Genomic DNA, 115,343 nt, shown 5'->3' with positions numbered 1-115,343 from the left:
CGAAACTGGCGGTGATCGGCGTGGATGCGCAGTACGTCCTGATCGGCGAACGCGGGCAAGCCGTGAAGCCATCATTGGCGCCTGATGAGGAAATGCTATTGGAGAGTTACCGCGCCCTGGATGTGGCCGGCAAGAAAAGGATGCTCGCCAGCCTGGTCTCAAGCTAGGCGCTGCGTCCACCGCGAGCAGGCTCGCGTCCATATGGGGCGGGTGTCTGCGGTATGGGGGGCCGACACCGCAGCGGTCCGAGCGATGGCCGATCCAGGCCTTGCGGCATCAGCTGTCCTGCAGGAACATTTCTCGACTCAGCCCATGGCGCTGCATCTTTTCGTTGAAGGTGCGGCGTGGTAGCTGCAGTTCTTCGAGCACCGCTTTCACGTCACCCTTGTGTCGGGCCAGGGCGGCGCGCAGGCATTGGGCTTCGAACGCTTCCTGCCGGGCCGCCAGGGATTGGCCTGGCTCGCTTTCCAGCAGGTGCGGCTGGTCCAGCCCCAGTAACTGGCGTTCGGCGACATTCGCCAGTTCGCGCACGTTGCCCGGCCAGTCGTGGCTCAGCAGATGACTCAGTTGCGGGCCGCTCAGGGGCGCGGCGCGGCGGCCGAGGCGTTCGGCGGCGCTGTGGGTGAAGTGTTCGAACAGCAGGGGAATGTCTTCACGCCGCTCACGCAACGGCGGCAGGCGCAGCTCGGCGATGTTCAGGCGATAAGCCAGGTCTTCGCGAAAGCGTCCGGCCCGGGCTTCTTCCAGCAAGTCCGGCTTGGTGGCGGCGACGATGCGCAGGTCCACGGCAATGCTCTGGTTCGAGCCCAGGCGTTCGAGCTTCTGTTCCTGCAATACCCTCAGCAGCTTGACCTGCTGGGCCAGAGGCATGCTTTCGATCTCATCGAGAAACAGCGTGCCTCCGTCGGCGTATTCGAGCTTGCCGATGCGCTTGCCCTGGGCGCCGGTGAACGCGCCGCTTTCATGGCCGAACAGTTCCGCCTCGAACAGCGGCTCGGGAATGGCTGCGCAGTTCAAGGCCACGAAGGGCTTGCTCGCCCGCGGGCCGAAGTCATGCAGGCAACGGGCGACCAATTCCTTGCCGCTGCCGGTTTCGCCGCGGATCAGCACGTTGACCGGCAACGTCGCCAGGTCCAGTACCTGGCGCCGCAGGTTCTGCAGCGCCCGGGAAACACCCAGCAATGTCCCATCGAGTCGGGCCCTGGCGTCGGCCTGTTCGTGCAGCCGCCGGTTCTCCAGGACCAGGGCGCGCTTGTCCAGGGCACGGCGCAGGCTGCCGAGCAGGGCTTCGGGGCTGAAGGGTTTTTCCAGGAAGTCGTAGGCGCCGTCACGCATGGCTTCGACGGCCATGGGCACGTCGCCGTGGCCGGTCAGCAGAATCACCGGCAGATCCGGGTCGCGCCGCCGTACTTCGGCCAGCAGTTCCAGGCCGCTGGGCCCAGGCATGCGTACATCGCTGAGGATCACCCCGGCAAAATGCTCAGGCAAGCTCGCCAGGCACTCCTCGGCGCGGCCGAACAATTGCACCTGGAACCCCGAGAGGCTCAGCCATTGCTCGACGGCGCTGCGAATGCTGGCTTCGTCGTCCACCACCATCACGTTTTGCAACAGGGACTCGCTAGGCATGCAACTGCGCCTCCTGGTCGATGGGCAAGGTCACGCAGAATACCGCGCCGTTTTCATGGTTGTCCGCCGTCAGTCGTCCGCCGGACTCATGGATGATGGCGAACGAAACCGCCAGCCCCAGGCCCAGGCCGTCGCCCACGGCCTTGGTGGTGAAGAACGGATCGAAGACCTGCGCCAGGTGTTCCTCGGCGATGCCGCTACCACTGTCGCTGACCGTCAGGCGCCACAACTGATCATCGGCCTCCAGGCGTATTTCCAGGCGTTTGAGCGGTTGTCCGGCCATGGCGTCGAGGGCATTGCGCAACAGATTGATCAACACCTGTTCGAGGCGGATCGCGTCGCCACGTACCCACGCCGGGCGGGCCAGGTGCAGCACGGTGTCGATCTGCTCATCGCGCAGGCGTGTCTCCAGCAGTTGCAGGGCCTGGTCCACCACCGCCGCCAGGTCCAGGCGTTCGCGCAGGCCGCTGGGGCTTTTGCGGGCGAAGGTCTTCAGGTGGCCGGTGAGGGCGGCCATGCGGGTGAGCATGTCGTCCACCGGCTTGAGGGCCTTGTAGGCATCATCGACCCGGCCGTGATCCAACAGCAGGCGCAGGGTCGCCAGTTGCGTGCGCTGGGCGGTCAGCGGCTGGTTGATTTCATGGGCCAGGGCCGCCGACATCTGCCCCAGGGCCGCCAGCTTGGCCGATTGCACCAGCCCTTCCTGGGCCGTGCGCAGCTCCCGGGTGCGCTCTTGCACCAGGCGTTCGAGTTCGGCGCGGCTGCGCTGACGCAGTTTCGCCAGGCGCCAGCGCTGGTTGAGAAACAGCAACAGGAACACCAGAGCCAGCCATGAGCCGGCAGCGGCGAGCCCGGCGTTGCGCAGGTCCTCGAAGGCGATCTGAGGAGGGCGCAGCAGGTGCAGCGTCCAGCCTTCGGCAGGCAGCGGCAGGGACTCCCACAAGTAATCCGCAGCGCCCTCGGGAGCCTCGACCCGGCTCAGATGGCTGTTGTCGTCAAAGCGCCGCAACGGCTCGAAGGACAGCGCTTGCAGCGGCTGCTTGTCGTATTGGCGGGTGGCCTTGAGCTCGGCGCGGTCGCTGTCGGTCAGGGGGCGCAGGTGGCGATAGCGCCAACCCGGTCGGTTGGCAATGAAGATGATGCCTCGGGCATCGCTGACCAGCAGGGTGTCGCTGCCCTGGCGCCATTCTCGTTCGAGCTCGGGAAATTCCAGCTTCACCACCATCGCCCCGAGGAAGCCGCCGTCGTCGCCGGTCACCGCGCTGGACAGGAAGTATCCCGGGATGCCGCTGGTCACGCCCACCGCATAAAACCGCCCGGTGCCCTGGGTACGGGTCTGGAGAAAATAAGGCCGGAACCCATAGTTGTGCCCGACGTAGCTGCTGGGCAACCGCCAGTTGCTGGCCGCCACCGCCAGACCGGTACGGTCGAGCAATTCCAGGGTGGACGATTGCGCGGCACCGTTGATCTTTTCCAGTTTGCGATTCAGCGCATCCTGCTGCGCTGCGCTGACGGGACCGTGGAGGGCCGCGCGCAACTCCGGGTCCAGGGCCAGCACGGCGGGCAGGGCACGGTAACGGTCGATCAGGGTGTGCAGGGAATTGGCGTACAACGCCAGTTGCTGGTTCGCACGGCTGGCGTCTTCCTCCAAGGCCGCGCGTTCGGCGTGGCGCACGGCCAGGGCCGCGGCGCCGACGGCGCCCGCCAGGATCAGCAGGGTATACAACGACAGACGCAAGGTACGGGAAGTCGGCAGCATGCTGGCGCGAACCGGTAGAAAGTCGGGCGCGCACCATAGCATGCTGACCGTAGCCAGGGCCAAGATCACGCGCGTGCCGGCCAGGCGCTCAAATGTACGGCTGCAGTGCGCGGTTCCATTGTTGATGAGTCATGTTCACCCTGTCGGTCAGGACATTGAACGGGGCAGAGCCATCCTGGGACTCCATCAGGATGTTGGCGCAGTTGAAACAGGCGGGGAAGGCCGAGGCGGTCTTGGCACCCTTGAGTTTCTGCGTCACGACCAGAATCTGCGACGGATCGGCTTCACCCGTCATGGCCTTCTGAAAAGCCAGCGCAACGTGTCCGCCGACGCTCTCGGCATGCATGCCTGGAAGCCCGGCGGATTTGGGCAGGTAACTTCCCCCCGCGACGATATGGGCCTTCAACCGCCTCTGGAGCAGGGGTTGAAACGTGGGGGTTTCGTACTCCAGGCCCGCCAGGTTGATCGGGTCGGGGTTCGTGCCTTTGTAGACCTTGATGGGACGTTGGGTGTCCTGGTACGTCTCGATGAGCTTCTTCTCCAGGAATGTCTCGTAACGGTCGATATCGCCGAACTTGAAGATGCCCCCCGAGACCGGATCGTCTCTCTCCAGGCCTTGTTCGGCGGGACGATATTCCACGACGCCGTGGCGTTCCACCGTTAACTGGGGAGGCAACGGGATATTGAAGAAATCCGTCAGTCGAATCGTTTCGTCAGGTGTCGCGCCGGGTATTTCAAAGCCCGCATGGGCGACCAGGTTGTCGTCCCTGTTCTTCTTGAGAAACAGCTCGGCTTCCGGGTTGTCGCTGAAATGGATCTCGCGCATTTTTTTCACTTTGGCCGGTGAGCCGGTAATAGCGGGCAGCGGGTTGGCCCCGCCTTGCAGAATGAGCTGGGTACGCTCGCTCATGAGCGTGAGCAGCTCGTTGCCCCCCTGGAGCGTCTTGCTGTCCTTGTTCAGGCCCAGGTTGTCCGAATAGCGCATAGGGTTGTTCCCCACCATCGCATACAGATTCAACCCATCCACCGGCCCCGCCGGGTCCGGGTTGACCCAGCGCATCGTCCACGGCGCGTAGTAACGCAATCCATAGCAGTAAAGCCCGCTGGCGTCCCTTTCCTTGCCGCTGTAGCGGATGGTTTTCTGGCTGGCCTGTACCTCGCAGTCCGCTGCCCACCATGCGGTGCCGCCGAAAGGGTAATACCCTTCATGGCTGATGAGCCGGGCGTCCTGGTCCAGTTCCTTGACCAGTGAGCCCAGGTGGTCTTCCAGGCTGTAGCGCAGCTGGCCCTGGTCGATTTCTTCCGGCCGGCCTTTTTCCCAGTAGAGTCCCCGCACGTTGAAGCCCAGGCCTTGCAAGGTGCAGACATGCAGCGCCTGGCTGTCGTCCAGGGTGCGGATCTCGAGGCCGGGCAAGTAGCGCACCTCGCGCACATGGCGCGTAGCGGCCGCCTGGCTGCTTTGCCGCTTGCGCACACGCAAGCCCTGGGCGTCGTAGACGTAGCGCTCCTCATCGTCGTCGCTGGCCAGGCGATGCACCTGTGTCACGCCGTGCAACTGGTTGCGCAGGTTCCAGGTCAGTTGCCTGCCGGTTCCGGGCAGTGTCAACGGGTTGCCGTCGGCATCGAAGCTCAGGTCATCGCCGGGAACATCGCCCTTGCGCCACTGCACGCAACGATTGCTCGACGGGTCCATGGTCAGGTGCAGCGTATGCGCCTGGCCCGGGGCCGCGCTGTTGTGGACCAGTGTCTGCAGATTGCCGCCTGGGTCGTAGCGATAATGCTGGGTGTAGGGCGTGCGCAGTGACAGGTCCATCGGCGGGATCAGCGCCGGCAGTTGCGGTTGAGTGCCGGCGCCGCCAGCCTCCAGGCCCGTGGCGCTTTCCAGGCGATACAGGCTGTCGTAGGTGAACCGGCGGACGCCCTCGATGCGCTGGTTGGCGTGATAACGGGTGACATGGGTGTGGTCGGTCAGGGACGTCATATTCCCCACGGGGTCGTACCGGTAGCTGAAGTGTTGAAGGACGTCGCTGTCTTTGACAGCCTTTTGTTCAAGCAGGCGTCCATTGGCAGGGTCATGGTTGTAGGTGGTCATGACCCCGTTACCGGCGATATATGCGTTCAGTCTACCGTCGGCGTTGTATTGCATGCGTTGGACAATCACCTGCGCGATGGGGCTGTCGGCCCATTGCAAGTGAGTGGCCGCGAGCTGTCCGGCGATGTCGAAGTCCCGGCGTTGGGCATGGCCCTTGGCATCCCTGTGGCCCAGGATTTCAGTCAGGGCGCTGTAGAACCAGTGTGTGTCGTAGGCAGTGGGTTCGAGCAGCGCATCGCGCTCGGTTTCGTTCCGGGGCCAGTCTGGCGAGTCCAGCGTGACGAGAAAGCGCCGGGACTGATGGAGCGAGGCACCGGCCATTGAATAATCGATCATCGATAGACGCCCGGCAGTGTCGTAATGCTCCACCAGCCGACCGCATCGATTGCGCCGGGCACTGTCGCTCGAGCTGTCGCCATAGTGCAGGTATTCGACGGCGACCCAGGCCTGGTCCCGGCCTCGTTCCCGGATCGCCACGGGGCGTAGTCGCGAGTCGTAATCGATGTGTTGCTCGCTGCCGCGCCCGTCCCAGCCCCGCAGTTTCTGTCCTGCCACGCCGAAGAGCTCCCGACGCATTCCGCCGTCGACACTGTGGGTGAGCAACGGGGTTCCCGACAGGCTATAGACGCTATGCAGGTTGGCCGTTTCCGTACCGTGCAGGCGAGGGTCCCACTGGAAAATGATGCGGCCGGCCACGTCATGCGCCTGGGCAGTGATCAGCCGCTGTGTCTGATCGCCGCTGGAGTCGCGCAGGTAGTCCACGCGCCGCACCGGGCCGGCGCGTCCGTCGAACACCGCCAGCACTGGCGTGTTTGCGTGGGGCTGGCTGTTCACCTGTCAGGCCCCGGGATCCGTATCGTTGTAGTCATGGTCGCATTGATACCAGGGATGATAGACATGCCAGGCCTCGTGTCCCTTGGCATTGATGACCTTGACCAGGCGTCCCGGCGGGTCGTAGAACTGCTGGTCGTGGTAGCCGTGGGCACGCAGCGAGGCGTCATTGATGTAGCGCCAGGCATCGGCGAAATAAGGGCGATAGACTCGGGTGACCAGCCCTTTGTTGTCGTACTCGACACGCTGGCTCACGCGCCAGCGTTGTTCGGCCAGGTGTTGCAGCGGCTGCCCGTTTTCCAGCACCAGCGAACCGTCCTCGGCCACGGCGTAGGCCTGGCCGGCCTCGACCCGTTGCTTGGTTTGCAGGGCGCGACCGAAACCGTCGACGGCGCTGACGGCGATGCGGACCTGCCGTAACGGATCGTCCGGGTAGCGATCGGCGCTCAGCACCACGCTGTGGGCCGGTTCCCGGGGTGCGGCATTGACCAGCACCCAAAGCAGTTCCTCGGCGGCGCTGCGTTGTTTCAGTTGCGCCAGGCGGGTTCGGCCTGAGGCACGGACATGGCCATCGGGCAGCATGTAACGCTCGCGGATCCACTCGTCGCGCTGCGTCGAGAGCACCAGCGTGACGTCGAGCGAGCCCATCCAGCTGAGCGCGTCGGTGCGCACCGCGCTGGCGATATTGCCCAGGGTTTCTTCCGGATAGGCGATGGCATGACCCGGCGTCAGGTCCTCGGGCGGACGGTAACGGGCGATGTCATCGAAGCCGGCCGGAACGCCGTTTTCGGTGCCATGGAAGGTGATCCCCAATGGCACCCCGCCGGGGCCATACAAGGCTTGCTGGATGTTGTCGTTGGCATCGACGATCTGCTGCGGCAACAGCGAGTGGTAATCGTATCGGACACGGGTCTTGCAGCCGTCCGGCAGGGTTATGGCGATGCTCATCAGGTGGTAAGGGTCATATTCGACCGTCGTGATGCCATGGCTTTGGGTCTCTTGCAGGGCACACACCTGGAAAAAACCCTCCAGAGGCTGGTAGATGGCAAAGCCGAGCTTTTTCGACCAGAGGTTTTCAGCCATGTCCTCGTCGGGATCTTCCGGCAGGAACAGTTTCATGGGCTCGTAGCCTATGGTTTCCAGTTCCTCGCGAATATCGAAAGGGGGCGGCACGGTGTCGTAGGCGTCCAGAGCCTGTTTGTCGAATTCAGCCACTTCCAGAGGGCCACGCAGGGCTTGGAAGGCGATGTCATCGTGCTCGTCCAGCAGGTAATTCTGTTCCTGCAGTGCGATCAGTTGCCGGGCGGCGACCCAGGGCGCGGAATCCTGGTGTTCGAGGAACGTTTCGTAGCTGATCTGCCTGGGGTTGAGTCCCTGGGGCAGTTCGCCTTTTGGACGTTGCAACCCGTTGGCCCTGGAGCGCCATGGCAGGCCCAGACGCTGGCGCAGCCCGGTGTCATCGATCAGGTGCAGGTGCTCGGCCCGTTTCTCGATGATATGGAACAGCTGCTGCTGCTCGTCATGGGCATCGCGCCACCAGGTGTTTTCCAGTTCGTCTTCGAAGGGCGGTGAGTCCAGGGCGGTGAGACGACGGGCATAGTGAACGGCGAACCCGTGGATGAGCTGGCCGAAGAGGTTCCATTTCAGGTTGATGTCGTGCCGCACTTGCGGATCGTGGGGGAAACCGTCGTATTGATGGGTGAGGGTCTCCAGCTCCAGCACCAGCAGGCTTTTCTGATGGGCGTGGGGATGGCGCAGCAGGTAGCGCTGTTGCGTCACGGTATAGGGCCTGGGGGGGCCGTCCGGATCGACGGGATGGGTTTCACTGCGCAGGACGTAGCCGCCCAAGGCATAGGCCATTTCCCGAGCGGTGTCCGGGTCGGGAACGATGATCTCGTTGGCCTCGTCGCTTTCATGGAAGCGGGCCAGCAGCGTCGGCCCCAACGGCACCGCGTCGGTGTCGCCTGCGAAACAGTCCCTCAGGGGCTGGTCGACGGTGCGACCGGTGTGGAACCAGGTCTTGACCAGTACCGGTGCGGTGAAGCCCTCTTGCGCCTCGTCTTCGCAGACTTCGCTGTCGAGCTGGTACAACCGGCCGAAACCACGCAACTCACGGTGACGGCTGTCGTAGTCGCCTTCGAAATAAGTGAAGCGTTGGGTCAGGCAATTGCCGGTGATCTCGTCCCGCTGCTGTTGACGCGCCACCAGCAGCAGGGCCAGCGGCAGATAGCACACGGGGAGTTTGTCCTGGGCCACGTGCTGCTGCTTTTCATCCAGCCAGTATTGGGCGCTGCTGCGGTAGGCGAGGCGGGTGCTGCAGCCCATGTTGTTGTTCGTGCCCTCCAGCAGATAGGGGCGGGCCGTGACGAAATCATAGCGCCAGTGTCGGGGCTTGCCGATATCGGTCATGTGGGGCGTGCTGAGGATCAGGCTGGCGCAACCCAGGCCCTGCAGGTCGGCCAGGGTGACCTGGCACAGATTGTCGTACCGCACACCGGTGGGCCAGGGCACCCGGACCGGTGTCTGCTCCAGGCCATTGCCGCCGCGGTTGAGGTAGATGTCGAAGCCGTCGCTGTCGAGGTAGATCAGCGCGGGGGCGCCGGAGCCGTCCAGGTCGGCGATCCGTACCCGGTCGGCGTCGAACTCACCATAATGAAAGGGCAGGGCGCTCATGACGAATCCTTCGCCGAAACGCCCGTGCCCCAGGTTCGGCCAGCACTTGATCTCATCGAAGCGGATGCGACACAGCTCAGTGCTGTCGCTGCCCAGCAGGTTGCCGAACAACACCAGCTCGCTGCGTACGTTGCTGAACAGGGGCAATTCGCTGTCCGGTTCGTGGGGCACATTCACGCCAGGGGCGAATCCTTGTTCGCGCAGGTTGGCATACAGCCGCACGCTTTTGGGCCCGATCATGGCCAGGGAACGCAAGCCGTCGCCGACAAGGTCACCCAGTTGCGCGGCCGGGTGCAGGAATTCGGTCGGCAAGCGCTGCAAGCTCTGGAAACCTGACCAGCTGCGGTCCGGGTTGAGGGTGTAGAAGCCGTTCATGCCGGGCTGGGCGATGACCCAGTTGAGTCGGCCACTGCCGGTCAGGTCGGTCAACACTTGCAGTACCGCCGGGTTGTCGCTGGCGACCGGCAGGCTCTCCAGGCGTGACCACGGGCCGTAGGCGATCGTGTCGCCACCGGCCTCGGCGCGCTCGGGTTCGCGGTAATACCAGCCGTCGGTGTACCGGCAGAGGAAACCCGGAACACCCTCGCCGTAGAGGTCGACGCATTGATAATGCCGACCGTCCTCGATGGCCGGCATCGTCTCGAACTCGAGGAAGGTTTCGGGGGTGAGGTTGAGCTCGAAACCGCTGTATTGCAGTTCCACGGGCGGCCGGTATTCGACCCGACCCTGGGCGTCCCAGGCCTGGTAATGGGCGGCGGTCAGCAGACTGTAGCCCAGTGCCGTCGAGGTGTATTCCAGCAGCAGTCGTTGTACCAGGGCGGGCTCGGTGCCGGTCTCGATGGGAAAGTGATGGAACATCAGGACTTGATGGCACAGGCGCCGCGTGCCGACTTCGAACCCGTACCGGTATGCGTGGATCGGGTCGCTGCGCAGGTGCCACGGTGCCTCTTCCTCGGTCAGCCAGGAAGGTTTCTGCGCAAGGTCGAGGGTGCGCTGGCCGTAGTCCAGGAGCAGGTGGAAATGCCAGTCCCGGTCTGCCGGGTCTTGGTCTTCGAAACAGTAAAAGGTTTCACTGGCCGTGGCGTTGCCGTAGCACACCCGGCGCAGGTAACGCTGGGTGCGATAGTCGTGGGGGCCGTCGAACGGGCCGGGATCGGCCGCGTATTCATAATAGATGTGCTCGCCCGAGGGGCTGACCTCCTCCAGCAGCAGCCATTCGGCGATGCGTATCGGCGCGGGAGGATCTGCCTCGGGGTCGATGGGTTCGGCGATGCGCGAGGCTTCAGTGCTGCCGTAGCAATACAGGTGGCCGTTGCTGCCCTGGACACGCCAGAACGGCGCGCGGCCGTCCGTGGGTGTCCAGAGTTCGTAGACGTCGAAGGCGCTTTCGACCCTGGGGTAATACCGCACCACCGCGCAGGTAGTGCCGCCGGGGCCTGCCTGGGGTCGAATGATCGGCGGCTCCAGTAATTCGGGCCAACGCTCGACGCCGTCGGCATCGATCATCACATCGTCGTCGGCATAGTGCGGAACGCCCTCGCTGCTCCGGCGGGCGATGCTGGGAATGGGGAGCCGCATGCCGATACCAAAGGTGCCATTGCCGCCCTGGCTGCCATAGAGCAGTGCCAGCGCGGGGGTCAGGTGACGGGCTCCGGACAAGGGTAATGGTAACTCGAACGAGGCGGCTCCCCGGGTGCCGACAGGGCCGATCCGGTTGCCGATCGTGGCAATGGATGCACTGCTGGAGAGGGTGGGGGGCACAATCTGGAGGGGCGTCTGTTCTGCCATCGTGATCATCTCGTTCGGCAACGCCAGGGCCATACCCGGCAAAACATGAGGATGCCAAGAGATGGGCGATGGGTAACCTGTCAGATCCGACAGGTGCGCAAGCAGGTCGATAAGTGGTAGGTACCCGGACAGGGACACCGTTGCCCCGGGTGAAAAGCGCTGTGCGGCAGTTCCGGCGGACATGAAAAAAGGCCGGCAGGTGAGCCACCTGCCGGCCTTTTCGGGTTCGACGTACGGTTATTGCACTTCGATCGCCAGGTTTTCGCTGATCTTCTTCTGCCAGATCGCCGGGCCGGTGATGTGCACCGACTCGCCTTTGCTGTCGACCGCCACGGTCACCGGCATGTCCTTGACCTCGAACTCGTAGATCGCTTCCATGCCCAGTTCGGCGAATGCCAGGACCTTGGATTTGCGAATCGCCTGAGCCACCAGGTAAGCGGCGCCACCGACGGCCATCAGGTAGACGGCCTTGTTGTCCTTGATCGCTTCGATTGCGGTCGGGCCGCGCTCGGATTTGCCGATCATGCCCAGCAGGCCGGTCTGTTCCAGGATCTGGCGGGTGAACTTGTCCATCCGCGTGGCGGTGGTCGGACCGGCCGGACCCACGACTTCGTCACCGACCGGATCGACCGGGCCGACGTAGTAGATGAAGCGGCCCTTGAGGTCCACCGGCAAGGTTTCACCCTTGTTCAGCATCTCGACCATGCGCTTGTGCGCCGCGTCACGGCCGGTAAGCATCTTGCCGTTGAGCAACACGGTTTCGCCCGGCTTCCAGCTCTGGACTTCTTCCGGGGTCAGGGTATCGAGGTTCACGCGACGGGCCGACGGGCCGGCTTCCCAGACGATTTCCGGGTAGGCGTCCAGGGGTGGCGCTTCCAGGGAGGCCGGGCCGGTGCCGTCCAGCACGAAATGGGCGTGACGGGTGGCGGCACAGTTGGGGATCATGCACACCGGCAGGGAGGCGGCGTGGGTCGGGTAGTCCATGATCTTCACGTCGAGCACGGTGGTCAGGCCACCCAGGCCCTGGGCACCGATGCCCAGCTGGTTGACCTTCTCGAACAGCTCCAGGCGCATCTCTTCGATACGGTTCCGGGGGCCGCGTGCCTTCAGTTCATGGATGTCGATGGACTCCATCAACACTTCCTTGGCCATGACGGCGGCCTTCTCGGCGGTGCCGCCGATACCGATGCCGAGCATGCCCGGTGGACACCAGCCGGCACCCATGGTCGGCACGGTCTTGAGTACCCAGTCGACGATGGAGTCGGACGGGTTGAGCATCGCCATCTTCGACTTGTTCTCGGAACCGCCGCCCTTGGCCGCCACGTCCACTTCCACGGTGTTGCCCGGGACGATGGAGTAGTGGATGACCGCCGGGGTGTTGTCCTTGGTGTTCTTGCGCGCGCCCGCCGGGTCGGCGAGGATCGATGCACGCAGCACGTTCTCCGGCAGGTTGTAGGCGCGACGCACGCCCTCGTTGATCATGTCGTCCAGGCTCATGGTCGCGCCATCCCAACGCACGTCCATGCCCACGCGCACGAACACGGTCACGATGCCGGTGTCCTGGCAGATCGGCCGATGACCGGTGGCGCACATGCGCGAGTTGATCAGGATCTGCGCCATGGAATCACGGGCCGCCGGCGATTCTTCGCGCAGGTAGGCCTCGTGCATCGCCTGGATGAAATCCACGGGGTGGTAATAGGAAATGAACTGCAGGGCGTCGGCAACGCTCTGAATCAGGTCGTCTTGCTTGATCACGGTCATGAGTCGCGCTCCTCTCAAAGACGGGAACATTCAATAAGGTGTCGCTCGTTTGGGTGCATCGGTCGACGAACGGCACCTCTTAAGACACGCCGGGCATGCTGGCGCGACGCTAAAAAGGCGCGGCAGTATATCGCAGGCGGGCATCCTGTGGGAGCGAGCTGCCTTTGGGCGAGGGGATTTATCCCCGCTGGGCTGCGCAGCATCCCCATAACCAGACAATTCGGTGTATCAGGCTGATCTCGTTCGAGCTTCTTGGGGCTGCTGCGCAGCCCTGCGGGGATAAAATCCCTCCGCACAGGGAACCATATCCATGGCCCAAACCGGGGTCCGCCCGCATCGAATAATGCGTCAATCTGGGCCATTGCTTTGACGCCATTTTTCTGCTCCAGAATTGAATGGTCATTTGCCCTGCACGCCACTAAAGTGGCGTCTGGCCTGTAGTGTAGGACTGATTTTTCAGTCTCATTTCCAACGGTGAGTCAACGATTGACCCATAACGCCATTCAACGTCTCCTGCTCAAACGCTTCGCCCTGGCGGCCGCAACCTACGCGCTGGCACTGGTGTTGTTGTGGCTGGCATATTTCAGTGGTCATTACCAAGACTCGTTGCGCGATGTGATCATCGGCAGTGGGTTGGTGGTGTTGTGCCAGGGGGCTCTGTTCGTCCTGTTTGTCACGGATCGCAACCTGCGTTTCGCCGACCCAAGCCTCACCGAGGCGCAGGTCCTGATCGGCCTGGGCTGGCAGACCTGGATGATGATGCACCTGGACCAGGCCCGGGGCGTGTTCCTGGTGTTCTACGTGCTGATCCTGCTGTTCGGGCTGTTTCACTTGTCCCGACGGGCTTTCGTGCGTTGCGCGACGCTGGTCTTCATCAGTTTCACCGGCATTACCCTGTGGGATGCCTACTTCTTCCGGCTGCCCGACCCGACCCTGGCCGGGTTGCAGGTGTGCGTGCTGTTTATCGTGCTGGTGTGGCTGGTGTTGTACGCCCGATATGTCCAGACCTCGCGCCAACGCATGCGCCAGCGACGCTTTGCCTTGCAGGCGCACCAGGACACCCTGCGCGGGATGATGCGCCAGCTCGAAGACCTGGTGGCCACCGACGAGTTGACCGGGCTGTTCAACCGCCGGCACTTCCTGCGCCTGGCCACTCGTGAACTCAACTCCCTCAGGCCTGGTGTCGCCCATGGCCTGGCCTTGATCGACCTGGACCATTTCAAACGCATCAACGACCTGCATGGCCATGCCGCGGGCGATCAGGTGCTCCAGGCATTCGCCGGCGTCGCCACGGCCTGCCTGCGCGAAGGTGACGTGCTGGCCCGCTATGGCGGTGAAGAGTTCGTGATGCTGCTGCCTGCCTGTGATCCCGCGCGCCTGACTGCCTGCTGCGAACGACTGCGGCGAGCGTTCAGCGAAGTCGAGTTGAGCGGTTTGCGACTGGGGACCCTCAGCCTGTCGGTGGGCATGACCCTGCTGGAAATCGACGACGACCTGGACGGCGCCTTGCAGCGCGCCGACCAGGCCTTGTACCGTGCCAAGCGCGACGGGCGAAACCGATGCGCGGCGGCCTGGGAGAATGTCGATGCCTGAATTGACGGTTGCCGGCCGACACTGGACGGTGGCGGCGGGAAGCAACCTGCTGGACGCGTTGAATCAGTCCGGCGTGGCCGTGCCCTACAGTTGCCGCGCCGGCAGTTGCCATGCGTGCCTGGTGCAATGTGTGGACGGCGACGTGCGCGACAGCCGGCCCGATGCCTTGAGCCCGACGCAGCGCGACCAGGGCTGGCGCCTGGCATGTCAATGCCAGGTGGTGCAGGACGTGCAGATCCACGCCTTCGATCCGCAGCGCGACGGTCAGTCTGCCCGGGTGGCGGCGGTGGATTGGCTGGGGCCCGACGTGCTGCGCATCCGTATCACGCCTGAGCGGGCGCTGCGTTATCAGGCCGGCCAGCACATGGTGCTGTGGCTCGGTGACATAGCCCGGCCTTATTCCCTGGCGAGCCTGCCCGGCGAAGACCGCTTCCTGGAGTTTCACCTCGACTGTCGCCAGCCCGGTCAGTTCGTCGATGCGGTCCGATCCATGACGGCTGGCGATCCCATCCGCCTCGGTGAACTGCGCGGTGGAGCCCTGCATTACGACCCCGAGTGGCGCGACAAACCGCTGTGGCTGCTGGCCGCTGGCACCGGGCTGGCACCGCTGTTCGGCATCCTGCGCGAGGCCCTGCGCCAGCAACATCGAGGCAGCATCCACCTCATCCATGTGGCCCATGACGCTGGCGGTCATTATCTGGACAAACCCCTGGCCGCGCTGGCGGCCAAGCACCCGAACCTCACGGTGGAGCTGCTGGCCTCGTCCGACGCCCCCGCGGCGCTGGCGCGGCTGCGGCTGCCCTCGCGGCAGACCCAGGCCCTGGCCTGTGGTCATCCCGAGCGGGTCGAGGCCTTCGCCAAGCGCTTGTACCTGGCGGGGTTGCCGCGTAATCAACTGCTGGTGGATGTGTTCCTTCCCCGGGCTTGAGTCTGTGCTCACCCACCTCCAGGCAGAAAGCAAAAAGCCCCGCCATTCACATGGCAGGGCTTTTTTCAGCGGCCGGTCACTCAGACCATCGGGTCGCCCACATGCAGGATCTTCATGCCGTTGGTGCCACCGATGGTGTGGTAGCTGTCACCTTTGGTCAGGATGACCCAGTCACCGGTCTGCACCACGCCGCGCTTGACCAGCTCATCCACCGCCGCCTGGCTGACTTCGCCCGGTTGCAGGGCGGCCGGGTCGAACGGCACGGTGTAGACGCCGCGGAACAGCGCCGCGCGGGCCTGGGTTTCGCGGTGCGGGGAGAACGCGTAGATCGGCACCGAGGAACGAATGCGCGACATGATCAGAGGCGTGTAGCCACTCTCGGTCAGGGCGATGATCGCCTTCACACCGGGGAAATGGTTGGCGGTGTACATCGTTGCCAGGGCGATGCTCTCGTCGCAACGCTCGAAGGTCTTGCCGATGCGGTGGCTGGAGGTCTTGCTGGTCGGGTGCTTTTCAGCGCCGATGCAAATGCGCGCCATGGCCTGCACCGCTTCGAGCGGGTAGAGGCCGGCGGCGCTTTCGGCCGAGAGCATCACGGCGTCGGTGTAGTCGAGCACGGCGTTGGCTACGTCGGACACCTCGGCGCGGGTCGGCATCGGGTTCTGGATCATCGACTCCATCATCTGGGTCGCGACGATCACCGCTTTGTTATGACGGCGTGCGTGCAGGATGATCTTCTTCTGGATACCCACCAGCTCGGCATCGCCGATTTCCACGCCCAGGTCGCCACGGGCCACCATCACGGCGTCGGAGGCCTTGATGAGGCCGTCGAGGGTCTCGTCGTCCGCCACGGCTTCGGCGCGCTCGATCTTGGCCACCAGCCAGGCGGTGCCGCCAGCCTCGTCGCGCAGTTGGCGGGCGTATTCCATGTCGGCGGCGTCACGGGGGAAAGACACGGCCAGGTAATCGACTTCCATTTCCGCGGCCAGCTTGATGTCGGCCTTGTCCTTGTCGGTCAGGGCCGGTGCCGTGAGGCCGCCGCCGCGGCGGTTGATGCCTTTGTGGTCCGACAGCGGGCCGCCGATGGTCACGGTGCACACCAGTTCGGTGGCGGTGGCGGTGTCGACGCGCATCACCACGCGGCCGTCGTCCAGCAGCAGCTCGTCGCCCACGCCGCAGTCCTTGACCAGGTCCGGGTAATCGATGCCCACCACCTGCTGGTTGCCTTCGGTCAGCGGATGGCTGGTGGAGAAGGTGAAGGTGTCACCGATCTTCAGTTCGATGCGCTTGTTGGCGAATTTGGCGATACGGATCTTCGGGCCTTGCAGGTCGCCCAGCAAGGCGACGAAGCGACCATGCTTGGCCGCGAGGTCGCGCACCAGCTTGGCGCGGGCCTTGTGTTCTTCTGGCGTGCCATGGGAAAAGTTCAGGCGGGCGACGTCCAGGCCAGCCAGAATCAGCTGTTCAAGAACTTCCGGCGAGTGACTGGCCGGGCCTAGGGTAGCGACGATTTTGGTGCGACGGACGGACATGCAAGACTCCTCAAGTTCAAGCGCCAGCGAAGGCTACTATGGTCTTTGGGTGTAGTCATTGTTCATGTGCACTACTTATTCGTTTCTTTTTCGAAATGAACATTCCCGAATATTTTCACACCTGTTAAGCCCGAAAGCCGAACATCGCTTTTGTGGCTAGGGGATAAATCCCCTCGCCACAAGCGCAAGCCCGGCTCCATTTTCAGGCTGAAGATTTTGCCGGCCAGGTCGATACAGGACTCAAGACAGGAGAACCTCCCATGCGATTCGTGCTTTTTGTTGCCCTGGCCCTGAGCATCACGGGCTGCACCCGTTGGTCGATGAACCATCATATGAACCTGGCCTACAAGGCCTATGACCGTGGCAACTGCGAGCAGGTGATGCTCGAACTGTCCCAGGTCGACCGCGCCAGCCGGGCCCGCCGCTACATGCAGCCGGAGGTCTCGATGCTGCGTGGCCAGTGCCTGGAGCGGCAGAAACTGTTCATCGATGCGGCACAGACCTACCAGTTCATCATCACTCAATACCCCACCAGCGAATACGCTTTCCGCGCCCGCGCCCGCCTGGAAACCCTGCAGAGCCTGGGGCATTACCCGACCCGCAGCGCCTCCGCAATCCGCCCGACGGCATTCTGACCGTTCGTCAACAGAAATGGCCATGTGAAATACATGGCCATTCTTCGTCTATACCATTGCGCCAGATGAAACTTACGACACCTGGCTGGTCGTCGCTGAATCGTCAGCTATATTTGTACAAGTCGTGATTAGAGCCGGGTCTCTAATTTCGAGGCGTCACCTGTGACTGGCAGAATTATGGCCAAGAGGCTTGGAAGCGTCTGGCACCGGGATCGGGGAGAGCGGGCAGGCTTTGGCCCGTTCCGAAGTATTCGGTAGGCACCCTGTTGGGTGGCTGGGAAAAGCGATACAGGACATGTACAAAAAGCGTCGGATAGAGCGGCAGGACTTGCCGTGCTTCCTGAAAGTGTTCAATGGTGTCAATGACAAGCTCATCGGCTACCTGGGCAATGTTTCCGCAGACGGGCTGATGCTGATCAGCCAGTTGCCGTTGATGGTCGGTGCGGATTTCGACCTGCACCTCAAGATTCCCGCCGATGAAGGGCCGCAGATGAACATCAAGCTGAAGGCCACTTGCCTGTGGTGCCACGAGGACGTGACGCCGCAGCACTTCGACGCTGGCTTCAGTCTGCAGGTGATTCCACCGGAGTACGGGCAACTGGTCAGTGCGCTGCAGCAGTACTTCAGTTTTCGCTCGATGTCGGAATCGGCTTGAGAATGCTTCCATAGGGCCAGGCCTTCTGTGGGAGTGGGCTTGCTCGCGAAGGCGTCGGCACATTCAGCATTGATGCCAGCTGATCCACCGTCATCGCGAGCAAGCTCGCTCCCACAGGGTCTTCATACATTCTTTACTTCTAGAGGTCGTTCGACCTTCAGCGCTGGACCTTCGCTTCGTTATCCAGCAACCGCTCCAGCAACAACACCCCCATCTCGCCCATCTGATGAATCGCCAGCGCCAGGTTGCGCGTGGCACCTTCCAGATCTTCGGACAAATCCAGAATCAATGTGCTCACCGAGCAGAAGGTTTCATAACTGTGCACCAGTAGCCCTTCGGGGTCGGCATCGGGCGCGACGATGAAGTAGTCCAGGTGCCTTTCGGGTTTGGCCGGCGTGTCGGGCTTGAGGTAATGGTCCAGGGCCTTTTTGGCGGCTTTGTCGAGTTTTCTTGCGTCGAGGGGGGCGGACAGCGGGTTGGTTTTCGGGGGATTGGGTGTGGGTTTGATCATCATCGTTTTTCCATGATTGGGCTGCCACCCAGTTCGCGACTAAACGAGGGGTGGCGGCTGGACGCAGGTTAGTCGACCGGTGGAAAAACGAAACCCGGCGCGCCCGAGGGCGCCCTGCGAACAGCCACCATCAAGTGCGGGGATAGGGTTACCCGGCTTGATGACACTTGTGCACATCGTTCTTCACACCGGGCGACTAAACCCGGACGCTGATTATCAGCGACGCGAATCAAGTTACGGGGCAAGGCCAAGGCGCACAAGCCGGCGGATTCTGGCGGATATGTAGTCCGTTGCGCAAGGCGGTGTAGCCAGTTGGGCATTAGGCCTACACCGCCGATCCCTGCCGCTCGTCAGCACTGTCAGAACTAACAGGTGATCAAGCAAGCTGTTTTGTCATTCACTGAGCCCAAGCGGACTTCCGGTGATACGTCGGCCGCAATGAGCCTCTATGCACGAGTGACGATTAAGGGGTAAGTCATGGAAACTGGCGATGATCCTGAGAAAAATAAGTTCGCCTCCTCACCGGGGGCGGCGAGCGAGATTGCTCATGTCACTGAGGGTGATAGTGATACGCTTGGCCAAGAGCCGGAATCTAATCCAAACTCTTTAACCGGGGAAGTTTTTTTACAAGCTGTCAACGGTTCTCTTTGGGCAAATTTCACGGCTTTATATGCATGGTCTTCGGATGGAAAGTCATTTGAGTTGAGAAGGCCGAAATACAGTGCAAAGAGTAATGGGCGAAGAAGCGGAAATGTTTACATAAGTCTTAAATCGGCCGTAGAGACTGGATATCAGGAGCTTACAGATGATGATGGGATTCAGGATGGGAACTGGCACGAAATAAATCAAACGATTGCGGTGCGAGGGAATTCTGATTTTGTCGAGGTGTACTATAAATATACGTACGATATTTACCTTGAAGATGACCCTTTTCTATATGCAAGTCAAAAATATTATTATCGACCTCTCCCGCCCACCCCAACCATTGACCCCATTCGAAACGTTAATAGCAGGACATTTACTGTCTCGGGGGCAGGAGGGGTGCCTGGCAGTGGTACGGTTATTCTGTACAACGAAGACAACGACGCTACGTTGGGGCCAGCAACAATGCAGTCGAATGGAAAGTGGGCTGCCAGTGTAGAACTGAGCCCGACATCTGGTTCGATTTCCATTTACGCCAAGCAGAAAGTTGGCGATATATATTCCTTAAAGTCTGCTAGCACATCGAGAATATACTTGGTGACCTTGGCAGCGCCTGCTTCTAATTCTTTTCTGGAAACTGGTGTGGGTTTTAGTGGAGCCGCTGCTCCTGGAACGTTGATTAGGGTGGTGAAGGCTAACGACAGTCTCTTTTCTCTGGCGCCTGAGGTAACCGCAACGGGCGGCATTTGGTCAACGACTTTCAATGCCACCCTACCGAGCGGTTCCGTACCTGTGGTGGCACAGTTCAGTCTGGCTGGTTATCCATCAGGTAAAACCGCTGCTGTCACCTACCGAGTCCTGGGAATTCTGGCTATTACTTCCCCCTCCGCTAATAGCCATCAGATGCAAACATTCACCCTTTCAGGTAACCAGGGTCTGGAAGGGGCCTCCGTGCAGGTTTATATCGAATGGTCGTCAACTATGGTCGGAACAGGTTCCGTAGGCGCCAATGGTGTCTGGAGTGCGAGCGTTACAACAGCCGCTGGGCCTGTTTCACTTGTGGCGATGCAAACATTGAGTGGGAAGGGGTCTGGGCGAAGCGTCTCCCGGGCTTTCAAAATAAAACCGCCGAAATTGATAGATTCCCAGGTGTCCTACCCCAGTCCCAATACCGTGAGGTTTTCAGGTGTTGGCTACAGCAGCGGTGCAAGGGTAGAGATTTTCAATATAGAGGGTGATCTTCAGATATATACCAATGTGAATACAGACCGCAGTTGGAGAGTGGATTGGAACGATCGGCCTCCTTCCTCACCTCATCAGATGAATGCCCGGCAAGGTGTGTCCGATGGGGCTGGCGGCTGGATTTACTCCGACTTCGAATATGGGCTCAGTATCACTGTGCCGGTCCCGGTCCCGACCCTCACGGTTAGCGTAGGCGCCGACCGCAAACCGGTGTTCTCCGGCACCGGCCATAGCTGGACGGGCCAGCCCGCCGCGCGGGTCGAGGTGCGGCGGGTCGGGGAGTCGACGCCTGCCGCGCCGATTGCCAACGTGGCGATTAACGCCTGGTCCAGCATCGCCGCCGAAGCCTGGAACCCAGGGACCTACTTCGTCGAAGCCAGGCAATTATTCAAGCCGGCCGGGGAGAGCAGTGACCTGCGGTCTGAGCCGACCCCCTCGCGGGAATTCACCATCAGGGCCCCGGTGCCCACCGTGGAGTTTAGCCACGACGGCCTGACGCCGCGTTTTTCCGGCACCTGCCTGGCCGGTGGGCAGGTGCAGCTGTGGTTCGACGGCGACCCGGATTCGCCCTATGACGCAGTGGTGAGCGGTACCACCTGGAGCTTCACCCGAGACGAACCTTTCATGCCCGGCGCGTATACCGCCAGGGTGAAACAGTCCTTCGGCGGCCAGACTTCCGACGAGGTGCCCCAGCCGTTCGATATCGTCGTGTTGAAACCGGTCATCACTTCACCCATCGATGAAGAGGTGGATCACAACCCGGTCATCCGGGGCACCGGCGGCATTCCGGGGGCGACGATGCGGGTGCATGAGTTCGTCTCGGAAGGGCTCCTCGACGAAACCCCAGTCACGGGAAACGAATGGTCGGTGCCCATTCGGGAAGACCTTTTGTTTGACGATTACAAGGTCTACGCCATCCAGCAGTATGGCGAATTTCCTTCCGAGAAAAGCGAACCGGCCAGCTTCACGGTGATCCTGTTCCCGCCCACCATCGAGTATCCCCAGCCGGGGGATGCCATGGCCCGCGTCTCGATCATCGACGGCTATGCCCGCAAGGCGTCAGGGGTGGACATCGCGACGGTCGAGTTGTGGCTCGACGGCGCGGATGAACCGCTGGCCACGGTGCGGGCCAGAGGTGTCGATGGCTACTGGTCCTATGAAACCCATTTGCCGGTGGGCACTTACACGCTGCGGGCCAAACAGTTTTTTCAGGGCAAACCCTCCGATTTCGGTCCTGAACATGAATTCACCGCCGTGCCGGCCATCCCGCTCATCGAGTCCCCGGCGCTGCAACAGCACCTCGGCGCGACAGCGACGATTTCCGGCCATGGCTATGTCGGCGATTGGGTGGAAGTGGCCTGGAGCGACGCGCCCGACACGCTGTTGGGTAGGGCGCAGGTGCAGGCGAACCGCACCTGGTCGATTCCCCTCGCTATCACGCGTGCGGCCGGCACTCATTCATTGATGGTGCAGCAGGAGTGCGAAGGCTATCGCTCCGGCTGGAGCGCGGCGCATGAGGTATTGCTGTTATCCCCGGCACCGACGTTCACCTCGCCCGAGGCCGGTCACTGGTTTGCCGGACAGGTGTTTTTCGAAGGCACCGGCGCGGCCGGCAAGGACGTCGATGTGTCGTACTGGTTCGATGCTCGGCAGTTGATCGCCCAGGATCGCCCGGTGGCCGACGGTGCCTGGACGGGCTCGCCCGAAGCACCGTTGGCCCCCGGCTCGCACTGGGCGAAGGCGCGGCAGAGTGGAACGCACTGGGGCGATAGCCCGCGTTTTGAAGTGGCTCAGGTAGAGGAAAACCCTGCGGCTCGCGCCGTCCTCAATCATTAAAGCGGAGCTCTGCGATGAAAGATTCTCCGGCTCGAATCGCCAGCCGTTTTTGCGAACAACTCTTGGCTGAGCGACAGTCCGAACAACTGTCCGATCTCGAGCAGTATTTTGCAGCGGGCGGCTCGGTGTGTGCGCTGGCGCGCAAAGGGGCGGTCGGGCTGGTGAACGAGTACGGGCTTGAACGCGAAGATGCCCAGGCTCTTGCGTTTCGCCTCAATGGCCTGGCGACATGGATACTGCGCGGTTTCATCGAAGCTCAACTGACCCGTCACGAACCGCTTCCCCCGTTCGTGCGCCAGGGCTTGCTGGCATTGGTGGAAGGGCCCACTTACGAAAAGCTGTTCGCCCCCAATTTCGGTAACAAATGCCCGCCGGATGCGATCGAAGCGATTCACTCGCCCGTGGCCTATGCGGTATGGCTCAAGCACTGGTCGCAACGGCGTCTCATCCCCTCCGAACCCAGTGAAGCCTATGCGCTCACCACGCGACGCAAGGACCTGGACTTGTTACGCATCGATCCGGTGGCGACGCATCGGGTGCTATCGTCGGTGGAGGTGGTCAGCGCCGTGCTGGAAAAGTCCATCGAGGATTCCCTCGGCGGCGTCGGCAACCTGGACGAGATGCTGAGCCGACGTCGTTACCCCAACGGGCTGCCTTATCACCATCCATGGACCACGCTGGACGAACTGACCCGGGACCTGGGGCTTTCCGTAGGCACTGTGGTGCGCTGGTGCGATCCGGCGTTTCCTTATTTCCTGCGTGCGCTGCCCTGGGGAGACACCAGCAGTCATGCGCTCATCCAAGCGGCCCGGCTGAGTCCGGCCTTACGACAGCTCATGCTGGAGGCGTCGCCTTTCCCGGGGGGCGATCAGGAACGCTATTTCAAGGAAAATTTCGCGGCGCGCACGGATATTGAATCGCAAAACCTGAACCAGACGTTCTTTTTCAACCAGCGGACCCAGCTGACTCAATCCGGACTGGAAGCGTTGCTCTCCGTCGAATCGTTTGCCCCCACCCTGTCCGAGCATGCGCTGATGCTCGATGCCCGGATCACGCCCGGGCATTCGGGCTCGGTGTTCATCAATAATGGCCTGACGGAACCTTCGATGGGTATCAGGTACGGCGGACGGCCTATTACCAACAACATTACCGAGCTTATCGATGGCGGTATTTTCAGAACCGACCGAATCGACCGTCTCAATCGCAAGATCCGTCTGGACAACGCCCTTGAGTTGCCCAGCCATGAAACCGATGCGCTGCTGAGCGCGATCATCGGCGCCGAATCGAATTCCGCTGCAGTGGCGAACGCCTCGTCGCAGGCGCAACCGCCCGATTACTGGATGACGAGCAGTACCGTCCGGGCATTGGGGTTGTTCCGGATGCTCCAGGAGGACTATCGGTGTTCGGCGCAGGAATTTGCGGTATTCGTGGGGGATATCTCGGTTTTCGGTCGTGGCAGCGAGCTGTCGCAATTCGACCGTGTCTTCAACCGGGACACGCTGTCGACACCCGCGTTGTTGATGGACGACGGTACGTTCGAGTTGATACCGGAAACGGAAGCCGATGCGTTGACGGTCGCGCAGATCTGCGGCGGGCTGAACATCGACCTGGCAACCTATTTCAACCTGGCCCCATTGATCGCCGATGCACTGGGCCTTACCGCGCTGCAACGCAGCCTGCCGGTACTGTCCAGTTTCTACCGCGTGGCCAGGTTAGCGCAGCTACTGGGAATCGCGCCGAATGTGGCGGTGGAGATTCTCAGGCGGTTGAGTGGAGAGTCCGGGCTCGTTGCGTTGCTCGGTCGGCCGGTCATCGGCGCGGACGGCCAGGCAGCGGATGTCTTGGCGTCGATCCAGCGCCTGGAGGGGTGGGTTCGCTGGTGCGCCGACAATAACCTGGACGTGGCCTGGACCGTGGAGCGCGTCCAACCCGTGGCTGCTCCCACCGAGCCTTCGCCGGCACAGAACCGGCTTTTCGATCTGCTTCGCTCGCAGCTCGCGCCTGCGTTGTTCACCGAGGCCGCGTTGCGCATGGCCGGTGTCCCGCCTTTGTCCAACGACCGGCAATGGACTCAGCAGTTGCTCGAACTGGCCGACACGCACGGGCTGGTGATCCATCGCAGCGAGTCCGCCGACCTGCCTTACGAGGACTATGCCCGGGCGATGGTCGAGCGCATCGTGCGCCAAGTGCTCGGCCGGGACGATCCACAGACCGTCGAGCAGATCGTCGGCGTGTTGCTGAGCAGCCGTGCCGGCCAGCGCAGCGTGGTCCAGGAGAGCCTCGGGGTGTATGGCGAACTGTCCGCGTCCCTGGCATTGCCGGTGCTGGCCTGGGCGGGAAGTACGGTATATGAGGTGCTTTCCTACGTATCGGGACGTCCGGCCGCGGGCGTGTCGTCGCGCAACCATCGGCGCGATGACGAACCTGGCGACCCTTTCCTGGGCATGCTGGTGGGGTTTACGCACCGCAGCGACGTCGTGAAAACCCTCAAGCTGAGCGAGGCGTTCCTGGCGCTTTACCTCCGCGTCGGTGACGGTGTCGAGCCCGCACCCGCCACGGCCCCCTTCACCCCACGCGCGCTGTATTACCTGACGGTCTACAACCGTGCCGTAACGCTCAGCCAGAAACCCGAATCACCACTGCTCGATTACCTGGAACTGGTCAACGGGCTGCCCAACGACCTGTCCGGAGACGGGCTGAGACTGGTGCAGGCCCATGCCGCTGAGCTGCTGGCCGAACTCTTCGACTGGAGCGCCGAGGAAGTGCGCGCCTGCGCCGACCGGGTCAATCCCGGCCAGGGCTACATCCGTAGCCTGGGGCACCTGGATCTGTTCACGCGCCTGCGTGGGTTTTCGCTCCAGAGCACGCTGGATGCATCGACCACGCTGAAACTGGGCATGTTGCCGCCCGATGCGTCCTTCAGTGCCTACCAGGCCGTGGCCGATCAGGTCACGGCCCAATTGGCGGACCCCCACAGGACTTCACCCTTGTACGGTCTTCATGCCGGCGGTGATCGGGTGGAGGTCCAAAGCACGGTAGATCGCAGCGAAATGATCGCCAACAGCAATCAAACGGCGGAACTGACCCTCACGGTTACCCTCGCAGGGGAGCCGCAGAAAAACGTCAACGTGTACTGGACGTCCAAGTCGTGCCGTATCGATCCGCCAAAGTCCGTCACCAACCAATATGGCAAGGTCACGGCCACCGTGCATGCCGGTACGACGATGGGGCGTGACCTGATCAGCTATCGGCTCGATGCCCGCGAGCCACAGCCGGCGGTGACGATCACCCTGGGGAACGATCCTTCTACGTTCGAGTTTGCCCGCGTGGAGGGCGATTTCGTTGTCACCAAGGAAAAAGCCGGCACCGACGTTACCTTGCGGGCGCACTTGCACGACCGCTACGGCAACCCGGTTGCCCATGAGCCGGTGAGTTGGGAGCTCAAACCGCTTTACAACATCCCTGTCCTGGGTACCACCAACGCCGAGGGCATGGCCGACGTGACGTTCACCAGCACGGCACCGCTTAAAGTTGACGAACCGATAATCAGGAGGGATGACCTGAGCCTGCTGTTTATGCCCATCGAATTCATCTCATGAAGCACGCTTCTCCAGCACCACGGTACTCGTCGCCTTGACGAGTGCCCCCCACTCACAGGAGAGGGCAATGGCCACGCAAGACATCACCCGGGCGACCGCCCTGCGCCGAGACGCGTTGATCGAATGTGCCTTGGGCATCAAGCAGATCGAAGACAAGGATGACAACAAGGGATACCCGACGATCCAAACGGCGGACGACCTGCTGGAGTGGCTGCGCACCGATCCCCTGGATAACCATCAGGTCAAGACGACCTGGGTCGCCGAGGCGGTCAGTTGTTTGCAGCAGTACATCCATGCCGTCTATCAGAAGCTCGAACCGGGCTATACCCAACGGGAATTCGACAGCAAGGACCTGAAGGATTGGGACATCGCCAGCCAATACCCACTGTGGGCCGCCAGCCAATTGCTCAAATGCATGCCCGAGGACTACATCACTCCATATGCGCGCATTCGTAAGACCAGCCTGTTCAGGGCGCTGGAAAGCAATCTCAACCAGACCCGGCTGACGACCGATTCGGTGCAGTCGGGCGTCCAGCAATATCTGCGCGCCTTTGAAGAGGTGTGCAACCTGGATGTGCTCAACGGCTATGTCGACGGCGCCGATGCCCGCCGTGCCGACTATTACCTGGTGGGCCGGGAGCGAATCGCGCCCTATCGCTATTTCTGGCGCAAGGCCGACGTCCAGCTGGATGTCGACAGCCGGGCGATCAACCCGGCGGCCTGGAGCGAATGGCAACCGGTCGACATTCCCAGCGATGTGCAGGTGCTCGACAGCCGGCTGGTCTTTTGGGGAGGGCGCTTGTGCCTGGTCTGGGCCGAATGGCGCCAGGCGTTGTTCGATGGCGACGGCGGCTTGCAAAAGCCCTATGAGCTTGAGCTGAAGGTGGCGTTCATCACGCTGGACGGCAAGTGGTCGCCGCCGATACGGCTGAACCTGTCGGAGTTCGATAAGGACGTCAGCCCGAACTGCCGGCTGGTGGCGGTGATGCTGCGCGACGATGTGGACCCGTTGTATCCCAAAGGGCGACTGGCGGTGCATTTGACCAATGCGGTGACCCCACCGGTGTTCTTGGGGTCACGATCCGGTCCGGTGGACATCTATGAAACGCGCGACGCGCTGTTTCGCAAAGTGGGCGACGAAAAGCCGATCATGGATCACTTGGCCATGGTTCGCTTCTCCAATCCATCGACGCTTCAGCAGCGAGTCGGGACTGCGCAATTTTCCAGAATGACAGAAACGGTATCGGTGGGCGCGAATCCGCTGGTAGAAAAATTCACGCTCAAAACAGTGGTGACAACGAGCGCAGGCAAACAACAACTGCGTTTCCAACCGCACTGTGCCCTTCTGGTGCCCGGGAGGGAAGGCGAATCGAAGGCTTTCACGATATCGGTGCAATTTCCCTCGGGCGGTGACCCGCCGTCCGCTACCGAATCGCATTCCGACAATGGCGGCTGGTCATTCGCTTGGAATAAATATGAGCGCGATAGCTTTGCCGGTTTGACCGCCACATTCATCCTGGAGGGGCCGGGTAACTTTGGCAGCAAGACCTTCGTGCTGGAGCTCAAGGGCCTGCCTGTCGAACCTCGCCTGCCCTCCCTGCACAAGAGCAATGCGCGCGGAGCCCAATTCCTGCACCTCAACGACCCGGCCCTGACGCTCAAGTACGCGCGCCTGAATACCCTGATCGGTGCGGAACTGGTGACGCGCGCCAACGTGTCGACCGATGCCGTGCTCGATTGGGATACCCAGTTTCCCGACGAGCCCGCGCTGCCCGACGGGGCAGCCGAGCCCAACGGGCCGTTCGACGGGGCCAACGGGCTGTTTTTCTGGGAACTGTTTTTTCATCTGCCCCACTTGGTGGCAACGCGGCTCAAGGACGAAGAGCGTTTTGTCGAAGCCCAGCAATGGCTGCATTTCATTTTCGATCCCCAGGCGCCCGCCGATGCCGCTCGAGCGAATCCGAAACCGCGCTATTGGCGTTGCCGACCGTTGAATGTGCCCAGCGCCGAGGGTGACGTGGGCTGCGAAGCCGACAACCCCACCGATCCCGACGCGATTGCTTACTCGACGCCGCGGCATTACCAGATGCTGATTTTCCTCGACTACGTCGCCAACCTGGTGGCGTGGGGGGACTGGCTGTATCGGCAATTGACCCGTGACAGCCTGGCGGCGGCCAAGCTGCAATACCTGCGGGCCAAGAACCTGATGGGCGCTGCCCCGGACGTTCAGACTCTCAGCCAGTGGACGCCCGCCACATTGGCGGAGCTGGTCGAGGAGCTGGAGGACAGTGCCGAGCTCAAGGCATTCGAGCAGGCGTTGCTGCTGGATTCGGGTTCGTTGCCGGTCAGGACCCGTTTTTTCGAAGACCCCGGCGTCATCGGGGCCGGTCGTTTCCGGCTGCCGGTGAGCCAGCGAGTGATGCAGCTTTATGAATTACCGGCCCAGCGCATGTACAACCTGCGCAACAACCTGACCATCGACGGCAAACCCCTCTCCATCGAACTGTTCAGCACGATCAACCCTTCGGATCTGCTCAACAATCTGGCGGCCGGCGGTGGCGGGCCCGTACGTCCCATGGGCGGTCCCTTGCGGGTCGCGGCGTTTCGCTGGCGCCCGCTGTTCGATACCGCCATCCGGGCCACCCAGTACTTGCAGGATTGCGGCAATCAGGTGATGCGCCTGCTGGAACAGCAGGATCGGGGCGAACAGGATCTTCTGCAGCAGCGCCATCTGACCGAGCTGAGTACTTTCGTCAGGACGGTGCAGGAAGAAAATCTCGCTCAACTGCGGGACACTCTGGCGGCCTTGCACAGCAGCCGCACGTTGACCGAGGAACGGCAAACACATTACGCGAGGCTGTATGTCGAGCACATTTCCAATAGCGAATACAAGGTCATGGGGGCGCTCGACACCGCTAAATGGCTGACGTCGCTGAGCACATCGATGCAAGTGGCCGGCGCTGTCATCGACGCCTTCCCCACAATATTCGGTCTGGCCAACGGCGGGCACCAGCCGGGTAGCCTGCCCAGGGCCGTCAGCTATGGGTTCCAGGTCGCGGCCGAGGTGGTGCGCACCGATGCCGAGAAGGATGCCACCTCCGAAAGCTATCGGCGGCGGCGTCAGGACTGGGGGCTGGCACGGGATCAGGCCACGGCGGAGCTGGCGATGATCAATGAGCAGATCAAGGCCCAGGAGCACGCGGTCTACGCCGCCGAGGCCAGCCTGGAGCAGATTCTCAAGATGAATGCACAGACCCAGGCGCTCTATGATTTCCTGCTCACCCGCGCCACCCGCGTCGAGCTGTACCGCTGGTACCTGGGGCAGTGCAAGACCCTGCATTACCAGGCCTACGACCAGGTCGTCAGCCTGTGCCTGAGCGCCCAGAGCGCATTGCAGCTGGAAACCGCCGAGTTCGGTCTTTCTCACATACGCACCGATGCGTGGCTCGACAATTATTACGGCCTGACCGCCGGAGACGCGTTGCGGCTCGATCTGCTGCGCATGGAAGCCGATTACCTGCTGCGGTACGAGCGACGACTGGAGATCGTCAAGACCGTATCCCTGCGTCAGTTGTTCGATGACGGCATCGATCCAGAGCCGGACTACGCAAGCTGGGATGAAGCGCGAAACTATTTGACAAAAAACGGCGTCCTGAATTTCCGGCTTTCCCAATTGCTGTTCGACCGTGACTACCACGACCACTACTGCCGGCAGATCAGCGCCGTGGATGTCACCTTGCCGACGTTGCTTGGCCCTTTTGAAAACGTCTGCGCAACATTGACGCAGATCGGCAGTGCCACCGCGATCAAGCCCTCCCTCGAGTCGCTGGACTACCTGTACGGGGCCAGTTCCCTGCCACCGGCCGATGTGCTGCTCAATATCAGCAGCGGTGAACAGATGGCCATTTCCATCGGCCTGGACGATTTTGGCGTGGCGGCGCTGAAACCCGATGAGGGCTTGCGAAATACCTTCGAGAACACTGGCGCGGTGTCCCGTTGGACCCTGTCCTTCCCCTGGTTCGATAGCGAGCAGCACCGCCAGAAGAAGCAACTGGAGGCCCTGAACGACGTCATCGTGAAGGTGCGCTACACGGCCAAGGTGGGAGGCCCGGCTTTTTCCCGGTATGTCCAGGACAAAGTGCGAACAGCCGGCAGCACAGCGCTCAAGGGGTCGCAACGATGAACAGAGAACCTGTCAACACCCGGACCAATATCCTCCTCAACGGGCATTTCGACCTGGGCTTTGCCCACTGGGAAAGCGCCGGTGCGCCAGGATACAACTACGCCCGTAAGGAAGGCACATGGGAAGGGCTGCCCATCTTCTACATGTCTCTTTACAAAGGTACGGGGATTACCCAGACAGTGCCTGCGCCGGCACCGCAATCAGCCGGGGGGCGCTACCGTTTGAGTTTCCTCTACGACAACCGCCATGCAGATCCGGGGGTTTTCATCCTGCGCCGGCGTGGCACCGAAGACCTGTTGGAAATACCGTTGCCTGCAACGGGGAACAGGGGGGACGCCCCTGAAACCCTGGCATTGAGCCTGACACCCATCACGGCGTCGATCGAGTTCGATGTCGAGGGCGAGGATCTTTTCGAGTTCGTCATCCTCAGCCCGGCTCAAGCCTCGACGACCGTGGACCTCATCGTCGCCCGGATCGATTTGCACCTTGAGCTTGAGCCGCTGGTGCTGGCGCGCATCGTCAATGATGGCCAGGTGTTCACCCCGACCGGGCAGCCCTTGCTCTATCTGTGTCACGGTGCCACCGGCAGCAAGCGCCACCAGGTCACCTTCCAGCCGGCGCCGGACAGCCCCTGGGCCGGCACCGAAGCCTTGCTGTGGAGCCAGGACAACCCTCTGGAGGCGGTGGTGATCTCCCCCGAATGGGGGGAGAACCAAACGATCGAAACGGCCTGGCAGGTGGATTGCCCTGAACCGGTCTCGGATGACACTCAACGGTTCAACCTGTCCATCTACAGCAAGTACCACGCCGATATCTACCCGATTGCCGTTTCGCTCGGGCATCATCGGCTGGTGGTCGAGACTATTCTGGACCCGGCCTATCAACCGGTGATCGAATACGCTCAATCGGTCAAGCTGGGCGTTCGGGTGAAGTCCTATTACCTGGACCTGCCGATGCGCGGTTATGAAGTCACCTGGCTGCTGGGCAATGACATGATTTCAGTCGGCCCGACCGATGACGGTGGCGAGGCGTGGCTTGATTTCACCCCTGCCCGCGACGGCGCGCTCGCCGTGAAAGCCCGGGTCGAGAGCCCCTTTTATGCACAGGGCAACACGGCACACACCTTCAACGTCCAGGCCCATGCCACGGACCCGCTGAAGACTGTGCAAGTCAAGTTCCCGAATATGGACGCCGCGCCCTGGGGGGAGAAAACCGGCTACCCCGACCGCGGTGCGTCGTATCGCTTGGAAGTCTCCTTTGCCGCCGACAGCCCGCTGCTCAACCGTCATGTCTGGTTGGCCTGGGAGGGCAAGCCCCCCGAGGACTTGGGCGTGACGGTTCAGCCGGCCTTGATGCAGCCGGTTCCGGTCACCAGCACCCCTCTGGCCTGGCGCCTTGATTGTCAGGACCTGACCGATGGCCAGTTCAACTTGCGGTTGGGCAGCGCCGACCTGTTGAGGCCGACCGTGGTCAATCCCATGTCACTGGCCCGGCACAGCCTGAAGATTGGCGAGGTGCGCGGGCCCAACCGGGCTCCGGTGGTGGACGAGGGGGATTATGCCTGGTGCATGTTGCGGGTGGTGACCCAGGCAGGTGACCAGCCGGTTGCCGGGGTTGCGGTGGAGTGGGACGCCTCCGGGGGACTCCAGCGCACCTTCACCGGCGTCGACGGCTGGGCCAGCGTGATCGATCGGCCCGCGGTGCATAGGGCCTACACCCTGGCAGCGCGAGTCAACCCCCGGGAAGGCGCGCCGGCGCTCAAGCACGACTTCGAGATCCAGACCTTGGCCACCAGCGCCTGGAAGACGGCCAGTTTCACTCTGGATGAGACTGCGGTCGACCGGGTGGGGGCAGGGGCGGTGTGCCGCATGGGGCAGACGTATGCGTTTCGCCTCGCGGTGGAGTCCGGCAGCCCGCTGATCGGCAAGGAGATTTCCCTGCGCTGGCGCGATCCGGCCGCCGTCCGTTCAATCGTCATCGCCAATATGGAAGCTCCGGTCACCGTCACCGCCAGCGGCGTGCAATGGAGCGTCGATGCGTTGGTGGTCGACACCAGCGGCGTGTTCGACCTGCAAGTGATCTCGAACGGGATGGAGGCACGCGACCTGGCGTTTCGCTCGCTTCCCCGGGACCTGTCCACCGAGGTCGGGCTGGTCTTCGATCAAGTGCCGAAGACCTGGACGGACGACGTCGACTTGTACCCGTGCATCGGCGCCACGCACGAACTGACCGTCCAGCCGACGAATAACCTGGGCGGCCTGCATGGCCTGCTGCTAGAGACCGCCATGGCACCGGACCTGCCGCCGGAGTGGGTCATCGTCCCGTCCTTGGCGCAACCGGCTCCCATGACCGCCGGTGGCATTCGTTATCGTTGTGACCTGACAGCCACGACTGAAACAGCGGAGCGTCGATGCAGTGCCACTGTTCTGGGTATCGACGGTTTTACCCAACCAGCCGCTTTCGGATTCAAGCTGGCCCACAATAAGGTAGTGGTCGGTACCCCGTACGACGTGGCGACCGACCCGGTGCTGAGCAAGGGCGAAAGCGCACGGTTGGCCGTGCGCTACCTGTCGGCATTCACGGGCAGGCCGGCAAACGATGTCAGCGTCGAATGGGGCGACGGGCAAGTGTCGTTGAGCGCCGCAGACGGTATCGCCCAGCGCAGTTACCAGCCGACCAGCGCGGGAAGCCAGGAGGTCCTGGCTTGCGTCAGCAACCCCTATGATGCGACCCAGGTCGAGCATGCGTTTTACGTTTACGCGTATCAGGAAGACCCCTGGCTCGACCTGCGCGTCAGCGTCGGGTCCGGCGCAGAACAGCGGTGGGGCGAAGGTACTTTTTTCCCCCGACGCGAAGGGCGGTTGGACTTGACGCTCACCGCCCCGCCGGAGAGTCCTTTACTCAACCAGGCGCTGACGCTGGGACTCGAAGGCGCCTATGAATTGGACACGGGCTTGTCTTTCGGACCGGTAGGGCTGGGCGTGTCGCGTCCCCTGGGCACTGCCGGCCTGCCGCTCAGTATGTTGGCCGCTGACCGGACCGATGCGGCGTTTTACCTGCAACTGTCCGCCTCGAGACTGTTGGCCCGCTCACCACTGAATGCGTTTTCCCTGGGCAGCCACCTGCCTGTGGATGTCATGGCCGCAACGAACCAGGAGCCGACAGTGGTTGACTGGGGCGAGACGTTGTTTTTTGAGATCACCTTGACCAATTCATTGTCCGGACAACCTGCCCGAAATGTTCAGGTGTCCTGGAGCGGTACTGACCAGGCCATGGAGGACGTCGCGACATTCACCGATTTCTATGGCGTCGCGCGTTTCAGTTTCACGGCGACGGCGTCCGGGCCGGGCACCGTGACTGCCCGTGCCGTCGGTGGCATCGAGGTCGTTGAGTTTACCTATTTCGTACATGAAGCCTGTGTGATACAGGAGCTGACCGGTTCGGGCCTGGAGAACGCGCCGGGCGAAGAAATCAGCGCCGAGGCCACGGTGGTCAGTGCCGCCAGCGGCGAGCCGGTAGAGGGGGTGCGGGTGCACTGGTTCTACAAGGGCGTTGTGCTCGAGCCGGTCGTCACCGATGCGGCTGGCAAGGCGCGGATCACATTCGAATTACCGCCGAGGATAGGGCGTTATGTCCTGAGTGCATCCGTCAGGGGCGTGCTGGGGTGGGAGGCAGCCCGGTTGGAGTCCAGGGTCACGGGGACACAGGATTCCTGGGTGCGGGAATTCACGCTTCGGCTGAACGAGCGGCCGATCGACATGGACGATCTGGTCAACTGGAAAATGATCCTCAAGGATACGCTGCCCAGTACGCTGGAATTGAAGGTCAGGAAAGACAGTAACCTGATTCACGAAACCAGTGTTTCGTTGTATGGCTTCCCTCCGGAAGCCCTCGGGCTGCGGTTTGACCCGCAATTGCGTGTCCTGCGGCCCGTCACCACGGTGCCCTTGTCCTGGTCGATCATTCCACGGGAAGGCGCTTTCGGCGAATTCGAGCTGGAGTTTCGAAGCCCTGACCTGCCGCCTCGCTGGCTACCGTTCAAGGTGGAGCATTGATCCTATAGATTCCCGGCTTTTTTCCACCCCAGGTACAACGTCACCAGCTCGGCCCCCAGCTCCCCGGGCCGGGCTTGCAACACCACCACGCCATGGGCGTTCAGGCGCTCGTGCAGTTCGTTGCGTGCATTCAAATACTCGACGGCCCCGCAATAGGCCAGGGCCTCGGGCAAGGACTGCACCGGGGTTTCCCGCAGGCGGTCCAGCGCTTCTTCCCGCAGGCTGGCCACCAGTACCCGATGCTGTTGGCCGAGCCGCTTGACGGCGGCCAGCAGGTCCTCGTCGTCTTCATCCCGCAGGTTGGTCACCAGCACCACCAGGGCCCGGCGTTTCTGCCGGACCAGCAGTTCGTTGGCGGCGGCCTGGTAGTCGGCGGGGCGCGAGGTGCTGTCGAGGTCGTACACGGTATTGAGCAGTACATTGAGCTGGCCGGCGCCCTTGACCGGGGCGAGGTAGCGCGGCTGTTCGCTGGCGAATGCGCTCAGGCCCACGGCGTCGCCCTGGCGCAGCGCGGTGTAGCTGAGCAGCAGGCAGGCGTTGAGGGCGTGATCGAAATGCGACAGCTCGCCGTCCTGGCTGCGCATGCGCCGGCCGCAATCGAGCATGAAGATGATCTGCTGGTCGCGCTCGTCTTCGTATTCCCGGGCTATCGGCGTGCGGTGGCGGGCGGTGGCCTTCCAGTCGATCTGACGCAGGCTGTCGCCTTCGCGAAACTCACGCAACTGATGGAATTCCTGCCCCTGGCCCCGTCGCTGGCGCTGACGCACGCCAAGCTGGCTGAGCCAGTTGTCCACCGCCAGCAACTGGCCGTCGTAGAGCCTGGCGAAGTCGGGATAGACCCGGATCTCGTCGGCTGCGGCCAGCAGGCGCTTGTCGGACCACAGGCCCAAGGGGCTTGGCAGGTTGATCTCGCAGTATTGGAAGATGAAGTGGCCGCGCTTGAGCGGGCGCAGGCGATAGCCGGCCTGGCTGGGCTGGCCCGGTTGAAGCGCCACTGGCAGCGGAAGGTGTTCGAAGGCCAGGCCGTCGGGGACATGATCGAAGACCAGGATGTCCAGCGGCTGGGGGAAATCGTGGGTGATGCCCAGGTGGACTTCGCTCCAGCGACCCAGCGCCAGACTCCCGGGCATCTGCCGTTGCACCCGGGGCGAGGGCAAGCCCTTGAGGCGCACCGCATCGAGAGTCGCCAGGGCCAGCAAGGCCAGCAGCAAGCCCCAGTTGATCGACTGCGCCGACGGCGGCAACGCAATCCCCAGGGCTCGCAGCGCACCCAGCACGATACCAAGGGCCAGCAGTACCGCGAGCCAGATCAAGAGCAGGCGCGAGGGTTTCATCGATGCATTCCCCTTGGAAGAGATGCAGAGCGAGCTTTTCTGGCGAGGGGATTTATCCCCGCCGGGCCGCGCAGCGGCCCCCCGGATATGACTGAAACACCGCAAGGGGTCGCTGCGCGGCCCACGGGGATAAATCCCCTCGCCACGCAAGGTATCCTCGGCATATTGGTACTGCTCACAACCGTGGCGCCGGCACTTGGTCGAGCAGTTGTCCCAGTACCTGGTCCACCGACAGCCCCTCGATATCCAGCTCCGGCGCCAGTCGTACCCGGTGGCGCAGCACGGCCAGGGCGCAGCCCTTGATGTCGTCCGGCACCACGAACTCACCGCCGCGCAACAAGGCCCGCGCCCGGGCGCAGCGCACCAGGGCGATGGAGGCACGGGGGCCGGCCCCCAGGGTCAGGCCCGGCCAGCTGCGGGTGGTACGGGCCAGGCGTACGGCGTAGTCGAGCACCTGGTCGTCCATCGGCAGGTCACTGGCGATGCGTTGCAGCGCTTGCACGTCCTTGGCCTGCAGCACGGTGCGCAAGGGCTGGACATCGAGCATGTCGGCCCGCGTGGAGCGGCTGACCTGACGCACCATGTTCAATTCCTGGTCGGCGTCCGGGTAGTCCATGCGCACCTTGAGCATGAAGCGGTCGAGCTCGGCTTCCGGCAGCGGGTAGGTGCCTTCCTGTTCGATGGGGTTCTGGGTGGCGAGCACCATGAACGGCTGGGCGATGGGCAAGGCGCGGCCTTCGAGGGTGACCTGGCGTTCCTGCATGGCTTCGAGCAGCGCGGCCTGGGTCTTGGCCGGAGCGCGGTTGATCTCGTCGGCCAGCAGCAGGTTGGTGAATACCGGCCCCTTGCGCAGCTTGAACTGCTCGGTCTGCAGGTCGTACACCGCATGCCCGGTGACATCGCTGGGCATCAGGTCGGGCGTGAACTGGATGCGGGCGAACTCGCCGTTGAAGCAACGGGCCATGGCGCGCACCAGCAACGTCTTGCCCAGCCCGGGAACGCCCTCGAGCAGCACGTGGCCGCCGGCGATCAATGCCGTCAGCACGTCATCGATCACCGCGGCCTGGCCGACCACCGCCTTGTGCAGCTCGGTACGGATGGCCTGGGCCAGCTGACTGGCGCGCTGGCGCTGTTGGGCGGCGTGGGCCTGGCCGTCGGCAGGTTCGTTCTGTTCAGTCATAAGGCATTCCTGAGGGTTTGCAGATGGGCGACCTGGCGGCAGAACTCAGCGCTGGACAGGCGCTGTTTCGGCCGGGGGCTGAGGGCCTGGCTGATGGCCTTGGTGGGTTGGCGGGTCAAGCGGGAAAGCACTTGCCATTGCTCGGCCACGGCCAGTTGTTCGAAGCCTGGGTGACGATGGCGGGCCCGGCGCAGTACGTCCTGCTGCAAGCCGCGCAGCAAGTGCTGCCGGCCATTATGGCGCAGATGGAACACGGCGCTGGCCTGCACATGCTCCTCCAGCTGGCGCCGTGCCTTGGGGGCCGGCGGCTGCAGCGGGCCATGACGCACGGCCGAGTGCCACAGCCAGAGGGCGATCAAGGCCGCCAGTGCGACGAGTGCCTGGGGAAAGTAGCGCAGCAGCAGGGTCAGCAGGCTGTCGTGGTCGATGTTGTACAGCAGCGTGACGTCCGAGTCGGCGCTCAGGTACCAGAGCAGCCAGGCGTTGTCGTACTGATCGATCTGGTCGTTCTTCCACAGCTCGGCGTCGGTGATAACGGTGATGGAACCCTGGCCGTGGTTCAGCTGCATCATGTGGGTGGCCTGGGCGCTGTTGGCCCAGGACTGGGCCAGGTTGTGCGGGTCTTCGAGGTGGAAGTCGGTGTCGAAGCCGACATAGGCCGGTGCTTCCTCGTCTTCCAGGTACAACTTGGTCAATTCGGGGTAGCGGTCCTTGATGAGCTCCGGCGCCGGCTCTTTGAGGTCCTCGCTCAAGAACTGGCGCAGGCGCACGCGGTCCAGCAGCAGGTCGCCGCTGCTGCCGGTGCTGTCGTCCCACAGCGCCTCGGCGACGAAGAGCAGGCGCCCGCCGGCCCGGGTCCAGTTCATCAACTGGTCGACTTCCCGCGGTGTCATGTCGCTTCGCTCTCCCAGCAACAGCAGGCTGCGTTGGCGTGGCTCCAGAGTCGGCAGCATGTTCAGGTCATTGGCGTGTTCGACCTTGATGCCTTGCTGGCGCAGGAAATGCTCGGCGGCCAGGTAAGGGTTGGCCTGGGCCTCGGGCGAAGGGCCGTGGTCGAGGGTTTCCTGGTAAGGCACCGCCTTGGAGTCCAGGTAGGCGACCATTGCCCCCAGCAGGACGATCGCCAGGACGGCGAGCAGCAACCCCGCGCGCCGGCTCATCGCGCCCTTCCCGGACCGAACAGCCCGCGCCAGCCGTCGCACAGTTCCTGTTGCAGGTCGGGCGATGGCGGGCGGTGCCCATAGGCGACGTTCTGCCAGTGCAGGGTCAGGAGCCTGCTGAACGCCAGCAGGTGTTCCTGCTGCAGCTGTTCGACGCGATGCAGCACCTGGCCCTCGGTATCGGCCGCTTTCAGGGCAACGCCGAACTCGTGATGCAAGCGACTGAGCAAGGCCCGGTACAGCAGGCCCAGGGCCTCACGGGGGGCTGTGCTCCAGAGCTGCTCGGCGCTGGCCGCCACATCTTCGGGCAGGCTTTCTTCACGGATATCCAGGCCGAACATTTGAACCGGTGCCGGTCGTTCTGGTGGCGGGCGTTTCGTCGCCCGGCGACTGGGCAGGGCCTGGAAGCGATCACGGTAGTGCCAGACCAGCCAGACGATCGCCCCGGCCAGGCAAGCCCAGAGCAGGACCTGGATCAGCGCGGCGGCGGTCTCGAAGCGCTGGCCGCCGAGCCACTGGAACAACGCCTTGAGCCAACCCGAGGGTTCGCCGTCCTCGTCGGGTTCTTCGGTTTCCTCGCCAAAGCGATAACGGGTCACGGTCTCGGTGTTCTTGAATGGCGGGGCCTGGAGGATCGCTTCGATGCTGTCCCGGGATGCCTCGCTGGTGAGGGGCTGATTGAGCAGCCGGGGGCTGTCAGGCGCGGTGTTGTCTTCGGCGGCCCAGGTCTTGGGCCCCAGGGGCAACAGCACCAGGGCCAGCAGCATGAGGACGGGCGCTACGCCGCTCAGGCGTTGGCGCAGGCGCCGGAACACCAGCTCGATGTCCCAGGCCTCCAGGATCGTGCGTCGATTCAGGTAGAGGCTGAAACCGCAGGCGACATATACCGGCTCCCAGAGGATCAGCAACAGGGGATACAGGAAGTTGATCAGGTGTTCGAACCACAACCAGTCGTTCTCGGCGACGGCGATCAAGGCCTGCCAGTCCCATTCCAGCTCAACCTGCTGCGGCACGAACAGGTAGAACAGGGCCATCAGGCCGAACCACAGGACCGTCTCCAGGTGCACGCCGATCACGGTCAGCCACTGCGCTGCGCCGCCGTTGCGTTGCAGCAGAACCCGCAAGCGCTGTTCCCGTGCTTGCCCGCAAAGGCCTTCGAGCTGCACCACCGGCATCAGGAAGCTGCGGCTCAGGCTCAGCCGGCGCCAGGTCAGGCTGGCGAGCAGTTGGGGCTTGAGCAGGGCGGGCCACTGGCGCAAGGCCTGCTTCAAGGTGGGTGTTTCGCCAAACAATGCCTTGGACAGGATATACAGCGGCAAGCGGTCGAAGGCCGGCTTCAACCACCAGAACACCACTATCACCAGGGACGGCGAATCCCACAGCAACAGCGACAACAGCGCATAGACCGGAAGCGTGACGATGGCCCAGCTGGTCATCAGCAGGCGGCGATGCCGCTGGCTCATCAGGATGCCCAGGTCCATGGCTTCCCAGGTGGTGCGCGGGCGGATGGCTACGCTGGCGTCACTCAGCCGCATGGCGTACCCGTCCGGCCAACAGCAGGTAGCTCAACACCAGCAGCCACAACAGGGCGCCGACCGTGTACTTGGTGGCGGGCGTCACGGCGCTGGAGGACCAGTAGGCTTCGATGAAGGCGGCGATGAGCAGCAACAGTATCACCCCGGCGATCATCGACACGCTTTTGCGAGCGGCGAGCCGCAAGGCTTCGCCCCGGGTGAGGCGTCCCGGCGCAATCAACGCCCAGCCCAGCTGCAAGCCGGCGGCACCGGCCAGGGTGATGGCGGTGAGTTCGAAGGCGCCGTGACCGATCACGAACGACCAGAATGTCCCGCCTGAGCCGATCTGGGTCAGGTGCCCGGCCACCGCCCCGATGGTCAGGCCGTTGAAGAACAGGAAGAACGCGCTGCCCAGGCCGAACATCATGCCGCTGGCGAAGGTCTGAAAGGCGATGCCGATGTTGTGCATGATGTAGTAGCCGAACATGACCCAGTCCTCGCTGGCCGCCCGTTCCACCGAGCGCCCCAGGTGACCGGCGGCGGGGTCGTACATGCTGCGTATCTGGCTGACTTCCTCGGCGCCCAGCACGCTGTAGACCAGCTCCGGGAACAGATAGACCAGCAGCCCGATGCCGGCCAGGCTGCCGAGGAACATCACGCAGGCAGCCAGCACGAACCGCCATTGCTCACGAACCAGTCGAGGGAAACCCACCAGGATGAATGCCGTAAGGCCCGAAGGCCTGCCGCGGTCCCGGTAGAGTTGCTGGTGACCACGCAGTGCCAGTTGTTGCAGCGTGTCGACCAGCAGGCTGCTGTAGCCTCGCGCCTGGGCCAGTGCCAGGTGTTGGCAGAGCCGGCGGTAGGCGTGGGGAAACTCGTTGCTCTGGGGCACGTTGCGGCTGCGCTCCAGTTGATCGAGCAGCCGGGACAGCTGCTCCCATTCCTGCTGGTGACGGTTTTCGAATAGGCTTTGCTTCATGTCGGCCCCAACAGGCCGCGGGCGATGCCATTGAGTTCGGCCACGGCGCGGGGAGGTTGCACGTTCAGCGGTGCGGCAAGGATGGTTGCCAGTTCGTTGACCCTGGCCTGGGAAAGTTCGGCCTGGCGTTCGGCGAAACCGAGCACGGCGCGCTGTTCGTTGAGGCTCAGGGCAAACGGAGGTCGCAAGGGGGGCGCCTGGGGCAGGGCGGGGCGCTTGACCGGCTGTTCGCGATACACCACCAGGGTGCCGGCCGCCAGGTCCCCCAGGCGCTTGAAGGCCGGATGCTGCAGGCAACAGACTGCGCCGAAGGCATAGCCAAAGGGCAGCATGTCGACGAAGCGCAACAGATTGCGGATCAGCGAGGCCGACCAGCCGACGGGCCGGCCGTCGTCCTGCACCACGCGCAACCCCATCATCTGCTTGCCGGGGGAGCGCCCCTGCCTCAGCACCTCGAACAGCACCATGTACCACCAGCTGACCACGAACAGCAGGATAGAACCCAGGCCGATCCCCAGTTCGCCGAAGAACGCCAGGATGAAGAAGAGGACACCCAGGACCAGGCCCCGTATGCCCAGGTCGATGGCGAAGGCCAGTGCGCGGGGCATCAACCCCGCCGGCCGCAGTGGCAGGTCGATGCCTTCTGGCGTTTCGACCTGATACCGCGTGTCCAGTGGCGGGGGCAGCGGCGCGTTCCTTTGCAGTGCTGGTCTCTCGAGCATGGGCAACCTGAATGATAGGCCGGTTCGAACATTCGATCTGGCCACAGATGCTAACAGTGTTCGTGCGCGCAAACGATACGAGGCGATACCAGACTTTGTGTCATTCAATAGCTCGCAACAGGATTGAATCCAGACAACACTGGCCGCAGCCGGGGTCCAGCGCCTAGACTTCGCCAGTCTTCAACTCAGGAACAGGCCGTGACTTCCATCTTCTGGTACGACTACGAAACCACCGGCATCGACCCCAGGAGCGATCGCCCCTTGCAGATGGCGGGTATCCGTACCGATTTCGAACTCAATGAAATCGACGAACCGGTGAACCTGTATTGCCGGCCCAGTGATGACATCCTGCCGCATCCCGCTGCGTGTGCGATCACCGGCATCACGCCGGCGCGCCTGGTCGAGCAAGGGCTGAGCGAAGCCGATTTCATGACCCGTGTCCACGCGCAACTGGCCGCGCCGGGTACCTGTGGCGCCGGCTATAACACGCTGCGTTTCGATGACGAGATGACTCGCTACAGCCTGTATCGGAATTTCTTCGACCCCTACGCCCGCGAGTGGCAGGGCGGTAACAGTCGCTGGGATCTCATCGACCTGGTACGCGCCGCCTATGCGTTGCGCCCGCAAGGCATCGTCTGGCCGCAGGAGGATGGTCGCGTCAGCCTCAAGCTCGAGCGCCTCACCGCCGCCAATGGCATCGACCATGGCCAGGCCCATGACGCGTTGTCGGATGTGCGTGCGACCATTGCCCTGGCTCGCCTGATCCGGCAGAAGCAGCCGCGGCTCTACGATTGGCTGTTCCAGCTGCGAGGCAAACAGAAGGTCCTAGATCAGGTCCGTCTGTTACAACCATTGGTACATGTTTCCGGGCGTTTTTCCGCTGCGCGAAACTATATCGGCGTCGTCCTGCCGCTGGCCTGGCATCCGAAAAACCGCAATGCCTTGATCGTCTGCGACCTGCACCTGGACCCCCAGGGGTTGCTGGAGCATGACGCGCAAATCCTGCGCCAGCGCTTGTATACCCGTCGCGAAGAGTTGCTTGAAGGTGAGTTACCGGTGCCTCTCAAACTTATCCATATCAACAAGTGCCCGGTGGTCGCGCCACTTTCGGTGCTGCGTGCCGAAGACCTGGAGCGACTGCAACTGGATATGGATGGCCTGCAGCAACGGGCGCTGCGGCTAAGTGACGCACAGCAGGTCTGGCAGGAGAAACTTCAGGCTATTTACGGTGGTGAGGACTTCGCCGCCAGTGAAGATCCCGAACAACAGTTGTACGCAGGTTTTCTCGGTGATCGTGATCGTCGCTTATGCGAACAAGTCCGTTTGGCGGACCCGGTGCAACTGGCACGGGAACGCTGGCTGTTCGATGATGAGCGTCTGCCGGAATTACTGTTTCGATATCGTGCACGCAACTTCCCGGATACGTTGAGTGCTGAAGAACAGGAGCGCTGGAGACTGTTCTGTCAGCAGCGCCTGTCATCCCCACAATGGGGCGCACCGAATACCCTGGAAACTTTTGATGAGGCGATGCAAGAGTGGATGGCCCTGGCTACACCCATGCAGCGAGAGGTCCTTGTGCAATGGCAGGGTTACAGCCAGCAATTGCGCCAGCGTTTAAGCCTGTGAACGTCGATAAGTGAAAAGTTGACCGCATAAAAAAACGCCAGCGATCGCTGGCGTTGTTTTTGCTCGTGAAGAGCGGCTCGAAGCGGCAGGATTCAGCCCAGCAGCTTGGCCCAGCTTTCAACCACGTCACCGCCCCACTTGGCTTTCCACTCTTTCAGGGTCTTGTGGTTGCCACCTTTGGTTTCGATGACTTCACCGTTGTGCGGGTTTTTGTATTGCTTAACTTTGCGAGCGCGTTTGGTGCCGGTAGTTTTGACGGCGCCACGGGGGGCTTTGCCCGACTTGGCTTCTGGATCCAACAGGGCAATGATGTCGCGCAGGGACTTGGAATATTCGCCCATCAGAGTGCGCAATTTGCCTTCGAATTCCAGTTCTTTTTGCAGTTTGTCGTCCTGGGACAGATTTTTCAGGCGCTCTTGCAGCTCTTTGATAGCTTCTTCAGTAGCGCGGTATTCATTGATCAAGGACATGGGGACTACCTTATGTAGGACGCTGATGACAAGGAGACAGTGTGGCAATAGTAATCAGACAGTTTCATCAAGTAAACATTTAAGCCGGCTTTTATTTAATTAATTAGTGCCGCGCCACAAAAAAGGGGATTGCAGTTAAATACTGTGAGAGGCTCTTCACATCTGTTCACATTTATAGCAAGCAGTCCCGGGCCAGCCTCAGCGCTGCCGGCATGAGGCTAGAGAGGCCCGGCGCGTCATCGATACTGCAGTTTTGCTGCGCAATGGCTAGAATAGCCGCCTTTGCGAAGTTCTGGAGTTTCCCTAATGCGCACTTTTCGGCTGGTGATCGCTTGCCCGGACCGCGTCGGTATCGTTGCTAAAGTCAGTAACTTTCTGGCGTCCCATAACGGCTGGATCACTGAAGCAAGCCATCATTCGGACAATCAGAGCGGTTGGTTCTTCATGCGTCATGAGATCCGTGCCGACTCGCTGCCCTTCGGCATCGAAGCCTTTCGCGAGGCCTTTGCACCGATTGCCGAAGAGTTCTCGATGGACTGGCGCATCACCGACACTGCGCAGAAAAAACGCGTGGTGCTGATGGCCAGCCGTGAGTCCCATTGCCTGGCTGACCTGTTGCATCGCTGGCACAGCGATGAGCTCGACTGCGACATCGCCTGTGTCATTTCCAACCATGACGATCTGCGCAGCATGGTGGAGTGGCACGGCATCCCGTACTACCACGTACCGGTCAATCCGCAGGACAAGCAACCGGCGTTCGCCGAAGTCTCGCGGCTGGTCAAGCAGCACGACGCCGAGGTGGTGGTGCTGGCTCGCTACATGCAGATCCTGCCGCCGTCCCTGTGCAGCGAATATGCCCACAAGGTCATCAATATCCATCACAGTTTCCTGCCATCGTTCGTCGGGGCCAAGCCGTACCACCAGGCCTCGATGCGCGGCGTGAAGCTGATTGGCGCCACCTGCCACTACGTGACCGAAGAGCTGGACGCCGGCCCGATCATCGAGCAGGACGTGGTGCGCGTCAGCCACAGCGACAGCATCGAAGACATGGTGCGCTTCGGCCGTGATGTGGAGAAAATGGTGCTGGCCCGAGGCTTGCGCTATCACCTCGAGGACCGGGTGCTGGTGCACGGCAACAAGACCGTGGTGTTCTGAATCCAAAGGCCTGCACGAGTAATCGCCAGGCCTTTTTTCATAAGGTTGCCCTGATGACCGATCCATTGGACAAAGCCACCTCCAGGGCGCCAGCGACCCTGGGTGAGGGCTGCCTGAGCCGCTACGATCCCGAGGAGTTGGGCCCGGAGGATGGCACGGAATTTCCCGATGCCGCCCAGCTGTGGGAGCAACTGCACCCGCAGGACACTCCCGAAGCCTCCTAGACTCGTCTCAAGACTTTTCGTACAGAGCCTGGGCCCTGGGCCGTCTGGCTCAGGCCTGCCGCAGCCTCATCAGTTTCTTGATCAGCGGCCGCCCCACCATCAGGAAGAACACCGGCCCGCCGGCGACCAGATAGAAGTAGTAAGTCACCGCTCGCCAGATCAGGATGGCCGCCGCCGCTGTGGATTTGCCCACCATGGGGGCCAGCAGCGCCGCCGAGGTCAGCTCTGCCGCCCCGGCGCCGCCGGGCAGCAGGCTGAATTGCCCCGCGCTCAAGGACAGCATCTGGATCAGGAAGCTCCATGCCCATTGCAGGTCCGCCCCCAGCCCTTTCAATGCCAGGTACAGGACGCTGTAGCGCAGCCCCCAGTGCAGGCAGGTCAGGCCGAAGACCTGAAGGAGCGTTTGTCGCGGCAACTTCAGGGTGTCGGTAAACGCCGCGAGAAAATTCAGGATCTTGCGTCCCCAACGTCGACGGGTATGCGCCTTGACCCGCAGGTGGCGCAGCAATCGGGCACCCAGCAGGATCAGCCGACGATGGTAGCGAGCTACCAGGACACAGCCGAACAGCCCGCCAAGCAGGGAGATCGCACTCAACGCCAGCATCCATTCCATGCGCTGGCTGAGGTTCTGGAACAGGGCGTACAGCAGGATGCCCACCAAGGCGCAGAGAAAGAACAGCAGGTCGCTCAACTGATCCATGGCAAACACCGCGCTGGCATGGGCCGGACGCACGCCGTTGCGTGCCAGCAAGGCCATCAATGTCAGCGGCCCGCCACTGCCGCCAGGCGTGGCGCACATGGCGAACTCGGTGGACATCACCACGCCAATGCTGTTCAGCCCGCCCAGGCGGGCACGGTGTTCACCCAGCAGCAGACGCAGGCGCAGGGCGTTCAGGCACCAGCAAAGCCCGATCATGCCGAGCATGGCCAGCAGCAGCGACAAGGGGAAACGCTGCACCCGCGACCACATCTCCCCGCCGCCCACCAGCAACGGCACCAGCAATGCCGTGACGAGCGCGGCGCCCAGCCAGATCAACTTTTTCATGCGGCGCTGCTGACCCGCAGCCCTTGGGTCGCCAGCCAGCCAGCCTTGGTCATCGGCACGCGACCCTCGTCGAGCAGGCGTTGCAAGGTCCGCAGCCAGTAATCCCGGGAGTAGCCGTGGCGCATGTCCACCGGATGCAGGCCCAGGCGGATCACCGGCGCCTGGCGCCAGCGCTGTTCCCGTTGATCGCTGACGATCTTCGACAACCCTCGGCGCCAGGCGCTGCGGGCACTCCAGACAAGTCCAGGGGCGTCGATGGCCGAAAAGTCCGGCAGGCGGTAGAAATGACGGGTATCGCTGGTGTAGCTCAGGGGCAACTGGCGCAGGGCCTGGCGGGTGCCTTCGCTCATCAGCCAGGCCGGGGCGACAAAACCTTCCAGGGGCCATTGATGACGTTCGAAGAGCTCGATGCCGGCTCGCAGCCGGGCAAGGGCCGCCTCCTCGGATAATTGGTAGAACTCGCCTTCATGAGTATAGACCCGGCGCATGAACCAGTCCTTGGGATGAAGGGCCGGCGGTCCGTCGTCGCAATGGTAGTAACCGTGCAGCACCAGTTCGTCGCCGCGCTCGACCCGTCTGTCGAGCAGGCGCCTGAACGCTGGATGATGGTCCAGGGCATTGGTGTGATGGAAATCCGGCACCACCAGCCAGGTCATCGGCACATGGCCGAGGGCGTCGACGGCTTCGACGAAGGGTTTGTAATCGGGCCAGGTTTGCGGCGCCACGTCGTGCAGGACCAGCAGCAGGCTGGGAGTTTGATTCATGGACACAACCTCGCCTCAGCCATTGGCCAGCAACGGCATCTGCTCGCCCAGCACGGCGTAGTAATGCCCCAGCAAGCTATCGACCACGCAATCCCAGGCGTAGTGACGCTCCACATGACGCCGCGCCAGCGCGCCGCGGCGCTGGCAGCCTTCGCTGAAAAGCTGCCGTACGGCATTGGCCATCGCTTGTGGATTGTTGGGCATGCACAGCAGGCCACAGTCTTCGTGGACGATTTCGGTGAAGGCCCCGGCCGCTACCGCCACGACCGGGATACCGCTGGCCATGGCTTCGAGGATCACCAGGCCGAAGGTCTCCTGGTCGCCGGCATGGAGCAGGGCATCGGCGCTGGCCATCAGCCGTGCCACCTGCGGCGCCGGGCAGAACTCATCGATGACGGTGACGTTCTCCGGCACGGCGGCGGGCATCGATGAGCCCACCAGCAATAGGTGGTAGCGCTCGCCCAGGCGCTTCATGCACTTGAGCAGCACCGGCAGGTTCTTTTCCTTGGAACCGCGGCCGGCGAAGATCAACAGGCGGGCGTCTTCGGCAATCCCCAGTTCGGCGCGCAGTTCCGGGTCCCTGGCGGCGGGGTTGAAGGTTTGCAGGTCGACCCCCAGGGGTTGCACGAAGACATTCCTGACACCCAGGCCGGTCAGCTTGTCGGCCATGACCTGGCTGGGCGCCAGGACCCGGTCGAAATTGCCATACAACTTGCTGACATAGGCTTCGATATTGGGGGTGAACCAGTTGCCCATGCGGTTGCTCACCAGCAGAGGCAGGTCGGAGTGATAGAAGCCGATGACGGGCACGTCCAGCTGGCGCCGCGCATCCAGGGCGGCCCAGGCGGTGAGGTAGGGGTCGCCGACCTCGATCAGGTCCGGTTGCAGATCGCGCAGCGCATTGCGCCAGGGCGCCAGGCGAAGGGGAAAGCGGTAGCCCTTGCCAAAAGGGAGAGGAGGGGCCGGTACCTTGTAGATCCCGTCCTGCTCGCTCAAGTGCGCACCGGGTATCAACAGGCTGTGGCGAATTCCGGGCCGGTTCGCCAGCCGCCGGTGCTTGGCATCCAGGTAAGTGCGCACGCCGCCGCTGGCGGGGGCGTAGAACATGGTTATGTCCGCTATATGCACGATGAACATCCCTCCGGTCTGAGTTCTCCTGTGTTGACCTTTATGAAGAATAGATGTTCGGTTGGGGTTGTGTGGTGGATGGCGTGTCTTGGCTGTTGCTTGTGTGACAGGCCCCCTTTGCGAGCCTGCTCGCAAAGGGGGCCGTACAGGCGCTAGTGGTCGTTCGGCTAACCGTACCGGCCACTAGATGCGGAAACTGCCCACCAATTGCTTGAGCCGCGACGCCTGCCGCTCCAGGTCGGAACAGGCCCGCAAGGTGGCTTGCAGGTTTTCCACGCCTTCCTGGTTCAGGGTGTTGATCTCGTTGATGTCCACGTTGATGGATTCCACCACGGCGGTCTGTTCCTCCGTGGCCGTGGCCACCGACTGGTTCATGCCGTCGATCTCGCCAATGCGTTGGGTCACGCTGTTCAGGCGCTCGCCGGCCAGGTTGGCGATTTCCACGCTTTCCTGGCTATGACGCTGGCTGTCGTTCATGGTGGTGACCGAGTCCCGGGCACCGACCTGCAGTTCCTCGATCATGGTCTGCACCTGCTGCGCCGATTCCTGGGTGCGATGGGCCAGGTTGCGCACTTCATCGGCCACCACGGCGAACCCGCGCCCGGCCTCGCCGGCCCGGGCGGCCTCGATGGCCGCGTTCAGGGCGAGCAGGTTGGTCTGCTGGGAGATACTGGTGATCACTTCCAGGATCTGCCCGATGTTCACGGTCTTGCTGTTGAGCGTTTCGACGTTGGTACTCGAAGCGCTCAACAGGTCGGACAAGCGATTCATCGCGGCAATGCTGCGCTCCACCACTTGCTGGCCGTCCTCGGCCAGGCCACGGGCGTCGCTGGCCTGGTGGGACGCCTGGGCAGCGTTGCGGGCGATTTCCTGGGCGGCGGCGCCCAATTGGTTGATGGCCGCGGCGACGCTGTTGGTGCGGCTGGATTGCTCGTCGGAATTGACCATCGACGAATTCGATGCGCTCACCACCCGCAGGGCGACTTCGTTGACATGCTCGGTGGCGGAGGACACTTCGCGGATCGAACCATGGATCCGCTCCACGAAACGGTTGAACGCGGTGCCCAGGATGCCGAATTCATCCTGGTTGTGGATCGCCAGGCGCTTGGTCAGGTCGCCTTCGCCGTCGGCGATGTCTTCCATGGCCCGGGTCATGACGTGCAATGGCTGGATCAGCAGGCGGATCAGCATGCTCAGCAGCGCAATGATGAACACCACGGCGATGACCGTCGCCACCACGGCCGAGGTACGGAAATCGCTGAGCATGGAATAGGCCATGTCCTTGTCCACCGATACCCCGACATACCAGTTCACCGACGGCAGGCCCTTGATGGGGGTGAAGGTGACGATGCGCGTGTGGCCATCCACTTCGACTTCGCTGATCCGGTCGCTGATCGCCGGGGTGTCTTTCGGGAAGGCCTCGGCCAGGGTCTTCATGACCAGGTTCTTGTCGGGGTGCACCAGGATCTTGCCATCGGCGCTGACCAGGTAGGCGTAGCCCATGCCGTCGAAGTCCACGGTCTTGAGGTTGTCCACGATGGCCTGCAGGCTGAGGTCGCCTCCTACCACGCCGACACTTTGCGCGCCGTTGCGGGAGGCGCTGGCGATGGAAATGATCAGCCCGCCGCTGGCGGCATCGATATAGGGTTCGGTCAGCGTCGAGGTGCTGCTGCTCTGGGCGCCTTTGTACCAGGGCCGCACGCGAGGGTCGAAACCTTCGGGCATCTTCGCATCGGGGCGAATGACGAAACTGCCCTGGGCATCGCCCAGGTAGGACGCCATGAAGGTAGAGGTCAGGGCTTTCTGCTCCAGCAGGCGGGCGACGCTGGCCGGGTCCGGGGTGCCGGCGATGTTCTGGGCCAGGTTCTCGATGAGCAGGATCCGGCCGCTCAGCCAGGTCTGGATATTGCTCGCGGTGACATCGCTCATCTCATGCAGGTAGCTGTCTAGGTCGTCGCGAATGGCGTTGCGTTGCAAGTAATCGTTATAGGCCGTGAACGAAGCGAAGGCAGCCATCACGATAAGTGCGGCGGCAATCAGGATCTTGTGGCTGAAACGCAGGGTTTTATTCATGGAGTAGGGTCCGCTAAGGTCTTAATGCTCTGAGCGTGCTTTGATATAAGCGAGCAAAATGGCGTCATCTTGAAAAAAAGACGATATTTCCAACTTTCCCTAGGGAATTATCCGACCTTGTTTTCAGTCTGGTCTGTCGCTTTATTTATCGGCCATACAGGGCCAAGGATTAATCACAGGTGACCAAATGCCTGACTCATCGCAACTCGTAATCGGGGCCGACCTTGCCGGCCAGCCCATCGCCCAGGCCATGCGCCTGGCCAACCGTCACGGCTTGGTCGCAGGCGCCACCGGCACTGGCAAGACGGTCACCTTGCAACGCCTGGCCGAAGCGTTCAGCGATGCCGGGGTCGCGGTGTTCGCCGCGGACATCAAGGGCGACCTGTGCGGCCTCGGTGCCGCCGGCATGCCCCAGGGCAAGATTGCCGAGCGCATTGCCGGGATGCCGTGGCTCGAGCATAAGCCCCAGGCTTATCCGGTGACCTTGTGGGACATCCATGGCCAGTCCGGTCATCCGTTGCGTACCACCCTGAGCGAAATGGGGCCGTTGTTGCTTGGCAGCCTGCTGGAGCTGACGGACAGCCAGCAATCGGCGTTGTACGCGGCGTTCAAGGTAGCCGACCGTGAAGGCCTGTTGCTGCTGGATCTCAAGGACCTCAAGGCACTGCTCAATCACCTCAAGGACAACCCCGAACTGCTGGGGGACGATGCGGCCCTGATGACCACCGGTTCCAGCCAGGCACTGTTGCGGCGCCTGTCGACGCTGGAGCAGCAGGGCGCGGATGCGTTGTTCGGCGAGCCGGCCTTGCAACTCGAGGACATCCTGCAACCGGGCAGCGATGGCCGTGGCCGCATCCATCTGCTGGACGCCAGTCGCCTGGTACACGAAGCCCCCAAGGTCTACGCCACATTCCTGCTGTGGCTGCTGGCCGAGCTGTTCGAGCAACTGCCCGAGCGCGGCGACGCGGACAAGCCGCTACTGGCCCTGTTCTTCGATGAAGCGCACCTGCTGTTCGCCGGCACGCCCAAGGCGTTGCAGGAACGATTGGAACAGGTGGTGCGGCTGATCCGTTCCAAGGGCGTGGGGGTGTACTTCGTGACCCAGTCGCCGGGGGACTTGCCGGACGACGTACTGGCGCAGTTGGGGTTGCGTATCCAGCATGGCCTGCGGGCCTTCACCGCCAAGGAGCAGAAATCCCTGCGGGCGGTGGCGGACGGTTTCCGGCCGAACCCGCAATTCGATGCCCTGACGGTGCTCACCGAACTGGGTATCGGTGAAGCGCTGGTGGGCACCTTGCAGGAGAAAGGCACGCCGGAAATGGTGCGGCGTGTGTTGGTGGCGCCGCCGCAGTCGCGTATCGGACCGTTGACGGAAGCCGAACGCGCCAGCCTGATCGCCGCTTCACCCTTGCAGGGGCGCTACGACAAGCCCATCGACCGCGAGTCGGCCTACGAGGTGCTGATGGGACGCAAGGGGCTTGAACCGCAGGTCCAGGAGGTTCCAGGCAAGCCGGCGACTGAACAGCCGAGCTTCACCGAACAGGCCGGGGAATTTCTCGGCACCGCGGCCGGCCAGGCGTTGAAGTCGGCGATGCGCCAGGCGGCCAACCAGTTGGGACGGCAATTGGTGCGCGGGTTGATGGGGTCGCTGCTGGGGGGCAGTAAGCGCCGCTAGCCGGGGGACCGAGTCGTCGCCATCACGAGCAGGCTCGTTCCCACAAGAGGTTGCGTGCCTGGGATGCAACGCGATCGCTGTGGGGACGAGCCTGCTCGCGATGGCGATGCAACAGGCAACGGCAATCTCAGGGCTTGGTCCTGGCATGCGCCGCCAACCGCTCCAGCGCGGCACGCAGCTTGGGATCGCTGATGCCGTCCGCCGTGGCCTGGATCGTCGCGGCTGCATCGCTGGACAGGTCCAGCGTATGCCCCTTGGCGATGGCCTGTACCGTGGGTGGCTGGACCTTGAACAGTACCCGCGTCAGGCCGGCAAACTCCTCGAATGCCTGCAATTGGCGCAGCAGGCGCTTTTGCTGGTAGCGCAGGCGCGTGGCCCAGTGGCCGTCGGTGACGATCAGCAGCAGGCAGCCTTCGCGCCAGGACGCCACATGGCAATGTTCCCGTGCGGCCGGCTGCAACTGGCTGTCCAGCAGCCGCTGCAGGTGACCCAGGCGCCTGGCGTGGCCAAAGATGGCTTTCAGCGGCTTGGCTTCGCGCAGCAGAACGGCGGGAGCCTTGGCTGGAAGAGGGCGAAAGGCCATGGATGCAATTACCGCAAATGACAGAGGCGCCATGGTAGCAGAAAGCGTGCGCCGCGCCGCGACCCTGTCGCCCGAGGCCCCCTTCAGGCACAAACCCTGGTAACTTCTGCGTTTTTCGGGTTGAACTTCGCGTAAAAGCCCTTATTTTAGGAAAGCCCCGTCACAGCGCTGTGCCAGCATCGTGGAATAACGCCACTTTCCTCACCATCGTTTCCGGGTAGAATGCTCGTTCGCATGCGGCCATGAGGGCTGCACGGGCGACTCACGGGGCCGCCCTCCATCCCTTTAGTGTGGAAGATCCTGCCGATATGTTTGCGCCTTTGTTAAAGAAACTCTTTGGAAGCAAGAACGAGCGTGAAGTCAAGCGCATGCTCAAGACGGTACAGATCGTCAATGCCTTCGAAGAGCAGATGGTGGCCCTTTCGGACGATCAGTTACGCGCCAAGACTGCCGAATTCAAGGACCGCATCGCCAAGGGGGAAACCCTCGACCAGCTCCTGCCCGAAGCCTTCGCGGTCGCTCGCGAAGCCGGCAAGCGGGTCATGGGCATGCGTCACTTCGACGTCCAGTTGATTGGCGGCATGACCTTGCACGAAGGCAAGATCGCCGAAATGCGCACCGGCGAGGGCAAGACCCTCGTGGCGACCCTGGCGGTCTACCTCAACGCGCTGTCCGGCAAGGGCGTGCATGTGGTGACGGTCAACGACTACCTGGCCCGCCGCGACGCCAACTGGATGCGCCCGCTCTATGAGTTCCTCGGGCTGAGCGTCGGCGTGGTCACGCCGTTCCAGCCGCCGGAAGAGAAGCGCGCCGCCTACGCCGCCGATATCACCTACGGCACCAACAACGAATTCGGTTTCGACTACCTGCGCGACAACATGGCGTTCAGCCTGGATGAAAAATTCCAGCGTGAACTCAATTTCGCCGTGATCGACGAAGTCGACTCCATCCTCATCGACGAAGCCCGTACGCCCCTGATCATTTCCGGCCAGGCCGAGGACAGCTCGAAGCTGTATACCGAGATCAACAAACTGATCCCGCAGCTCAAGTTGCACGTCGAGGAAGTCGAGGGCGAAGTGACCCAGGCCGGTCACTACACGGTCGACGAGAAGACCCGCCAGGTCGAACTCAACGAAGCCGGTCACCAGTTCATCGAGGAAATGCTCACCCGTGTCGGCCTGCTGGCCGAAGGCGAGAGCCTGTACTCGGCCCATAACCTGGGCCTGCTGACCCACGTCTACGCCGGCCTGCGTGCCCACAAGCTGTTCCATCGCAACGTCGAATACATCGTCCAGGACGGCCAGGTCGTGCTGGTGGACGAGCACACCGGCCGTACCATGCCGGGCCGTCGCTTGTCCGAGGGCCTGCACCAGGCCATCGAAGCCAAGGAAGGCCTGAACATCCAGGCCGAGAGCCAGACGCTGGCCTCGACCACCTTCCAGAACTATTTCCGCTTGTACAACAAGCTGTCCGGCATGACCGGTACCGCCGACACCGAGGCGTTCGAGTTCCATCAGATCTACGGCCTGCAAGTGGTGGTGATCCCGACCAACAAGCCCCTGGCACGTAAAGACTACAACGACCTGGTGTTCCTGACCGCCGAGGAGAAATACGCGGCGATCATCAATGACATCAAGGAAGGCATGGCCCAGGGCCGTCCGATCCTGGTGGGTACCGCCACCATCGAGACTTCCGAGCACATGTCTGCCTTGTTGACCAAGGAAGGCATCGAGCACAAGGTCCTCAACGCCAAGTTCCACAAGAAGGAAGCCGAGATCATCGCCCAGGCCGGTCGCCCGGGGGCGCTGACCATCGCCACCAACATGGCCGGCCGGGGTACCGACATCCTGCTGGGCGGCAACTGGGAAGTGGAAGTGGCTTCCCTGGAAAACCCGACCCCCGAGCAGATCGCGCAGATCAAGGCCGACTGGCAGAAGCGTCACCAGCAGGTGCTGGAGTCCGGTGGCCTGCAGGTGATCGCCTCCGAGCGTCACGAGTCGCGCCGTATCGACAACCAGCTGCGTGGTCGTGCCGGCCGCCAGGGCGACGCCGGTTCCAGCCGTTTCTACCTGTCGCTGGAAGACAGCCTGATGCGCATCTTCGCCTCCGACCGGGTGAAGAACTTCATGAAAGCCTTGGGCATGCAACCCGGCGAGGCGATCGAGCACCGCATGGTGACCAATGCCATCGAGAAAGCGCAGCGCAAGGTCGAAGGCCGCAACTTCGATATCCGCAAGCAACTGCTGGAGTTCGACGACGTCAACAACGAACAGCGTAAAGTGATCTATCACATGCGCAACAGCTTGTTGGCGGCCGACGACATCGGTGAAACCATCGCCGATTTCCGCCAGGAAGTGCTCAACGCCACCGTCAGTGCTCACATTCCACCGCAGTCGTTGCCCGAGCAGTGGGACATCGCCGGCCTCGAAGCGGCCCTGCGCAGCGACTTCGGCGTGTCGCTGCCGATCCAGCAGTGGCTCGACGAAGACGACCACCTGTACGAAGAGACCCTGCGCGAGAAACTGCTGGCCGAACTGATCGCCGCGTACAACGAGAAGGAAGACCAGGCGGGCGCCGAAGCACTGCGTTCCTTCGAGAAGCAGATCGTGCTGCGGGTGCTGGACGATCTCTGGAAAGATCACCTGTCCACCATGGATCACCTGCGTCACGGTATCCACCTGCGTGGTTATGCCCAGAAGAACCCCAAGCAGGAGTACAAGCGCGAGTCCTACACGCTGTTCTCCGAACTGCTGGATTCCATCAAGCGCGATTCGATCCGTGTGCTGTCCCACGTCCAGGTTCGCCGCGAAGACCCGGCCGAGGAAGAGGCCCGTCTGCGTCAGGAAGCCGAGGCTCTGGCCGCGCGCATGCAGTTCGAGCATGCCGAGGCACCGGGACTGGGCGCGACCCAGGCCCATGAAGAAGGTGTCGACGTGGACGTCGCGGTAGCGACCGCGCCGGTACGCAACGAGCAGAAACTGGGCCGTAACGAGCTGTGCTACTGCGGTTCGGGCAAGAAATACAAGCATTGCCACGGGCAGATCCAGTAACCCCGTCTCAACGCTGAACCACCCGCGCCGCGACTCACCATCGCGGCGTTTTGCCATTTGATCCATCGTTCCGCTGGGGGCGGTGCTGATTTACATTTTTTAAGGAGCGCATTCATGGCTGTTGGTCTTGGTCCGTTGCCAACGTTGCACCCGGTCGCCGGTTTCGAACTCGGTATCGCCTCGGCGGGCATCAAGCGTCCGGGGCGCAAGGACGTGGTAGTCATGCGTTGCGCCGAAGGCTCGACGGTGGCCGGCGTCTTCACCCTCAACGCCTTCTGTGCCGCTCCGGTCATCCTGGCCAGGCAGCGCGTGCAAGGGCCGGTGCGTTATCTGTTGACCAATACCGGTAACGCCAACGCCGGTACCGGCGAGCCAGGCCTGGCCGCCGCCGAGCGTACCTGCGCCAGGCTCGCCGAACTGACCGGCGTCGACGCTGCCCAGGTGCTGCCGTACTCCACCGGTGTGATCGGCGAGCCGCTGCCGGTAGAGAAAATCGAAGGCGCGTTGCAGGCGGCCCTCGATGACCTGTCGGAAAACAACTGGGCTGCCGCCGCCACCGGCATCATGACCACCGACACCCTGCCCAAGGGTGCGAGCCGCCAGTTCCAGCACGATGGCGTGACCGTTACCGTCACGGGCATCAGCAAGGGGGCGGGCATGATCCGCCCGAACATGGCGACCATGCTCGGCTACATCGCCACCGACGCCAAGGTGTCCCGCCAGGTACTGCAGGACCTGATGCTCGATGGCGCCAACAAGTCGTTCAACCGCATCACCATCGACGGTGATACCTCCACCAACGACTGCTGCATGCTGATCGCCACCGGCAAGGCCAACCTGCCAGAAATCACCGAAGCCAGCGGCCCACTGTTCACGGCCCTGAAGCAGGCCGTGTTCGAGGTATGCATGGAAGTGGCCCAGGCCATCGTGCGCGACGGTGAAGGCGCGACCAAGTTCGTGACCGTACAGGTCAACGGCGGTGGCAACCACCAGGAATGCCTGGACGTCGGCTACACCGTGGCGCATTCGCCGCTGATCAAGACTGCGCTGTTCGCCTCCGACCCGAACTGGGGCCGGATCCTCGCGGCTGTCGGGCGTGCCGGCGTGCCGGACCTGGACGTGAGCAAGATCGACGTGTTCCTGGGTGACGTCTGCATCGCCAGTCAGGGGGCCCGTGCCGCCACCTACACCGAGGCCCAGGGGGCGGCGGTGATGCAGCAGGAAGAAATCACCATCCGTATCGAACTGGGACGTGGCGAGTGCAGTGAAACCATCTGGACCACCGACCTGTCCCACGAATACGTGAAGATCAACGCCGAATATCGGACCTGACAAGGGCTGGGGTCGAGCCGCTCCTGCCGCGAGTGGCTCGCTCCCGCCGTCGAGGCGATCTTCGTGCTTGCGAGAGCGGCATGGCAGATAGCAAGAAGCCGCTGGTCTGTGGTCCATGTCCAGGGCATCCACCAATGGCCGGCACTGTAAAGTCGCATCCCGCCGGCCAAGAGGAAACAGTACGGTGAAACGAATTCACGTCGCCGCGGCCGTCATTCGAGACGCCGCCGGCAAAATCCTGATCGCCCGCCGGGCCGATACCCAGCACCAGGGTGGCCTGTGGGAGTTTCCCGGAGGCAAGGTCGAGGCTGATGAGTCTGTCGAAGCGGCCCTGGCCCGGGAACTTCACGAAGAGCTGGGCATTGTCGTCGGTGCCGCCCGGCCCTTGATCAAGGTGCGCCACGACTACCCGGACAAGCAGGTTCTGCTGGATGTCTGGGAGGTTTCGGCGTTTACCGGCGAGCCCCATGGCGCCGAGGGGCAGCCGTTGGCCTGGGTCACGGCCCGCGAGTTGTCGGATTACGAGTTTCCGGCGGCCAATCAGCCGATCGTCGCGGCGGCGCGTCTGCCGGGCGAATACCTGATCACGCCCGAAGGCCTCGAAACACCGGCCTTGCTGCGCGGCATGCAGAAGGCTATCGCCGGCGGGATGAGGTTGCTCCAGCTACGCGCCCCCAATGGCTATGACCCGCAATACCGCGACCTGGCGGTGGATGCGGCGGGGCTGTGCGCCGGCAAGGCCCAACTGATGCTCAAGGGGCCGTTCGAATGGCTGGGGGATTTCCCTTCCGCTGGCTGGCACATCACTGCCGCACAGTTGCGCAAGCATGCGGCGGCGGGTCGACCGTTCGGCAAGGACCGCTGGCTGGCGGCCTCCTGTCATAACGCCGAGGAGTTGTCCCTGGCGCAGCAGATGGACGTGGATTTTGTGACGCTCTCGCCTGTTCGACCGACCCAGACCCATCCCGAGGCCCAGCCATTGGGATGGGAAGAGGCCGCGCGGTTGATCGAGGGCTTCGACCGGCCGGTTTATCTGTTGGGTGGGGTCGGCCCTGGCGAACGGCAACAAGCCTGGGCAGCCGGGGCGCAGGGTGTGGCGGGGATCCGGGCGTTCTGGCCTGGGACATGATTCTGTGGTGTGGCTGCTGACGCCATCGCGAGCAAGCTCGCGATGGCGGCCTCAAGAACGATTCAGCCCCCAGGCTTGGCCGCCGCCTCCCAAAGCACTTCGGCAACCCCCTGGCGCCGGGCGATCACCCTGGCTGCCACGAACAACAGGTCCGATAACCGATTGATGTAGGCCAGCCCTGGCCCGGTCAACGGTTCCACGGCGTTCAAATGCTGGCAGCGACGCTCGGCACTACGTGCCAGGCTGCGGCAGACATGGGCCTGGGCCACCAGGGTCGAGCCACCGGGCAGGATGAAGTTCTCCAGCGGCCCCAATTCCTCATTCCATTCGTCGATCGCGGCTTCCAGTCGCTGGATTTGCGCAATGTTCAGGGCCTGGTAGGCCGGCATGGCCAGTTCACCGCCCAGGTCGAACAAGCGGTGCTGACAAGGCGCTAGTACCTCGATCACCCCTGCCAGCTGCGGGTGTCGCGAGGTTTCAGCAGCGAGACCGGCCAGCAATAAACCCAACTGGCTGTTGAGCGTATCCACTTCGCCGATGGCCTCGATCCGTGGATGGTCCTTGGCCACGCGGCGACCGTCTCCCAGCCCGGTTTCACCCTTGTCGCCGGTGCGGGTGTAAATCTTCGACAGGCGAAAGCCCATGTTCAACGCTCCAATTGCTTGTTTTCCTGCGGCGCCATCGAAGCGCCCGCCAAAGGCAGGCGCAGGGTGAAGCAAGTGCCCTGGCCTGGCGCCGACTGCACTTCCATCTGGCCCTTGTGGTTGTTGGTGATGATGAAATACGACACGGACAGGCCCAGGCCTGTGCCCTGGCCGACTTCCTTGGTGGTGAAGAAGGGCTCGAAGGTACGTTTGCGTACGTTTTCGCTCATGCCGATCCCGTTGTCCTCGACCTGGATTTCCGCCCAGGGCGGATTGAGCCGGGTGCGCAGGATGATGCGCCCCGGTTCGCTGTTGTCCTGGCGTTGGTGGATCGCTTGGGCAGCATTCTTCAACAGGTTGAGCAGTACCTGTTCGAGTTCGTTGGCGGTGCCGGGTACCGGGCCCAGGTTGGGGTCGAAATGGCGGATGATCGCCTGGCCCTTGAAGTCGAAGCCGATTGCCAGGTCGAAGTCGTTACCGGCGATCTCCACCGCCTGGTCGATCAGCGCCGGCAGGTCGCAGGGTGCCATCTGCCGGGTGCTGCGCCGGCTGAAACTGAGCATGTGGGTGACGATCTTCGCCGCCCGGGCACCGGCCTGCTGGATGCCGTCCAGCAGCTGCGGGATATCCCGCCCTTCGAGGTAGCGGTTGACCACCTGCAGCTCGATACCCAGTTGTTCGGCCTGTTCGAGATTCTTGGGCAGTTCCGGCGACAGGCGCCGGCGAATGTTCTGCACGTTGTGCAGGATCGCCCCCAGGGGGTTGTTGATCTCATGGGCCATGCCAGCGGCGAGGCCGCCAACGGAGAGCATTTTTTCCGATTGCACCATCATCTCTTCCAGCGACAGGCGCTGGGTGATGTCATCGATCCGGATCACCACTCCTCGCCCGGCGCCACCCATCAGCGGGTAGAAGGTCAGGGCGTAATGCCGTGCTTCATCGTCCTTGGTCCAGGTGACGCGTTCGATCTTGGCAACCGTATGCTGTTCGACCGTCTGCTTGAGTTGCGGCAGGTAGGGCTTGAGGGGCTCGAAGGCGAGGAAGATCGGCTGGTTCAGGGCTTCGTCCAGCCGGGTCCCGGAGAGGGCGCTGGCCTCCTGGTTCCATTGGGTCACGTAAAGTTGTTCGTCCAGGGCGATCAGTGCCGACGGCATGGAGTCGATGATGCTGTTGAGGTAGTTCTGGAAGCCCGTGAGCTTTTTCTCGATCTTGCTGCGTACCTGGACTTCCAGCTCCAGCTTGCGATTGGTGTGCCGGGTTTCTTCCGCCAGGCCCTGGGCCTGGTCATAGGCGGCCTGGGAGTCGTCCCGGGCGCGCTTGAGTTGCTGCTCCCGGGCCTCGATGCGTGACAGCATGGTGTTGAACGCTTCGGCCAGGCTGCCGATTTCATCGTGGTTGCCCCGGGCGGCCCGCAGGGAGTAGTTCTCCTCGCGAGTGACCTGGCGCGACAGTTCTTCGAGCTGATGAATCGGCTGGGTGATCAGGCGCTTGATCTGTTGGGCGATGACGAGCCACAGCAACACGCTGAAAATCAGGATGCCGAGGCTTGCCGTCAGAGTGCCGGTGTAGAACGCGGTGGGCAGTTCGCTGCTGGCGACCAGTAGCAGGTGTCCCGGGGACTGGCCGGGGCGGGGCAGGGTGATGACTTGGTTGCTGCGGAATTCGCCAGCCTGCCAGGCCTGCATGGTGCGGAAATGGTCTGGCAGCTTGAGCTTCTCGCCCTGCTGCAACTGCGCCAGGCGCTCGCCATCGCCGTCATACAGGGCCGCCGCTCGCAGGGGCGCATAATTGTTGAGCTCATCGAGCAGGCGCCTGGCGTTTTGCGGCGATTTCAGGGCATCGGAGATCAGGCTCGGGTTGGCGATCAGCCGGCCGATGGTCTGCAGAGCCTGGGGGGCCATGCTCTCCTGGGAAATGTAGTAGGCGGCACTGATAAAGGTCAGGTTGGCCACCAGCAGGACGGTGGTCAATAACACCAACAGGGCGGCCAGCAGCTTCTGGCCGACCGGCAGGTTTTCAAGGCGCTGGCGCAATGGCATCAGACTCGTCGCAAAAAGGGAACACGAGGCCAGCGTAGCCGCTGCTCAGTCGCTGGGCAATCCGAGGTTGTCCAGGTAAGCGATCAGCCGCTGGCGCAGTTGCTCCAGGTGCGGGACTGCCAGCTCATGGCGTTGGGCGACCTTGCAGGCATGGCCGAGCAGGTAGCTGATTTCGGTGCGACGCCGATGGGCTACGTCCTGGTGCATGGAGGAGTAGTTGGCGGCGGTGGCCTGGATCACCCGTTCGACTTCCGAATGCAGATCCTCGGCAGCGGTCGGCTGTCCGCAGCGTTCGAGCAGATCGGTGAGTTCCGCGCACAGGGTCGCGACTTCGCAGCGATGGTCCTGCAAGCCGCCATTGCTGCATTGATGCAGTACGGTGAGCGGGTTGATCGCACAGTTGAGCGCCAGTTTGCGCCAGAGCCGGGTGAGGATGTCGGCGCTCCATTCGTGGGGAATGCCGGCGGCGCTCAGGTCATCCAGCCAGATCGGCGCCACGGGGTGGGCGGGGTCGCCCAGCCACGTATAGCCGTGACCGGCGAACACCACGCGCCAATCGCCGTCGCGAAAGGCGCCCTCGGTGCTGGAGGCGCTGATGCAGCGGGCCTGGGGAACGCGGTTCGCCACCGCATCCTGGCTACCGAGGCCGTTCTGCAGCAGGATCAGCTCCGAGTCGGCGCCGAGGCGCCGGGCCACCGAGGCCACGGCCGCCTCTGCGTCATAGGCCTTGCAGGCCAGCAACAGGCGTTTGATCGGTTCGGGACTGTCCGCCGTTTCGCCCGCCACCTTGTAGCACTGCGAATGGCCCTGCTCCACCAGCGTCAGGCCGCCGGCAGCCTGGTATGCCTGCAACCGTTCTTCGTTGCGCAGGATCAGTCGCACCGGCAGGCCGGCCCGGGCCAGGCGCGTCGCCCATAATGTGCCGAGACTGCCGGCTCCCAGGACATGCCAGGTGGTGGACATCAGTTTTTCACTCGGTTTGGCGCAGGCATCTTGGGGGCTCGCGGTATGGGGTGGAAAGACTCGTTATAATGAGCGCGATTTTAACCACAAGCCAAGCGCGCGCCTTCGTTACTGGCGCGTCTTTTTTATTGGAGAACACTACATGCCGTCATTCGACGTGGTATCCGAACTCGACAAACATGAAGTCACCAACGCGGTTGAAAATGCCGTCAAGGAACTCGACCGTCGTTATGACCTCAAGGGCAAGGGCAGCTTCGAGTTCAAGGAAAAGGAACTGACCGTCAACCTTACCGCCGAAGCCGACTTCCAGCTCGAGGCGATGATCGAGATCCTCAAGCTTGCGCTGGTCAAGCGCAAGATCGATGTGCAGTGCCTGGAGGTCAAGGACGCCTACGCTTCGGGCAAGCTGATGAAGCAGGAGGCCGTGCTCAAGGAAGGCATCGACAAGGAGCTGGCGAAGAAGATTGTCGCCCATATCAAGGACGCCAAGCTCAAGGTGCAGGCCGCCATCCAGGGCGAGCAGGTGCGCGTGACCGGCAAGAAGCGTGACGACTTGCAGGAAGCCATCGCGGCCCTGCGCGCCAAGTCATTCGACATGCCGCTGCAATTCAACAACTTCCGCGACTGATATCAGGTTGTTCGCATGACGGTGGCGAGGGCGCTTGCCCCCTCGCCACGAACGGGAAAAAGGAGAACACGATGGACTTGAACGCAGAAGTGGACCACTTGATCAAGGCTTCCCAGGCCTGGATTCCGATGATCATGGAGTACGGCAGCCGCGTGCTGCTGGCGATCGTGACCCTGGCCATAGGCTGGTGGCTGATCAACAAGGTCACGCAGAAACTCGGTGCGCTGCTGGCCCTGCGTAATGCTGACCTGGCACTGCAGGGGTTCATCAGTACCCTGGCGAACATCATCCTGAAGATACTGCTGGCCATCAGCGTCGCTTCGATGATCGGTGTGGAGACCACCTCGTTCGTCGCCGCCATCGGTGCCGCGAGCCTGGCGATTGGCCTGGCATTGCAGGGCAGCCTGGCGAACTTCGCCGGTGGCGTGCTGATCCTGCTGTTCCGTCCGTTTCGCATTGGCGACTGGATCGAGGCCCAGGGCGTCGCCGGTACGGTCGACAGCATCCAGATCTTCCACACCGTGCTGCGTACCGGTGACAACAAGACGGTGATTGTGCCCAACGGCAACCTGTCTAACGGCATCATCACCAACACCAACCGTCAGCCGACCCGCAAGGTCGTGTTCGATGTCGGCGTGGACTACCAGGCTGATCTGCAAAAGGCTCGGGAAGTATTGCTGGAGCTGGCCAAGGATGAACGCGTGCTGAGCGATCCGGCGCCTGAAGCGGTGATTTCCACCCTGGGCGACAGTTCCATCACCGTGTCGTTGCGCATTTGGGTCAAGACCGCGGACTACTGGAACGTGATGTTCATGCTCAATGAGCAGGCCCGGGATCGTCTGAAGGATGCGGGCATCGATATTCCGTTCCCACAGCGGGTGATCCGGGTGGTTCAGGAAGGCGCGCAGGCGTAGATTTTCCTGAAGGTAGGCTGGCTTGCCAACGATGCTTCCGTTTGAGTGACTCGTTGGTAAGTGCCCTGGATATAAGCAATAAAAAAGGCCCATCCGAAGATGGGCCTCTTTTTTGATTACCGCGAACAGACTTTCGGCAATTACAGAACCGAAATCGGGTAGTCGACGATCAGGCGGAACTCTTTGATATCGCCTTCACCTTCGTCGGCGTTGGCGTGGTGCCAGGCTTGACGAACGCGGAAGGAGAGATCCTTGGCTGGGCCAGACTGAACAACGTACTTGGCTTCCAGGTTGGTTTCGTTGTGCTTGCCGTCTTCGCCATACAGACCAGCGTAGGCGCTGCCAGTTGGAGTGTTGGTGCCGTCGATGTCCCAGCCTTTCACGTAACGGGTCATGAAGCTCAGACCAGGAACGCCGTACTCGGCCATCTTCAGGTCGTAACGGATCTGGGCAGATTTCTCGTTAGGACCGTTGAAGTCGGAGTACTGGATGGAGTTGGCGAGGAAGATCGAGTCGCCGCCGCGGTTGTTGGTACCCACGCCGATGTAGTCGAACGGAGTATCACCGTTGATCTTCTGGAAGGCGACCGTAACGGTGTGTGCTTTCAGGAACGAGTAAGCAGCAGCCAGGGAGAAGGCGGTGTTGCTGATGTCGCCGGCTTTGGCGCTACCTGCGTCGGTGGTGCGGTAGATGTTACCGTCCAGGTTCAGGGACTGATCGCCACCCATTGGAATGGTGTAGTTCAGGTTACCGTAGTACTGGTTCCAGATGTCTTCCAGCTTGGCGCCGTAGACCGATGCGCTCAGGTTGTCAGTGAACGCGTATTTGCCACCAGCGTAGTCGATGGTGTTGGCTTCGACGCCGGCGTAGGTCGCCCACAGGCCGCCGTCGCGAGCGTTACGGTCCTGGCTGGTGCCCGAATAGAAGTGACCGGCTTCGAGGTCAAGATTCTTGACTTCGCTGCTCTGCAGTTGGAAACCGCTGGCAGTTTGAGGCAGGACGCGGGAGCCGCCAATTGCAAACACTGGAGCAGTGCTTGGCTGCATGTCGCCGACTTTCAGCTCGGTTTTGGAAACACGGAACTTGATGGCCGCGCCGGCTTTACCTTGGCTGTCGTTGACTTCGCCATCGGCGTCGCGGCTCATGTTGCCTGTGCCGCCAGTACCGTCGCCGCCGTCCAGCTTGAGTGCCAGGTAACCGAACGCATCAACGCCGACACCTACAGTACCCTGGGTGTAACCGGAGCTGAAGTTGCCCCAGATACCTTGGGTCCAGTCTTTCTGATCGGTTGCACCATCTTTCCGATCGCGGTTGAAGTAATAGTTGCGCAGCAGTAAATCGAGCTTGGCGTCTTCAACAAAGCCCTTGGCTTCAGCCTGGTCACTTACGAACGGTGCGGCCGTAGCCATTTGTGTACTGGCTGCTGCAGCAACGGCCAGTGCGATCATGCTCCACTTCATCACGCGCATCGTGATTTGCTCCTTTGGTTTTAGAAGAGTACTGCCGTCCCACCTGTTTTTTTATCTGGGCGGCTCTTTCTTTTTTGTGTCGGCGCAAACTTATATCACGCTGACCCTATTGGCGATACTTGCCCATTCAACCTTGCAGCTTCTTTACGACCATGTCGCCAATGGCTCGATCCATGTCGCAATGAGGCTGTTCCGACGCAATCGGACTTGCAACTTGAATGCTGCTTATTTTTTTTCAGCGTCGGTGTAAAGAGTCCTTTATTACTGCGCCTGAAGCTCCCTGAGGGCAACCTTGCCACTTTATTTATAGGCCTGCAGGTTTCGCGTCCGGCGGTGCCCTGTAGGCGATGTCAGAATGAATGCAACAAGCATGCACAAATTCGAATTTTCGTTCACGTTTTTTTCACATTCTGCCTTCGGGTGCGGTGAAACCTCATGAAACCGGGCTCCAAAGGCCTTGTTTTAAATAGGGTTGACTGTCGGGGCGCTCTCGTGTTTGAAGCATGGAAATGCCGCGAGACAACCAAAAACGTTACCGGTTCACCCTGTCGAGTGAGTAAATCCCGGATGTTACGTGCTCTGAGCGTAGACGCATTGTGCGGTTTTGGTGCAAAAAACTTCGAGAAAAACACTGGGGCCTGATCTACCGCCGTTTTCCGACGCGCTCCTCCTGCCCGTTTCTGTATTCGGGTGCGCTGTGTTGGTGCGAACAGTTCCGGCTCGGGGTCGATCTGCTCTGAAAAAAGACGTGGGCGTCCAACTATGGATGTCACGCCGTGAACGTTCAGTCATTCGCGAGTATGCTGCCGGTCTATGTCCGAGTCATGCCCCTGGATGGCTTGAACCGGCTGTTTTCATCACGAACGAGGAGTACCGCAGTGTTTGCCTTAGATCCACGACTGCAACAAGACACGTTGCCCATTGGCGATTTCCCACTGTGTCGGCTGCTCTTGTCCAACGATTCGAATTACCCGTGGTTCATCCTCGTGCCGCGACGGGAAAATATCAGTGAATTGTTTCAGTTGGATGACACGGATCAACATCGGTTATGGAAAGAGACCACGATGCTGGCTGAGGTCCTCAAGGATTGCTTTGATGCCGATAAACTGAATGTCGCGACCCTGGGTAATGTCGTCAGTCAATTGCATATGCATGTCATCGTGCGCAAACAGGACGATGCGGCCTGGCCGGCACCGGTCTGGGGCAAACACCCGGCCCGGCCCTATACTGCAGAACAGGTAATGGCTATTCGTGAGCGCTTGCGGGTAGCCTTGACCGATGATTTCAAGTTTATGGAGGGCTGAACCATGAATCTTGAAGAGCGTGTGACCGATCTGGAAACGCGCCTGGCGTTTCAGGATGACACCATCCAGGCATTGAACGATGTGTTGGTGGAGCAGCAGCGGGTGGTCGAGCGGCTGCAGTTGCAAATGGCGGCCTTGCTCAAGCGACAGGAGGAAATGGCCGGGCAATTCGAGTCCGTCGAAGAAGAGGCGCCGCCTCCCCACTATTGATACGCCCGTACGGCAGGCCATAAAAAAACCGCGAGCAGCAGCCTGGCTGCATCGCGGTTTTTTTACGCTGAAGTCAGCGGCGCGGTAGCGCTGCGATCACATCTTCGGCCTGCAGGCCCTTGTCGCGGTGCATCACGGAGAACTCCACCCGCTGGCCTTCGACCAGTACACGGTGGCCTTCGCCACGAATGGCTCGGAAGTGCACGAAGATATCATCGCCGGAGTCGCGGGAGATGAAGCCGAACCCCTTGGAGGTGTTGAACCATTTCACCGTGCCGGTATCACGGTTGGACATGTCGTAGTTCTGCGGTGCCGCGGCCGGCGAGGACTTCTTGTTGTAGAAGCTGACGGCCAGGTGCAGGGCTACGGCGAGCAGCGCAGCGGTCAGGCTGAACAGAACGGCCGGATGACCGGCGATTTCCGGCAGGGGAGCCAGCAGGCTGAGGGTTTGCAGGGCAACGGCCAGGACCAGCAGTGCGCTGACCAGGTTTTGCAGTTGATGACGTGGACCTTTGTGCCAGTAAGGGATGACAGGCGCGAGGATCAGGTTGAGCAGGCCGAAAAAGGCCAGGTACAGCGCATCGGGATGTTGCAGGTAAGGTGTGGCTTCGGAACCCAGGCTAGGGATGAAGGACAGCAGCAGGGCAGCTGCGCCCATTAGCAAGTGGACGATTTTCAACATTTTGATTGGCTCACGGTTAAGACAGATCACAAGGAAGAGCTGCTCGAGGACGGTTCGCTTCGGAACGATGAGAGGCGTTGGACACGTACTCGAATCAGCCTATGCGCCACGCCCGGAAAATAAGCGTAGCGACACACTGTCTATTTAACAGTAAAGCCCGGGCCTTCTCAAACGGGTTACGGGCGAGTGCCGCGCTGTTCGTCGGCGGGAAAACCGGGCGGGTCCTTGAAGGTCTTCACCAAAGGGCGTTGAATTTCCTGGCGCCCTGCCTTGTCAGTTCAGGGAGTGCAGGCGATTTGTCGCAGGGTGCGAGCGGTAACACCCGCTAGAGTGAAAGGACCGCCGTTGAATTCAACACCGTCAGGAGACCCACCAACATGGCAATAGATATCGGTATCAGTGAAGAAGATCGCAAGTCCATCGTCGATGGGCTGTCACGTCTGCTGTCGGACACCTATGTGTTGTACCTCAAGACCCACAATTTCCACTGGAATGTCACCGGTCCCATGTTCCGGACCCTGCACCTGATGTTCGAGGAGCAGTACAACGAGCTGGCGCTGGCGGTGGATCTGATCGCCGAGCGCATCCGTGCCCTTGGCTTTCCCGCGCCGGGTGCCTACTCGGTGTATGCGCGCCTGTCCTCCATCAAGGAGGAAGAGGGTGTGCCCAGTGCCGAGGACATGATCCGGCAACTGGTGGATGGCCAGGAGGCGGTGACACGCACGGCGCGTGGTATTTTCCCGCTGCTGGACAAGGTCAGCGACGAGCCCACCGCCGATCTGCTGACCCAGCGCATGCAGGTGCACGAAAAAACCGCCTGGATGCTGCGTTCACTGCTGGACGAACGGTAAGGCCGGGGCGGGCGGTGATGTGTTGCCCGACATCGCCGTCCGTTTGGGGTTACCGTTGCTGCTCTTTGTATCGGCCTTTTCGATCAGTCCGCAGGCTTCCTCTGGGATAACCCATCGTGTGTAGGACGGCGTAATTCGTCGCCGGCTTGCTGTTGGCTTGTCCTACGTTGATGGTCATAAAGTCATCTGGATCTGGGCACCCCCGTTGAGCTTCCATGGGGCCACAGATTGGTTGTCCTGACTGAGAGGTTCGTATGGCAAAGGAGTGTCAACGGTATGATTCAAGGAAAAGAAGCCAGGGAGGGTGCGCAGGGGCGCTATCAGGTCATCCCCGTGGACCCGTTCGTCAGTGGGTTCGACATGCAGTTGGCCCGGCCCCTGTCCCGCTCCATCCGCCTGAACGGGTTCGCCACCTGCCTGCGGCTGGAACAGGTCTACTGGGACATCCTCGGCGACATGGCGCAGCTCAACAATTGTTCCATCAGCACCCTGTTGTCCCATGTGGACAGGGAGGTGCACCTGCGCCATGGCGGGGTGCGCAACTTCAGCGGGCTGGTGCGTGTGGTCTGCGTGGTGCATAGCCTGAAGGAGGCCGGCATGGAAGTTGTGGAACGCCACTGGCGTGGTACGCCGCGTGGCGGTGATTGAGCGGGACCGCAGGTGGATGCTCCCGGGGTGTTCCCGATTCGTTTGCCCTTTCCGGGAAAACGAGTCGGGAACGGTCCCTACGGCTGCACAGGCAGCATTTAATGGATATAATCCCGCTCTTTGCCGCAAAGCCCAGCTTTTGCGTGAGTAACCTGATCGCCGAGACAACCTCCCATGCCGATGTACGACTATCAATGTGCTTCCTGTGGTCATCAGATGGAAGTCATTCAAAAGATCAGCGAGGCACCGCTGGTCGACTGCCCTGCCTGCCAGGCGCCGGAACTGAAAAAGATGCTGTCCATGCCGGGATTCCGCCTTGGTGGCACAGGCTGGTATGAAACCGACTTCAAGACCGGCGCCAAGAAGAACCTGGCCGGTGGCGACAAAGCTGACTGAGTTGAATACGCGCGGGTTCCTGCACGGGCAGGGGCCCCAACCGAATGTCGAATTACGAGAAGTGAAACCACTACCATGATGCGCAGCCATTATTGCGGCCAACTGAACGAAAGCCTGGAAGGTCAGGAAGTTACTCTTTGCGGATGGGTCCATCGTCGCCGTGACCATGGCGGGGTGATTTTCCTCGATATCCGTGATCGTGAAGGCCTGGCCCAGGTAGTGTTCGACCCGGACCGCGCTGAAACCTTCGCCACGGCCGACCGCGTGCGCAGTGAGTACGTCGTCAAGATCACCGGCAAGGTGCGCCTGCGTCCGGCTGGCGCCGGCAACGCCAACATGGCGTCTGGCATGATCGAAGTGCTGGGCTATGAGCTGGAAGTGCTCAACGAAGCGGAAACCCCGCCGTTCCCGCTCAACGAATACTCCGATGTGGGCGAAGAAACCCGTCTGCGCTATCGCTTCATCGACCTGCGTCGTCCCGAGATGGCCGAGAAGCTGCGTCTGCGTTCGCGCATGACCACCAGCATCCGTCGCTACCTGGACGAGAACGGCTTCATCGACGTCGAGACGCCGATCCTGACCCGTGCCACCCCCGAGGGCGCTCGCGACTACCTGGTGCCGAGCCGTACCCACCCCGGTAGCTTCTTCGCCTTGCCGCAATCGCCACAGCTGTTCAAGCAACTGCTGATGGTGGCCGGGTTCGACCGTTACTATCAGATCGCCAAATGCTTCCGCGACGAAGACCTGCGTGCCGATCGTCAGCCTGAGTTCACTCAGATCGACATCGAGACCAGCTTCCTCGACGAAAAAGACATCATGGGCCTGACCGAGGGCATGATCCGCAACCTGTTCAAGGAAGTGCTGGGCCTGGAATTCGGTGAGTTCCCGCACATGACCTTCGAAGAGGCCATGCGCCGCTATGGCTCCGACAAGCCGGACCTGCGTATCCCGCTGGAACTGGTGGACGTTGCCGACCAGCTCAAGGAAGTGGAGTTCAAGGTCTTCAGTGGCCCGGCCAACGATCCGAAGAGCCGCGTAGCCGCCTTGCGCGTACCGGGCGGGGCGAGCATGCCGCGCAGCAAGATCGATGACTACACCAAGTTCGTCGGCATCTACGGTGCCAAGGGCCTGGCGTATATCAAGGTCAACGAGCGCGCCAAAGGCGTCGAGGGCCTGCAGTCGCCGATCGTCAAGAACATCCCCGAAGCCAACCTGAACGTGATCCTCGATCGCGTCGGCGCGGTCGATGGCGACATCGTGTTCTTTGGTGCCGACAAGGCCAAGATCGTCAGCGAGGCCCTGGGCGCGCTGCGGATCAAGGTAGGTCACGACCTGGAACTGCTTACCTGTGAGTGGGCGCCGATGTGGGTGGTCGACTTCCCGATGTTCGAGGAGAACGATGACGGCAGCTTCACCGCGCTGCACCACCCGTTCACCGCACCCAAGTGCACGCCGCAGGAGCTGGAAGCCAGCCCGGCGACCGCGCTGTCCCGTGCCTATGACATGGTGCTCAACGGCACTGAACTGGGTGGCGGTTCCATCCGTATCCATCGCAAGGAAATGCAGCAGTCGGTCTTCCGCCTGCTGGGCATCGACGAAGCGGAACAGGAAGAGAAGTTCGGCTTCCTGCTGGACGCCCTGAAGTATGGTGCACCACCCCATGGCGGCCTGGCTTTCGGCCTGGATCGCCTGGTGATGCTGATGACCGGCGCCCAGTCGATCCGTGAAGTGATCGCGTTCCCGAAAACCCAGAGCGCGGCCGACGTCATGACCCAGGCGCCTGGGGAAGTGGATGCCAAGGCTCTGCGCGAACTGCATATCCGTCTGCGCGAACAGCCAAAGGCTGAGTAAGGCTGGCACCTGAGGGCGCATCTTCGGATGCGCCTTTTCGTTGGTGTCGATATTTCTGATTGCCGGCGGCTGCATCCGTGCAGGGCGGGCGATGTTTCAAGAGAGAAACCGGAGCGAGTTATGGCAGGTCATTCCAAGTGGGCGAACATCAAGCACCGCAAAGAACGTCAGGATGCCAAGAGAGGCAAGATCTTCACCAAGTGGATCCGTGAACTGACGGTCGCGGCCCGCCAGGGTGGCGGTGATCCAGGTTCCAACCCGCGTTTGCGCCTGGCCCTGGACAAGGCACTGGGTGCGAACATGAGCCGCGACATCATCGATCGGGCGATCGCCCGCGGCGCCGGTGCGACCGAGGCCGATAACGTCGAAGAGCTGACCTATGAAGGTTACGGTCCGGGCGGCGTGGCGGTGATGGTCGAGTGCATGACCGACAACCGCAATCGTACCGCCGCTGCCGTGCGCCACGCCTTCAGCAAGTGCGGTGGCAACCTGGGAACCGATGGTTCGGTGGCCTATCTGTTCGAGCGCAAGGGCCAGATCAGCTTTGCGCCGGGGCTCGATGAGGACGCCCTGACGGAGGCGGCGCTGGAAGCCGATGCCGACGACGTGGTCGGCCATGATGACGGCTCGTTCGACGTGTTCACGTCGTTCTCCAGCTTCTACGCGGTGCGCAACGCCTTGGAGGCTGCCGGTTTCAAGCCAGCCGACGCGGAAATCGTCATGCAACCGACCACCAGCGCCGAGCTCGACCTGGAGGGCGCCGAGAAAGTCCTCAAGCTGATCGACATGCTCGAAGACCTGGATGACGTGCAGAACGTCTACTCCAACGCCGACATTCCGGAGTCGGTGGCTGAACAGCTGGGCTGATGGCTTCCTTTTAACTGCACGAATGCCGATGTGGGAGCGAGCTTGCTCGCGATAGCGATACTTCAGTCAGCACTGTGCTTGCTGACCCGACGCCATCGCGAGCAAGCTCGCTCCCATAGGTCTGGTCAAATTCTCTTCGAACCGCAGGCGTTATGACTTTAATCCTTGGTATCGACCCTGGTTCGCGTATCACCGGCTACGGTGTGGTTCGCGACACCGGGCGTGGCTGCGTGTATGTGGCTTCCGGCTGCATCCGTACCGGGGCGGGCGAGCTGCATGAGCGTCTGCAGATCGTTTATCGCGGGGTGCGCGAGGTCATCCAGACCTACGGCCCGGTCACCATGGGGATCGAAAAGGTGTTCATGGCGCGCAATGCCGATTCTGCATTGAAGCTGGGACAGGCCCGGGGCGCGGCGATCGTTGCCGGGGCCGAGGAAAGCCTGGAGATCGCCGAATACACGGCGACCCAGGTCAAGCAGGCCGTGGTCGGAACGGGGGCGGCGAACAAGGAGCAGGTGCAGATGATGGTGATGCATTTGCTGAAGTTGGTCAGCAAGCCGCAGATCGACGCCTCCGATGCCCTGGCCATAGCCATCTGTCATGCCCATACCCGTTCCAGTCTCTTGCCTCATGGGCTGGGAACCGCACGCAGTCGTGGCGGCCGCCTGCGTCTCTGATAGCATCTGCGCAATCATTCATGAGCCTGAGCATCGAGTGCCTGTGTCGTCGGCCTCATGCCCCGGTTGTTACCTGCCAGCCAGCGGCTGGCCAACGCCCAAGGATCTGAAACGTGATTGGACGCTTGCGCGGCACCCTGGCTGAAAAACAGCCACCGCACCTGATTCTGGATGTAAATGGCCTGGGCTATGAGCTGGAAGTGCCCATGACCACGCTGTATCGCTTGCCGTCGGTCGGCGAGCCCCTGACATTGCATACCCATTTGGTCGTGCGCGAGGACGCGCAGTTACTCTATGGCTTTGTCGGCAAGCGCGAGCGGGATTTCTTCCGCGAGTTGATCCGCCTCAATGGCGTCGGTCCGAAACTGGCCCTGGCCTTGATGTCGAGCCTGGAAGTCGACGAGCTGATTCGTTGCGTGCAGTCCCAGGACACTTCCGCACTGACCAAGGTGCCAGGCGTGGGCAAGAAAACCGCCGAACGCCTGCTGGTCGAGCTCAAGGACCGGTTCAAGGCCTGGGAAACGGTGCCGGCCATGTTCGCCCTGGTGCCGAACCAGCCGGACGCGCCGATGCCGGCGGCCAGCGCCGAAAACGATGCGGTCACGGCGCTGATCTCCCTGGGCTACAAGCCGCAGGAAGCCAGCAAGGCGATTTCCGCCATCAAGGAAAAAGGCCTGAGCACCGAAGATATGATCCGCCGTGCCCTGAAGGGAATGATTTAAGTGATTGAAGCCGATCGTCTGATCGCCGCCACGGGCGCGCCCCGTGACCGCGAGGAAATCCAGGACCGTGCGATTCGCCCGGTCAGCCTGGCCGACTACATCGGCCAACCGACCGTGCGCGAGCAGATGGAGTTGTTCATCCAGGCCGCCCGCGGGCGCAGCGAGTCCCTGGACCACACCTTGATCTTCGGGCCGCCGGGGCTGGGCAAGACCACCCTGGCCAACATCATCGCCCAGGAAATGGGCGTGTCGATCAAAAGCACGTCGGGGCCGGTTCTTGAGCGGCCGGGAGACCTGGCGGCGCTGTTGACCAACCTCGAGCCTCATGACGTGCTGTTCATCGACGAGATCCATCGGCTGTCGCCCATCGTCGAGGAGGTGCTATACCCGGCCATGGAGGATTTCCAGCTGGACATCATGATCGGCGAAGGGCCGGCGGCGCGCTCCATCAAGCTGGACCTGCCACCGTTCACCCTGGTGGGGGCCACCACCCGCGCCGGCATGCTGACCAATCCCTTGCGCGACCGGTTCGGCATTGTCCAGCGCCTGGAGTTCTACAGCAACGCGGACCTGGCGACGATCGTCAGTCGCTCGGCAGGTATCCTCGGGCTGCCGCTGGATCCGGAGGGTGCCTACGAAGTGGCCCGTCGGGCCCGGGGCACGCCGCGTATCGCCAACCGCCTGCTGCGCCGGGTCCGGGACTTCGCCGAGGTCCGGGCCAAGGGGCACATTACCAAGCCGATTGCCGACCTGGCGTTGAACCTGCTGGACATCGACGAGCGTGGCTTCGACCATCAGGACCGCCGTCTGCTGCTGACCATGATCGAGAAGTTCGATGGCGGGCCGGTGGGCGTGGACAGCCTGGCGGCGGCCATCAGCGAAGAGCGCCATACCATCGAAGATGTGCTGGAGCCTTACCTGATCCAGCAAGGCTATATCATGCGCACCCCTCGCGGGCGCGTGGTGACGCGGCATGCCTATCTGCACTTTGGCTTAAACATTCCGACACGAATGGGGGAGATGCCAGTGGTAGACGAATTCCTCGATGCCGTGGACGATTGACCGACCTCTTTGCGGCGACTTTTTTCCGGTTCGTGCTGTCCCAGACAACGCCCGGAGCGTCAATGCACTCGAGAATGAAAAAACAGTTGCCTGGCCGGATTGGCAACCTGAGGAGTAAGCACTAGAGTATGCGCGCGCAAAACGGGCTGGAGTCGTTCGCACATCGCTGTCGCGTTTATTACGAGGACACCGATGCCGGCGGCATCGTCTACTACGTCAATTACCTCAAGTTTATGGAACGGGCTCGAACCGAACGGCTGCGGGAACTGGGTTTCGCCCAATCCGCGCTGGCAGGGGAGGACCTGTTATTCGTCGTGCATTCCAGCGAAGCGCGCTACCACGCGCCGGCGCGACTGGACGACGAGCTTCTGGTAAGTGCCGATGTCATCGAATTGAACCGTGCCAGCCTGCGCTTCAAGCAGCAGGTGAGGCGGGCAACGGATAACGCGCTGCTCTGCGAAGGGCAGTTTTTGGTGGCCTGTGTGCGCACCCATAGTTTGAAACCCCGGGCCATTCCCGAAGCTCTACGCGCGGCCTTTGCCGGCGTGAGCGGCGCGGGTACACACTCAGAGCAGGAGATAAAGCGTGGAAGCTAACGTCGTCGACCATTCCTCCATGTGGAGCCTGGTCAGCAATGCCAGCGTTGTAGTGCAGTTGGTAATGCTGACCCTGGTAGCCGCATCGGTGACTTCATGGATCATGATATTTCAGCGTAGCAACATGCTGCGCGCCGGTCGCCGTGCCCTGGAGAGCTTCGAAGAGCGCTTCTGGTCCGGCATCGACCTGTCCAAGCTCTATCGCCAGGCCGGCAGCAACCCGGACCCTGACTCGGGCGTCGAGCAGATCTTCCGCGCCGGTTTCAAGGAATTCTCCCGCCTGCGCCAGCAGCCTGGCGTCGACCCTGAAGCGGTGATGGAAGGTGTGGCCCGTGCCATGCGCGTCGCCATTTCCCGTGAGGAAGAGAAGCTCGAGCAGGGCCTGCCGTTCCTGGCCACCGTCGGCTCGGTCAGCCCGTACATCGGCCTGTTCGGTACCGTGTGGGGGATCATGAACTCCTTCCGCGGCCTGGCCACCGCCCAGCAGGCGACCCTGGCCACCGTAGCCCCGGGTATCGCCGAAGCGCTGATCGCCACGGCCATTGGCCTGTTCGCGGCCATCCCCGCCGTTATCGCCTACAACCGCTTCGCTGCCCGCAGCGAAACGCTGACCAGCCGTTACTACACGTTCGCCGATGAGTTCCAGGCGATCCTGCACCGTAAAGTGCACACCAGCGAAGAATAAGCAGGTATTTCCCAATGGCTTTAATCGCTCGAGCCCGAAACAAGCGCAAGCCGGTCGCCGAGATGAACGTGGTGCCCTACATCGACGTGATGCTGGTGCTGCTGGTCATCTTCATGGTGACCGCGCCGATGCTCAACCAGGGGGTGAAGGTCGATCTGCCCAAGGTTTCCAGCGAAGCCTTGCCGCAGGACAACAACACCCAGGTGCTGACCATTTCGATCAAGGCTGACAAGACCTACTACTGGAACCTTGGCAGCGAAGTCGACACCGAGAAGCAGCAGGACCGGGCCATGACCTTGCCGCAGATGACCGATGCGGTGACCAAGATCATTCGCGTCGGCAACGATGCCGGCAAGCGTACCCAGGTCTTCATTCGCGGCGACAAGACCGTCGACTATGGTGCCGTGATGGGCGCCATGGGTGGTCTGCAGAAAGCCGGAGTCGGTAATGTTGGCTTAATCACTGAGGCGCCCTGATGCAGCAACAGCGAGAGCCATCCGCCTCGGAAAGCTACTTCTGGCCCAGCGTCTGGGCGATTGGCCTGCATGTGCTGGTGTTCGGCATGCTGTTCGTCAGTTTCTCCATGACCCCGGAGCTGCCGCCGGCCAAGCCGATCGTGCAGGCGACCCTGTACCAGCTCAAGTCCAAGAGCCAGGCCACCACGCAGACCAACCAGAAGATTGCCGGCGAGGCGAAGAAGTCTGCCGCGCGCCAGACCGAAGTCGAGCAGATGGAGCAGAAAAAGGTCGAGCAGGAAGCGATAAGGGCCGCGGAACAAAAGAAAGAGGAAGCTGCTCAAAAGGCCGAAGAAGCGAAGAAGGCCGACGAGGCCAAGAAAGCTGACGAGGCCAGGAAAGCCTACGAGGCGAAGAAAGCCGCCGAGGCCAAGAAGGCAGAAGAGAAACAATTGGCTGATATAGCCAAGAAGAAAGCCGAAGAAGAAGCCAAGAAAGCCGCGGAAGAAGAGGCCAAGAAAGCGGCCGCTGAAGAGGCGAAGAAGAAGATCGTCGAGGACGCGAAGAAGAAAGCGGCCGAAGACGCCAAGAAGAAAGCTGAAGCTGAAGAGGCGAAAAAGAAAATCGCCGAAGACGCGAAGAAGAAAGCCGCCGCCGACGCCGCCAAGAAAAAGGCCCAGGACGCAGCGCGTAAATCCGCCGAAGAGAAAAAGGCCCAGGCCCTGGCAGATTTGCTTTCCGACACGCCGGAGCGCCAGCAGGCCTTGGCCGATGAGCAGGGCGATGAAGTCGCCGGCAGTTTCGATGATCTGATTCGTGCCCGGGCGGCGGAAGGCTGGGCTCGTCCACCTTCGGCGCGTCAAGGCATGACGGTGGTATTGCAGATTGGCATGTTGCCTGATGGCACGGTGGCCTCGGTCAGCGTGGCCAAGTCCAGCGGTGACGGGCCTTTCGATGCTTCGGCGGTTGCAGCGGTCAAGAACATTGGACGATTGACGGAAATGCAAGGAATGAAGCCGAGCGATTTCGCTCCGTATCGTTCATTCAAGATGACATTCACACCTGAGGATCTAGCCTTGTGAGAAACCTTCTTCGAGGAATGCTTGTCGTTATCTGCTGCCTGGCAGGGATAGCGGTGGCAGAGGAAAAGAACATTCTGGTCACCAGCGGCAGCGATCGGGCCACCCCGATCGCCGTCGTACCGTTCGGCTGGCAGGGCGGTAGCGTCCTGCCAGACGACATGGCGGAAATCATCGGCAATGACCTGCGTAACTCGGGTTACTACGCGCCGATTCCGAAACAGAACATGATCAGCCTGCCGACCCAGGCCAGCGAAGTCATCTACCGTGACTGGAAGGCCCTGGGCGCCCAGTACATCATGGTTGGCAGCATTGTGCCGGCCGGTGGCCGACTGCAAGTGCAGTACGCCCTGTTCAACGTCGCCACCGAGCAGCAAGTGCTGACCGGCAGCGTGTCGGGCAGTGTCGATCAACTGCGCGACATGGCGCACTACATCTCCGATCAGTCGTTCGAGAAACTCACCGGCATCAAGGGTGCGTTCTCTACCCGCATGCTCTACGTGACGGCCGAGCGCTTTTCCGAGAAGAACACCCGCTACACCCTGCAGCGTTCCGACTACGATGGCGCTCGCGCCGTGACCCTGCTGCAATCGCGCGAGCCGATCCTGTCTCCGCGTTTCGCGCCCGATGGCAAGCGCATCGCCTATGTGTCGTTCGAGCAGAAGCGTCCGCGCATCTTCGTCCAGCACATCGACACCGGTCGTCGTGAGCAGATCACCAATTTCGAAGGCCTGAACGGGGCGCCGGCCTGGTCGCCGGATGGCAGCCGCCTGGCGTTCGTGCTGTCCAAGGACGGCAACCCGGACATCTACGTGATGAACCTGGCTTCGCGATCGATCTCCCGCGTCACCAGTGGCCCGGGCATCAATACCGAGCCGTTCTGGGGCAAGGATGGTTCGACCATCTACTTCACCTCCGACCGCGGCGGCAAGCCACAGATCTACAAGACCAGCGCCGGTGGCGGCGGTGCAGAACGCGTGACGTTCGTGGGTAACTACAACGCCAACCCTAAACTGTCGGCGGATGAAAAGACCCTGGTGATGATCCATCGCCAGGATGGCTTCACCAATTTCAAGGTGGCGGCTCAGGATTTGCAGCGCGGTAGCGTAAAAATCCTCACTGATAGCACTCTGGACGAGTCGCCTACTGTTGCGCCCAACGGCACCATGGTAATCTACGCCACCCGCCAGCAGGGCCGGGGAGTCCTGATGCTCGTGTCCATTAACGGACGCGTGAGGCTCCCGCTTCCTACCGCTCAAGGCGAAGTCAGAGAACCGTCCTGGTCCCCTTACCTGAACTGACGCGGCGCAATACGTTTTACTTAACACACTGGGGTTCATTAGGAGTTTCACGATGGAAATGCTGAAGTTTGGTAAATTTGCTGCGCTGGCTCTGGCCATGGCTGTAGCTGTAGGTTGCTCGTCCAAAGGCGGCGACAACGCCGGTGAAGGTGCTGTTGATCCAAACGCTGGTTACGGCGCAAACACTGGTGCAGTTGACGGCTCCCTGAGCGAAGAAGCTGCTCTGCGCGCAATCACCACCTTCTACTTCGAATACGACAGCTCGGACCTGAAGCCAGAAGCCATGCGCGCTCTGGACGTTCACGCCAAGGACCTGAAAGCCAACGGCAACCGCGTTACCCTGGAAGGCAACACCGACGAACGTGGTACTCGTGAGTACAACATGGCTCTGGGCGAGCGTCGTGCGAAAGCCGTTCAGCGCTACCTGGTACTGCAAGGTGTTTCCCCAGCTCAGCTGGAACTGGTTTCCTACGGCGAAGAGCGTCCAGTTGCTACCGGCAACGACGAGCAGTCCTGGGCTCAAAACCGTCGCGTCGAACTGCGTAAGTAATTCGTCATGCGAACGTGCCGTCGTGCTGTAACTGTTCTGGCTCTCAGCCTCGCGCCGCTTGCGGCGTGGGCTGCGGTTCCTGTGGTCGATAACGATTCCGGCTATAACAATAGCGGGAGCAGTTATCCGCCTGCGGGTTACGGTACGAACGGCGCCTATGCCGGGGGAGGGGTTTCGGCCCCTGTCTCGGCACAGGGCGAGCTGTTCAACCAACTGCAGCAAATGCAGGATCAGATATCACGCCAGCAAGGCGCGATTGAAGTGCTGCAAAACGAAGTATCGCGCATGAAGCAGGAAAACCTGGAACGTTACCAGGATCTTGATCGGCGCATAGGAACCGGTGTTGCACCTGCCGCGACTCCTGAGAATTCTCCAGCCGGTGGCGACTTGAATGCCCCCGGTGCAGCTGCAGGCGCGGGGGCAACCGCTCCAGCACCTGCCGCCGGCGGTGAGCCGGCTGATCCGGCGAAGGAAAAGCTCTATTACGACGCTGCCTTCGACCTGATCAAGGCCAAGGATTTCGACAAGGCCAGCCAGGCCTTCGGCGCTTTCCTGCGCAAATACCCCAACAGCCAATACGCGGGCAACGCCCAGTACTGGCTGGGTGAAGTGAACCTGGCAAAGGGTGACCTGCAAGGCGCCGGACAGGCGTTCGCCAAGGTCTCCCAGTTGTACCCAAAGCATGCCAAGGTCCCGGATTCGCTATACAAGCTTGCTGATGTTGAGCGTCGCCTCGGCCATACCGACAAGGTCAAGGGGATCCTGCAACAGGTGGTGGCCCAGTACCCGGGCACATCCGCCGCTCAGTTGGCTCAGCGTGACTTGCAGCGGATGTAGACCTGCCAGCTTTTGAAGAAACCCGCGCCTGTCGCGGGTTTTTTCGTTAGAATTCACGCCCTTTTCATGAAACACGCTTTTTGGGGCCCGCGCGTTGGCGGGGTTCCTTGAAGTGCCTGACGGAGGCGGACGGCCTGTTTAGCTGTTACGCCCGTGGCGACTATGCAAGACACATTGAGAATCACCGAAGTTTTTTACTCGTTGCAGGGTGAAACGCGAACGGCCGGGCTGCCCACTGTATTCGTGCGGCTCACCGGTTGTCCGTTGCGCTGCCAATACTGCGACAGTGCCTACGCTTTCAGCGGCGGCACTCTGCGAACCCTCGACGATATCCTTGAGCAAGTGGCCGGTTATCGTCCGCGCTATGTCTGCGTTACGGGCGGCGAGCCGCTGGCGCAACCCAATGCCATTCCCTTGATCAAACGGCTGTGTGATGCCGGTTACGAGGTCTCGCTGGAAACCAGCGGCGCTTTGGATATCTCGGCGGTCGATACGCGGGTCAGTCGCGTCCTGGACCTGAAAACCCCAGGCTCCAAGGAGGCGCATCGCAACCGTTACGAAAACATCGAGCTGCTGACACGCAACGATCAGGTCAAGTTCGTGATCTGCTCGCGTGAGGATTACGACTGGGCTGTGTCCAAGCTCATTCAGTACGGGCTCGACCAGCGAGCGGGGGAGGTATTGTTTTCCCCCAGCCATCACGACTTGAACGCTCGCGATCTGGCGGATTGGGTAGTGGCAGATAACCTGCCGGTGCGCCTGCAATTGCAGCTGCATAAATATCTTTGGAACGACGAGCCGGGGCGCTGATATGACAGAGCAATCGAACACAGTGGAAAAACGTGCGGTCATCCTGTTGTCCGGCGGCCTGGATTCGGCAACGGTCGTGGCGATGGCCCGCGCCGAAGGCTACCGTTGCTATACCATGAGCTTCGACTACGGTCAGCGGCATCGTGCTGAACTGCTAGCCGCCGAGCGGGTAGCCCGTGATCTGGGCGTGGTGGAACACAAGGTGATCGGCCTGAACCTCAACGGCATTGGCGGCTCGGCGTTGACCGACAGTTCTATCGATGTCCCTGAAGCCCCGAGCGAAGGCATACCGGTGACGTACGTACCTGCACGCAACACGGTATTCCTGTCGCTGGCGTTGGGTTGGGCTGAAGTGCTGGGGGCGCGGGACATTTTCATCGGCGTCAACGCGGTGGATTATTCCGGATACCCGGATTGCCGCCCGGAATTCGTCGAGGCTTTTGAGCGCATGGCCAACCTGGCGACCAAAGCCGGTGTGGAAGGCCAGGGCTTTCGCATCCAGGCGCCACTGCAAAATCTGAGCAAGGCGCAAATTGTCCAGGCAGGTGTGAAGCTGGGCGTGGATTATGGACTGACCGTTTCCTGCTATCAGGCGGACGATCAGGGCCGTGCCTGTGGTAAATGCGACAGCTGCCGCTTGCGCGCCGAAGGCTTCGCAGCGGCGGGCGTGAGCGATCCAACCCCTTATTTTTGATTTTTTTCAAATTAGGTGTTGAATAGTCCTTAGAAATCAGTATTATACGCGCCACCACGAAGCGGGTCGTTAGCTCAGTTGGTAGAGCAGTTGGCTTTTAACCAATTGGTCGTAGGTTCGAATCCTACACGACCCACCATATTCAGCAGTTTTAAAAGTCTGGAAGGCCCACGAAAGTGAGGATTTCCGGATTTTTTTTTGCCTGTAGAAAACTCACTGGCCCGGAGCCGCGAGACGAACCGCGGCTCCGGGCTGGAATCAGAGCAGGCCATCCTCTGCGCAGATTTTCACGATCTGCTCGCGAAACCAGACGTTGGCGCTGTCCTGGCCTGGTTTCTCGCTCCACATCATATCCAGCGTGAAATTCGGCAAGCCGGTCGGTGCCTTGCGATGGCTGAACCTGTCTTCGTCGCAGGTCAGGGCCTGGATGCGTCGGGGCAGGGTCAGTACGAATTCGGTCCCGGTGATCATGTTCAACGCCGCCACATAGCTGTTGGCCCGAGCGACGATCTGTCGGCTATAGCCCTGTCGGGCGAGCCAGCCATCGATCATGTTGGTGTCGGAGGTCCAGGGCGTCGGAAAGACGTGTTGGCAAGCGACGAACGCTTCCAGGCTGAACGCCTCCTGCGGGAAGTCAAAATTCTTATCGATCACGCAGACCAGTTCATCTTCCAGTAATACTTGCGAGCGCAGCCCCTTGGCACCGCGATGAAAGTTGGGGCCGAAACAAACGACCAGATCGAAACGACCATCCATTAGTTCCTCGGCGGGAATATCTTTATGGAATTTCGTTATATTGATAATTATGGGAAAGTGGCTGCCAATAAAACGCTTGACCAGTTTGGGTAGAATCAATAACTCGAAGTATTCCGGCGCACAAATATTGAAAGTTATTTCATTCTGCATGGGGTCGAAGGTTTGCAGGCCTGAGTGGCAGGTATTTATCGTCTGCAGAATCTTGACGATATGGCTGTACATGGCATTGGCTTTGTTTGTTGGCCGCATGCCACTACGGGTATTAATGAACAACTCATCTTCGAAGCTGGTACGCAGCTTCTTCAGGCAGTAACTCACGGTGGACTGGCTGACACACAGGGCTTCGGAGACTTCGGTAACGCTGCTCTGCTCATACACCGCGACGAACACCATCAAGTCCTGCATGTCCAGCTTTCTAAGCAAATTGCTATTGAGCATAAGGTCCTTCTCGACACAATCCATGGGCTAGCGTGCTTTGTTTTTATGACAAAGGCATTTATTTATATATTAGCGGAAGCAATTTATTTTTTAAATGGCTTGTAGGAATTTTCTTAAATATGCTCGCCTCGCTTTTTTTAGAAATCCTGCACAAGGACGGAGGAGGACGAAATGCAAATACGTGTCGCTGAAACTCAAACACCGTTATGGGTGCAAGCCACTGAAGTAGTAAAAGAGAAGTTTCGAAGTTCTTATTCGGCATCCGTTGAACCGAACCCACAATACTTTGCGGTCACTCAGGATCAGGCTGATCGCATTCTTGCATGTGCCGGTATTACGTTTGCGGACCACCGCATTCTGTTTTCCGAGCAATACCTGACACAACCGATCGATGAAATCCTGTCCGAGCGTTTCGAAAAAACGATCGAGCGTTCGAATATTGTCGAGATCGGTAACCTGATTTCCCATCACCTTACGGCAGGAATGATTCTCGTTAATATGATTCCGCTGTTGTCCTGGTGCATGGGTGGGCATTACCTGTTGTGCACGGTTACGCCCCGCGTTCGGCAAATGATGGAAAGTTGCCAGATCGATTTCGAGCCGTTGCTGACCGCAGATCCCAACCGTCTGGCCGACGACGGCGGCAAGAACTGGGGAACCTATTATTCCAAGCTGCCGGTGACCGGTTTCATCCGGGTCGATCCGAAGCGTTCCCGTTTCGCGGCCATGACCCTCAATACCTCGTTCACTCAACTGCCCAGCGATTCCCTGGCGAGGGCGCAACCATGAGTGGCGGATTCATCGATCAATTGAAGCAGGCGTTGCACAGCGATCCCCAGGCCATTTGCGCGGTCGACTGGACGTCGGCCACCGAACGGGTGGAACTGACCTATGGCGAGCTGGAGCACCGGGCGCTGAACCTGGCGGCTGAGCTGCAACTGCGCTTCGCCAGCCCGGCCCATGGCGACCACGTGGTATTGGGGATCGCGACCCGTAACAGCAGCGATTGGCTGGTAGCCGACCTGGCCTGTCTGTTCGCCGGGATCACCGCGCTGCCGCTGCCCCTGGCGTTCAGTCAATCCCAGGCTGAACACCTGGCCGAGCGCTGTGACGGCTTTCTGGTGGACGCTGCCGGGCAGCGGACATTGGCGCAACGCTGGAAGCTGAATTTTCCCGACAGCCGCCTGCGGCGCCTGAACGAGCCGGTGATCGAGCAGCCATTGCTGCATGCGCCGGAGGGTGATCGCGACTGGATCTGCAAGATCATTCATACGTCGGGCACCACCAGCCGGCCTAAAGGCGTGCGCTTGAGCACCCAGGCTGTCGGTGCGGTACTGGCGTCGCTGCGCGAGCGCATGCCGGTCGGTGCCCATCGTCGTTACCTATCGCTGGTGCCGCTGAGTCTGCTGCTTGAACAGGTCACCGCCGCCTACCTGCCGCTGCTGGCCGGTGGAACCGTGCATTTCCTGCCCCCGAGCGAAGCATTGCTCGGCGAACCCGGCGCTTCGCCACAACGTCTGGTCGACTGGATCCTGCAAGTCCAGCCAACGGCCCTGACGGTGCCGCCGGTCATGGTCAATCGTTTCCTCGAGCAACTGAACGACGGCGGCGAGCCGGGCGAGCGGCTGGGGCGTTACCTCAAGTCCGGTGCACATATCACCTGCGGTGGCGCGGCGGTGAGCATCGATGCACTGCGCGACCTGGCCGAGCAGGGTATCGAGGTGTACCAGGGCTATGGGCTGTCCGAGAACGCTTCGGTGGTCAGTGTGAACACCCGCGAACAGCAGCGCCTGGGCAGCGTCGGCAAGCCGCTTCCCCATGTCCAGGTGCGCATCGGCGCCGACCAGACCATCGAGGTCAAGAGCAGCTCGCTGTTCAGCGGTTATTCGGGGACCGACCCCAGCGCATGCTCCATGTCTGGCGACGGCTGGATGGACACCGGTGACCTGGGGATGCTCGACGAAGACGGCTATCTCTATGTACACGGACGCAAGAAGAACGTGATCTGCCTGCCCAACGGCCGCAACGTCAGCCCTGAACAGGTCGAGCTGGAGTACCGCAAATACCCGGGCGTGCACGATGCCGCAGTGTTTTTCGACGAGCAGCACGGTCTGGTGGCGTTGTTGTGCGTCGAGTCGGCACCGCCCAGCGATGAGCTGGTGGCCTGGTCGAGCGGGCGCTTTTCCGATATCGAGCGGCCGAACCGGCTCTGGTTGTTGACCAAGGACGATCCGCTGATCGAGCAGCTCTACACCGTTACCGGCCGGCCGAAACGCGCCGATATCGCCACTGTTTTTTCCACTCTGCAAGGGAACGCATCCAATGAGCACACCTGCCTTTCACTTTGAAAACCCGGACGTCTCCATCGTCGACGCCCATCACTTCGCCAGCCTGGGCAAGGCTGAGCTGTACGAGCTGCTGGGGCACTACGGTGTCGTGCTGTTTCGCAACTGCATCCACAGCGCCGAGGACTTCAGCGCCTACGTCAAGCGCAACAGCTCCCGTTTGAGCCTGGATCCGGCCCGGGTCATGGTTGGCGGTGCGGCACAGTTGGTGGATGCCGGGCGCCAGGCTGTAGGGCTGCACTGCGAAAATGGCAACTCGCCGTTCTGGCCGGACATGACCTGGTTCTATTGCCAGGAAGCGCCGCGCAAGGGCTCGCAAACCACGATATGCGACGGTGAGAAGGTACTGGCGAAACTGTCCCCGGCCTGCCGCAGCTTTTTCGAAGAAAACCCGATTCGCTACAGCCGCACCGTGGCGGGGGAAAAGTGGCGCCGTCTGGTCTGCCATTACTCGCCGACCTTGTCGGACCCGGCGGCCGTGGTCATCGATGATCTGCTGCAGATCATCGGCGATGATCCGCAAACCCTGATTTCCTTCAACCCCTCCGACGATTCGATCCACTACGCCTTCAGCACCTCGGCGATCCTCACTTCCGCCTTCAGCCAGCGCCCGGCCTTTGCCAACAGCATCCTGGGACCGTCGTTCAATTACGAAGCGCCGGTGATCGACACGGTGAGCGGGCAGGCGATTCCAGCCCAGTTCCTGGCCGAGATCGCCGAAGTATCGGCCCAGTACACCGTTGCGGTGGGCTGGCGCGACCATGACGTGGTGATGATCGATAACCGTCGGGTCATGCACGGCCGTGAAACCATCGTCGACGACCGTCGGCGCATTTTCAACGCCCTGAGCTATCGCTGAGAGGTCCCATGAAAAACGATAACTATATTCTTGGCGGGCAGTACGAGACCTACCTGGATGGCGAGGGCCGGCAGATCATCGACCTGACCGGCGGGTTCGGTTTCCAGGTGCCGGCGGTGATCGAGGCGGTGACTGGTCAGGCGCAGGTCATGGGCCTGTCCAATCGGGTGCTGATGTCCGAACCGCTGATTGCCTTGTGCCGCCGCCTGGCGGAGTTGCTGCCGGAGCCGTTGGTCAGTTCCTATGTGTGCAGCTCCGGTGACGAAGCCTTCGAAGGCGCTCTGAAGCTGTGCAAGGGCCTCAAGCCCAAGGGCAACACCATCGTGTTCGTCCAGGGCGGCGATTACGGCTCGCTGACTTACGGGCGTTGCCTCAATGCCACGCAGGGCGATCTGCCGGCGCAGGGTTTCCTGGGCTTCAAGCGGGTGGCCATTCGTCACCTTGCCGATCTGGACACGGTGGATTGGAGCGATTGCTTCGCGGTATGCCACAGCAACACCCGTCTCGATGCGAACGGTCGACTGCAGATGCTCGAGCCGGCGCTGGTCGAGCGCTTGCACGCCCGCGCGGCGCAGGCAACGGTACCGGTCATCGCCGTCGATACCCAGAGCTGCCTTGGCAGCCTGGGTACGCTGTTCGGTTTCCAGCGCTATCGCGCCGTGCCGGACATCGTCGTGCTAGGCGGTGCCCTGGGCGGCAGTGCGATCCCCATCGGCACCTATACCTGCAGCGAGCGCATGGCCTGGCAGGTCTACGGCCGCAGCAGCCCAGCCAAGCACGGCAGCACCACGGCCGGTAACCCAATGGCCTGCGTTGCGGCCCTGACCGCACTCGACTACGTGCAAAGCCACGACTCGCCCCGCCAATGCCAGGAGAACGGTCAGCGACTGGCACAGACCCTGGCGTCATTCGGTGCCGTGGCCGAAGGCGCCTGGGTCAGCCTGCCGCTGACCGACGACCTGCAACCGAGCGCGGTGTGCGAGGCGCTCTATGAAAAAGGCGTCTATGTCAGCGTTCCTCGCGGTCGCGAGTTGATCCTGCGTTGCCCGATCACCGCTCGTCCCGAACATATCCAACGTGCCGCAAACATCATCAAGGAGACGCTGAGCCATGTCCTTACTCAGGCCGCATGAACAACTGCTGGACGATTGCCAGCGGCACTGGAGCGCATCGGCAGCCAAGCTGTATCGCCTGGGCAAGACCACGGTCGAACAGGAAACCGATGGCATCCATGTCACCGACCACAACGGCAAGCGCTTCATCGACTGCGCATGCAGCTATGGGGTGTTCATCGTCGGGCACCGCAACCCGATGGTGCGCGAGCAGGTGCAGGCGCAGTTGAACCAACTGGCCTGGGTGCCGGAAGGCCGGCGCCATCCGCTGCAGGACAAATTGTCCGAGCGCCTGTGCCAGTTGGTGCCGGGGGAGTGGGGCGACGTGCAGTACATGGTGTCCGGCGCCGAAGCGGTGGAACAGAGCCTGCGCTATGCGATGCGGATCCAGCCGCATCGGCGCGGGATCGTGGTGATGAGTGGCTCCTACCACGGCAAGACGCTGGCGGCGATGAGCATTCTCGGCCAGCGCCAGAACCACAGCAGCTATGGCATCGACTCCCCGGAGGTCACCTGCGTGCCCTATGGCGATTTCGCCGCCCTGCAAAAAGCCGTGGGCGAGGGCGTGTGCGCCGTGTACGTCGAGCCGATCCTGGGCGGCGCACACCTGCAGGTACCTCCGGTGGGCTATATGGCCAACCTGCGGGCCTTGTGCGATGCCACCGGCACCCTGCTGGTGGCGGATGAAATCCAGACCGGTTTCGGTCGCTGCGGCAAATGGTTCGCCGTGCAGTATGACGACGTGGTGCCTGACATCATGATCCTCTCCAAGGGCCTGACCGGCGGCTACACCTCTTTCGCCTGTGCCATGTACAGCCAGCGCCTGGCCACTCAGTACCCGCTCAGCGAGATCGAGCCCGATACGCGTACCAATGGCGGGCACCCGGTGGCATGCGCTTCGGCGCTCGCGGCCATCGATTACATTGAACAGCACAACCTGGTGGAGCAGTCGCGGGTCAACGGCGGCTTGCTGCGTCATGGCCTGCAGCGCCTGGCGCTGCGTTATCCGCACATCGTCGAGGACGTGCCGGGTGTGGGCCTGATGACTGGCCTGCGTCTGCGCGGCTCGGTCTATGAAGCCCTGATGAGCATGGAACTGGGCAAGCGCGGTATTCATGCCGGGCATTCGATGAACGAGAAGGCCGAGCGCCCGGTGTTGCGCTTCTATCCGCCGCTGAACATTTCCTCCGACGCATTGCGTCATGTCCTGACGATGGTCGAAGAAGCCCTGGCCGCCATTGACCGACGCCCGGCGCTGGCGGTCAAGGCGTTCTCCCTGGTGGTGCGCAACATGTATCAGTTGCCCAACAAGTGGCTGCGCAGCAAGGAGGCGTCGTGAGCATGTTCAACCCCGATACGCTGACCTTGAGGGAAATGGCCGGCCTGCTGCGACGGGGCGTGCTGACCAGCGTCACGTTGCTGGAGTTCTACCTGCAGCGCATCGCCGAGCGTAACCGGCAGATCAATGCATTGATCCAGCTGGCTCCGGTGGAGGAACTGCGCCGCCAGGCGCGGGAGGCTGACGAAATGGCCCGCGTCGGGCAGATCAGCGGCCCGCTGCACGGCATTCCCATCACCATCAAGGATGTCCTTCATGTCCGCGGGTTCAAGATGTCCCGCGGGCTGGAGGAACTGCTGGGCGAGCCCAGCCAGCAGGACGCGACGGCCGTGGCCCGGCTTCGGCAGGCCGGCGCGATCATCCTGGGCATCAGCAACGTGCCCGAGCTGTGCATGGCCTTCGAAACCGAGAACCTGATCTATGGCCGCACCCTCAACCCCCACGACCTGCAACGCTCCGCCGGCGGCAGCAGTGGAGGGGAGGCGGCAGCCATCGCCGCCGGCTGCTCGCCGGCCGGCCTGGCATCCGATGCCTGTGGCAGTGTGCGCATTCCGGCCCATTTCAATGGCATCTGCGGCCTGAAGCTGACCCAGGGCCGGGTGCCGCTGACCGGCCAGTTCCCCAACGACCGCTCCGGGCTGTTCCACATGACTTCGGCCTTTGGCGTGATGGGGCGTTATGTGGATGACCTTGCCCTGCTCGGGCCGTTGATCAGCGGCGCCGACGGACATGATCCGGACACCGTCGATGTACCGTTCGCCGAAAGCGAGCCGCTGGCCAGCCTGCGCGTCGCGTTGTTCTCGGAGTCCAGCCGGACCCCGGTCAGCGCGGCGGTAAGCCAGGTGCTGCGACAGGTCGAGCGGTGCCTGGGCACGGTGGTGGCGCAAGTGAGCCCGGTGGCTCCGCCGATGCTCGAGGAGGCCTGCGATGTGCTGTGGCGGGTGTTCATCACCGGCGCCGACGCCGGGCGCGGCTGGCGGCAATTGTTCGACTCGATGAGCAAGCGTCGCTTCACACCGGCCATCGCCCAGTTGCTGGGCATGAGCGAAACCGTGGAACTGACCGTGGATGAAGTCAAGCGCGACTGGATCGCGATCGACACGTTCCGCTATCAGCTGGCGAAGTTCTTCAAGCAGCATGACCTGTTCATCTGCCCGGTATTCCCGGACGTCGCGTTCCGGCATGGGGAGTCCCTGCAGGACCGCGATCGCTACGCCTTCGTCTTCCCGTTCAGCCTCAGCGGTTCGCCGGCGGTGGTGATCCGCGCCGGCACCGATCCCGTCACCGCAATGCCCATCGGCATCCAGATCGTCGGGCCCCACTGGCAGGAAGAGCGGTTGTTGGCGGTCGCGGCTTTCCTTGAACGGGAGCTGGAGCGCTGGAGCCCGGTTTCACCTACAGGCTCGGTATGATCGTACCGGCCTGGGACGATTTCAGGCCGTAACGGTTCTCGTGTTACGGCTTGAAATCACCAGCGCCAGCATCCCCGCACCCACCAGCGCAGCGCCGATGATCTCCAGGGCCATCGGTTGCTGCCTGAACCAGAACCAGTTGAGCAGCGTCACGAACAGCGTGTTGAGGTACACGTAGGAAATCACCGTTGACGGTGCGATCACCCCGATGGCCCGGTGCAACAGCCAGAACGTGGCGAGAGTGCCGAACAGCGCCAGGTAGACCAGCCAGCCAATATCCAGCGTCGACAGTTGCAAGCCGCTGCGCCAGCCGCCACTGAACAGGCAGAACACCAAGAGAAACAGCGAGCCGAACAGCATGTTCCAGAACGTCATCGCCACCGGATCCCGCCCTTGCAGTGCATTGGCCTTGAACCGCTGGCTGAGGGGCGAGTACAACGCCATCGCCAGGCAACCGGCACCAAAGACCAGCACCGGGTAGAGCGCGGGCATCTGCCCCGGCGCGGACCCCTTGAGTGTCAGCAACACCGCCCCGGCCGCCGCGATCAGCATGGGTAGCAAACGGCTCTTGAGGCTCGGGCTGGGTAACAGGAAAACTTCGAAGAACAACGTCATCAACGGCACCAGCGTGTACAACGTCGCCGTGTTGACCGCTGAGGTATAACGCAATGCCTCGAAGAGCGAACCGAAGTAGGTCGCCAGTAGCAGGCCGAGCACGGCATGGGCCAGCAATCCCCTGGCGGTGATGGGCGAGGTGTTTTTCAACAACAGCGGCGGCAGGAACATCAGGGCGGAAAACAGCAGCCGCAGGCCGGTAAGCAGAATCGGATCGATGGTCTGGCTGACCTGGGCCGCCGCGAAGAAGGACGAGGCGATCAGCATCGCCCAAATGAGCATGCCCCAGTGAGCGGCCGCAAAACCGACGTTTTTCATCAAGGTCTTATTCCTGTGTGTGCGTACTGGAATGTCATGATGGGCAAGTCCGTCGGCCGGTCATGGGTAAGGTTCGACAAAGACAGGGCCGCATTCATTGCGGCCCTTGTTCGTTGAGACGAGAGGAATCGGCCGCCTAGCTGATATGCCGCGCGTACTGCTTGGGATTGAAGCGCAACACCATCAGGATCATCAGTGCCATCACCGCGGTGAGCGACCACCAGGCCCATTCGAAGCTGCCCAGCTGATCCCGGATCATCCCGGCGATCAGCGGTGAAAGCCCGGCGATCAGATAGCCGATGCCTTGCACGAAGGCCGTCAGGCCGCCGGCCCGGCGCGGATTGTCCAGATGGTCGAGGGAGACGATCAGGCTCATCGGGAACAGGCCGCCGATACCCAGCCCCAACAGGCAAGGCCACAGCAGGCTGAAGCGTTCCGGGCTGAGGATCAGGCCACAGAAACCCGCCATGATCAGGGCCAGCAGGACGGCCAGCACCAGGCGCTTATCCTGGCTGCGGTTGGCGATGGCCGGGGTGACGAGGCCCGACAGGACTTCCATCGCCGTGAGGAACCCCAGTAACAGGCCGGCATGCTGCTCGCTCCAGCCTTTTTCCACGTAGTAAGGCGCCAGCCAGGCCAGCACACAGGTGTAGGAGGCGGTGCCCAAACCGAAGAAAATCGCCAGCAACCAGGCCCGGCCGTTGCTGAAAAACGACTCCTGGTTGCGGCTCGGTGCTTCGGGCAATGGAGTCACGGACGAGCGCTGGGCATACCAGCAGCCCAGGGCCACCAGCGCCAGGATCGCCCAGATGGCCAGGCCGATGCGCCAGCTACCGGTCTGCGACAGGACGAAGGGTGAAAATGACGCCGCAAGTGCCGCCCCGCCCATGATCGAGGTGACGTACAGCCCCATGAACAGCGAGACATTGTCGCTGTAGCGTGACTTGATCAGGGCCGGCATCACCGCCTGGATCAGGGCGATCCCCAACCCGGCCACCACGGCGCTGACGATCAGTTCGACGGCGCTGTCCAGGTACAGGCGCGACGCGGTGGCCAGGCCGATGATCAACAACGACAGTACGATCGTGCGGTGTTCGCCGATGCGCAGGGCAATGCGCATGCCCAGGAACATCGCCAGGCCCATGGCCATGACCGGCAACATGGTCAGCAGCGAGGCGGCGCTGAAACTCAACGGTACCTCGCCGCGAATGGCTGACAACAATGGCCCGACCGCGGCCATCGAGGGTCGCAGGTTCAGGGCTACCAATACCACGCTGACCATCAGCCAGACGGCGTGAGTACTTGAAGTTCGAACGTTTTCCATAACAGAGCCTTGACTGAGCAAAGCATCATTAGGGCTGGGGAGCGGCGGCGGGGGCAAACTGAAAACTGGCGGGCGGTATCGAAAAATTAGATGCGTCCGAAGGTGGGGCTGAGTACGGGGGCCAGCGCTGCTGACGCATCGCCGGCCTCTGATCGGCCTGGGCTCTGTACGAAAAGCCTTGATATTCGTTCAGGCTGCGTTGAAAACAGCCTCGGCATGCTCATGCGCGCCAGTACACTGCGCTTGCTCGGCTGATTTCGCCTTGCCCGACCTTCGAATCAAGACTTTTCATACAGAGCCTAGGCGTCTATTCCCGGGCTCAGCGTGCCCAGCCAGGCGACCAGCCCCAGGATGATCACTGCCACCGATAACTCCAGGGCCATGCTGCGCCTCAGGGCATTCACCGCCACACGATGCTCGCCGGTTTGCCTGGCCTGCTCCAGCAGTGGGCTCAGATGAAAGCGGTTCAGCGCGGCGAATGTCAGCATGGCCATGAACAGGCCGAGCTTGAGCGCCATCAACTGGCCATAGAGGCTGTCCGGAAGGATATCCAGCGTCGGGCCTACGATGAACAGGTAATTCACCGCACCGGTCATGCTGATGACCAGCACGATCACGGCCCCGGCGGTTTCGAAGCCGGTGAGCGTTCGAGCCAGCACCGACAGCCGATGTTCGGCCTGGCGCAGCAGCAGGACGAACGCGGCCAAGGCGCCGACCCAGGCCCCGGCGGCCCAGAGATGCAGGAAGTCGGTGATCAGATGCCAGGTCCGTCGTTCACCTTCATCCATGGCCCCATGACCGGCCCAGGCCAGTGTCGCAACGGCAGCACCCGCGGCCAGTGTGACCAGCCACAGGCTGGCGGTCGGCCAGCGCTTGCTTTGCGTCGCGGCGACAGTGGCCAGTATCAGCGCCAGGACCCGCAGGCTCCAGCTCGTGCCCACGTCAGTCTCCAGCACCATCATTTCGACATGCGGGCGCAGCTCCGCCCAGTCCGAAACGCCGCTCATGCTCCAGGCCATGCATAACATGCCGGCCATGGAAAGCAACACGCCCACCAGTGCCGTCGTCGCCAGGAGCCCCGCGAAAGGCAACACCTCGCCAGACCTGCGCTCCCGGCCCCGCAGGCCATAAAGGCCGAATGCCGCGAGCCCGAATAACAGCATCAGGTCCAGATACAGGGCCAGGCGCAGAGCGATGTTGATCAGTTCGAGATTGATCGAGTCGCTCAAGATCACTTCACCTTGAATGTGACGTTGCCGGTGATCGGGTGAGTGTCGGACGACACGGCGCGCCATTGGACCTGGTAGGTGCCCGCCGTGAGCGGGGTGTTCGGGGTGATGACCATCGTCTTGGGATCATCGCTGCCAGATACCTTGGCCGGCATCGCCATCGGCGAATGGGCCGACATGCCGGGCATCTCGGTCATCAACAGCTTGGCGCCGGAGAACTTCGTCATCAGGTTTTCGGAAAAATGCAGTTCGATTTTCGCTGGCGCCGGCCCCTGCGCGCCATCGGCGGGGTTGGAGGACAGCAGCTTGGGATGGGCCTGGGCCAGGCCGCTGCCCAACAGGCCAGCGGACAATGCGACGGTGATGACAGCGGTTTTGATCAATGACATGCAAGGACTCCTACAACGGTTTTTTCTGGTTTTTTGGGGGATCGAATGAGGTCAACCGATCAGAACCACAGGCGCACACCCAGGACCAGGCGCGCTTCGCTGCGGTCGTCGCCTTCTTCCCGGGCGTAGTCCGCGGTGTTGCCGTAGGCGCGGTTCCAGGTGACGCCGATGTAGGGGGCGAATTCGCGGCGGATCTCATAGCGCAGCCGCAGCCCCAGTTCGGTGTTCGACAAGCCTGAGCCTACCGCGCGGGCCGGATCGTCCTTGCCATGGAAGTTGGCTTCGGCGGTAGGCTGCAGGATCAGGCGGTTGGTCAACAGAATGTCGTAGTCGCCTTCCAGGCGTAGCCCGCTCTGGCCGTTTTCGCCGAGGTATGCCGTGGCCTGGGTTTCGAAGTTGTACAGTGCCATGCCCTGTAGGCCCAGGGCGGCCCAGGTCTGCGGCTCGCCCGGCTTGAAGTCCTGGCGCACGCCCGCCACCACGTCCCACCAGGGGCTGATGGCATGGCCCCAGAGGGCCTGGAGCTCGGCTTCCTCGGTCTTGCCATTGGTGCGTTCGCCTTCGGAGCGCAGCCACAACCGGTCGATATCGCCGCCGATCCAGCCGGAGGCGTCCCAGCTCACGGCGCTGCCCTCGTCGGCGTCCTGCCATTCCAGCTGGTTGACCAGGAAGAACGAGTTGAGTGCACTGTCATGCACCGCATGACCGCCGTGATCTTCATAGACCGCCGCACGGTCGGCCGCGCTCGGTTCGGGGATCGGCGTACGGCTGGTGGTGGGCGAATCCATCGACTGCATGCCCTGCATCGAATCCATGCCCTGCATCTGGCTGTGATCCATGCCTTGCATGTCGTGGCTCGCCGCCCAGGCGGGCGTGGCGATGCCCTGTGCCAGGCTGGCCATGAACATCATCGACACAAGGGGGTAATGAATGTGGGTGGTCATGATTCGGCTCCTCATTCCTGTACCCGGATTTCACGGAACATGCCCATTTCCATGTGAAAGAGCAGGTGGCAGTGATACGCCCAGCGTCCGAGGGCATCGGCGGTGACCCGATAACTGCGCCTGGAGCCCGGTGGCACGTCGAGGGTGTGTTTACGCACCATGAACTGGCCGTCTTCATCCTCCAGGTCGCTCCACATGCCATGCAGGTGGATGGGGTGAGTCATCATGGTGTCGTTGACCAGTACGATGCGCAGTCGCTCGCCGTACTTGAACAGCAACGGCGCCGCGTCCGAGAACTTCACGCCGTTGAACGACCAGACGAATTTCTCCATGTGGCCGGTCAGGTGCAATTCGATGGTGCGGCCCGGTTCGCGACCGTCCGGATCGGGGAAGGTACTGCGAAGGTCCGCATAGGTCAGTACCCTGCGGCCGTTGTTGCGCAGGCCCATGCCGGGGTCGTCGAGCTTGGGCTTGACGCTCATGGCCTGCATGTCCACCAGCGGGTTGTCTTTTTCCGACGCAGGATGGGTGGGCATATCGCCCATGCCTGGCATGGCGCCGTGATCCATCATGGGCATTTCACTGTGATCCATGCCTTGCATGGAGCCGTGGTCCATTGCTGGCATCTGGCTGTGATCCATGCCTTGCATCGATCCATGGTCCATGGCGCCCATGTCGCCCATGCTGCCATGATCCATGCCGCCCATGCCCATGTCGTCCATGGTGACCAGCGGCCGAGGGTCCAGCGGCGGCACCGGGGCCGCGAGTCCGGGTCGGGCCGCCAGGGTGCCACGGGCATACCCGGTGCGGTCCATCGATTGGGCGAATAGCGTATAGGCCTGTTCGGTCGGCTCGATGATGACGTCATAGGTCTCGGCCACGGCAATCCGGAATTCGTCGACTTGCACCGGGTTGACGTACTGGCCGTCGGAAGCGACCACCGTCATTTTCAGGCCAGGGATGCGTACGTCGAAGTAGGTCATGGACGAACCATTGATCAAGCGCAGGCGAATCCGCTCGCCGGGCTTGAACAGACCGGTCCAGTTCATGTCCGGCGCCTGGCCGTTCATCAGGTAGGTGTAGGTGGCGCCACTGACGTCCGCCAGGTCGGTGGGGTTCATTTTCATTTCAGCCCACATCTTGCGATCGGCCACGGTGGCGCCCCAGCCTTTGCTGGCGACATCGTCGATAAAGTCGCCCACGGTGCGTTTGTTGTAGTTGTAATAGTCCGACTGCTTCTTGAGCTTGCGAATGACGTCGGCGGGGTCTTCATCGGTCCAGTCGCTGAGCATTACCACGTAGTCGCGCTCGTACTGGAAGGGCTCGGGTTCCCGGGCATCGATGACCAGCGGGCCATAGACCCCGGACTGTTCCTGGAAGCCGGAATGACTGTGGTACCAGTAGGTGCCGTTCTGACGGACCTTGAATTGGTAGACGTACTGGCCGTCGGGTTCGATGCCCTTGAAGCTCAACCCTGGAACACCGTCCATGTTGGCCGGCAGGATGATGCCGTGCCAGTGAATGGATGTGGTGTCCTTCAAGTGGTTGCGTACCCGCAGGGTCACGGTGTCGCCTTCGCGCCAGCGCAGCAGCGGGCCGGGGATGCCGCCGTTGATGGTCTGGGCGGTACGAGGGTGGCCGGTGAAATTGACCGGGCTTTCGCCAATGAACAGGTCGAATTCGGTGCCGCTCAGTACATTGGGTTGGTCAGGGCCGGTCAGTGCCCAGACAGGCGCGCGCCACAGGCCCAGGCCACCGAGGATGCCGCCAGCGGTCAAGCCCTTTACGAAGGTTCGTCGGGAGGTGTTCGTTTGCATCGATAAATGTCCGTCCGTCGATTCGCAACGTGCCCGGGGAGCATTTCCCCGTGCAGATCTGAAGGCAACGATGACACAGGCGAGCGGGGCGAGTGATTACATTTCAGTCAGGTTGACGCGGCCCTCGTTCGCCTGCGGCAGGGCGTCGAGGACGCGCCGGAGCGTACCGGCCGGACGTCGATCAGAATGATCTTTTGCATCGACCGGATATTCTGTAGCCTTGCCGGCTTCACGCTGTCCCGTGCCTGATTGATACCCACTTTCCCGGCGGTACCCGAGTGGTCCGGAGCCGGGTGTATACTCGACTTTCGCGCGAACGCGCTTGCAGGTCTTGCGAACATGACGCAAATTTCCGAACGCCTTCTAGTCCAGGCCCATCTCGATGCCAAACAGCCCAAGCCGCTGAGCGCCGAGCAAGAGGCCTGGTACCGCGCCGCCATCGCCGCCGAGCTCAAGGCTCAGGACGCGGTGCTGGTTGCCCACTTCTACTGCGACCCGATCATCCAGGCCCTGGCCGAGGAGACCGGGGGCTGCGTATCCGACTCCCTGGAAATGGCCCGCTTCGGCAACGCCCACCCGGCCAAGACTGTGGTGGTGGCCGGAGTCAAGTTCATGGGGGAAACCGCCAAGATCCTCAACCCCGAAAAACGCGTATTGATGCCGACGCTGGAGGCCACCTGTTCCCTGGACCTGGGCTGCCCGGTGGAGGAATTCTCGGCGTTCTGCGACCAGCACCCGGAGCGTACCGTGGTGGTGTATGCCAACACCTCGGCGGCGGTCAAGGCGCGTGCCGACTGGGTCGTGACTTCCAGCTGTGCCCTGGAAATCGTCGAGAGCCTGATGGACAACGGCGAGACGATCATCTGGGGGCCGGACAAGCACCTGGGGACCTATATCCAGCGCAAGACCGGCGCCGATATGCTGCTCTGGGACGGGGCCTGCATCGTCCACGAGGAATTCAAGTCCAAGCAACTGGAGGACATGAAGGCCCTTTATCCGGACGCCGCGATCCTGGTGCATCCGGAGTCGCCGACTTCGGTCATCGAGTTGGCGGACGCCGTGGGCTCCACCAGCCAGTTGATCGCGGCGGCCCAGAGCCTGCCGAACAAGACACTGATCGTCGCGACCGACCGGGGTATCTTCTACAAGATGCAGCAGTTGTGCCCGGACAAGGTCTTCATCGAGGCCCCTACCGCCGGGAACGGCGCGGCCTGCCGCAGTTGTGCGCATTGCCCATGGATGGCGATGAACACCCTGGAGCGTACCCTCAAGAGCCTGCAGGAAGGCACCAACGAGATCTTCGTCGACCCGGCGTTGATCCCCCAGGCCATTCGCCCGCTCAAGCGCATGCTGGATTTCACCCAGGCAGCGCGGATGAAACTGGCGGGGAATGCTTGAGGCACTGAAGAGTATTTTGAGACTTGCGAGGTTTTTTGTGGCGAGGGGAGTTACCCCTGTAGGGCTGCGAAGCAGCCCTACAGCCTGACACCACGGCGTATCAGGATGAACAAATTGGGCCGCTTCGCGACCCAGCGGGGATAAATCCCCTTGCCGCAATGTATTTCAATCCGCTGACACGGTGTTTTTTTACTTCGTCTTCTTGGGAATCCGCACCAATTGCGTATCCGAGTAGATGTCATGCCAGCTGCGCTTGTGCTTGTCGAACAACGACCAGATGAAGCCCAGCCCCACCAGCAACAACGAAGCAATCGACACCACGAACCGCAGCAATGCCTGCCACAGGCTGATGGCTGTGCCATCGGCGTTCTGTACTCGGATGCCCCAGACCTGCATGCCCAGGGTCTGGCCGTTATGGGTCCAGAATTTGGCGAAGAAGCCGAACAGCGCGAACAGCAGCACGGTGGACAGCAGCGGGTCGCCGTCCAGCGCGCCGGCCTCGGTAAGGGCGCGCATTTTTTCTTCGCCGATGATGCTCATCTGGATCATCTTGTAGATGCCGCTGGTGACGATCAGCAGGGCCGTGCACAACAGGAAGTCATAGAACATCGCGGCCAGGCGACGACCCAGGCCGACGGGAGGGAAGTCACCCTGAGGGGTGAGCAGGTGTTTCGACATGACGGCCTCGAACCGAAAAAGAAGCCATTCTACGGATTTACGTCCATAAAAAAGCCCCTGATATCAATCAGGGGCTTTTTGGTTTGCGAAAGCCTCAGGCCTCGGCAATAACCTCGTCAGCTTGCATGCCTTTCTGGCCTTGCACGGCAACGAAGGTGACCTTCTGGCCTTCTTTCAGGCTCTTGAAGCCGTTGCCCTGGATGGCGCGGAAATGTACGAACAGATCCGGACCGCTCTCAGGAGTGATAAAACCAAAACCCTTTTCGTCGTTGAACCACTTGACGGTACCGCTCTGACGCTGAGACATTTTCTTATTTCCTTTGACGCTAAATTAATGACAGCCTCTTTCACATGAAAGAGTACTGGGGCTGGGTTGCAGGAAAGTAAGAGACGTCGAACGGGATGTAGCGAACTTCATAGGCTACTGCCCAGGTCACGATTCCAAGCGACCCATGCAAACACAGTGACCAAACTCTACGCCAACTACCGACAAAAAAACAACCCCCTCTCAAAGGCACGGATTTCCTGAGTCTTGCGCTATTTGCGCGCTTCGCCAGCCTGGGCTTAGTCGATAGTCTGGTTCAATTGTTTGTCGCTGTTATAACGCTTGCCCAGTAAGTAATAAATGCACCTTTTTATGGCGGTTGCGTTACACATTAGTGCACGGATAACGCAACCGCGTTACTTATAGAAACAGTCAATCAGCCACGGTAGTAGCGTTGTGGAACGAATGGCATTTTGCTTACAAGCAAAGGCACCTTTTTACCGCGCACGATGGCCCAGACCGGCGTGTCCAGTGCGACATAGGCGCTGTCCAGATAACCCATTGCCAACGGACCACCCAGGGTAGGGCCGAAACCGCCGCTGCAGACGGTACCGATGATCTCGCCGGCCTCGTTGACGATCTCCGCGCCTTCGCGCACCGGTGTGCGTTCCTGGGGCAACAGGCCGACACGTTTGCGGCTTACGCCATTGCGTTGCTGGGCGAACACGGTGTCAGCGCCCGGGAAGCCTCCCGCGCGAGCGCCATCGGCACGCCGGACCTTGGAAATGGCCCAGAGCAGGCTGGCCTCTACCGGTGTGGTCTGGGTGTCCATGTCATGGCCATAGAGGCACAGACCAGCTTCCAGGCGCAGGGAGTCGCGGGCACCGAGGCCGATGGCGGCCACTTCCGGTTCGGCCAGCAGGGCGCGGGCCAGTTTTTCCGATTCGGCGGCGGGTACGGAGATCTCAAACCCGTCCTCGCCGGTGTAGCCCGAACGGCTGACAAAGCACTCCACGCCCAGCAGCGTGACACGCTGGAACTGCATGAAGGTCATCTTTGCCACTTCCGGCGCCAGGCGGGCGAGCACGGTTACGGCGGCTGGGCCTTGCAGGGCGAGCAGGGCACGGGCTTCGAACAGCGGTTCGATGCTGCACTGGTCGCCGATGTGGGCACGCAGGTGGGCCAGGTCCTGGTCCTTGCAGGCGGCATTGACCACCAGGAACAGTTCGTCGTTGCCCAGGTTGGCGACCATCAGGTCGTCGAGGATGCCGCCGTTCTCGTTGGTGAACATGGCATAGCGCTGCATGCCCACCGGCAGGTCGACGATGTCCACCGGCACCAGGGTTTCCAGGGCCTGGGCGGCACCCGCGCCGGTCAGGCGGATCTGGCCCATGTGGGACACGTCGAACAACCCGGCCTGGTCTCGGGTGTGCTGGTGTTCCTTCATCACGCCCAGTGGGTACTGCACCGGCATGTCGTAGCCGGCGAACGGCACCATGCGGGCGCCGAGTTCGAGGTGCAGGGCATGCAGCGGGGTTTTCAACAGTGGTTCGGTGGACATATCGGCTCCTGGAAAAAATGAAGAGGGGCGCGCAACACGCATCAGCATTCGATGATGTTGACCGCCAGACCGCCGCGGGCGGTCTCCTTGTATTTGCTTTTCATGTCGGCGCCGGTCTGGCGCATGGTGCGGATGACTTTATCGAGAGAGACGAAGTGATGGCCGTCGCCGCGCATCGCCATGCGTACGGCGTTGATGGCTTTCACCGAGCCCATGGCGTTGCGCTCGATGCAGGGCACCTGCACCAGGCCTCCGATGGGGTCGCAAGTCAGCCCGAGGTTGTGTTCCATGCCGATTTCGGCGGCATTCTCCACTTGCTGTACGGTACCGCCCAGCACTTCGCACAGGGCGCCGGCCGCCATGGAGCAGGCCACGCCGACTTCACCCTGGCAGCCGACCTCGGCACCGGAGATGGACGCGTTCTCCTTGTAGAGGATGCCGATGGCGGCTGCAGTCAACAGGAACCGCACCACGCCATCCTCGTTGGCCCCGGGAATGAAGCGCATGTAGTAATGCAGCACGGCCGGGATGATCCCTGCCGCCCCGTTGGTCGGGGCGGTGACGACGCGTCCGCCATAGGCGTTCTCCTCGTTGACCGCCAGGGCATAGAGGTTGACCCAGTCCAGCACCGACAGCGGGTCGCGCAGGGCGGCTTCGGGGTTCTTGCACAACTGGCGGTGCAACGCCGCGGCCCGGCGCTTGACCTTCAGCCCCCCCGGCAGGATCCCTTCGTTGCGGCACCCGGCCGCCACGCAATCCTGCATCACCTGCCAGATCTTCAGCAGACCGGCGCGGGTCTCGGCTTCGGGGCGCCAGGCGCTTTCGTTGGTCAGCATCACCTGGCTGATGGACAGGCCATAGGTGCTGCAATGGCCCAGCAGGTCCTTCGCGCTCTTGAACGCAAACGTCAGTGGCGTGGCATCTTCGACGATACGGTCGGCGCCGGCGGCGTCCTCGTCCACGACGAAACCACCCCCCACCGAGTAATATTCGCGGCTGCGCACTTGCAGGCCCGCGGCATCGAAGGCGCGGAAGATCATGCCGTTGGGGTGGTACGCCAAGGGCTTGCGAATCATCGCCAGATGCAGTTTTTCATTGAAATCGATGGGGTGCTGGCCCAGCAGGTTCAAGCGCCCGTTGCTGCGGATCTCCTGCAGACGGGCAGTCACGGTTTCGGTATCCACCGTATCCGGATGTTCACCCTCCAGGCCCAGCAGCACGGCCTTGTCGCTGCCGTGGCCCTTGCCGGTGGCACCGAGGGATCCGTACAGCTCCACCTTGACGCTGGTGATGGTCTCGAGCAGGTCATCACGGCGCAACCCCTCGACGAAACGGGCAGCGGCACGCATCGGGCCGACCGTATGGGAACTGGAAGGGCCGATACCGATCTTGAACAGGTCGAACACGCTTAACGACATGGTGTTTCTCCGGTTTCTTTTTATGAGGATCGACGGTTATGAATGGGGGCACAGGCTCCTTTGTGAAAGCGAGCAAGCTCGCTCCCACAAAGCAGATGTGGTTTCCTTGAGAAAGTGACCTTCCACAAGGTTCGCGGTGTTCTCGAGAGGGGCGAGCAAACCCGCCCCCCAGGTCAAGCGTAGCTTTCGATCGACGGGCAGGCGCAAACCAGGTTGCGGTCGCCGAAGACGTTGTCGACCCGGCCTACCGGCGGCCAGTATTTGCCTTCGATCAACGAGGCCACCGGGTAGACCGCCTGTTCGCGGCTGTAGGGGTGGGTCCATTCGCCGACCAGCTCCGCCGCGGTGTGCGGGGCGTTCTTCAGCGGGTTGTCGTCCTTGTCCAGGCTGCCGTTTTCCACCGCGCGGATTTCTTCGCGGATGCAGATCATGGCGTCGCAGAAGCGGTCCAGTTCTTCCTTGGATTCGCTTTCGGTCGGCTCGATCATCAAGGTGCCGGCCACCGGGAAGGACATGGTCGGGGCGTGGAAACCGAAGTCGATCAGGCGCTTGGCCACGTCATCGACACTGATGCCGCTGCTGTCCTTGAGCGGACGCAGGTCAAGGATGCATTCGTGGGCCACCAGGCCGTTGCTGCCGGAGTAGAGCACCGGGTAATGCTCTTCCAGGCGACGAGCGATGTAGTTGGCGTTGAGGATCGCCAGTTGCGACGCGCGCTTGAGGCCGGCGCCACCCATCATGCGGATGTACATCCAGGTGATCGGCAGGATGCTCGCGCTGCCGAACGGCGCCGCGCACACCGCGCCTTCCTTGCGCTCCATGTTGGCATGGCCCGGCAGGAACGGTGCCAGGTGCGACTTGACGCCGATCGGGCCGACGCCCGGGCCGCCACCGCCGTGAGGGATGCAGAAGGTCTTGTGCAGGTTCAGGTGCGACACGTCGCCGCCGAACTTGCCCGGGGCGCAGAGGCCGACCATGGCGTTCATGTTGGCGCCATCGATGTATACCTGGCCGCCGTTGTCATGGATGATCCCGCAGATTTCGCGGATGCCTTCTTCGAACACACCGTGGGTGGACGGGTAGGTGATCATCAGCGCGGCGAGGTGTTCGCGGTGCTCGATGGCCTTGGCCCGCAGGTCTTCAATGTCGACGTTGCCGCGGGCATCGCAGGCGGTGACCACGACGCGCATGCCGGCCATGTTGGCGGTGGCCGGGTTGGTGCCGTGGGCCGAGGATGGGATCAGGCAGATGTCGCGACGTTCTTCGCCGCGGCTCTGGTGATAGGCACGGATCGCCAGCAGGCCGGCGTATTCACCCTGGGAACCGGCGTTGGGTTGCAGCGACACGGCGTCGTAGCCGGTGGCGGCGCAGAGCATGGCTTCCAGTTCGGACGTCAGCTGCTGGTAGCCGGCGCTCTGCTCGGCCGGGGCGAACGGATGCAGGGCGCCGAACTCGGCCCAGGTCACCGGGATCATCTCGCTGGCGGCGTTGAGCTTCATGGTGCAGGAACCCAACGGGATCATGGTGCGATCCAGGGCCAGGTCCTTGTCGGCGAGCTTGCGCAGGTAACGCATCAGCTCGGTTTCGGAATGGTAGCGGTTGAACACCGGGTGGCTGAGGATTGCCGATTGGCGCACCAGCTCGGCCGGGATACGGCTTTGCACGGTGGCGGCCAGGGCCGCGAAGTCCGGCAGGGCCTTGCCGTCGGCCAGCAGGCTCCACAGCGCTTCGACATCAGCCTGGCTGGTGGTCTCGTCCAGGGACAGACCCAGGCGCTGCGCGTCCACCACGCGCAGGTTGATGCGTTGGGCGCGGGCCTTGTCGTGCAGGGCGGCGGTCTGTGCGCCGGTGTGCAGGGTCAGGGTGTCGAAGAAGCTCTCTTGCTCCACGCTCAAGCCCAGCGCGCCCAGGCCCTTGGCGAGGATCGCGGTGAGGTGATGGATGCGGTTGGCGATTTGCGTCAGGCCCTTGGGGCCGTGGTAAACGGCGTACATGCTGGCGATGTTGGCCAGCAGGACCTGGGCGGTGCAGATGTTGCTGGTGGCTTTTTCGCGGCGGATATGTTGCTCGCGGGTCTGCATGGCCAGGCGCAGGGCCGGCTTGCCGAAACGGTCCACGGAAACGCCTACCAGGCGGCCCGGCATGTCGCGCTTGAAGGCATCCTTGGTGGAGAAGTAGGCCGCGTGCGGGCCGCCGAAGCCCAGCGGCACGCCGAAGCGCTGGGCGCTGCCGATGGCCACGTCGGCGCCGAACTCGCCCGGGGCGGCCAGCAGGGTCAGGGCCAGCAGGTCGGCCGCAACCGCCACCAGGGCATTGGCGGCGTGGAAGCGTTCGGTCAGTTCGCGGTAGTCGAACAGGTCACCGTTGCTGGCCGGGTATTGCAGCAGCGCACCGAAGAACGGGCTGACGTCGGTCAGTTCGTGCTCATCGCCTACCACCACGTCGATGCCCAGGGGCTCGGCACGGGTACGCAGCACGTCGAGGGTCTGCGGGTGGCAATGGCGCGAGGCGAAGAAAGCGTTGCTGCCCTTGTTCTTGCTCAGGCGCTTGCAGAAAGTCATGGCCTCGGCGGCGGCGGTGGCTTCGTCCAGCAGGGAGGCGTTGGCGATAGGCAGGCCGGTGAGGTCGCTGATCAGGGTCTGGAAGTTCAGCAGCGCTTCGAGACGGCCTTGGGAAATTTCCGGCTGGTATGGGGTGTAGGCGGTGTACCAGGCGGGGTTTTCCAGCAGGTTGCGCAGGATCGGCGCCGGCGTGTGGCAGTTGTAGTAGCCCTGGCCGATGTAGGTCTTGAACAACTGATTCTTGCCGGCAATGGCCTTGATCGAAGCCAGTGCCTCGGCTTCGCTCTGGCCGTCGCCCATGTCCAGCACGCTGGTGCCCTTGATGCTTTCAGGGATGACACTGGCGCTCAGGGCTTCCAGGGAGTCGTAGCCCAGGCGCTCGAGCATGGCTTTTTCGTCGCTGGCTCGCGGGCCGATGTGGCGAGCGATGAATTCGTTGGCGGTGCCCAGATGGATGGTCATGTCGTGGTTCCTCAGGCTTGGGCGTTGGCTTTGATCAGGCGGTCGTACGCATCCTGATCCAACAGCTTAGCCATTGCGTCGGCGTCGGTCGGTTTAAAGCGGAAGAACCAGCCTTCGCCCATCGGGTCTTCGTTGACCAGTTCCGGGCTGGCGTCGAGTTTGTCGTTCACTTCCAGCACTTCACCGTCCAGAGGCATGTACACACCACTGGCGGCCTTGACCGATTCTACCGTGGAGGCCTCGGCGCCCTTTGCATAGGACTGCAATTCAGGCAGTTGCACAAAAACCACGTCCCCCAATGCGTTCTGCGCGAAAGCGGTAATGCCGACGGTAACGCTGCCATCGGCTTCGGCACGCAGCCATTCGTGATCTTCAGTGAAACGCAACTCGCTCATGGAAACTCCTGGGGCCAGATTCGTCTGGTGGACGCGAAGGAAGGCGCGGGGCTTGGCCCGGCCGAATGGCTATACCCTTAGCAAGAATGCGGCCAATATGGATAAGTGCTTGTAAATCAATGGTTTGATCGGATCTTTCAGAACGGGAATCCCCTCGTCTGTAGCGAAATCGCTACAGCTATGAGGTGCAATAAAAACGTTGTGGGATCAAAGCCTTGCGCAGCGCAGATTAGCGAAGGGTGTAGCGATATCGTTCCGCTGTAGCGCTTTCAGTACAGATGGAGGTCGTTTTTGGCTTGATTCTGAACGCAACGCTGGCCCATGGAACACCCAAAAAGTCAGGTGGTTGTCCACCTTCTCGGGGGGCCGTCACCTTGTGGAAGCGAGCTTGCTCGCGATAGCGGCGGATCGGTTTGCACAGCAGTGACTGGCAGTCCCCATCGCGAGCAAGCTCGCTCCCCCAGGGTCTACGGCTTGTTGGAAATCCCGTACTTGCGCAACCGATGGGCAATCGCGGTATGGGAGGTTTGCAAGCGGCTGGCGAGTTGGCGGGTGGAGGGGTAGTTGACGTAGAGGCTTTCGAGCAACTGTTTTTCGAAGGTTTCCACGGCCTGTTCCAGGCTTTCGACTTCCACGTCGCCCTGACGCGCGACGGAGGTGCCGGCGATGTCCAGGTCGCCGATGTCCACCAGGCTGCTTTCGCAGATAGCCGCGGCGCGGAAAATCACGTTCTGCAGTTGCCGGACGTTGCCCGGCCAGCGGTTGCCCAGCAGCGCCGGGTACGTCCCCGGAGCCAGGCGACAGACCGGACGCTGGATCTGCGCACAGGCCTGCTGCATGAAATAGCGCGCCAGCAGCAGGATGTCCTGGCCACGTTCGCGCAGGGGCGGGACTTCGACGTTGAGCACGTTCAGGCGATAGAACAGGTCTTCGCGGAACGAGCCTTCGCTGACCATCTTCTCCAGGTTGCGATGGGTGGCGCTGAGGATGCGTACGTTGACCTTGATTTCCCGGTCGCCCCCGACCCGGCGGAAGCTGCCGTCGTTCAGGAATCGCAGCAACTTGGCTTGCAGGTACGGTGACATTTCGCCGATTTCATCCAGGAATACCGTGCCCTGGTTCGCCAATTCCATCAGCCCGGGCTTGCCGCCCCGTTGCGCACCGGTGAAGGCGCCGGGGGCATAGCCGAACAGTTCGCTTTCAGCCAGGTTTTCCGGCAGGGCGGCGCAGTTCAAGGCCAGGAACGGCGCGCTGTGGCGGGCACTGATGGCGTGGCAGGCCCGGGCCACCAGCTCTTTGCCGGTACCGGTTTCGCCCTGGATCAGCAGCGGTGCATCCAGGGCCGCCACCCGCTGGGCCCGGGCCTTGAGGGTCCGGATCGCCGGGGATTCGCCCAGCAGCGCATCGAAGCCTTCGGCATGGTCGTGGTGCAGCGCCGACAGGCGTTCACCGATGCGATTGGGCTGATACAGCGTCAGCAGCGCCCCCGCGTCGGTGATGGGCGTGGCGTCCAGCAGCAGCGTCTGGCCGTTGAGGGTGACTTCCCGCAGTGGCAGGCGGAACCCGTTTTCCAACAGGGCGCCCAGCAGCGCTTCATCGCCGAACAGCCCGGCCACGCTCTTGCCGGTGGGGTCACGTCCGTACAGGGCGATCAATGCCGGGTTGGCCAGCAATACATTGCCGGCGCTGTCCAGTGCCAGCACCGGGTCGGTCATGGCGGCCAGCAGGGCGTCGAGCTGCAGGTGCCGGCGCTGGCCGGGCAGGATATCCACCACGGTGACCGACTGCACGCCCCGCACGGCAAACAGCGCCTCGCGCAATTCATCCAGCACTTGCGGGCTGAGGGTCGGCGCATCGATGTAGACGTTGGGCGGCACCATCTCCACCGCATCCAGATTGAGATTGCGCCCACCGAGCAACGCCAGGACTTCCTGGGTGATGCCGACGCGGTCGATGAAGCTGACGTGGATGCGCATGGGGCGGTTTCGGGTTCTGGACGACGAAGGGTGGCAAGTATGCCTTGGGGCGGGCTATTGGTGAAATCCTGGTGCGAGGCTTGAAGCTGTACAGCGATTCCCTCTGGGAGCGAGCTTGCTCGCGATGGCTGTCAGACAGTTAACAAAAAGGGTGGCTGACACGCCGCCATCGCGAGCAAGCTCGCTCCCACAAAGGCTCCTGCGGATGATGGTTACAACCCCATATCCCACTCTGGATCCTCGGGAAACTTCAGTACCAGGAAATCCACCAGGCTGCGCAGCGCCGACGGCATGTGCTTGCGTGAGGCATACACCGCATACATGGCCATCTGACGAGGTTCGGCGTGAGGCAGCAGGCGGATCAGCTCGCCGCTGCGGATATGAGTGCCGGCCTGGTAGCTGGGCAGCATGGCCACGCCGGCGCCTGCCATGGTGACCCGCAGCAGTGTGCTGGCTTCGTTGGTGCAGATGTTGCCTTGCACCGGTACCGAAACCTGCTCGCCGTCCTGCTCGAAATGCCAGAGGCTCTTGCCCACATAGGAGTGGGTCAGGCAGTTGTGCCCGCTCAAGTCTTCGACCCGCTGCGGTGCCGGGTGGTCGCGCAGGTAGGCGGGCGAGGCGCAGATCACCGAGCGACAGACCGTGAGGCGCCGGGCGATCAGGTTCGGGTCCAGGTCGTTGCTCATGCGGATGGCCAGGTCGATACGCTCGTCCACCAGGTTCACGGTGCGATCGAGCAATTGCAGGTCGACTTTCACGCCAGGGTATCGCTTGACGTATTCGACCAGGGCCCCGGCCAGTTGGGCCTGGCCGAACGAGGGGCTGGCGCTGATGCGCAGCATGCCCCGGGGCACGTCGTCGGGTGTGCTGACCGCCGCTTGCATGTCGCCAGAGAGTTCCAGCATCTGCCGACAACGCGGCAGGATCTCCGTTCCCGCGGCCGTCAGGCTGAGCTTGCGGGTGGTGCGGTGCATCAAGCGGGCACCCACCCAGTCCTCCAGTTCCGCCAGGTAGCGCGACACCACCGGGCGCGACAGCTCCAGGTGATCCGCCGCTGCCGACTGGCTGCCCAGGTCCACCACCGTGATGAACACCCGCATTGCTTGTAGACGATCCATGATTTGCCCGATTTCAGAAACAAACTATGTTCGATCATCGCATTTTTTGAAATCAATCACGTCACTAAGCTCCGTCTCATTCCCTTCCGGGCTTTTGGACAATGGAGCATTCATGACCGCATTCACCCCACTCAAACGCCTGTTCCTGGTAGGCGCATCGATGGCATTCGCCGCCCACGCCTGGGCGGCCGACCTGACGCTCGATGTCTACAACCCCGGCACGGCGGCGATCTTTCCCGTGACCTCGGTGCTGGTCAGCGGCGAGAAGGAGGCCATCCTGGTGGACGCCCAGTTCGGCCAGTCCCAGGCGGCCCAGGTGGTGGAAAAAATCCGCGCCAGCGGCAAGCGACTGACCACCATCTACATCAGCCACGGCGATCCAGACTACTATTTTGGTCTGCAAACCCTGACCGCCGCGTTCCCTGAGGCCAAGGTGCTGGCCTCCGCGCCGACCGTCGAGCACATCCGGCAGACCGTCGAGGGCAAGCTGAAGTATTGGGGGCCGATCCTGAAGGCCGACGCACCGGCCAAGGCCATCGTGCCCCAGGTACTCAAGGGCCACAGCCTGACCCTGGAAGGCAAGCGTCTGCAGATCGTTGGCCTGGAGGGCCCGCAGCCGGACCGCAGCTTCGTGTGGATCCCCTCGATCAAGGCCGTGGTCGGCGGTGTGGTGGTGGCCGAGAACATTCACGTCTGGATGGCCGACACCCAGACGCCGCAGTCCCACCAGGACTGGCTGGCGACGCTCGCAGGCATTGAAAAACTGCAGCCGAACACCGTGATCCCGGGCCATTACCTGGGCGAAAGCGTCCGCTCCCTGGCGCCGGTGGCATTCACCGCCGGTTACATCAAGGCCTTCGACGAGGAAACCGTCCGGGCCAAGGACTCCACCGCGCTGGTCGCCGCCATGAAGCAGCGTTATCCGGAGCTGGGCGAAGCCAGCTCCCTGGATCTCAGTGCCAAGGTCGCCAAGGGAGAAATGAAGTGGTGAATCCCGATCTGTGATCGGAGCACCGTCGTGTCGAGAGCATAACCCTCTCGCCGCAAGAGCAGGTATTCAACATCGCGAATCACTGGAGAACATCATGAGCAAGATCGCAATCATCGGCGCCACCGGGCGTGCGGGCAGCCAGCTGTTGGAAGAAGCGCTGCGTCGTGGTCACAGCGTCACGGCCATTGCCCGCAATACGACAAAGATCGGCCAGCGGGCCGGAGTGACCAGCAAACAACTGGACGTGCTCGATAGCGAGGCGTTGACCGCCGCGGTGACAGGGCATGATGTGGTGATCAGCGCCGCCCACTTCGCCACCGTGCCGGCCGACAAGGTCATTGCGCCGGTGAAGGCGGCTGGAGTCAAGCGCTTGCTGGTGGTGGGCGGGGCCGGTTCGTTGCTGCTGCCGGATAACAGCCGGGTGATCGACGGCGATGGCTTCCCGGAGCAATACCTTGCCGAAGCCACGGCCGGCGCGTTATTTCTCGACGTGCTGCGCAATGAACAAGACCTGGACTGGACCTTCCTTTCGCCTTCTGCGGAGTTCGTCGAAACCGAGCGTACCGGCCGGTTCCGTATCGGCGAGGATCACTTGCTGTTCGATGAGTCCGGGCGCAGCTGGATCAGCTTCGCCGATTACGCCATCGCCATGATCGATGAAGTGGAAAGCCCGCAGTTCCCGCGCGCCCGCTTTACCGTCGGCTACTGATCCGGCGCCTCGTGCCCCCGGTGGGAGCGAGACCGCTCCCACACCCGGCTGTTCAGGCGTGAACCCTCACCCAGACGCTGACCAGTAGCGTCGCGGCCATCAGCCAGGCCACTGTCGCCACGGCCAGCGAAGCTTCCAGGCGCATGCGATCGACCATCACATACAGCGTGCCCAGGTATACCAGGTACGGAATGACCGACCACATGCCGAACACGATGGTGGTCTTCAGGTCGTCCACCGAGCGACCCTTGCCGACAATGTAGTGAGCGATGAGGGCAAAGGTGGGGAACAACGGCACCAGCCCGGCGATGTAATAGTTCCTGGTCTTGGCGAGCATCGCCAGGATGACCACCACCGCCGCACCCAGCGCCGCCTTGAAAATCAGGTCCACCGTTTCATCACCCCAGGTTAATGGCTCAGGCCGTATTTCTTGACTTTGTCGAACAGCGTGGTCTTGGCCATGCCCAGCTCCTGGCTGGCCTGGGTCAGGTTGCCACCGCTGCGTTGCAGGGCGTCCGCCAGCAGGTTGCGCTCGAAGGCTTCCACCGCTTCGGCGAAGGCCAGCCCCTGGCCGCCACTGGCTCCGGGTTTCTTGAAGGCCGGCAGGCCCAGGGCGAAGCGCTCGGCGACGTTACGCAGTTCTCGCACATTGCCCGGCCAGTCGTGGCTCATCAGGTTCGACAGGGTCTGGTTATCCAGCTCCGGCGGCGTACGGTCGAAGCGCAGGGACGACTGCTGGAGGAAATGTTCGAACAACTGGAGGATGTCTTCACGTCGTTCCCGCAGGGGGGGCAGTTCAAGGGTCACCACGTTGAGACGGTAATACAGGTCGCTGCGAAACTGCCCGGCGCGCCCCATTTCATCCAGGTCGGACTTGGTGGCGGCGATCACCCGGCAATCCACGGCCACGCTCTGGTTCGATCCCAGGCGTTCCAGGGTGCGCTCCTGCAATACCCGCAGCAGCTTGATCTGCAAGGGCAGGGGCATGCTCTCCACTTCATCGAGAAACAGTGTGCCGCCGTCGGCGTGCTCGATCTTGCCGATCCGACGCTTGCCGGCCCCGGTGAACGCGTTGGCCTCGTGGCCGAAAATCTCGCTTTCGAACAGGTTTTCCGGCAGGCCCCCGCAATTCAGCGCAACGAACTGTTTGTCGTGGCGGCGGCTGAAATCATGCAGGCAACGGGCGACCAGTTCCTTGCCGGTGCCGGTTTCGCCTTCGATCAGGACGTTGGCCGAGGTGTCGGCAACGTTGGCGATCAGCTCCCGCAAGTGCTGCATGGCCGGGGAGCGGCCGATGATCCGACCTTCCAGGGAGTCGCGTTCGGCCAATTGCCGGCGCAGGGAGGAGACCTCCCGGGCCAGGCTGCGCTGCTCCAGGGCGCGGCGGGCGACATCCACCAGGCGTTCGGGGGAGAAGGGTTTCTCCATGAAGTCGTAGGCGCCTTTCTGCATGGCGCCCACCGCCATGGAGATGTCGCCATGGCCGGTAATCAGTACCACCGGCAGGCTGCGGTCCCGCGCCTTGAGACGGGTCAGCAGTTCCAGTCCATCGATGCCCGGCAGGCGGATGTCACTGATGACGATGCCGGCAAAATCATCGCCGACCCGCTCCAGGGCCTCTTCGGCGCTGCCCACGCCGATGCAGGGAATGTCTTCCAGGGCCAGGGCCTGCTGGCAGCCCAGCAGGACATGGGGATCGTCCTCGACGATCAGTACGCTCAGGTCGTTGTTCATAGCGGCTCGGCAGGTGAAAGGCTTACCAACGGTAAACTGAGGACGAAGGTGGTGCCACCGTCATCGGGGTGCTCGACTTCCAGATGACCGCCCGCAGCGGCGGCCAGGCTCGCCGAGAGGGTCAGGCCCAGGCCAAGGCCCTGCTCGCCAGGTTTGGTGGTGAAGAAAGGTTCGAACAGATGCTTGCGTGCCTGCGGATCGATGCCGTGGCCATTGTCCCGCACCCGCAGGCGATACTTGCCCTCCAGGGCTTCGCCTTCAAGCCACAGTCGAGGCTCGGCCTGCGCCTGCATGGCATCCAGGGCATTGCCCACCAGGTTCCCGAGGATCTGCTCCAGGCGTGTCTGGTCGATCTGTACCTGCACGTTATCGAAATCGGCCTGCACCTTCACGTTCAGGTTCTCAAGGCGGGCGCCCAGCAGTTGCAAGGCGGCCTCGACGGCCTTGCCGAGGCTGGCCCGGCCCTGGTCGTCCCCACGTCGGGCGAAGGAGCGCAGGCTGGCGGTGATCCGGCCCATGCGGTCGATCAGTTCATTGATGGTCTTGAGATTGGCATTGGCGATATCCAGCTGGCCACGCTCCAGGAAGCGCACGGTATTGCCGGACAGGGTGCGCAGGGCCGCCAGTGGCTGGTTGAGTTCGTGGGCGATGCTGGTGGACATCTGGCCGATAGCCGCCAGTTTTCCCGCCTGGACCAGTTCATCCTGGGCGCGACGCAGGGTCTCTTCGGCCTGGCGGCGTTCGCGGATCTGGTTCTTGAGGCGTTCATTGCTGGCCCGCAGGTCGCTGGTGCGTTCGGTAATCCGCCGTTCGAGCTGGTTGTTGGCTTCCTGCAGGGCCTCGCGGGCGGCGAGGCGGGTGGCGATGACCTTGCGTCGCTCGTTCCAGGCGATCAGCAGGAACGCCACCAGGGCGAACGCCACCGCTACCAGGATGCCTTGGTTGACGGCCTGTCGGCGCAGGTCCTCAAGCGGCGTCAACAAGGTGAAATTCCACGGTGTATCGCTCAGGGGGCGGGTCTGGGAGAGGTAGCTGATGGCTTGTTTGTCGGGCGCCACCTGGGTGTTGGCGGGGAAGGTCAATTTTTCCATGCCTTCGGTTAGCCGCTCCCGGTCCAGGGGCACCAGTTCGTTCAGCGGGAACCAGTAGTATTGAAGGCTGCGGGCCAGGCGTTCCTTGGTTTCGTCGCTCAGCGGTCGTACCGACTTGAGCCGTCGTGCCGGATCGCTGGAGAGAATGATGACGCCATTCTCGTCACTGACGAACGCCTCCAGGCGGGCCCGTTGCCAGCGTTCTTCGAGGGCTTCGAGGCGCACCTTGACCACGGCGACGCCGATGATCTTGCCTTGTTGCTCCAGGCCATGGGCCAGGTAATAGCCGGGCTCGCCGTTCGTACTGCCGATGCCATAGAAGCGGCCCGGTTGACCACGCACGGCGTTCTGGAAATAGGCCCGGAAAGACAGGTCTTCGCCCAGGTAACTGTCGACATCGCGCCAGTTGCTGGTGGCCATGACCCGACCGGTGGTGTCCATGACGTAGATGGCCCGGCTGCGGCTGCGTCGGTTCAGGCCTTCGAGGTATTCGTTGACGGTCTTGCGATGCTCGGGTGTCGGGTCGTCGAGCAGTTGCGAGACGCTGGATTCAAGCTCCAGCAGGCTGGGCAGGTAGGTGTACTTGCTGATCTCGCTCTCTACTGCGCGGGCATGCAGCTCCAGCTGGCGCTCGCCGTTCTCGGCCAGGCCACGGATGCCGTAGTGCTCGCTGATCCAGAAACCGAGATAACCCAGGCCGATCGTCAGGGCGATGATCAGCGGTGGCAGCAACAGGTGGCGGATCAGGCGAGGTTTCACGGCGAGTGATGGCGGCGCGGCGCGATAAAGGGTGGGGTCGCATTTCATCACAGAAGCCTTGGGTCAACCACAACACAAATCTACAAGCCAACACTGGATCCTTGTGAGAGCGAGCTTGCTCGCGATGACTGTTTACCGGCCGACAATAATGTTGACTGACAGTCTGCTATCGCGAGCAAGCTCGCTCCCACAGGGGAGAGTGGTGTTGTTTAGTGCTGCAGGATCTTCTCGAGGAAATGCTGCGCACGTTCAGAGCGGGCGCTGATGTCGCCGAAGAATTCTTCCTTCGCGCAATCCTCGATGATCTGGCCCTGGTCCATGAAGATCACCCGGTTCGCCACTTTGCGGGCGAAGCCCATTTCGTGGGTCACGCACATCATGGTCATGCCTTCGTGGGCCAGTTGCACCATCACATCGAGCACTTCGTTGACCATTTCCGGGTCGAGGGCCGAGGTCGGTTCGTCGAACAGCATCACCACCGGGTCCATCGCCAGCGCCCGGGCAATGGCCACGCGCTGTTGCTGGCCGCCGGAAAGCTGGCCCGGATGCTTGTGGGCATGGGCGGAGAGGCCGACCCGTTCAAGCAACTGCAGGCCTTTCTTGGTGGCTTCTTCCTTGCTGCGACCCAGCACCTTGATCTGCGCGATGGTCAGGTTTTCGGTGATGGTCAGGTGCGGGAACAGCTCGAAGTGCTGGAACACCATGCCCACCCGCGAACGCAGTTTCGGCAGGTTGGTCTTCGGATCGGCGATGGACGTGCCGTCGACCACGATGTCGCCTTTCTGGAACGGCTCCAGGGCATTCACGCACTTGATCAGCGTGGATTTGCCCGAGCCCGACGGACCGCACACCACCACGACCTCACCCTTGCTGACCTCGGTGCTGCAATTGGTCAGTACCTGGAAGTCCCCATACCACTTGTTGATGTTCTTGATAGAGATCATACGGCGAACCTTTTTTGCAGACGCTTGACCAGCAGCGAGGCGGCAAAGCTGATTGTGAAGTACACGAGACCTGCGATGATCAGGAACTCATTGGAGCGGCCGATGATGTCGCCACTGGCCCGCGAAGCATTGAGGAAGTCCACCAGGCCGACCGTGTAGACCAGCGAGGTGTCCTGAAACAGGATGATGCTCTGCTGCAGCAGCAGCGGGGTCATCTTGCGAAACGCCTGGGGCAGGATGATCAGGCGCATGGTCTGGCCATAATTCATGCCCAGTGCCTGTGCCGCGCCCATCTGGCCCTTGGGGATCGACTGCACGCCGGCCCGCACGATTTCGCAGAAATACGCCGCCTCGAACATCATGAACGCCACGACGCAGGAGCCGAACGCACCGATCGGGGTGTCCTCGCCGGTGATCCAGCGCAGCACGAATGGCACCGCCAGGTAGAACCAGGTGATCACCAGCAGCAGCGGGATCGAGCGGAAATAGTTGACGTAGGTGCCGGCGATGTTGGAGACCAGCTTGTTGTGGGACAGGCGCATGAGGGCCAGGATCGTTCCCAGAACGATCCCGCCGACCACGCCCAGGGCCATCAGCTTGAGCGTCATCACCATGCCGTTCCACAAGCCGGGAATGGCCGGGACGATGCCCGTGAAATCGAATTCCATCATTTACCCCCTACGGAGATCAGGCCGGGCACTGCCACTTTCTTCTCGACCATGCGCATGAGCAGCATCAGGCTCATGTTCAGGGTGAAGTAGATCAGCGTCGCCAGGGTGAACGCTTCGAACAGGTTGGCGGAGAACTCGGCGGTCTGCTTGGTCTGCGCCAGCAACTCCATGAGGCCGATCAGCGAGGCCACGGAGGAGTTCTTGAAGACGTTGAGGAATTCCGAGGTAAGCGGCGGAATGATGATCCGGTAGGCCTGGGGCAGCAGCACGTTCCAGTAGATCTGCGGCAGCTTGAAGCCCATGGCCCGGGCGGCGGATTCCTGGCCCCGCGGCAGTGCCTGGATACCGGTGCGCACCTGTTCGCAAACCCGGGCGGCGGTGAACAGGCCCAGGCACACGACGACGCTCAGGTAGGCCGAGGTGGTCGGGTTCAGGTCCTGCTTGTACCATTCCTGCAGGTTCTCGGGCAGCAGGTCGGGTATCAGGAAATACCAGATAAACAGCTGAACCAGCAGTGGTACGTTTCGGAAGAGCTCCACGTAGCAAGTGGCGATACCCGACACCAGCCGGTTCGGCACGGTGCGCATCACGCCGAGGATCGAGCCCAGCAGCAGGGCAATGATCCAGGCCGCGACGGCGATGGCAATGGTCCAGCCCAGGCCGGCCACGTACCAGTCGAGATAGATCTCGCTGCCCACGCCGGTGGACTTGAAGAACACGCCCCAGTCCCAGTTGTAATTCATCAGGGTCTCCCCTCAGATCGTTCGATGTACAAATGCCCGCCTGGGGAAGCTCCGTTCCCGTCCAGCCTTGACGGCCGGGCACACGCGTTCGGCTCGATAGCACCGGTTCGAGTGTTTCCTGAAAATTGCCAGCAGGGAGTGACCATCCCCTGAAAGGGCCGGGCCCCTTCAGGAGATAAGGTTAGTCAGAAAATCAGGACTTCTTGTCGTCAGCCGCCTTGTCGGTCGGATTGGCGATCAATGCCTTGAGCTCGTCGCTCATCGGGAAGTTCAGGTTCAGGTTCTTTGGCGGGATGGGCTGGGTGAACCATTTGTCGTAGATCTTGTTGATTTCGCCCGACTTGTAGGTGGCCACGATGGCGTCATCCACGGCCTTTTTGAACGGCGCGTCGCCCTTGCGCATCATGCAGCCATAGATTTCATACGACTGTGGGGTACCGGTCACTTCCCAGTCGCTGGCCTTCTTGGCCTTGGCGGCTTCGCCGGCCAGCAGGGCGTCGTCCATCATGAACGCAACGGCACGGCCCGATTCCAGCATCTGGAAGGACTCGCCGTGGTCCTTGGCGGAGATGACGTTCATGCCCATCTGCTTGTCGGCGTTCATCGCCTTGAGCAGGCGCTCGGAGGTGGTGCCGGCGGTGGTCACGACGTTCTTGCCTTTGAGATCGTCGAAATCCTTGTACTTGGAATCTTTCTTGGAGAGCAGGCGAGTGCCGATCTCGAAGATGCCGACGGAGAAATCAACCTGCTGCTGGCGTTCCACGTTGTTGGTGGTGGAGCCGCACTCCAGGTCCACGGTGCCGTTCTGCACCAGCGGGATACGGGTCTGGGAGGTGACCAGGTTGTACTTGACCTGCAGGTTCGGCATGTCCAGGTCTTTTTTCAGCGCCTCGACGACTTTCAACTGGATGTCGTGGGAGTAGCCGACCGGTTTACCGGAAGCGTCCGCGATGT

92 protein-coding genes, 1 tRNA gene and 1 pseudogene (2 of these 94 only partly in view) are annotated in these 115,343 nt (G+C 62.0%); 47 read left to right on the top strand and 47 right to left on the bottom strand.

What is annotated here, in order from left to right:
* On the top strand, positions 1-167 hold the 3' portion of the coding sequence (locus AC1M7R_RS05550; protein ID WP_143007948.1) for a hypothetical protein. 163 nt of this gene lie to the left of the window's left edge; only the last 167 of its 330 coding nucleotides appear in the window; the start codon falls outside the window, past its left edge; its stop codon occupies positions 165-167.
* A 109-nt stretch (positions 168-276) separates the two neighbouring features.
* Here the strand turns inward: AC1M7R_RS05550 and AC1M7R_RS05545 are convergent, their stop codons facing one another.
* The 5 genes from AC1M7R_RS05545 to AC1M7R_RS05525 all read right to left on the bottom strand — a co-directional run bounded on the left by AC1M7R_RS05545 (position 277) and on the right by AC1M7R_RS05525 (position 12,530).
* Positions 277-1,626: a sigma-54-dependent transcriptional regulator gene (locus AC1M7R_RS05545; protein ID WP_490610286.1), complete on the bottom strand. Its 1,350-nt coding sequence runs from the start codon at positions 1,624-1,626 to the stop codon at positions 277-279.
* Entirely contained in the window at positions 1,619-3,385 is a 1,767-nt protein-coding gene (locus AC1M7R_RS05540) for a sensor histidine kinase (protein WP_072395243.1), read from the bottom strand. The genes AC1M7R_RS05545 and AC1M7R_RS05540 overlap by 8 nt, the downstream gene beginning before the upstream one ends.
* 88 nt (positions 3,386-3,473) lie before the next feature.
* Positions 3,474-6,311, bottom strand: a complete 2,838-nt coding sequence (locus tag AC1M7R_RS05535; RefSeq protein ID WP_143151595.1) for an RHS repeat-associated core domain-containing protein — start codon at positions 6,309-6,311, stop codon at positions 3,474-3,476.
* Positions 6,312-6,314: 3 nt separating this feature from the next.
* The gene (locus tag AC1M7R_RS05530) at positions 6,315-10,769 is read right to left on the bottom strand and encodes a SpvB/TcaC N-terminal domain-containing protein (protein WP_490610285.1); all 4,455 of its coding nucleotides are present in this window, start codon (positions 10,767-10,769) and stop codon (positions 6,315-6,317) included.
* A gap of 237 nt (positions 10,770-11,006) precedes the next feature.
* On the bottom strand, positions 11,007-12,530 hold the full coding sequence (locus tag AC1M7R_RS05525; RefSeq protein ID WP_072395238.1) for a fumarate hydratase: 1,524 nt from the start codon (positions 12,528-12,530) through the stop codon (positions 11,007-11,009).
* A gap of 486 nt (positions 12,531-13,016) precedes the next feature.
* Between AC1M7R_RS05525 and AC1M7R_RS05520 the strand changes: the two genes are divergently transcribed.
* Both AC1M7R_RS05520 and AC1M7R_RS05515 read left to right on the top strand, forming a co-directional pair.
* Positions 13,017-14,123, top strand: a complete 1,107-nt coding sequence (locus AC1M7R_RS05520; RefSeq protein ID WP_072395236.1) for a GGDEF domain-containing protein — start codon at positions 13,017-13,019, stop codon at positions 14,121-14,123.
* Positions 14,116-15,051, top strand: a complete 936-nt coding sequence (locus AC1M7R_RS05515) for an iron-sulfur-binding ferredoxin reductase (protein WP_490610284.1) — start codon at positions 14,116-14,118, stop codon at positions 15,049-15,051. Before AC1M7R_RS05520 ends, AC1M7R_RS05515 begins: the two co-directional genes overlap by 8 nt.
* Before the next feature lie 80 nt (positions 15,052-15,131).
* On the opposite strand, the gene pyk is transcribed toward AC1M7R_RS05515, so the two are convergent.
* On the bottom strand, positions 15,132-16,583 hold the full coding sequence (gene pyk, locus AC1M7R_RS05510) for a pyruvate kinase (RefSeq protein WP_072395232.1): 1,452 nt from the start codon (positions 16,581-16,583) through the stop codon (positions 15,132-15,134).
* Between the two features lie 260 nt (positions 16,584-16,843).
* Between pyk and AC1M7R_RS05505 the strand changes: the two genes are divergently transcribed.
* Complete coding sequence (locus AC1M7R_RS05505; RefSeq protein ID WP_072395230.1) at positions 16,844-17,218, top strand: tetratricopeptide repeat protein; 375 nt, start codon at positions 16,844-16,846, stop codon at positions 17,216-17,218.
* Between the two features lie 295 nt (positions 17,219-17,513).
* Entirely contained in the window at positions 17,514-17,873 is a 360-nt protein-coding gene (locus AC1M7R_RS05500) for a PilZ domain-containing protein (RefSeq protein WP_072395228.1), read from the top strand.
* Positions 17,874-18,030: 157 nt separating this feature from the next.
* Here AC1M7R_RS05500 and AC1M7R_RS05495 read toward each other — a convergent pair whose 3' ends face one another.
* The gene (locus AC1M7R_RS05495; protein WP_072432129.1) at positions 18,031-18,384 is read right to left on the bottom strand and encodes a DUF6124 family protein; all 354 of its coding nucleotides are present in this window, start codon (positions 18,382-18,384) and stop codon (positions 18,031-18,033) included.
* A 477-nt stretch (positions 18,385-18,861) separates the two neighbouring features.
* Between AC1M7R_RS05495 and AC1M7R_RS05490 the strand changes: the two genes are divergently transcribed.
* From AC1M7R_RS05490 to AC1M7R_RS05475, 4 genes are all read left to right on the top strand, one after another.
* Positions 18,862-22,104: a hypothetical protein gene (locus AC1M7R_RS05490; protein WP_490610283.1), complete on the top strand. Its 3,243-nt coding sequence runs from the start codon at positions 18,862-18,864 to the stop codon at positions 22,102-22,104.
* 14 nt (positions 22,105-22,118) lie between these two features.
* Entirely contained in the window at positions 22,119-25,703 is a 3,585-nt protein-coding gene (locus AC1M7R_RS05485; RefSeq protein WP_076406361.1) for a Tc toxin subunit A, read from the top strand.
* Between the two features lie 67 nt (positions 25,704-25,770).
* Positions 25,771-29,886: a Tc toxin subunit A-related protein gene (locus tag AC1M7R_RS05480; RefSeq protein WP_490610282.1), complete on the top strand. Its 4,116-nt coding sequence runs from the start codon at positions 25,771-25,773 to the stop codon at positions 29,884-29,886.
* The gene (locus tag AC1M7R_RS05475) at positions 29,883-33,941 is read left to right on the top strand and encodes a hypothetical protein (RefSeq protein WP_490610281.1); all 4,059 of its coding nucleotides are present in this window, start codon (positions 29,883-29,885) and stop codon (positions 33,939-33,941) included. The genes AC1M7R_RS05480 and AC1M7R_RS05475 overlap by 4 nt, the downstream gene beginning before the upstream one ends.
* Positions 33,942-33,943: 2 nt before the next feature.
* Here AC1M7R_RS05475 and AC1M7R_RS05470 read toward each other — a convergent pair whose 3' ends face one another.
* From AC1M7R_RS05470 to AC1M7R_RS05445, 6 genes are all read right to left on the bottom strand, one after another.
* Positions 33,944-35,275: a DUF58 domain-containing protein gene (locus AC1M7R_RS05470; RefSeq protein WP_490610280.1), complete on the bottom strand. Its 1,332-nt coding sequence runs from the start codon at positions 35,273-35,275 to the stop codon at positions 33,944-33,946.
* A gap of 175 nt (positions 35,276-35,450) precedes the next feature.
* Positions 35,451-36,455 carry an AAA family ATPase gene (locus AC1M7R_RS05465; protein WP_076406370.1) on the bottom strand — a complete coding sequence of 335 codons (1,005 nt, stop codon included), beginning with the start codon at positions 36,453-36,455 and terminating at the stop codon, positions 35,451-35,453.
* Entirely contained in the window at positions 36,452-37,615 is a 1,164-nt protein-coding gene (locus tag AC1M7R_RS05460; RefSeq protein WP_490610279.1) for a DUF4350 domain-containing protein, read from the bottom strand. The genes AC1M7R_RS05465 and AC1M7R_RS05460 overlap by 4 nt, the downstream gene beginning before the upstream one ends.
* Entirely contained in the window at positions 37,612-39,150 is a 1,539-nt protein-coding gene (locus AC1M7R_RS05455; protein WP_072458747.1) for a DUF4129 domain-containing protein, read from the bottom strand. Before AC1M7R_RS05455 ends, AC1M7R_RS05460 begins: the two co-directional genes overlap by 4 nt.
* A complete protein-coding gene (locus tag AC1M7R_RS05450; RefSeq protein WP_072395471.1) occupies positions 39,137-40,108 on the bottom strand; it encodes a stage II sporulation protein M in 972 nt (323 codons plus the stop codon). The genes AC1M7R_RS05455 and AC1M7R_RS05450 overlap by 14 nt, the downstream gene beginning before the upstream one ends.
* The gene (locus tag AC1M7R_RS05445; RefSeq protein ID WP_072395211.1) at positions 40,105-40,830 is read right to left on the bottom strand and encodes an RDD family protein; all 726 of its coding nucleotides are present in this window, start codon (positions 40,828-40,830) and stop codon (positions 40,105-40,107) included. Before AC1M7R_RS05445 ends, AC1M7R_RS05450 begins: the two co-directional genes overlap by 4 nt.
* A 198-nt stretch (positions 40,831-41,028) precedes the next feature.
* Between AC1M7R_RS05445 and sbcB the strand changes: the two genes are divergently transcribed.
* Positions 41,029-42,456: an exodeoxyribonuclease I gene (gene sbcB / locus AC1M7R_RS05440; protein WP_072431887.1), complete on the top strand. Its 1,428-nt coding sequence runs from the start codon at positions 41,029-41,031 to the stop codon at positions 42,454-42,456.
* A gap of 92 nt (positions 42,457-42,548) precedes the next feature.
* Here the strand turns inward: sbcB and mvaT are convergent, their stop codons facing one another.
* On the bottom strand, positions 42,549-42,926 hold the full coding sequence (gene mvaT, locus AC1M7R_RS05435; RefSeq protein ID WP_072395207.1) for a histone-like nucleoid-structuring protein MvaT: 378 nt from the start codon (positions 42,924-42,926) through the stop codon (positions 42,549-42,551).
* A 306-nt stretch (positions 42,927-43,232) separates the two neighbouring features.
* Between mvaT and purU the strand changes: the two genes are divergently transcribed.
* Positions 43,233-44,081: a formyltetrahydrofolate deformylase gene (gene purU / locus AC1M7R_RS05430; RefSeq protein WP_039591673.1), complete on the top strand. Its 849-nt coding sequence runs from the start codon at positions 43,233-43,235 to the stop codon at positions 44,079-44,081.
* Between the two features lie 53 nt (positions 44,082-44,134).
* Positions 44,135-44,305: a hypothetical protein gene (locus AC1M7R_RS05425; RefSeq protein WP_176776503.1), complete on the top strand. Its 171-nt coding sequence runs from the start codon at positions 44,135-44,137 to the stop codon at positions 44,303-44,305.
* 49 nt (positions 44,306-44,354) lie between these two features.
* Here AC1M7R_RS05425 and gpgF read toward each other — a convergent pair whose 3' ends face one another.
* The 5 genes and pseudogenes from gpgF to AC1M7R_RS05400 form a co-directional block, all read right to left on the bottom strand.
* Complete coding sequence (gpgF, locus tag AC1M7R_RS05420) at positions 44,355-45,350, bottom strand: glucosaminyl phosphatidylglycerol flippase (RefSeq protein WP_072431886.1); 996 nt, start codon at positions 45,348-45,350, stop codon at positions 44,355-44,357.
* Positions 45,347-46,114 (bottom strand): N-acetylglucosaminyl phosphatidylglycerol deacetylase, encoded by a 768-nt coding sequence (gpgD, locus tag AC1M7R_RS05415; RefSeq protein WP_165887309.1) that lies wholly within the window; start codon positions 46,112-46,114, stop codon positions 45,347-45,349. Before gpgD ends, gpgF begins: the two co-directional genes overlap by 4 nt.
* A gap of 15 nt (positions 46,115-46,129) precedes the next feature.
* Positions 46,130-47,251 (bottom strand): N-acetylglucosaminyl phosphatidylglycerol synthase, encoded by a 1,122-nt coding sequence (gene gpgS / locus AC1M7R_RS05410; RefSeq protein ID WP_072395180.1) that lies wholly within the window; start codon positions 47,249-47,251, stop codon positions 46,130-46,132.
* A gap of 174 nt (positions 47,252-47,425) precedes the next feature.
* Entirely contained in the window at positions 47,426-48,190 is a 765-nt protein-coding gene (locus AC1M7R_RS05405) for a methyl-accepting chemotaxis protein (RefSeq protein ID WP_371128599.1), read from the bottom strand.
* Positions 48,191-48,331: 141 nt separating this feature from the next.
* Positions 48,332-49,171: pseudogene (locus AC1M7R_RS05400) on the bottom strand (HAMP domain-containing protein); the annotation flags it as partial.
* Positions 49,172-49,502: 331 nt separating this feature from the next.
* Between AC1M7R_RS05400 and AC1M7R_RS05395 the strand changes: the two are divergent.
* Positions 49,503-50,990 carry a helicase HerA-like domain-containing protein gene (locus AC1M7R_RS05395; RefSeq protein ID WP_072395176.1) on the top strand — a complete coding sequence of 496 codons (1,488 nt, stop codon included), beginning with the start codon at positions 49,503-49,505 and terminating at the stop codon, positions 50,988-50,990.
* Positions 50,991-51,117: 127 nt separating this feature from the next.
* Here the strand turns inward: AC1M7R_RS05395 and AC1M7R_RS05390 are convergent, their stop codons facing one another.
* Positions 51,118-51,573: a DUF721 domain-containing protein gene (locus AC1M7R_RS05390; protein WP_072395174.1), complete on the bottom strand. Its 456-nt coding sequence runs from the start codon at positions 51,571-51,573 to the stop codon at positions 51,118-51,120.
* Positions 51,574-51,881: 308 nt separating this feature from the next.
* Here AC1M7R_RS05390 and secA point away from each other — a divergent pair, with 308 nt between their 5' ends.
* The 3 genes from secA to AC1M7R_RS05375 all read left to right on the top strand — a co-directional run bounded on the left by secA (position 51,882) and on the right by AC1M7R_RS05375 (position 57,084).
* Positions 51,882-54,623, top strand: coding sequence for a preprotein translocase subunit SecA (secA, locus tag AC1M7R_RS05385; RefSeq protein WP_490610278.1), 2,742 nt, complete (start codon positions 51,882-51,884; stop codon positions 54,621-54,623).
* Positions 54,624-54,737: 114 nt separating this feature from the next.
* Positions 54,738-55,955 (top strand): bifunctional glutamate N-acetyltransferase/amino-acid acetyltransferase ArgJ, encoded by a 1,218-nt coding sequence (argJ, locus tag AC1M7R_RS05380; RefSeq protein WP_440776531.1) that lies wholly within the window; start codon positions 54,738-54,740, stop codon positions 55,953-55,955.
* A 184-nt stretch (positions 55,956-56,139) separates the two neighbouring features.
* Positions 56,140-57,084 carry a Nudix family hydrolase gene (locus AC1M7R_RS05375; RefSeq protein ID WP_072395168.1) on the top strand — a complete coding sequence of 315 codons (945 nt, stop codon included), beginning with the start codon at positions 56,140-56,142 and terminating at the stop codon, positions 57,082-57,084.
* 62 nt (positions 57,085-57,146) lie between these two features.
* Here AC1M7R_RS05375 and AC1M7R_RS05370 read toward each other — a convergent pair whose 3' ends face one another.
* From AC1M7R_RS05370 to AC1M7R_RS05360, 3 genes are read right to left on the bottom strand one after another with little or no spacing between them, the layout of a single operon-like run.
* Positions 57,147-57,728, bottom strand: coding sequence for a cob(I)yrinic acid a,c-diamide adenosyltransferase (locus AC1M7R_RS05370; protein WP_072395166.1), 582 nt, complete (start codon positions 57,726-57,728; stop codon positions 57,147-57,149).
* Between the two features lie 2 nt (positions 57,729-57,730).
* Positions 57,731-59,767: a sensor histidine kinase gene (locus tag AC1M7R_RS05365; protein WP_490610277.1), complete on the bottom strand. Its 2,037-nt coding sequence runs from the start codon at positions 59,765-59,767 to the stop codon at positions 57,731-57,733.
* Between the two features lie 45 nt (positions 59,768-59,812).
* On the bottom strand, positions 59,813-60,730 hold the full coding sequence (locus tag AC1M7R_RS05360; RefSeq protein ID WP_072395162.1) for a putative 2-dehydropantoate 2-reductase: 918 nt from the start codon (positions 60,728-60,730) through the stop codon (positions 59,813-59,815).
* Between the two features lie 142 nt (positions 60,731-60,872).
* Here AC1M7R_RS05360 and AC1M7R_RS05355 point away from each other — a divergent pair, with 142 nt between their 5' ends.
* Complete coding sequence (locus AC1M7R_RS05355; protein ID WP_072395160.1) at positions 60,873-61,358, top strand: YajQ family cyclic di-GMP-binding protein; 486 nt, start codon at positions 60,873-60,875, stop codon at positions 61,356-61,358.
* A gap of 71 nt (positions 61,359-61,429) precedes the next feature.
* Entirely contained in the window at positions 61,430-62,272 is an 843-nt protein-coding gene (locus tag AC1M7R_RS05350) for a mechanosensitive ion channel family protein (protein ID WP_072395158.1), read from the top strand.
* A gap of 140 nt (positions 62,273-62,412) precedes the next feature.
* Here the strand turns inward: AC1M7R_RS05350 and AC1M7R_RS05345 are convergent, their stop codons facing one another.
* Complete coding sequence (locus AC1M7R_RS05345) at positions 62,413-63,741, bottom strand: OprD family porin (RefSeq protein ID WP_072395156.1); 1,329 nt, start codon at positions 63,739-63,741, stop codon at positions 62,413-62,415.
* Between the two features lie 878 nt (positions 63,742-64,619).
* Between AC1M7R_RS05345 and AC1M7R_RS05340 the strand changes: the two genes are divergently transcribed.
* Together AC1M7R_RS05340 and AC1M7R_RS05335 are read left to right on the top strand one after the other, a co-directional pair.
* Entirely contained in the window at positions 64,620-65,045 is a 426-nt protein-coding gene (locus tag AC1M7R_RS05340) for an HIT domain-containing protein (RefSeq protein WP_072431895.1), read from the top strand.
* 3 nt (positions 65,046-65,048) lie between these two features.
* Positions 65,049-65,255 (top strand): SlyX family protein, encoded by a 207-nt coding sequence (locus AC1M7R_RS05335; RefSeq protein WP_053146960.1) that lies wholly within the window; start codon positions 65,049-65,051, stop codon positions 65,253-65,255.
* 73 nt (positions 65,256-65,328) lie between these two features.
* Here the strand turns inward: AC1M7R_RS05335 and AC1M7R_RS05330 are convergent, their stop codons facing one another.
* Positions 65,329-65,937: a cold-shock protein gene (locus AC1M7R_RS05330; protein ID WP_072431881.1), complete on the bottom strand. Its 609-nt coding sequence runs from the start codon at positions 65,935-65,937 to the stop codon at positions 65,329-65,331.
* Between the two features lie 377 nt (positions 65,938-66,314).
* Between AC1M7R_RS05330 and AC1M7R_RS05325 the strand changes: the two genes are divergently transcribed.
* The 18 genes from AC1M7R_RS05325 (at position 66,315) to AC1M7R_RS05240 (ending at position 80,157) form a co-directional block, all read left to right on the top strand.
* Positions 66,315-66,788: a Dps family protein gene (locus tag AC1M7R_RS05325; protein ID WP_024776472.1), complete on the top strand. Its 474-nt coding sequence runs from the start codon at positions 66,315-66,317 to the stop codon at positions 66,786-66,788.
* Between the two features lie 276 nt (positions 66,789-67,064).
* Positions 67,065-67,436 carry a ribbon-helix-helix domain-containing protein gene (locus tag AC1M7R_RS05320; RefSeq protein WP_072395152.1) on the top strand — a complete coding sequence of 124 codons (372 nt, stop codon included), beginning with the start codon at positions 67,065-67,067 and terminating at the stop codon, positions 67,434-67,436.
* A gap of 174 nt (positions 67,437-67,610) precedes the next feature.
* On the top strand, positions 67,611-67,832 hold the full coding sequence (locus AC1M7R_RS05315) for an FmdB family zinc ribbon protein (protein ID WP_042728755.1): 222 nt from the start codon (positions 67,611-67,613) through the stop codon (positions 67,830-67,832).
* Positions 67,833-67,907: 75 nt separating this feature from the next.
* Complete coding sequence (gene aspS / locus AC1M7R_RS05310; protein WP_072395150.1) at positions 67,908-69,683, top strand: aspartate--tRNA ligase; 1,776 nt, start codon at positions 67,908-67,910, stop codon at positions 69,681-69,683.
* 120 nt (positions 69,684-69,803) lie between these two features.
* Positions 69,804-70,550 carry a YebC/PmpR family DNA-binding transcriptional regulator gene (locus tag AC1M7R_RS05305; RefSeq protein WP_072395148.1) on the top strand — a complete coding sequence of 249 codons (747 nt, stop codon included), beginning with the start codon at positions 69,804-69,806 and terminating at the stop codon, positions 70,548-70,550.
* A gap of 152 nt (positions 70,551-70,702) precedes the next feature.
* Positions 70,703-71,227: a crossover junction endodeoxyribonuclease RuvC gene (gene ruvC / locus AC1M7R_RS05300; RefSeq protein ID WP_024776477.1), complete on the top strand. Its 525-nt coding sequence runs from the start codon at positions 70,703-70,705 to the stop codon at positions 71,225-71,227.
* Positions 71,228-71,340: 113 nt separating this feature from the next.
* On the top strand, positions 71,341-71,949 hold the full coding sequence (gene ruvA, locus AC1M7R_RS05295) for a Holliday junction branch migration protein RuvA (RefSeq protein WP_072395144.1): 609 nt from the start codon (positions 71,341-71,343) through the stop codon (positions 71,947-71,949).
* A complete protein-coding gene (gene ruvB, locus AC1M7R_RS05290; protein ID WP_072395127.1) occupies positions 71,950-73,011 on the top strand; it encodes a Holliday junction branch migration DNA helicase RuvB in 1,062 nt (353 codons plus the stop codon).
* Positions 73,012-73,139: 128 nt separating this feature from the next.
* Complete coding sequence (gene ybgC / locus AC1M7R_RS05285) at positions 73,140-73,607, top strand: tol-pal system-associated acyl-CoA thioesterase (protein WP_072395125.1); 468 nt, start codon at positions 73,140-73,142, stop codon at positions 73,605-73,607.
* A complete protein-coding gene (gene tolQ / locus AC1M7R_RS05280) occupies positions 73,597-74,292 on the top strand; it encodes a protein TolQ (RefSeq protein ID WP_072395123.1) in 696 nt (231 codons plus the stop codon). Before ybgC ends, tolQ begins: the two co-directional genes overlap by 11 nt.
* Positions 74,293-74,315: 23 nt before the next feature.
* A complete protein-coding gene (gene tolR, locus AC1M7R_RS05275; protein WP_161796096.1) occupies positions 74,316-74,768 on the top strand; it encodes a protein TolR in 453 nt (150 codons plus the stop codon).
* Entirely contained in the window at positions 74,768-75,829 is a 1,062-nt protein-coding gene (tolA, locus tag AC1M7R_RS05270) for a cell envelope integrity protein TolA (RefSeq protein WP_490610276.1), read from the top strand. Before tolR ends, tolA begins: the two co-directional genes overlap by 1 nt.
* Positions 75,826-77,127: a Tol-Pal system beta propeller repeat protein TolB gene (gene tolB / locus AC1M7R_RS05265; protein WP_072395119.1), complete on the top strand. Its 1,302-nt coding sequence runs from the start codon at positions 75,826-75,828 to the stop codon at positions 77,125-77,127. Before tolA ends, tolB begins: the two co-directional genes overlap by 4 nt.
* A 52-nt stretch (positions 77,128-77,179) precedes the next feature.
* On the top strand, positions 77,180-77,677 hold the full coding sequence (pal, locus tag AC1M7R_RS05260) for a peptidoglycan-associated lipoprotein Pal (RefSeq protein ID WP_072395117.1): 498 nt from the start codon (positions 77,180-77,182) through the stop codon (positions 77,675-77,677).
* A gap of 6 nt (positions 77,678-77,683) precedes the next feature.
* A complete protein-coding gene (ybgF, locus tag AC1M7R_RS05255) occupies positions 77,684-78,514 on the top strand; it encodes a tol-pal system protein YbgF (RefSeq protein ID WP_072395116.1) in 831 nt (276 codons plus the stop codon).
* Positions 78,515-78,676: 162 nt separating this feature from the next.
* On the top strand, positions 78,677-79,324 hold the full coding sequence (queE, locus tag AC1M7R_RS05250; RefSeq protein WP_072395115.1) for a 7-carboxy-7-deazaguanine synthase QueE: 648 nt from the start codon (positions 78,677-78,679) through the stop codon (positions 79,322-79,324).
* Position 79,325: 1 nt separating this feature from the next.
* The gene (gene queC / locus AC1M7R_RS05245; protein ID WP_072431879.1) at positions 79,326-80,018 is read left to right on the top strand and encodes a 7-cyano-7-deazaguanine synthase QueC; all 693 of its coding nucleotides are present in this window, start codon (positions 79,326-79,328) and stop codon (positions 80,016-80,018) included.
* Positions 80,019-80,081: 63 nt separating this feature from the next.
* Positions 80,082-80,157 (top strand) — tRNA-Lys (locus tag AC1M7R_RS05240).
* A 119-nt stretch (positions 80,158-80,276) separates the two neighbouring features.
* On the opposite strand, the gene AC1M7R_RS05235 is transcribed toward AC1M7R_RS05240, so the two are convergent.
* Positions 80,277-81,212 (bottom strand): LysR family transcriptional regulator, encoded by a 936-nt coding sequence (locus AC1M7R_RS05235; RefSeq protein WP_072431878.1) that lies wholly within the window; start codon positions 81,210-81,212, stop codon positions 80,277-80,279.
* 171 nt (positions 81,213-81,383) lie between these two features.
* On the opposite strand from AC1M7R_RS05235, the gene AC1M7R_RS05230 reads away from it, so the two are divergent.
* Genes AC1M7R_RS05230 through AC1M7R_RS05205 form a run of 6 tightly spaced genes read left to right on the top strand, consistent with a single transcriptional unit; the run spans position 81,384 to position 88,279 of the window.
* Complete coding sequence (locus AC1M7R_RS05230) at positions 81,384-82,001, top strand: thermostable hemolysin (protein ID WP_072395101.1); 618 nt, start codon at positions 81,384-81,386, stop codon at positions 81,999-82,001.
* Entirely contained in the window at positions 81,998-83,560 is a 1,563-nt protein-coding gene (locus AC1M7R_RS05225) for an AMP-binding protein (RefSeq protein WP_072395099.1), read from the top strand. The genes AC1M7R_RS05230 and AC1M7R_RS05225 overlap by 4 nt, the downstream gene beginning before the upstream one ends.
* Positions 83,535-84,416 (top strand): TauD/TfdA family dioxygenase, encoded by an 882-nt coding sequence (locus tag AC1M7R_RS05220; RefSeq protein ID WP_072395097.1) that lies wholly within the window; start codon positions 83,535-83,537, stop codon positions 84,414-84,416. The genes AC1M7R_RS05225 and AC1M7R_RS05220 overlap by 26 nt, the downstream gene beginning before the upstream one ends.
* Before the next feature lie 8 nt (positions 84,417-84,424).
* On the top strand, positions 84,425-85,549 hold the full coding sequence (locus AC1M7R_RS05215; RefSeq protein ID WP_490610275.1) for an aminotransferase class III-fold pyridoxal phosphate-dependent enzyme: 1,125 nt from the start codon (positions 84,425-84,427) through the stop codon (positions 85,547-85,549).
* Positions 85,527-86,867, top strand: coding sequence for an aspartate aminotransferase family protein (locus AC1M7R_RS05210; RefSeq protein ID WP_072395093.1), 1,341 nt, complete (start codon positions 85,527-85,529; stop codon positions 86,865-86,867). Before AC1M7R_RS05215 ends, AC1M7R_RS05210 begins: the two co-directional genes overlap by 23 nt.
* A 2-nt stretch (positions 86,868-86,869) precedes the next feature.
* Positions 86,870-88,279, top strand: a complete 1,410-nt coding sequence (locus AC1M7R_RS05205) for an amidase (protein ID WP_490610474.1) — start codon at positions 86,870-86,872, stop codon at positions 88,277-88,279.
* Between the two features lie 21 nt (positions 88,280-88,300).
* On the opposite strand, the gene AC1M7R_RS05200 is transcribed toward AC1M7R_RS05205, so the two are convergent.
* The 6 genes from AC1M7R_RS05200 to AC1M7R_RS05175 form a co-directional block, all read right to left on the bottom strand.
* Complete coding sequence (locus tag AC1M7R_RS05200; protein ID WP_072395089.1) at positions 88,301-89,212, bottom strand: DMT family transporter; 912 nt, start codon at positions 89,210-89,212, stop codon at positions 88,301-88,303.
* Positions 89,213-89,348: 136 nt separating this feature from the next.
* Positions 89,349-90,536: a cyanate transporter gene (locus AC1M7R_RS05195; protein ID WP_072431875.1), complete on the bottom strand. Its 1,188-nt coding sequence runs from the start codon at positions 90,534-90,536 to the stop codon at positions 89,349-89,351.
* 299 nt (positions 90,537-90,835) lie between these two features.
* On the bottom strand, positions 90,836-91,765 hold the full coding sequence (gene copD / locus AC1M7R_RS05190) for a copper homeostasis membrane protein CopD (RefSeq protein WP_072431874.1): 930 nt from the start codon (positions 91,763-91,765) through the stop codon (positions 90,836-90,838).
* Positions 91,766-91,767: 2 nt separating this feature from the next.
* Positions 91,768-92,154, bottom strand: coding sequence for a copper homeostasis periplasmic binding protein CopC (gene copC, locus AC1M7R_RS05185; RefSeq protein ID WP_072395083.1), 387 nt, complete (start codon positions 92,152-92,154; stop codon positions 91,768-91,770).
* Between the two features lie 59 nt (positions 92,155-92,213).
* Entirely contained in the window at positions 92,214-93,065 is an 852-nt protein-coding gene (locus AC1M7R_RS05180; protein WP_371128598.1) for a copper resistance protein B, read from the bottom strand.
* A gap of 44 nt (positions 93,066-93,109) precedes the next feature.
* Positions 93,110-94,915: a copper resistance system multicopper oxidase gene (locus AC1M7R_RS05175; protein WP_490610274.1), complete on the bottom strand. Its 1,806-nt coding sequence runs from the start codon at positions 94,913-94,915 to the stop codon at positions 93,110-93,112.
* A gap of 339 nt (positions 94,916-95,254) precedes the next feature.
* Between AC1M7R_RS05175 and nadA the strand changes: the two genes are divergently transcribed.
* Positions 95,255-96,313, top strand: coding sequence for a quinolinate synthase NadA (gene nadA / locus AC1M7R_RS05170; RefSeq protein WP_072431872.1), 1,059 nt, complete (start codon positions 95,255-95,257; stop codon positions 96,311-96,313).
* 189 nt (positions 96,314-96,502) lie between these two features.
* Here the strand turns inward: nadA and AC1M7R_RS05165 are convergent, their stop codons facing one another.
* From AC1M7R_RS05165 to AC1M7R_RS05130, 8 genes are all read right to left on the bottom strand, one after another.
* On the bottom strand, positions 96,503-96,991 hold the full coding sequence (locus AC1M7R_RS05165) for an RDD family protein (protein WP_072395075.1): 489 nt from the start codon (positions 96,989-96,991) through the stop codon (positions 96,503-96,505).
* Positions 96,992-97,085: 94 nt separating this feature from the next.
* A complete protein-coding gene (locus AC1M7R_RS05160) occupies positions 97,086-97,298 on the bottom strand; it encodes a cold-shock protein (protein WP_011335634.1) in 213 nt (70 codons plus the stop codon).
* Positions 97,299-97,692: 394 nt separating this feature from the next.
* On the bottom strand, positions 97,693-98,817 hold the full coding sequence (gene gcvT, locus AC1M7R_RS05155) for a glycine cleavage system aminomethyltransferase GcvT (RefSeq protein WP_072395073.1): 1,125 nt from the start codon (positions 98,815-98,817) through the stop codon (positions 97,693-97,695).
* A 41-nt stretch (positions 98,818-98,858) separates the two neighbouring features.
* Positions 98,859-100,235 carry an L-serine ammonia-lyase gene (locus tag AC1M7R_RS05150; protein WP_072395071.1) on the bottom strand — a complete coding sequence of 459 codons (1,377 nt, stop codon included), beginning with the start codon at positions 100,233-100,235 and terminating at the stop codon, positions 98,859-98,861.
* Positions 100,236-100,408: 173 nt separating this feature from the next.
* Positions 100,409-103,258 carry an aminomethyl-transferring glycine dehydrogenase gene (gene gcvP / locus AC1M7R_RS05145; protein ID WP_072395069.1) on the bottom strand — a complete coding sequence of 950 codons (2,850 nt, stop codon included), beginning with the start codon at positions 103,256-103,258 and terminating at the stop codon, positions 100,409-100,411.
* A gap of 11 nt (positions 103,259-103,269) precedes the next feature.
* Positions 103,270-103,653, bottom strand: coding sequence for a glycine cleavage system protein GcvH (gcvH, locus tag AC1M7R_RS05140; protein ID WP_490610273.1), 384 nt, complete (start codon positions 103,651-103,653; stop codon positions 103,270-103,272).
* Positions 103,654-104,120: 467 nt separating this feature from the next.
* Entirely contained in the window at positions 104,121-105,629 is a 1,509-nt protein-coding gene (gene gcsR, locus AC1M7R_RS05135; protein ID WP_072395066.1) for a transcriptional regulator GcsR, read from the bottom strand.
* A gap of 212 nt (positions 105,630-105,841) precedes the next feature.
* The gene (locus AC1M7R_RS05130) at positions 105,842-106,747 is read right to left on the bottom strand and encodes a LysR family transcriptional regulator (protein WP_490610272.1); all 906 of its coding nucleotides are present in this window, start codon (positions 106,745-106,747) and stop codon (positions 105,842-105,844) included.
* Between the two features lie 112 nt (positions 106,748-106,859).
* Between AC1M7R_RS05130 and AC1M7R_RS05125 the strand changes: the two genes are divergently transcribed.
* Entirely contained in the window at positions 106,860-107,738 is an 879-nt protein-coding gene (locus AC1M7R_RS05125) for an MBL fold metallo-hydrolase (RefSeq protein WP_072395064.1), read from the top strand.
* A gap of 94 nt (positions 107,739-107,832) precedes the next feature.
* Positions 107,833-108,447, top strand: a complete 615-nt coding sequence (locus tag AC1M7R_RS05120) for an NAD(P)-dependent oxidoreductase (RefSeq protein WP_072395063.1) — start codon at positions 107,833-107,835, stop codon at positions 108,445-108,447.
* 52 nt (positions 108,448-108,499) lie between these two features.
* Here the strand turns inward: AC1M7R_RS05120 and AC1M7R_RS05115 are convergent, their stop codons facing one another.
* The 7 genes from AC1M7R_RS05115 to AC1M7R_RS05085 form a co-directional block, all read right to left on the bottom strand.
* On the bottom strand, positions 108,500-108,829 hold the full coding sequence (locus AC1M7R_RS05115) for a GlpM family protein (protein WP_165887865.1): 330 nt from the start codon (positions 108,827-108,829) through the stop codon (positions 108,500-108,502).
* Positions 108,830-108,855: 26 nt separating this feature from the next.
* Complete coding sequence (gene aauR, locus AC1M7R_RS05110; RefSeq protein ID WP_231991131.1) at positions 108,856-110,133, bottom strand: two-component response regulator AauR; 1,278 nt, start codon at positions 110,131-110,133, stop codon at positions 108,856-108,858.
* A 44-nt stretch (positions 110,134-110,177) separates the two neighbouring features.
* The gene (aauS, locus tag AC1M7R_RS05105; RefSeq protein WP_072395060.1) at positions 110,178-112,079 is read right to left on the bottom strand and encodes a two-component sensor histidine kinase AauS; all 1,902 of its coding nucleotides are present in this window, start codon (positions 112,077-112,079) and stop codon (positions 110,178-110,180) included.
* A gap of 161 nt (positions 112,080-112,240) precedes the next feature.
* Positions 112,241-112,975 (bottom strand): amino acid ABC transporter ATP-binding protein, encoded by a 735-nt coding sequence (locus tag AC1M7R_RS05100; RefSeq protein ID WP_072395058.1) that lies wholly within the window; start codon positions 112,973-112,975, stop codon positions 112,241-112,243.
* A complete protein-coding gene (locus tag AC1M7R_RS05095) occupies positions 112,972-113,643 on the bottom strand; it encodes an amino acid ABC transporter permease (protein ID WP_072395056.1) in 672 nt (223 codons plus the stop codon). Before AC1M7R_RS05095 ends, AC1M7R_RS05100 begins: the two co-directional genes overlap by 4 nt.
* Positions 113,643-114,389, bottom strand: a complete 747-nt coding sequence (locus AC1M7R_RS05090; RefSeq protein WP_072395054.1) for an amino acid ABC transporter permease — start codon at positions 114,387-114,389, stop codon at positions 113,643-113,645. The genes AC1M7R_RS05095 and AC1M7R_RS05090 overlap by 1 nt, the downstream gene beginning before the upstream one ends.
* Positions 114,390-114,582: 193 nt before the next feature.
* Positions 114,583-115,343: the 3' portion of a glutamate/aspartate ABC transporter substrate-binding protein gene (locus AC1M7R_RS05085; RefSeq protein ID WP_072395052.1), read on the bottom strand. It continues 154 nt past the right edge of the window; only the last 761 of its 915 coding nucleotides appear in the window; its start codon lies beyond the right edge, outside the window; the stop codon is at positions 114,583-114,585.

It is taken from the genome of Pseudomonas sp. MS01C9 (assembly GCF_058202755.1).
Note: the sequence above shows the minus strand (reverse complement) of the source record. Positions and strands in the feature narration are given on the sequence as shown.

Bases quoted from the DNA above. Each gene is read 5' to 3' on its own strand.
- AC1M7R_RS05545 (WP_490610286.1), bottom strand. From the start codon at position 1,626: ATGCCTAGCGAGTCCCTGTTGCAAAACGTGATGGTGGTGGACGACGAA.
- AC1M7R_RS05540 (WP_072395243.1), bottom strand. From the start codon at position 3,385: ATGCTGCCGACTTCCCGTACCTTGCGTCTGTCGTTGTATACCCTGCTG.
- AC1M7R_RS05530 (WP_490610285.1), bottom strand. From the start codon at position 10,769: ATGGCAGAACAGACGCCCCTCCAGATTGTGCCCCCCACCCTCTCCAGC.
- AC1M7R_RS05525 (WP_072395238.1), bottom strand. From the start codon at position 12,530: ATGACCGTGATCAAGCAAGACGACCTGATTCAGAGCGTTGCCGACGCC.
- AC1M7R_RS05515 (WP_490610284.1), top strand. From the start codon at position 14,116: ATGCCTGAATTGACGGTTGCCGGCCGACACTGGACGGTGGCGGCGGGA.
- pyk (WP_072395232.1), bottom strand. From the start codon at position 16,583: ATGTCCGTCCGTCGCACCAAAATCGTCGCTACCCTAGGCCCGGCCAGT.
- AC1M7R_RS05505 (WP_072395230.1), top strand. From the start codon at position 16,844: ATGCGATTCGTGCTTTTTGTTGCCCTGGCCCTGAGCATCACGGGCTGC.
- AC1M7R_RS05500 (WP_072395228.1), top strand. From the start codon at position 17,514: ATGTACAAAAAGCGTCGGATAGAGCGGCAGGACTTGCCGTGCTTCCTG.
- AC1M7R_RS05495 (WP_072432129.1), bottom strand. From the start codon at position 18,384: ATGATCAAACCCACACCCAATCCCCCGAAAACCAACCCGCTGTCCGCC.
- AC1M7R_RS05490 (WP_490610283.1), top strand. From the start codon at position 18,862: ATGGAAACTGGCGATGATCCTGAGAAAAATAAGTTCGCCTCCTCACCG.
- AC1M7R_RS05485 (WP_076406361.1), top strand. From the start codon at position 22,119: ATGAAAGATTCTCCGGCTCGAATCGCCAGCCGTTTTTGCGAACAACTC.
- AC1M7R_RS05480 (WP_490610282.1), top strand. From the start codon at position 25,771: ATGGCCACGCAAGACATCACCCGGGCGACCGCCCTGCGCCGAGACGCG.
- AC1M7R_RS05475 (WP_490610281.1), top strand. From the start codon at position 29,883: ATGAACAGAGAACCTGTCAACACCCGGACCAATATCCTCCTCAACGGG.
- AC1M7R_RS05470 (WP_490610280.1), bottom strand. From the start codon at position 35,275: ATGAAACCCTCGCGCCTGCTCTTGATCTGGCTCGCGGTACTGCTGGCC.
- AC1M7R_RS05465 (WP_076406370.1), bottom strand. From the start codon at position 36,455: ATGACTGAACAGAACGAACCTGCCGACGGCCAGGCCCACGCCGCCCAA.
- AC1M7R_RS05460 (WP_490610279.1), bottom strand. From the start codon at position 37,615: ATGAGCCGGCGCGCGGGGTTGCTGCTCGCCGTCCTGGCGATCGTCCTG.
- AC1M7R_RS05455 (WP_072458747.1), bottom strand. From the start codon at position 39,150: ATGCGGCTGAGTGACGCCAGCGTAGCCATCCGCCCGCGCACCACCTGG.
- AC1M7R_RS05450 (WP_072395471.1), bottom strand. From the start codon at position 40,108: ATGAAGCAAAGCCTATTCGAAAACCGTCACCAGCAGGAATGGGAGCAG.
- AC1M7R_RS05445 (WP_072395211.1), bottom strand. From the start codon at position 40,830: ATGCTCGAGAGACCAGCACTGCAAAGGAACGCGCCGCTGCCCCCGCCA.
- mvaT (WP_072395207.1), bottom strand. From the start codon at position 42,926: ATGTCCTTGATCAATGAATACCGCGCTACTGAAGAAGCTATCAAAGAG.
- purU (WP_039591673.1), top strand. From the start codon at position 43,233: ATGCGCACTTTTCGGCTGGTGATCGCTTGCCCGGACCGCGTCGGTATC.
- AC1M7R_RS05425 (WP_176776503.1), top strand. From the start codon at position 44,135: ATGACCGATCCATTGGACAAAGCCACCTCCAGGGCGCCAGCGACCCTG.
- gpgF (WP_072431886.1), bottom strand. From the start codon at position 45,350: ATGAAAAAGTTGATCTGGCTGGGCGCCGCGCTCGTCACGGCATTGCTG.
- gpgD (WP_165887309.1), bottom strand. From the start codon at position 46,114: ATGAATCAAACTCCCAGCCTGCTGCTGGTCCTGCACGACGTGGCGCCG.
- gpgS (WP_072395180.1), bottom strand. From the start codon at position 47,251: ATGTTCATCGTGCATATAGCGGACATAACCATGTTCTACGCCCCCGCC.
- AC1M7R_RS05405 (WP_371128599.1), bottom strand. From the start codon at position 48,190: ATGGTCAATTCCGACGAGCAATCCAGCCGCACCAACAGCGTCGCCGCG.
- AC1M7R_RS05395 (WP_072395176.1), top strand. From the start codon at position 49,503: ATGCCTGACTCATCGCAACTCGTAATCGGGGCCGACCTTGCCGGCCAG.
- AC1M7R_RS05390 (WP_072395174.1), bottom strand. From the start codon at position 51,573: ATGGCCTTTCGCCCTCTTCCAGCCAAGGCTCCCGCCGTTCTGCTGCGC.
- secA (WP_490610278.1), top strand. From the start codon at position 51,882: ATGTTTGCGCCTTTGTTAAAGAAACTCTTTGGAAGCAAGAACGAGCGT.
- argJ (WP_440776531.1), top strand. From the start codon at position 54,738: ATGGCTGTTGGTCTTGGTCCGTTGCCAACGTTGCACCCGGTCGCCGGT.
- AC1M7R_RS05370 (WP_072395166.1), bottom strand. From the start codon at position 57,728: ATGGGCTTTCGCCTGTCGAAGATTTACACCCGCACCGGCGACAAGGGT.
- AC1M7R_RS05365 (WP_490610277.1), bottom strand. From the start codon at position 59,767: ATGCCATTGCGCCAGCGCCTTGAAAACCTGCCGGTCGGCCAGAAGCTG.
- AC1M7R_RS05360 (WP_072395162.1), bottom strand. From the start codon at position 60,730: ATGTCCACCACCTGGCATGTCCTGGGAGCCGGCAGTCTCGGCACATTA.
- AC1M7R_RS05355 (WP_072395160.1), top strand. From the start codon at position 60,873: ATGCCGTCATTCGACGTGGTATCCGAACTCGACAAACATGAAGTCACC.
- AC1M7R_RS05350 (WP_072395158.1), top strand. From the start codon at position 61,430: ATGGACTTGAACGCAGAAGTGGACCACTTGATCAAGGCTTCCCAGGCC.
- AC1M7R_RS05345 (WP_072395156.1), bottom strand. From the start codon at position 63,741: ATGCGCGTGATGAAGTGGAGCATGATCGCACTGGCCGTTGCTGCAGCA.
- AC1M7R_RS05335 (WP_053146960.1), top strand. From the start codon at position 65,049: ATGAATCTTGAAGAGCGTGTGACCGATCTGGAAACGCGCCTGGCGTTT.
- AC1M7R_RS05330 (WP_072431881.1), bottom strand. From the start codon at position 65,937: ATGTTGAAAATCGTCCACTTGCTAATGGGCGCAGCTGCCCTGCTGCTG.
- AC1M7R_RS05325 (WP_024776472.1), top strand. From the start codon at position 66,315: ATGGCAATAGATATCGGTATCAGTGAAGAAGATCGCAAGTCCATCGTC.
- AC1M7R_RS05320 (WP_072395152.1), top strand. From the start codon at position 67,065: ATGATTCAAGGAAAAGAAGCCAGGGAGGGTGCGCAGGGGCGCTATCAG.
- AC1M7R_RS05315 (WP_042728755.1), top strand. From the start codon at position 67,611: ATGCCGATGTACGACTATCAATGTGCTTCCTGTGGTCATCAGATGGAA.
- aspS (WP_072395150.1), top strand. From the start codon at position 67,908: ATGATGCGCAGCCATTATTGCGGCCAACTGAACGAAAGCCTGGAAGGT.
- AC1M7R_RS05305 (WP_072395148.1), top strand. From the start codon at position 69,804: ATGGCAGGTCATTCCAAGTGGGCGAACATCAAGCACCGCAAAGAACGT.
- ruvC (WP_024776477.1), top strand. From the start codon at position 70,703: ATGACTTTAATCCTTGGTATCGACCCTGGTTCGCGTATCACCGGCTAC.
- ybgC (WP_072395125.1), top strand. From the start codon at position 73,140: ATGCGCGCGCAAAACGGGCTGGAGTCGTTCGCACATCGCTGTCGCGTT.
- tolA (WP_490610276.1), top strand. From the start codon at position 74,768: ATGCAGCAACAGCGAGAGCCATCCGCCTCGGAAAGCTACTTCTGGCCC.
- pal (WP_072395117.1), top strand. From the start codon at position 77,180: ATGGAAATGCTGAAGTTTGGTAAATTTGCTGCGCTGGCTCTGGCCATG.
- ybgF (WP_072395116.1), top strand. From the start codon at position 77,684: ATGCGAACGTGCCGTCGTGCTGTAACTGTTCTGGCTCTCAGCCTCGCG.
- queE (WP_072395115.1), top strand. From the start codon at position 78,677: ATGCAAGACACATTGAGAATCACCGAAGTTTTTTACTCGTTGCAGGGT.
- queC (WP_072431879.1), top strand. From the start codon at position 79,326: ATGACAGAGCAATCGAACACAGTGGAAAAACGTGCGGTCATCCTGTTG.
- AC1M7R_RS05235 (WP_072431878.1), bottom strand. From the start codon at position 81,212: ATGCTCAATAGCAATTTGCTTAGAAAGCTGGACATGCAGGACTTGATG.
- AC1M7R_RS05230 (WP_072395101.1), top strand. From the start codon at position 81,384: ATGCAAATACGTGTCGCTGAAACTCAAACACCGTTATGGGTGCAAGCC.
- AC1M7R_RS05225 (WP_072395099.1), top strand. From the start codon at position 81,998: ATGAGTGGCGGATTCATCGATCAATTGAAGCAGGCGTTGCACAGCGAT.
- AC1M7R_RS05220 (WP_072395097.1), top strand. From the start codon at position 83,535: ATGAGCACACCTGCCTTTCACTTTGAAAACCCGGACGTCTCCATCGTC.
- AC1M7R_RS05215 (WP_490610275.1), top strand. From the start codon at position 84,425: ATGAAAAACGATAACTATATTCTTGGCGGGCAGTACGAGACCTACCTG.
- AC1M7R_RS05210 (WP_072395093.1), top strand. From the start codon at position 85,527: ATGTCCTTACTCAGGCCGCATGAACAACTGCTGGACGATTGCCAGCGG.
- AC1M7R_RS05205 (WP_490610474.1), top strand. From the start codon at position 86,870: ATGTTCAACCCCGATACGCTGACCTTGAGGGAAATGGCCGGCCTGCTG.
- AC1M7R_RS05200 (WP_072395089.1), bottom strand. From the start codon at position 89,212: ATGAAAAACGTCGGTTTTGCGGCCGCTCACTGGGGCATGCTCATTTGG.
- AC1M7R_RS05195 (WP_072431875.1), bottom strand. From the start codon at position 90,536: ATGGAAAACGTTCGAACTTCAAGTACTCACGCCGTCTGGCTGATGGTC.
- copC (WP_072395083.1), bottom strand. From the start codon at position 92,154: ATGTCATTGATCAAAACCGCTGTCATCACCGTCGCATTGTCCGCTGGC.
- AC1M7R_RS05180 (WP_371128598.1), bottom strand. From the start codon at position 93,065: ATGATGTTCATGGCCAGCCTGGCACAGGGCATCGCCACGCCCGCCTGG.
- AC1M7R_RS05175 (WP_490610274.1), bottom strand. From the start codon at position 94,915: ATGCAAACGAACACCTCCCGACGAACCTTCGTAAAGGGCTTGACCGCT.
- nadA (WP_072431872.1), top strand. From the start codon at position 95,255: ATGACGCAAATTTCCGAACGCCTTCTAGTCCAGGCCCATCTCGATGCC.
- AC1M7R_RS05165 (WP_072395075.1), bottom strand. From the start codon at position 96,991: ATGTCGAAACACCTGCTCACCCCTCAGGGTGACTTCCCTCCCGTCGGC.
- AC1M7R_RS05160 (WP_011335634.1), bottom strand. From the start codon at position 97,298: ATGTCTCAGCGTCAGAGCGGTACCGTCAAGTGGTTCAACGACGAAAAG.
- gcvT (WP_072395073.1), bottom strand. From the start codon at position 98,817: ATGTCCACCGAACCACTGTTGAAAACCCCGCTGCATGCCCTGCACCTC.
- AC1M7R_RS05150 (WP_072395071.1), bottom strand. From the start codon at position 100,235: ATGTCGTTAAGCGTGTTCGACCTGTTCAAGATCGGTATCGGCCCTTCC.
- gcvP (WP_072395069.1), bottom strand. From the start codon at position 103,258: ATGACCATCCATCTGGGCACCGCCAACGAATTCATCGCTCGCCACATC.
- gcvH (WP_490610273.1), bottom strand. From the start codon at position 103,653: ATGAGCGAGTTGCGTTTCACTGAAGATCACGAATGGCTGCGTGCCGAA.
- gcsR (WP_072395066.1), bottom strand. From the start codon at position 105,629: ATGCGCATCCACGTCAGCTTCATCGACCGCGTCGGCATCACCCAGGAA.
- AC1M7R_RS05130 (WP_490610272.1), bottom strand. From the start codon at position 106,747: ATGGATCGTCTACAAGCAATGCGGGTGTTCATCACGGTGGTGGACCTG.
- AC1M7R_RS05125 (WP_072395064.1), top strand. From the start codon at position 106,860: ATGACCGCATTCACCCCACTCAAACGCCTGTTCCTGGTAGGCGCATCG.
- AC1M7R_RS05120 (WP_072395063.1), top strand. From the start codon at position 107,833: ATGAGCAAGATCGCAATCATCGGCGCCACCGGGCGTGCGGGCAGCCAG.
- aauS (WP_072395060.1), bottom strand. From the start codon at position 112,079: ATGAAATGCGACCCCACCCTTTATCGCGCCGCGCCGCCATCACTCGCC.
- AC1M7R_RS05100 (WP_072395058.1), bottom strand. From the start codon at position 112,975: ATGATCTCTATCAAGAACATCAACAAGTGGTATGGGGACTTCCAGGTA.
- AC1M7R_RS05095 (WP_072395056.1), bottom strand. From the start codon at position 113,643: ATGGAATTCGATTTCACGGGCATCGTCCCGGCCATTCCCGGCTTGTGG.
- AC1M7R_RS05090 (WP_072395054.1), bottom strand. From the start codon at position 114,389: ATGAATTACAACTGGGACTGGGGCGTGTTCTTCAAGTCCACCGGCGTG.